The organism is Exiguobacterium sp. QJM3NY_9 (genome assembly GCF_056173545.1).
In genome coordinates this window covers 1,303,555-1,411,323 of the sequence record NZ_CM149679.1, presented here as the reverse complement: position 1 = coordinate 1,411,323, position 107,769 = coordinate 1,303,555, and the positions used below count along the sequence as shown (strand labels likewise).

Annotated in this window: 141 protein-coding genes, 1 other RNA gene and 2 pseudogenes (2 of these 144 cut by a window edge); 32 read left to right on the top strand and 112 right to left on the bottom strand. The window is 46.9% G+C overall.

Translation table 11 applies throughout. From position 1 onward, the window contains the following. A protein-coding gene (locus tag AC0VYQ_RS07180; RefSeq protein ID WP_475404624.1) for a DUF2243 domain-containing protein crosses the window boundary here: on the bottom strand, nucleotides 1-322 show its 5' portion. 149 nt of this gene lie to the left of the window's left edge; the window shows 322 of its 471 coding nt (coding positions 1-322); its start codon is at nucleotides 320-322; its stop codon lies off the left edge, out of view. Nucleotides 323-542: 220 nt separating this feature from the next. Here AC0VYQ_RS07180 and AC0VYQ_RS07175 point away from each other — a divergent pair, with 220 nt between their 5' ends. The 5 genes from AC0VYQ_RS07175 to AC0VYQ_RS07155 all read left to right on the top strand — a co-directional run bounded on the left by AC0VYQ_RS07175 (nucleotide 543) and on the right by AC0VYQ_RS07155 (nucleotide 2,777). Then, nucleotides 543-1,085: a hypothetical protein gene (locus AC0VYQ_RS07175; protein WP_475404623.1), complete on the top strand. Its 543-nt coding sequence runs from the start codon at nucleotides 543-545 to the stop codon at nucleotides 1,083-1,085. Nucleotides 1,086-1,133: 48 nt separating this feature from the next. Next, nucleotides 1,134-1,352 carry a PLD nuclease N-terminal domain-containing protein gene (locus AC0VYQ_RS07170; protein ID WP_475404622.1) on the top strand — a complete coding sequence of 73 codons (219 nt, stop codon included), beginning with the start codon at nucleotides 1,134-1,136 and terminating at the stop codon, nucleotides 1,350-1,352. Between the two features lie 153 nt (nucleotides 1,353-1,505). Then, nucleotides 1,506-1,949, top strand: a complete 444-nt coding sequence (locus tag AC0VYQ_RS07165) for a MarR family winged helix-turn-helix transcriptional regulator (RefSeq protein ID WP_475404621.1) — start codon at nucleotides 1,506-1,508, stop codon at nucleotides 1,947-1,949. After that, nucleotides 1,946-2,371: a MarR family winged helix-turn-helix transcriptional regulator gene (locus AC0VYQ_RS07160; protein ID WP_088836956.1), complete on the top strand. Its 426-nt coding sequence runs from the start codon at nucleotides 1,946-1,948 to the stop codon at nucleotides 2,369-2,371. Before AC0VYQ_RS07165 ends, AC0VYQ_RS07160 begins: the two co-directional genes overlap by 4 nt. 22 nt (nucleotides 2,372-2,393) lie before the next feature. Beyond that, entirely contained in the window at nucleotides 2,394-2,777 is a 384-nt protein-coding gene (locus tag AC0VYQ_RS07155) for a hypothetical protein (protein WP_088836955.1), read from the top strand. Between the two features lie 45 nt (nucleotides 2,778-2,822). On the opposite strand, the gene AC0VYQ_RS07150 is transcribed toward AC0VYQ_RS07155, so the two are convergent. The 6 genes from AC0VYQ_RS07150 to AC0VYQ_RS07125 all read right to left on the bottom strand — a co-directional run bounded on the left by AC0VYQ_RS07150 (nucleotide 2,823) and on the right by AC0VYQ_RS07125 (nucleotide 5,689). After that, nucleotides 2,823-3,182: a DUF2178 domain-containing protein gene (locus AC0VYQ_RS07150; RefSeq protein ID WP_475404620.1), complete on the bottom strand. Its 360-nt coding sequence runs from the start codon at nucleotides 3,180-3,182 to the stop codon at nucleotides 2,823-2,825. Then, nucleotides 3,179-3,397 carry a helix-turn-helix transcriptional regulator gene (locus tag AC0VYQ_RS07145; protein ID WP_475404619.1) on the bottom strand — a complete coding sequence of 73 codons (219 nt, stop codon included), beginning with the start codon at nucleotides 3,395-3,397 and terminating at the stop codon, nucleotides 3,179-3,181. Before AC0VYQ_RS07145 ends, AC0VYQ_RS07150 begins: the two co-directional genes overlap by 4 nt. Nucleotides 3,398-3,619: 222 nt before the next feature. Further along, complete coding sequence (locus tag AC0VYQ_RS07140) at nucleotides 3,620-3,751, bottom strand: hypothetical protein (protein ID WP_285801295.1); 132 nt, start codon at nucleotides 3,749-3,751, stop codon at nucleotides 3,620-3,622. A 295-nt stretch (nucleotides 3,752-4,046) separates the two neighbouring features. Next, the gene (locus AC0VYQ_RS07135; protein ID WP_475404618.1) at nucleotides 4,047-4,433 is read right to left on the bottom strand and encodes a hypothetical protein; all 387 of its coding nucleotides are present in this window, start codon (nucleotides 4,431-4,433) and stop codon (nucleotides 4,047-4,049) included. 154 nt (nucleotides 4,434-4,587) lie between these two features. Further along, complete coding sequence (locus AC0VYQ_RS07130) at nucleotides 4,588-4,947, bottom strand: hypothetical protein (RefSeq protein ID WP_475404617.1); 360 nt, start codon at nucleotides 4,945-4,947, stop codon at nucleotides 4,588-4,590. A gap of 64 nt (nucleotides 4,948-5,011) precedes the next feature. Beyond that, nucleotides 5,012-5,689, bottom strand: coding sequence for a VOC family protein (locus AC0VYQ_RS07125; RefSeq protein ID WP_475404616.1), 678 nt, complete (start codon nucleotides 5,687-5,689; stop codon nucleotides 5,012-5,014). Between the two features lie 113 nt (nucleotides 5,690-5,802). Between AC0VYQ_RS07125 and AC0VYQ_RS07120 the strand changes: the two genes are divergently transcribed. Beyond that, complete coding sequence (locus tag AC0VYQ_RS07120) at nucleotides 5,803-6,669, top strand: alpha/beta fold hydrolase (RefSeq protein ID WP_475404615.1); 867 nt, start codon at nucleotides 5,803-5,805, stop codon at nucleotides 6,667-6,669. Nucleotides 6,670-6,784: 115 nt separating this feature from the next. On the opposite strand, the gene AC0VYQ_RS07115 is transcribed toward AC0VYQ_RS07120, so the two are convergent. Then, on the bottom strand, nucleotides 6,785-7,834 hold the full coding sequence (locus AC0VYQ_RS07115; protein WP_475404614.1) for a DUF871 domain-containing protein: 1,050 nt from the start codon (nucleotides 7,832-7,834) through the stop codon (nucleotides 6,785-6,787). A gap of 136 nt (nucleotides 7,835-7,970) precedes the next feature. Here AC0VYQ_RS07115 and AC0VYQ_RS07110 point away from each other — a divergent pair, with 136 nt between their 5' ends. Continuing rightward, nucleotides 7,971-8,459, top strand: coding sequence for a DUF4825 domain-containing protein (locus AC0VYQ_RS07110; protein WP_475404613.1), 489 nt, complete (start codon nucleotides 7,971-7,973; stop codon nucleotides 8,457-8,459). 92 nt (nucleotides 8,460-8,551) lie between these two features. Here AC0VYQ_RS07110 and AC0VYQ_RS07105 read toward each other — a convergent pair whose 3' ends face one another. From AC0VYQ_RS07105 to AC0VYQ_RS07090, 4 genes are all read right to left on the bottom strand, one after another. Next, on the bottom strand, nucleotides 8,552-9,925 hold the full coding sequence (locus AC0VYQ_RS07105) for a PTS transporter subunit EIIC (protein ID WP_475404612.1): 1,374 nt from the start codon (nucleotides 9,923-9,925) through the stop codon (nucleotides 8,552-8,554). Between the two features lie 13 nt (nucleotides 9,926-9,938). Then, complete coding sequence (gene murQ, locus AC0VYQ_RS07100) at nucleotides 9,939-10,823, bottom strand: N-acetylmuramic acid 6-phosphate etherase (protein ID WP_475404611.1); 885 nt, start codon at nucleotides 10,821-10,823, stop codon at nucleotides 9,939-9,941. A 142-nt stretch (nucleotides 10,824-10,965) separates the two neighbouring features. Then, entirely contained in the window at nucleotides 10,966-12,906 is a 1,941-nt protein-coding gene (locus AC0VYQ_RS07095) for a glycoside hydrolase family 3 protein (protein WP_475404610.1), read from the bottom strand. A gap of 505 nt (nucleotides 12,907-13,411) precedes the next feature. Then, nucleotides 13,412-14,515, bottom strand: coding sequence for a type I restriction endonuclease (locus AC0VYQ_RS07090; protein ID WP_475404609.1), 1,104 nt, complete (start codon nucleotides 14,513-14,515; stop codon nucleotides 13,412-13,414). Nucleotides 14,516-14,728: 213 nt separating this feature from the next. Here AC0VYQ_RS07090 and AC0VYQ_RS07085 point away from each other — a divergent pair, with 213 nt between their 5' ends. After that, the gene (locus tag AC0VYQ_RS07085) at nucleotides 14,729-15,238 is read left to right on the top strand and encodes a hypothetical protein (protein WP_475404608.1); all 510 of its coding nucleotides are present in this window, start codon (nucleotides 14,729-14,731) and stop codon (nucleotides 15,236-15,238) included. Between the two features lie 499 nt (nucleotides 15,239-15,737). Here the strand turns inward: AC0VYQ_RS07085 and AC0VYQ_RS07080 are convergent, their stop codons facing one another. Then, nucleotides 15,738-16,067: a winged helix-turn-helix transcriptional regulator gene (locus AC0VYQ_RS07080; protein WP_012370213.1), complete on the bottom strand. Its 330-nt coding sequence runs from the start codon at nucleotides 16,065-16,067 to the stop codon at nucleotides 15,738-15,740. Between the two features lie 329 nt (nucleotides 16,068-16,396). On the opposite strand from AC0VYQ_RS07080, the gene AC0VYQ_RS07075 reads away from it, so the two are divergent. Next, a complete protein-coding gene (locus tag AC0VYQ_RS07075) occupies nucleotides 16,397-17,599 on the top strand; it encodes an MFS transporter (RefSeq protein WP_475404607.1) in 1,203 nt (400 codons plus the stop codon). A gap of 79 nt (nucleotides 17,600-17,678) precedes the next feature. Here the strand turns inward: AC0VYQ_RS07075 and AC0VYQ_RS07070 are convergent, their stop codons facing one another. Beyond that, complete coding sequence (locus AC0VYQ_RS07070) at nucleotides 17,679-18,425, bottom strand: class I SAM-dependent methyltransferase (RefSeq protein ID WP_475404606.1); 747 nt, start codon at nucleotides 18,423-18,425, stop codon at nucleotides 17,679-17,681. Between the two features lie 156 nt (nucleotides 18,426-18,581). Here AC0VYQ_RS07070 and AC0VYQ_RS07065 point away from each other — a divergent pair, with 156 nt between their 5' ends. Beyond that, nucleotides 18,582-19,487, top strand: a complete 906-nt coding sequence (locus tag AC0VYQ_RS07065) for a TerC family protein (RefSeq protein WP_214769467.1) — start codon at nucleotides 18,582-18,584, stop codon at nucleotides 19,485-19,487. A 268-nt stretch (nucleotides 19,488-19,755) separates the two neighbouring features. On the opposite strand, the gene sstT is transcribed toward AC0VYQ_RS07065, so the two are convergent. Beyond that, nucleotides 19,756-21,027 carry a serine/threonine transporter SstT gene (sstT, locus tag AC0VYQ_RS07060; RefSeq protein ID WP_214765724.1) on the bottom strand — a complete coding sequence of 424 codons (1,272 nt, stop codon included), beginning with the start codon at nucleotides 21,025-21,027 and terminating at the stop codon, nucleotides 19,756-19,758. A 363-nt stretch (nucleotides 21,028-21,390) separates the two neighbouring features. Between sstT and AC0VYQ_RS07055 the strand changes: the two genes are divergently transcribed. Continuing rightward, the gene (locus tag AC0VYQ_RS07055; RefSeq protein WP_475404605.1) at nucleotides 21,391-21,612 is read left to right on the top strand and encodes a hypothetical protein; all 222 of its coding nucleotides are present in this window, start codon (nucleotides 21,391-21,393) and stop codon (nucleotides 21,610-21,612) included. Nucleotides 21,613-21,825: 213 nt separating this feature from the next. On the opposite strand, the gene AC0VYQ_RS07050 is transcribed toward AC0VYQ_RS07055, so the two are convergent. From AC0VYQ_RS07050 to AC0VYQ_RS07030, 5 genes are all read right to left on the bottom strand, one after another. Next, on the bottom strand, nucleotides 21,826-22,185 hold the full coding sequence (locus AC0VYQ_RS07050) for a cupin (protein WP_214807963.1): 360 nt from the start codon (nucleotides 22,183-22,185) through the stop codon (nucleotides 21,826-21,828). A gap of 86 nt (nucleotides 22,186-22,271) precedes the next feature. Then, the gene (locus tag AC0VYQ_RS07045) at nucleotides 22,272-23,243 is read right to left on the bottom strand and encodes a LacI family DNA-binding transcriptional regulator (protein WP_475404604.1); all 972 of its coding nucleotides are present in this window, start codon (nucleotides 23,241-23,243) and stop codon (nucleotides 22,272-22,274) included. Then, nucleotides 23,227-24,120: a Cof-type HAD-IIB family hydrolase gene (locus AC0VYQ_RS07040; RefSeq protein WP_475404603.1), complete on the bottom strand. Its 894-nt coding sequence runs from the start codon at nucleotides 24,118-24,120 to the stop codon at nucleotides 23,227-23,229. Before AC0VYQ_RS07040 ends, AC0VYQ_RS07045 begins: the two co-directional genes overlap by 17 nt. A 92-nt stretch (nucleotides 24,121-24,212) precedes the next feature. Continuing rightward, a complete protein-coding gene (locus AC0VYQ_RS07035) occupies nucleotides 24,213-24,509 on the bottom strand; it encodes a barstar family protein (RefSeq protein ID WP_475404602.1) in 297 nt (98 codons plus the stop codon). A gap of 28 nt (nucleotides 24,510-24,537) precedes the next feature. Further along, complete coding sequence (locus tag AC0VYQ_RS07030; RefSeq protein ID WP_475404601.1) at nucleotides 24,538-24,918, bottom strand: hypothetical protein; 381 nt, start codon at nucleotides 24,916-24,918, stop codon at nucleotides 24,538-24,540. Between the two features lie 152 nt (nucleotides 24,919-25,070). Here AC0VYQ_RS07030 and AC0VYQ_RS07025 point away from each other — a divergent pair, with 152 nt between their 5' ends. Beyond that, the gene (locus AC0VYQ_RS07025; protein ID WP_475404600.1) at nucleotides 25,071-25,649 is read left to right on the top strand and encodes a histidine phosphatase family protein; all 579 of its coding nucleotides are present in this window, start codon (nucleotides 25,071-25,073) and stop codon (nucleotides 25,647-25,649) included. A 110-nt stretch (nucleotides 25,650-25,759) separates the two neighbouring features. On the opposite strand, the gene AC0VYQ_RS07020 is transcribed toward AC0VYQ_RS07025, so the two are convergent. Genes AC0VYQ_RS07020 through AC0VYQ_RS07010 form a run of 3 tightly spaced genes read right to left on the bottom strand, consistent with a single transcriptional unit; the run spans nucleotide 25,760 to nucleotide 29,227 of the window. Further along, complete coding sequence (locus tag AC0VYQ_RS07020) at nucleotides 25,760-26,386, bottom strand: hypothetical protein (protein ID WP_475404599.1); 627 nt, start codon at nucleotides 26,384-26,386, stop codon at nucleotides 25,760-25,762. After that, on the bottom strand, nucleotides 26,383-27,243 hold the full coding sequence (locus tag AC0VYQ_RS07015; RefSeq protein ID WP_475404598.1) for an ABC transporter ATP-binding protein: 861 nt from the start codon (nucleotides 27,241-27,243) through the stop codon (nucleotides 26,383-26,385). Before AC0VYQ_RS07015 ends, AC0VYQ_RS07020 begins: the two co-directional genes overlap by 4 nt. Next, nucleotides 27,236-29,227 (bottom strand): hypothetical protein, encoded by a 1,992-nt coding sequence (locus tag AC0VYQ_RS07010; protein WP_475404597.1) that lies wholly within the window; start codon nucleotides 29,225-29,227, stop codon nucleotides 27,236-27,238. The genes AC0VYQ_RS07015 and AC0VYQ_RS07010 overlap by 8 nt, the downstream gene beginning before the upstream one ends. A 170-nt stretch (nucleotides 29,228-29,397) precedes the next feature. Here AC0VYQ_RS07010 and AC0VYQ_RS07005 point away from each other — a divergent pair, with 170 nt between their 5' ends. Next, complete coding sequence (locus AC0VYQ_RS07005; RefSeq protein WP_214765689.1) at nucleotides 29,398-29,751, top strand: hypothetical protein; 354 nt, start codon at nucleotides 29,398-29,400, stop codon at nucleotides 29,749-29,751. A 23-nt stretch (nucleotides 29,752-29,774) separates the two neighbouring features. Continuing rightward, nucleotides 29,775-30,359: a GNAT family N-acetyltransferase gene (locus AC0VYQ_RS07000; RefSeq protein WP_214765686.1), complete on the top strand. Its 585-nt coding sequence runs from the start codon at nucleotides 29,775-29,777 to the stop codon at nucleotides 30,357-30,359. A gap of 16 nt (nucleotides 30,360-30,375) precedes the next feature. On the opposite strand, the gene AC0VYQ_RS06995 is transcribed toward AC0VYQ_RS07000, so the two are convergent. Beyond that, nucleotides 30,376-30,597: a DUF2188 domain-containing protein gene (locus AC0VYQ_RS06995; protein WP_475404596.1), complete on the bottom strand. Its 222-nt coding sequence runs from the start codon at nucleotides 30,595-30,597 to the stop codon at nucleotides 30,376-30,378. 137 nt (nucleotides 30,598-30,734) lie between these two features. Between AC0VYQ_RS06995 and AC0VYQ_RS06990 the strand changes: the two genes are divergently transcribed. Beyond that, entirely contained in the window at nucleotides 30,735-31,382 is a 648-nt protein-coding gene (locus AC0VYQ_RS06990; RefSeq protein ID WP_475404595.1) for a DUF3885 domain-containing protein, read from the top strand. 49 nt (nucleotides 31,383-31,431) lie between these two features. Here the strand turns inward: AC0VYQ_RS06990 and AC0VYQ_RS06985 are convergent, their stop codons facing one another. From AC0VYQ_RS06985 to AC0VYQ_RS06925, 13 genes and pseudogenes are all read right to left on the bottom strand, one after another. Beyond that, nucleotides 31,432-31,671 carry a zinc ribbon domain-containing protein gene (locus AC0VYQ_RS06985; RefSeq protein WP_034801303.1) on the bottom strand — a complete coding sequence of 80 codons (240 nt, stop codon included), beginning with the start codon at nucleotides 31,669-31,671 and terminating at the stop codon, nucleotides 31,432-31,434. A gap of 6 nt (nucleotides 31,672-31,677) precedes the next feature. Next, nucleotides 31,678-31,875: pseudogene (locus AC0VYQ_RS06980) on the bottom strand (helix-turn-helix domain-containing protein); the annotation flags it as partial. 72 nt (nucleotides 31,876-31,947) lie between these two features. Then, the gene (locus AC0VYQ_RS06975) at nucleotides 31,948-32,472 is read right to left on the bottom strand and encodes a DUF421 domain-containing protein (RefSeq protein WP_475404594.1); all 525 of its coding nucleotides are present in this window, start codon (nucleotides 32,470-32,472) and stop codon (nucleotides 31,948-31,950) included. A gap of 127 nt (nucleotides 32,473-32,599) precedes the next feature. Further along, nucleotides 32,600-33,185, bottom strand: a pseudogene (locus tag AC0VYQ_RS06970) (helix-turn-helix domain-containing protein); the annotation flags it as partial. 399 nt (nucleotides 33,186-33,584) lie between these two features. After that, complete coding sequence (locus tag AC0VYQ_RS06965) at nucleotides 33,585-33,812, bottom strand: DUF2188 domain-containing protein (protein ID WP_029333507.1); 228 nt, start codon at nucleotides 33,810-33,812, stop codon at nucleotides 33,585-33,587. 313 nt (nucleotides 33,813-34,125) lie between these two features. Next, nucleotides 34,126-34,395, bottom strand: a complete 270-nt coding sequence (locus AC0VYQ_RS06960) for a hypothetical protein (RefSeq protein WP_475404593.1) — start codon at nucleotides 34,393-34,395, stop codon at nucleotides 34,126-34,128. Between the two features lie 22 nt (nucleotides 34,396-34,417). Continuing rightward, complete coding sequence (locus AC0VYQ_RS06955; RefSeq protein ID WP_475404592.1) at nucleotides 34,418-34,570, bottom strand: hypothetical protein; 153 nt, start codon at nucleotides 34,568-34,570, stop codon at nucleotides 34,418-34,420. A 135-nt stretch (nucleotides 34,571-34,705) separates the two neighbouring features. After that, nucleotides 34,706-34,834 carry a hypothetical protein gene (locus tag AC0VYQ_RS06950; protein ID WP_475404591.1) on the bottom strand — a complete coding sequence of 43 codons (129 nt, stop codon included), beginning with the start codon at nucleotides 34,832-34,834 and terminating at the stop codon, nucleotides 34,706-34,708. A gap of 33 nt (nucleotides 34,835-34,867) precedes the next feature. Beyond that, nucleotides 34,868-35,812: an SMI1/KNR4 family protein gene (locus tag AC0VYQ_RS06945; protein ID WP_475404590.1), complete on the bottom strand. Its 945-nt coding sequence runs from the start codon at nucleotides 35,810-35,812 to the stop codon at nucleotides 34,868-34,870. 15 nt (nucleotides 35,813-35,827) lie between these two features. After that, complete coding sequence (locus tag AC0VYQ_RS06940; RefSeq protein WP_475404589.1) at nucleotides 35,828-36,034, bottom strand: hypothetical protein; 207 nt, start codon at nucleotides 36,032-36,034, stop codon at nucleotides 35,828-35,830. Between the two features lie 122 nt (nucleotides 36,035-36,156). Then, on the bottom strand, nucleotides 36,157-37,329 hold the full coding sequence (gene tnpB, locus AC0VYQ_RS06935) for an IS200/IS605 family element RNA-guided endonuclease TnpB (RefSeq protein ID WP_475404588.1): 1,173 nt from the start codon (nucleotides 37,327-37,329) through the stop codon (nucleotides 36,157-36,159). A gap of 72 nt (nucleotides 37,330-37,401) precedes the next feature. Further along, complete coding sequence (locus AC0VYQ_RS06930; protein ID WP_475404587.1) at nucleotides 37,402-37,797, bottom strand: hypothetical protein; 396 nt, start codon at nucleotides 37,795-37,797, stop codon at nucleotides 37,402-37,404. An 81-nt stretch (nucleotides 37,798-37,878) separates the two neighbouring features. Continuing rightward, nucleotides 37,879-38,136, bottom strand: coding sequence for an SMI1/KNR4 family protein (locus AC0VYQ_RS06925; RefSeq protein ID WP_475404586.1), 258 nt, complete (start codon nucleotides 38,134-38,136; stop codon nucleotides 37,879-37,881). 169 nt (nucleotides 38,137-38,305) lie between these two features. Between AC0VYQ_RS06925 and AC0VYQ_RS06920 the strand changes: the two genes are divergently transcribed. Both AC0VYQ_RS06920 and AC0VYQ_RS06915 read left to right on the top strand, forming a co-directional pair. Then, a complete protein-coding gene (locus AC0VYQ_RS06920) occupies nucleotides 38,306-39,211 on the top strand; it encodes a DMT family transporter (RefSeq protein WP_475404585.1) in 906 nt (301 codons plus the stop codon). Nucleotides 39,212-39,223: 12 nt separating this feature from the next. Continuing rightward, on the top strand, nucleotides 39,224-39,688 hold the full coding sequence (locus AC0VYQ_RS06915) for a hypothetical protein (protein WP_088836896.1): 465 nt from the start codon (nucleotides 39,224-39,226) through the stop codon (nucleotides 39,686-39,688). A gap of 83 nt (nucleotides 39,689-39,771) precedes the next feature. Here the strand turns inward: AC0VYQ_RS06915 and AC0VYQ_RS06910 are convergent, their stop codons facing one another. Continuing rightward, the gene (locus tag AC0VYQ_RS06910) at nucleotides 39,772-40,248 is read right to left on the bottom strand and encodes a glutathione peroxidase (protein ID WP_475404584.1); all 477 of its coding nucleotides are present in this window, start codon (nucleotides 40,246-40,248) and stop codon (nucleotides 39,772-39,774) included. Nucleotides 40,249-40,322: 74 nt separating this feature from the next. Further along, nucleotides 40,323-40,541: a hypothetical protein gene (locus AC0VYQ_RS06905; RefSeq protein WP_475404583.1), complete on the bottom strand. Its 219-nt coding sequence runs from the start codon at nucleotides 40,539-40,541 to the stop codon at nucleotides 40,323-40,325. A 253-nt stretch (nucleotides 40,542-40,794) separates the two neighbouring features. On the opposite strand from AC0VYQ_RS06905, the gene AC0VYQ_RS06900 reads away from it, so the two are divergent. From AC0VYQ_RS06900 to AC0VYQ_RS06875, 6 genes are all read left to right on the top strand, one after another. Continuing rightward, nucleotides 40,795-41,766 carry a DUF2268 domain-containing putative Zn-dependent protease gene (locus AC0VYQ_RS06900; RefSeq protein ID WP_475404582.1) on the top strand — a complete coding sequence of 324 codons (972 nt, stop codon included), beginning with the start codon at nucleotides 40,795-40,797 and terminating at the stop codon, nucleotides 41,764-41,766. A 99-nt stretch (nucleotides 41,767-41,865) separates the two neighbouring features. Further along, on the top strand, nucleotides 41,866-42,054 hold the full coding sequence (locus AC0VYQ_RS06895) for a hypothetical protein (RefSeq protein WP_475404581.1): 189 nt from the start codon (nucleotides 41,866-41,868) through the stop codon (nucleotides 42,052-42,054). A gap of 233 nt (nucleotides 42,055-42,287) precedes the next feature. Then, nucleotides 42,288-42,992 carry an Ltp family lipoprotein gene (locus tag AC0VYQ_RS06890; RefSeq protein WP_475404580.1) on the top strand — a complete coding sequence of 235 codons (705 nt, stop codon included), beginning with the start codon at nucleotides 42,288-42,290 and terminating at the stop codon, nucleotides 42,990-42,992. 297 nt (nucleotides 42,993-43,289) lie between these two features. Continuing rightward, nucleotides 43,290-43,535 (top strand): hypothetical protein, encoded by a 246-nt coding sequence (locus AC0VYQ_RS06885; protein ID WP_475404579.1) that lies wholly within the window; start codon nucleotides 43,290-43,292, stop codon nucleotides 43,533-43,535. 769 nt (nucleotides 43,536-44,304) lie between these two features. Next, on the top strand, nucleotides 44,305-44,508 hold the full coding sequence (locus AC0VYQ_RS06880) for a hypothetical protein (protein ID WP_475404578.1): 204 nt from the start codon (nucleotides 44,305-44,307) through the stop codon (nucleotides 44,506-44,508). A 217-nt stretch (nucleotides 44,509-44,725) separates the two neighbouring features. After that, nucleotides 44,726-45,628, top strand: a complete 903-nt coding sequence (locus AC0VYQ_RS06875; RefSeq protein WP_475404577.1) for a hypothetical protein — start codon at nucleotides 44,726-44,728, stop codon at nucleotides 45,626-45,628. A 75-nt stretch (nucleotides 45,629-45,703) separates the two neighbouring features. Here AC0VYQ_RS06875 and AC0VYQ_RS06870 read toward each other — a convergent pair whose 3' ends face one another. The 54 genes from AC0VYQ_RS06870 to AC0VYQ_RS06605 all read right to left on the bottom strand — a co-directional run bounded on the left by AC0VYQ_RS06870 (nucleotide 45,704) and on the right by AC0VYQ_RS06605 (nucleotide 81,713). Then, nucleotides 45,704-46,624, bottom strand: coding sequence for a M15 family metallopeptidase (locus AC0VYQ_RS06870; protein WP_475404576.1), 921 nt, complete (start codon nucleotides 46,622-46,624; stop codon nucleotides 45,704-45,706). A gap of 13 nt (nucleotides 46,625-46,637) precedes the next feature. Further along, entirely contained in the window at nucleotides 46,638-47,156 is a 519-nt protein-coding gene (locus AC0VYQ_RS06865; protein WP_475404575.1) for a phage holin family protein, read from the bottom strand. Nucleotides 47,157-47,283: 127 nt separating this feature from the next. Further along, the gene (locus tag AC0VYQ_RS06860; protein WP_475404574.1) at nucleotides 47,284-47,430 is read right to left on the bottom strand and encodes a hypothetical protein; all 147 of its coding nucleotides are present in this window, start codon (nucleotides 47,428-47,430) and stop codon (nucleotides 47,284-47,286) included. Further along, nucleotides 47,430-47,756, bottom strand: coding sequence for a hypothetical protein (locus tag AC0VYQ_RS06855; protein WP_475404573.1), 327 nt, complete (start codon nucleotides 47,754-47,756; stop codon nucleotides 47,430-47,432). The genes AC0VYQ_RS06860 and AC0VYQ_RS06855 overlap by 1 nt, the downstream gene beginning before the upstream one ends. Before the next feature lie 16 nt (nucleotides 47,757-47,772). Further along, nucleotides 47,773-48,903 carry a phage tail protein gene (locus AC0VYQ_RS06850; RefSeq protein WP_475404572.1) on the bottom strand — a complete coding sequence of 377 codons (1,131 nt, stop codon included), beginning with the start codon at nucleotides 48,901-48,903 and terminating at the stop codon, nucleotides 47,773-47,775. Next, entirely contained in the window at nucleotides 48,900-49,181 is a 282-nt protein-coding gene (locus AC0VYQ_RS06845; protein ID WP_475404571.1) for a hypothetical protein, read from the bottom strand. Before AC0VYQ_RS06845 ends, AC0VYQ_RS06850 begins: the two co-directional genes overlap by 4 nt. Continuing rightward, on the bottom strand, nucleotides 49,178-49,759 hold the full coding sequence (locus AC0VYQ_RS06840; RefSeq protein WP_475404570.1) for a putative phage tail protein: 582 nt from the start codon (nucleotides 49,757-49,759) through the stop codon (nucleotides 49,178-49,180). Before AC0VYQ_RS06840 ends, AC0VYQ_RS06845 begins: the two co-directional genes overlap by 4 nt. Further along, complete coding sequence (locus AC0VYQ_RS06835) at nucleotides 49,752-50,909, bottom strand: baseplate J/gp47 family protein (protein WP_475404569.1); 1,158 nt, start codon at nucleotides 50,907-50,909, stop codon at nucleotides 49,752-49,754. The genes AC0VYQ_RS06840 and AC0VYQ_RS06835 overlap by 8 nt, the downstream gene beginning before the upstream one ends. Further along, on the bottom strand, nucleotides 50,884-51,378 hold the full coding sequence (locus AC0VYQ_RS06830; protein ID WP_393965176.1) for a DUF2634 domain-containing protein: 495 nt from the start codon (nucleotides 51,376-51,378) through the stop codon (nucleotides 50,884-50,886). Before AC0VYQ_RS06830 ends, AC0VYQ_RS06835 begins: the two co-directional genes overlap by 26 nt. Beyond that, nucleotides 51,366-51,785, bottom strand: coding sequence for a hypothetical protein (locus tag AC0VYQ_RS06825; protein WP_475404568.1), 420 nt, complete (start codon nucleotides 51,783-51,785; stop codon nucleotides 51,366-51,368). The genes AC0VYQ_RS06830 and AC0VYQ_RS06825 overlap by 13 nt, the downstream gene beginning before the upstream one ends. 10 nt (nucleotides 51,786-51,795) lie before the next feature. Then, nucleotides 51,796-53,658, bottom strand: coding sequence for an XkdQ/YqbQ family protein (locus AC0VYQ_RS06820; RefSeq protein ID WP_475404567.1), 1,863 nt, complete (start codon nucleotides 53,656-53,658; stop codon nucleotides 51,796-51,798). After that, a complete protein-coding gene (locus tag AC0VYQ_RS06815) occupies nucleotides 53,651-54,304 on the bottom strand; it encodes a LysM peptidoglycan-binding domain-containing protein (protein WP_475404566.1) in 654 nt (217 codons plus the stop codon). Before AC0VYQ_RS06815 ends, AC0VYQ_RS06820 begins: the two co-directional genes overlap by 8 nt. Then, nucleotides 54,301-57,360, bottom strand: coding sequence for a phage tail tape measure protein (locus tag AC0VYQ_RS06810; RefSeq protein WP_475404565.1), 3,060 nt, complete (start codon nucleotides 57,358-57,360; stop codon nucleotides 54,301-54,303). The genes AC0VYQ_RS06815 and AC0VYQ_RS06810 overlap by 4 nt, the downstream gene beginning before the upstream one ends. A 186-nt stretch (nucleotides 57,361-57,546) precedes the next feature. Further along, nucleotides 57,547-58,041, bottom strand: coding sequence for a phage tail assembly chaperone (locus tag AC0VYQ_RS06805; RefSeq protein ID WP_475404564.1), 495 nt, complete (start codon nucleotides 58,039-58,041; stop codon nucleotides 57,547-57,549). A 59-nt stretch (nucleotides 58,042-58,100) separates the two neighbouring features. Continuing rightward, entirely contained in the window at nucleotides 58,101-58,538 is a 438-nt protein-coding gene (locus tag AC0VYQ_RS06800) for a phage tail tube protein (protein WP_475404563.1), read from the bottom strand. Nucleotides 58,539-58,567: 29 nt separating this feature from the next. Beyond that, nucleotides 58,568-60,004, bottom strand: a complete 1,437-nt coding sequence (locus AC0VYQ_RS06795; RefSeq protein ID WP_475404562.1) for a phage tail sheath N-terminal beta-sandwich domain-containing protein — start codon at nucleotides 60,002-60,004, stop codon at nucleotides 58,568-58,570. Between the two features lie 3 nt (nucleotides 60,005-60,007). Continuing rightward, nucleotides 60,008-60,208: a YqzN/YkzM domain-containing protein gene (locus tag AC0VYQ_RS06790; RefSeq protein WP_393965185.1), complete on the bottom strand. Its 201-nt coding sequence runs from the start codon at nucleotides 60,206-60,208 to the stop codon at nucleotides 60,008-60,010. After that, nucleotides 60,198-60,689, bottom strand: a complete 492-nt coding sequence (locus AC0VYQ_RS06785) for a hypothetical protein (RefSeq protein WP_475404561.1) — start codon at nucleotides 60,687-60,689, stop codon at nucleotides 60,198-60,200. The genes AC0VYQ_RS06790 and AC0VYQ_RS06785 overlap by 11 nt, the downstream gene beginning before the upstream one ends. Further along, entirely contained in the window at nucleotides 60,676-61,170 is a 495-nt protein-coding gene (locus AC0VYQ_RS06780; RefSeq protein ID WP_475404560.1) for an HK97 gp10 family phage protein, read from the bottom strand. Before AC0VYQ_RS06780 ends, AC0VYQ_RS06785 begins: the two co-directional genes overlap by 14 nt. Then, the gene (locus tag AC0VYQ_RS06775; protein ID WP_475404559.1) at nucleotides 61,167-61,526 is read right to left on the bottom strand and encodes a hypothetical protein; all 360 of its coding nucleotides are present in this window, start codon (nucleotides 61,524-61,526) and stop codon (nucleotides 61,167-61,169) included. Before AC0VYQ_RS06775 ends, AC0VYQ_RS06780 begins: the two co-directional genes overlap by 4 nt. Then, nucleotides 61,523-61,870, bottom strand: coding sequence for a hypothetical protein (locus tag AC0VYQ_RS06770; protein ID WP_475404558.1), 348 nt, complete (start codon nucleotides 61,868-61,870; stop codon nucleotides 61,523-61,525). The genes AC0VYQ_RS06775 and AC0VYQ_RS06770 overlap by 4 nt, the downstream gene beginning before the upstream one ends. Then, nucleotides 61,818-62,009, bottom strand: coding sequence for a DUF7210 family protein (locus AC0VYQ_RS06765; protein WP_475404557.1), 192 nt, complete (start codon nucleotides 62,007-62,009; stop codon nucleotides 61,818-61,820). The genes AC0VYQ_RS06770 and AC0VYQ_RS06765 overlap by 53 nt, the downstream gene beginning before the upstream one ends. A gap of 37 nt (nucleotides 62,010-62,046) precedes the next feature. Then, nucleotides 62,047-63,054: a major capsid protein gene (locus AC0VYQ_RS06760; protein WP_393965191.1), complete on the bottom strand. Its 1,008-nt coding sequence runs from the start codon at nucleotides 63,052-63,054 to the stop codon at nucleotides 62,047-62,049. Between the two features lie 33 nt (nucleotides 63,055-63,087). Beyond that, entirely contained in the window at nucleotides 63,088-63,432 is a 345-nt protein-coding gene (locus AC0VYQ_RS06755; protein ID WP_475404556.1) for a hypothetical protein, read from the bottom strand. 24 nt (nucleotides 63,433-63,456) lie between these two features. Then, the gene (locus tag AC0VYQ_RS06750) at nucleotides 63,457-64,092 is read right to left on the bottom strand and encodes a phage scaffolding protein (RefSeq protein ID WP_475404555.1); all 636 of its coding nucleotides are present in this window, start codon (nucleotides 64,090-64,092) and stop codon (nucleotides 63,457-63,459) included. 13 nt (nucleotides 64,093-64,105) lie between these two features. Then, nucleotides 64,106-65,107 (bottom strand): minor capsid protein, encoded by a 1,002-nt coding sequence (locus AC0VYQ_RS06745; RefSeq protein WP_475404554.1) that lies wholly within the window; start codon nucleotides 65,105-65,107, stop codon nucleotides 64,106-64,108. 3 nt (nucleotides 65,108-65,110) lie between these two features. Then, nucleotides 65,111-66,631 (bottom strand): phage portal protein, encoded by a 1,521-nt coding sequence (locus AC0VYQ_RS06740; RefSeq protein ID WP_475404553.1) that lies wholly within the window; start codon nucleotides 66,629-66,631, stop codon nucleotides 65,111-65,113. A gap of 71 nt (nucleotides 66,632-66,702) precedes the next feature. Further along, on the bottom strand, nucleotides 66,703-68,127 hold the full coding sequence (locus AC0VYQ_RS06735; RefSeq protein ID WP_475404552.1) for a DEAD/DEAH box helicase family protein: 1,425 nt from the start codon (nucleotides 68,125-68,127) through the stop codon (nucleotides 66,703-66,705). Then, nucleotides 68,124-68,882, bottom strand: coding sequence for a phage terminase small subunit (terS, locus tag AC0VYQ_RS06730; protein WP_475404551.1), 759 nt, complete (start codon nucleotides 68,880-68,882; stop codon nucleotides 68,124-68,126). The genes AC0VYQ_RS06735 and terS overlap by 4 nt, the downstream gene beginning before the upstream one ends. A 39-nt stretch (nucleotides 68,883-68,921) precedes the next feature. Next, nucleotides 68,922-69,206: a hypothetical protein gene (locus AC0VYQ_RS06725; RefSeq protein WP_475404550.1), complete on the bottom strand. Its 285-nt coding sequence runs from the start codon at nucleotides 69,204-69,206 to the stop codon at nucleotides 68,922-68,924. A gap of 86 nt (nucleotides 69,207-69,292) precedes the next feature. Continuing rightward, nucleotides 69,293-69,556, bottom strand: a complete 264-nt coding sequence (locus AC0VYQ_RS06720) for a hypothetical protein (RefSeq protein WP_475404549.1) — start codon at nucleotides 69,554-69,556, stop codon at nucleotides 69,293-69,295. Nucleotides 69,557-70,165: 609 nt separating this feature from the next. Then, nucleotides 70,166-70,786, bottom strand: a complete 621-nt coding sequence (locus tag AC0VYQ_RS06715; RefSeq protein WP_475404548.1) for a hypothetical protein — start codon at nucleotides 70,784-70,786, stop codon at nucleotides 70,166-70,168. Further along, on the bottom strand, nucleotides 70,783-71,409 hold the full coding sequence (locus AC0VYQ_RS06710; protein ID WP_475404547.1) for a hypothetical protein: 627 nt from the start codon (nucleotides 71,407-71,409) through the stop codon (nucleotides 70,783-70,785). Before AC0VYQ_RS06710 ends, AC0VYQ_RS06715 begins: the two co-directional genes overlap by 4 nt. After that, a complete protein-coding gene (locus AC0VYQ_RS06705) occupies nucleotides 71,354-72,892 on the bottom strand; it encodes a hypothetical protein (RefSeq protein WP_475404546.1) in 1,539 nt (512 codons plus the stop codon). The genes AC0VYQ_RS06710 and AC0VYQ_RS06705 overlap by 56 nt, the downstream gene beginning before the upstream one ends. 438 nt (nucleotides 72,893-73,330) lie before the next feature. Next, the gene (locus AC0VYQ_RS06700; protein ID WP_475404545.1) at nucleotides 73,331-73,831 is read right to left on the bottom strand and encodes a dUTP diphosphatase; all 501 of its coding nucleotides are present in this window, start codon (nucleotides 73,829-73,831) and stop codon (nucleotides 73,331-73,333) included. Beyond that, on the bottom strand, nucleotides 73,828-74,268 hold the full coding sequence (locus AC0VYQ_RS06695; protein WP_475404544.1) for a hypothetical protein: 441 nt from the start codon (nucleotides 74,266-74,268) through the stop codon (nucleotides 73,828-73,830). The genes AC0VYQ_RS06700 and AC0VYQ_RS06695 overlap by 4 nt, the downstream gene beginning before the upstream one ends. Continuing rightward, complete coding sequence (locus tag AC0VYQ_RS06690; RefSeq protein WP_475404543.1) at nucleotides 74,243-74,584, bottom strand: hypothetical protein; 342 nt, start codon at nucleotides 74,582-74,584, stop codon at nucleotides 74,243-74,245. Before AC0VYQ_RS06690 ends, AC0VYQ_RS06695 begins: the two co-directional genes overlap by 26 nt. A 72-nt stretch (nucleotides 74,585-74,656) precedes the next feature. After that, nucleotides 74,657-75,370, bottom strand: coding sequence for a hypothetical protein (locus AC0VYQ_RS06685; RefSeq protein WP_475404542.1), 714 nt, complete (start codon nucleotides 75,368-75,370; stop codon nucleotides 74,657-74,659). A gap of 41 nt (nucleotides 75,371-75,411) precedes the next feature. Beyond that, nucleotides 75,412-75,834 carry a replication terminator protein gene (locus tag AC0VYQ_RS06680; protein ID WP_475404541.1) on the bottom strand — a complete coding sequence of 141 codons (423 nt, stop codon included), beginning with the start codon at nucleotides 75,832-75,834 and terminating at the stop codon, nucleotides 75,412-75,414. After that, nucleotides 75,821-76,147, bottom strand: coding sequence for a phage antirepressor KilAC domain-containing protein (locus AC0VYQ_RS06675; protein WP_475404540.1), 327 nt, complete (start codon nucleotides 76,145-76,147; stop codon nucleotides 75,821-75,823). The genes AC0VYQ_RS06680 and AC0VYQ_RS06675 overlap by 14 nt, the downstream gene beginning before the upstream one ends. Nucleotides 76,148-76,151: 4 nt before the next feature. Next, nucleotides 76,152-76,325: a DUF6011 domain-containing protein gene (locus tag AC0VYQ_RS06670; protein WP_455686670.1), complete on the bottom strand. Its 174-nt coding sequence runs from the start codon at nucleotides 76,323-76,325 to the stop codon at nucleotides 76,152-76,154. Nucleotide 76,326: 1 nt separating this feature from the next. Next, entirely contained in the window at nucleotides 76,327-76,623 is a 297-nt protein-coding gene (locus tag AC0VYQ_RS06665; RefSeq protein ID WP_475404539.1) for a hypothetical protein, read from the bottom strand. A gap of 21 nt (nucleotides 76,624-76,644) precedes the next feature. Then, a complete protein-coding gene (locus AC0VYQ_RS06660) occupies nucleotides 76,645-77,148 on the bottom strand; it encodes a Holliday junction resolvase RecU (RefSeq protein WP_475404538.1) in 504 nt (167 codons plus the stop codon). Next, the gene (locus AC0VYQ_RS06655; protein ID WP_475404537.1) at nucleotides 77,075-77,263 is read right to left on the bottom strand and encodes a hypothetical protein; all 189 of its coding nucleotides are present in this window, start codon (nucleotides 77,261-77,263) and stop codon (nucleotides 77,075-77,077) included. The genes AC0VYQ_RS06660 and AC0VYQ_RS06655 overlap by 74 nt, the downstream gene beginning before the upstream one ends. A 1-nt stretch (nucleotide 77,264) precedes the next feature. After that, nucleotides 77,265-77,702, bottom strand: a complete 438-nt coding sequence (locus AC0VYQ_RS06650) for a hypothetical protein (RefSeq protein WP_455686674.1) — start codon at nucleotides 77,700-77,702, stop codon at nucleotides 77,265-77,267. 157 nt (nucleotides 77,703-77,859) lie between these two features. Continuing rightward, on the bottom strand, nucleotides 77,860-78,102 hold the full coding sequence (locus tag AC0VYQ_RS06645; RefSeq protein ID WP_475404536.1) for a hypothetical protein: 243 nt from the start codon (nucleotides 78,100-78,102) through the stop codon (nucleotides 77,860-77,862). Then, complete coding sequence (locus tag AC0VYQ_RS06640; protein ID WP_475404535.1) at nucleotides 78,099-78,347, bottom strand: hypothetical protein; 249 nt, start codon at nucleotides 78,345-78,347, stop codon at nucleotides 78,099-78,101. Before AC0VYQ_RS06640 ends, AC0VYQ_RS06645 begins: the two co-directional genes overlap by 4 nt. A gap of 282 nt (nucleotides 78,348-78,629) precedes the next feature. After that, complete coding sequence (locus AC0VYQ_RS06635; RefSeq protein ID WP_475404534.1) at nucleotides 78,630-79,592, bottom strand: DnaD domain protein; 963 nt, start codon at nucleotides 79,590-79,592, stop codon at nucleotides 78,630-78,632. Nucleotides 79,593-79,597: 5 nt separating this feature from the next. After that, nucleotides 79,598-79,828 carry a hypothetical protein gene (locus AC0VYQ_RS06630; protein WP_475404533.1) on the bottom strand — a complete coding sequence of 77 codons (231 nt, stop codon included), beginning with the start codon at nucleotides 79,826-79,828 and terminating at the stop codon, nucleotides 79,598-79,600. 61 nt (nucleotides 79,829-79,889) lie between these two features. After that, nucleotides 79,890-80,033 (bottom strand): hypothetical protein, encoded by a 144-nt coding sequence (locus AC0VYQ_RS06625; RefSeq protein ID WP_475404532.1) that lies wholly within the window; start codon nucleotides 80,031-80,033, stop codon nucleotides 79,890-79,892. A gap of 90 nt (nucleotides 80,034-80,123) precedes the next feature. Further along, a complete protein-coding gene (locus tag AC0VYQ_RS06620) occupies nucleotides 80,124-80,432 on the bottom strand; it encodes a hypothetical protein (RefSeq protein ID WP_475404531.1) in 309 nt (102 codons plus the stop codon). A 5-nt stretch (nucleotides 80,433-80,437) separates the two neighbouring features. Then, complete coding sequence (locus AC0VYQ_RS06615; protein ID WP_475404530.1) at nucleotides 80,438-80,731, bottom strand: hypothetical protein; 294 nt, start codon at nucleotides 80,729-80,731, stop codon at nucleotides 80,438-80,440. 13 nt (nucleotides 80,732-80,744) lie between these two features. Next, on the bottom strand, nucleotides 80,745-81,416 hold the full coding sequence (locus AC0VYQ_RS06610; RefSeq protein WP_475404529.1) for a BRO family protein: 672 nt from the start codon (nucleotides 81,414-81,416) through the stop codon (nucleotides 80,745-80,747). A gap of 66 nt (nucleotides 81,417-81,482) precedes the next feature. After that, the gene (locus AC0VYQ_RS06605; RefSeq protein ID WP_475404528.1) at nucleotides 81,483-81,713 is read right to left on the bottom strand and encodes a helix-turn-helix domain-containing protein; all 231 of its coding nucleotides are present in this window, start codon (nucleotides 81,711-81,713) and stop codon (nucleotides 81,483-81,485) included. A gap of 144 nt (nucleotides 81,714-81,857) precedes the next feature. On the opposite strand from AC0VYQ_RS06605, the gene AC0VYQ_RS06600 reads away from it, so the two are divergent. Beyond that, nucleotides 81,858-82,253 carry a helix-turn-helix domain-containing protein gene (locus AC0VYQ_RS06600; protein ID WP_475404527.1) on the top strand — a complete coding sequence of 132 codons (396 nt, stop codon included), beginning with the start codon at nucleotides 81,858-81,860 and terminating at the stop codon, nucleotides 82,251-82,253. 8 nt (nucleotides 82,254-82,261) lie between these two features. Here the strand turns inward: AC0VYQ_RS06600 and AC0VYQ_RS06595 are convergent, their stop codons facing one another. Together AC0VYQ_RS06595 and AC0VYQ_RS06590 are read right to left on the bottom strand one after the other, a co-directional pair. Beyond that, the gene (locus AC0VYQ_RS06595; RefSeq protein ID WP_475404526.1) at nucleotides 82,262-82,432 is read right to left on the bottom strand and encodes a hypothetical protein; all 171 of its coding nucleotides are present in this window, start codon (nucleotides 82,430-82,432) and stop codon (nucleotides 82,262-82,264) included. A 223-nt stretch (nucleotides 82,433-82,655) separates the two neighbouring features. After that, a complete protein-coding gene (locus AC0VYQ_RS06590) occupies nucleotides 82,656-83,642 on the bottom strand; it encodes a hypothetical protein (protein ID WP_475404525.1) in 987 nt (328 codons plus the stop codon). A 159-nt stretch (nucleotides 83,643-83,801) separates the two neighbouring features. Here AC0VYQ_RS06590 and AC0VYQ_RS06585 point away from each other — a divergent pair, with 159 nt between their 5' ends. After that, nucleotides 83,802-84,734: an excalibur calcium-binding domain-containing protein gene (locus tag AC0VYQ_RS06585; protein ID WP_475404524.1), complete on the top strand. Its 933-nt coding sequence runs from the start codon at nucleotides 83,802-83,804 to the stop codon at nucleotides 84,732-84,734. Nucleotides 84,735-84,779: 45 nt separating this feature from the next. Here the strand turns inward: AC0VYQ_RS06585 and AC0VYQ_RS06580 are convergent, their stop codons facing one another. Further along, complete coding sequence (locus AC0VYQ_RS06580; RefSeq protein WP_475404523.1) at nucleotides 84,780-86,510, bottom strand: hypothetical protein; 1,731 nt, start codon at nucleotides 86,508-86,510, stop codon at nucleotides 84,780-84,782. A gap of 908 nt (nucleotides 86,511-87,418) precedes the next feature. On the opposite strand from AC0VYQ_RS06580, the gene AC0VYQ_RS06575 reads away from it, so the two are divergent. Beyond that, entirely contained in the window at nucleotides 87,419-88,564 is a 1,146-nt protein-coding gene (locus tag AC0VYQ_RS06575; protein WP_475404522.1) for a tyrosine-type recombinase/integrase, read from the top strand. A 71-nt stretch (nucleotides 88,565-88,635) separates the two neighbouring features. Here the strand turns inward: AC0VYQ_RS06575 and AC0VYQ_RS06570 are convergent, their stop codons facing one another. Beyond that, complete coding sequence (locus tag AC0VYQ_RS06570) at nucleotides 88,636-89,781, bottom strand: THUMP domain-containing class I SAM-dependent RNA methyltransferase (protein WP_475404521.1); 1,146 nt, start codon at nucleotides 89,779-89,781, stop codon at nucleotides 88,636-88,638. 109 nt (nucleotides 89,782-89,890) lie between these two features. After that, an RNA gene (gene rnpB, locus AC0VYQ_RS06565) (RNase P RNA component class B) lies at nucleotides 89,891-90,264 on the bottom strand. 135 nt (nucleotides 90,265-90,399) lie between these two features. Between rnpB and AC0VYQ_RS06560 the strand changes: the two genes are divergently transcribed. Beyond that, the gene (locus tag AC0VYQ_RS06560) at nucleotides 90,400-90,852 is read left to right on the top strand and encodes a hypothetical protein (RefSeq protein WP_235195231.1); all 453 of its coding nucleotides are present in this window, start codon (nucleotides 90,400-90,402) and stop codon (nucleotides 90,850-90,852) included. 52 nt (nucleotides 90,853-90,904) lie between these two features. Here the strand turns inward: AC0VYQ_RS06560 and AC0VYQ_RS06555 are convergent, their stop codons facing one another. The 4 genes from AC0VYQ_RS06555 to AC0VYQ_RS06540 all read right to left on the bottom strand — a co-directional run bounded on the left by AC0VYQ_RS06555 (nucleotide 90,905) and on the right by AC0VYQ_RS06540 (nucleotide 94,537). Then, entirely contained in the window at nucleotides 90,905-92,248 is a 1,344-nt protein-coding gene (locus AC0VYQ_RS06555; protein WP_475404520.1) for a S8 family peptidase, read from the bottom strand. Between the two features lie 59 nt (nucleotides 92,249-92,307). Beyond that, nucleotides 92,308-92,721, bottom strand: a complete 414-nt coding sequence (locus AC0VYQ_RS06550) for a hypothetical protein (protein ID WP_088836881.1) — start codon at nucleotides 92,719-92,721, stop codon at nucleotides 92,308-92,310. A 59-nt stretch (nucleotides 92,722-92,780) separates the two neighbouring features. Further along, on the bottom strand, nucleotides 92,781-93,473 hold the full coding sequence (locus AC0VYQ_RS06545; RefSeq protein WP_475404519.1) for a hypothetical protein: 693 nt from the start codon (nucleotides 93,471-93,473) through the stop codon (nucleotides 92,781-92,783). Between the two features lie 68 nt (nucleotides 93,474-93,541). Further along, nucleotides 93,542-94,537 (bottom strand): potassium channel family protein, encoded by a 996-nt coding sequence (locus tag AC0VYQ_RS06540; RefSeq protein ID WP_236549986.1) that lies wholly within the window; start codon nucleotides 94,535-94,537, stop codon nucleotides 93,542-93,544. Nucleotides 94,538-94,607: 70 nt separating this feature from the next. Between AC0VYQ_RS06540 and AC0VYQ_RS06535 the strand changes: the two genes are divergently transcribed. The 3 genes from AC0VYQ_RS06535 (at nucleotide 94,608) to AC0VYQ_RS06525 (ending at nucleotide 96,052) form a co-directional block, all read left to right on the top strand. Continuing rightward, entirely contained in the window at nucleotides 94,608-94,835 is a 228-nt protein-coding gene (locus AC0VYQ_RS06535) for a DUF1659 domain-containing protein (protein ID WP_029333476.1), read from the top strand. Nucleotides 94,836-94,853: 18 nt separating this feature from the next. Continuing rightward, complete coding sequence (locus tag AC0VYQ_RS06530) at nucleotides 94,854-95,060, top strand: DUF2922 domain-containing protein (RefSeq protein WP_029333475.1); 207 nt, start codon at nucleotides 94,854-94,856, stop codon at nucleotides 95,058-95,060. 92 nt (nucleotides 95,061-95,152) lie between these two features. Beyond that, nucleotides 95,153-96,052 (top strand): hypothetical protein, encoded by a 900-nt coding sequence (locus AC0VYQ_RS06525; protein WP_159172632.1) that lies wholly within the window; start codon nucleotides 95,153-95,155, stop codon nucleotides 96,050-96,052. Nucleotides 96,053-96,161: 109 nt separating this feature from the next. Here the strand turns inward: AC0VYQ_RS06525 and AC0VYQ_RS06520 are convergent, their stop codons facing one another. After that, entirely contained in the window at nucleotides 96,162-96,584 is a 423-nt protein-coding gene (locus AC0VYQ_RS06520) for a hypothetical protein (protein WP_088836877.1), read from the bottom strand. A 315-nt stretch (nucleotides 96,585-96,899) separates the two neighbouring features. On the opposite strand from AC0VYQ_RS06520, the gene AC0VYQ_RS06515 reads away from it, so the two are divergent. Together AC0VYQ_RS06515 and AC0VYQ_RS06510 are read left to right on the top strand one after the other, a co-directional pair. Next, nucleotides 96,900-97,583, top strand: coding sequence for a lytic transglycosylase domain-containing protein (locus tag AC0VYQ_RS06515; RefSeq protein WP_475404518.1), 684 nt, complete (start codon nucleotides 96,900-96,902; stop codon nucleotides 97,581-97,583). 13 nt (nucleotides 97,584-97,596) lie between these two features. After that, a complete protein-coding gene (locus AC0VYQ_RS06510) occupies nucleotides 97,597-98,178 on the top strand; it encodes a DUF1643 domain-containing protein (RefSeq protein ID WP_029333471.1) in 582 nt (193 codons plus the stop codon). 117 nt (nucleotides 98,179-98,295) lie between these two features. Here AC0VYQ_RS06510 and AC0VYQ_RS06505 read toward each other — a convergent pair whose 3' ends face one another. From AC0VYQ_RS06505 to AC0VYQ_RS06465, 9 genes are all read right to left on the bottom strand, one after another. Further along, nucleotides 98,296-98,550, bottom strand: coding sequence for a hypothetical protein (locus AC0VYQ_RS06505; RefSeq protein WP_251132427.1), 255 nt, complete (start codon nucleotides 98,548-98,550; stop codon nucleotides 98,296-98,298). A 19-nt stretch (nucleotides 98,551-98,569) separates the two neighbouring features. Next, nucleotides 98,570-99,472, bottom strand: a complete 903-nt coding sequence (locus tag AC0VYQ_RS06500) for an acyl-ACP desaturase (RefSeq protein WP_088836876.1) — start codon at nucleotides 99,470-99,472, stop codon at nucleotides 98,570-98,572. A 280-nt stretch (nucleotides 99,473-99,752) separates the two neighbouring features. After that, nucleotides 99,753-102,089, bottom strand: a complete 2,337-nt coding sequence (locus tag AC0VYQ_RS06495) for a glycoside hydrolase family 31 protein (protein ID WP_235195229.1) — start codon at nucleotides 102,087-102,089, stop codon at nucleotides 99,753-99,755. Nucleotides 102,090-102,302: 213 nt separating this feature from the next. Further along, nucleotides 102,303-103,826, bottom strand: a complete 1,524-nt coding sequence (locus AC0VYQ_RS06490; protein WP_475404517.1) for a cardiolipin synthase — start codon at nucleotides 103,824-103,826, stop codon at nucleotides 102,303-102,305. A gap of 113 nt (nucleotides 103,827-103,939) precedes the next feature. Continuing rightward, entirely contained in the window at nucleotides 103,940-105,058 is a 1,119-nt protein-coding gene (locus AC0VYQ_RS06485) for a GTP-binding protein (RefSeq protein ID WP_475404516.1), read from the bottom strand. A 110-nt stretch (nucleotides 105,059-105,168) separates the two neighbouring features. After that, the gene (locus AC0VYQ_RS06480) at nucleotides 105,169-106,038 is read right to left on the bottom strand and encodes an alpha/beta fold hydrolase (protein ID WP_475404515.1); all 870 of its coding nucleotides are present in this window, start codon (nucleotides 106,036-106,038) and stop codon (nucleotides 105,169-105,171) included. Nucleotides 106,039-106,052: 14 nt separating this feature from the next. Continuing rightward, nucleotides 106,053-106,499: a DinB family protein gene (locus AC0VYQ_RS06475; protein WP_475404514.1), complete on the bottom strand. Its 447-nt coding sequence runs from the start codon at nucleotides 106,497-106,499 to the stop codon at nucleotides 106,053-106,055. Next, nucleotides 106,492-107,007, bottom strand: a complete 516-nt coding sequence (locus AC0VYQ_RS06470) for a GrpB family protein (RefSeq protein ID WP_475404513.1) — start codon at nucleotides 107,005-107,007, stop codon at nucleotides 106,492-106,494. Before AC0VYQ_RS06470 ends, AC0VYQ_RS06475 begins: the two co-directional genes overlap by 8 nt. 85 nt (nucleotides 107,008-107,092) lie before the next feature. Then, nucleotides 107,093-107,769 carry the 3' end of a bifunctional 2',3'-cyclic-nucleotide 2'-phosphodiesterase/3'-nucleotidase gene (locus tag AC0VYQ_RS06465; protein WP_475404512.1) on the bottom strand. 2,041 nt of this gene lie beyond the right edge of the window, so the window shows 677 of its 2,718 coding nt (coding positions 2,042-2,718); the start codon falls outside the window, past its right edge — the gene reads right to left on this strand; the stop codon is at nucleotides 107,093-107,095.

The window sequence follows — 107,769 nt, the reverse complement described above, 5'->3', positions numbered from 1 at the left end:
CTTTGTGATTGATCAGACCATCATACAATTGAAAAAAACCTCCGCCGATCATCACACCACTGATCCACCGCTTCATCCAAAAGGCGGATCGTCTCCGCAAGTCTGCAACTAGAAAAAGAGCTGCCACTGTCGCGAACCAACTGAATGCGTGAAACAGACCATCAGAAAACAGTCCGACCGCGGTCGTTGATTTGTCATAAAAATGATGCCAGCCTAACAATTGGTGAAAAATGACTTCGTCTAAGAATGCGACGAGACCCAGACCGAATAAAAAACCGGATGCGAGGTTGCGCAACGCATAACGCTGTTGATTTTTCTGCATGAACGGACACTTCCTTTCTTAAGATAGACGCTTCAAAACAATTTTTCCCTGTTGTCGTCGCAGTAAACGTGCTTCATTCGATGTACATCTTGAACATTCTATTAAAAATGCCGATCGACAAATCGAACTTGAGTAAATAATATTAACATTATTCGTTTAATATTTTTTCCAAAAAGTGTATATTTAAAGCATTAGTCAAAAAGGAGGTTCCATGCATACCATGAAGTTCACCAGAACACCTCGGACATTTGAATTGAAATGGATTCCAGAAACCGACTGGCGTGACGTTTGTACACGTCGCACGCTCATTATCCGAAACCATCCGCAGGAATCGCTCATCGGATTAGCCTATAATAATGAAAACCAAGTCGTTCAAGTCACACGGAATAGTCATAAATCACATGCCCTTTATTACGTCACGTTACTAGAAAATCAGCAATCGAACCGGGCACTCTTATCAACCCGGTCACACATGACCGTCGAGTACGTCAACACACGCCTATATGACCAGATCGAAGTCGCCGAGTACAACTTACTCGACGTCCACGTCCGTCAAGAAGGGCTTGGCGAGCGCGGCCTTTTATTGGAGGCCTTCATTCAGGATGTGCAAAACAAACATCGGCATTACCGAGTCAGCGGCAATTTCGAAATCGTCACCCATCACGGGCTCGTATCAAAGGATTGCTTTACCCGGTACGGTTTTAAGCTACATCAACATGCTTTAGTCCTGCAGAATTTCGATAGTCCGCTTTTAGTGACATAACAGAAGAATCAATACCTCAACTTTTTAAAAAGATTGCGGGGAACGATGATGCATCCGATTCAGCAACTCTTAAAAAAAACGACTTATATGACGGGGTTTTGTTTACTCGCCGTCGCCTGTATCGATTTGTTTAAGCGTCAGCAGACACGCGGACCGAAGTGGGTTTGGGGTCTCACCATTTTCAGTGTCAATTATATCGGGCCCCTCCTTTATTTAGCGTGGGGCCGTCACCCGGCAGGCGAGGTAAACGAGCAACGCGCCGATTGAAAACACATCGCTGTACAACGCCTGTCCTGCTACTGGAACAAGCCTTGTACGGCGATGTGTTTTTTCCAAAAATAAGAGCTAGTCCCGCCCCCTTTTTTGTGTTATTTTGTATCTAATCAAATCGTACAATCACTTTAAAACAAGAGGTTACATATGCAACCCAATACAGAGACATTACCGATCGCATGCTGGAACACGATTACGACGTACCACAATCATCAAACGAAACAAGTCAATGCCTTCTTAAAGACGTGGGACCTCTCGCACACGATGTTCGAGGTCTTGCGCTGCTTAAAGTCGACGACATGTACAAGTCAAAAAGAAATCGCCTGCCTGATTCATGTCACGGACGGGACGATTTCTCAAGGGATTAAAAAGCTGTTCGCCAAGCGCCTGATCGAAAAACAACGTCACCGCAAGGTCAACTATTTCCATCTGACACCGGCTGGAGAACGGTTTTTAAACGAAGTCTTACCGAAATACGAACGTTTTCAAGCGAATCAATTTCATGCCTTGACCGCATCGCAACAACACGCGTTGCATCAACTTGTAACGCAGCTCCATAGTACACAACAACAGGAAGGGGAAGTTCGATGAATCCACATGCTGCCTTTTCATCGATTGGACACTGGCAATCGATCCAACGCATCCACAATCGTTACGTCAAAGAAGTCAATGATACGTTAAAACAATGGGAACTCTCGCGTTCTCAATTCGATATGCTCTATACGTTGTACCAACTAGAGAGCGCGACACAAAAGTCGCTTGAGACGACACTCGAGCTCTCGAGCGGATCGATTTCACAGACGCTAAAAAAACTGATGCAAAACCGACTCTTAACCCGTAAACGGATTGACCGTGAAAAACGGATCGTTCTGACGGCGGACGGAGAAACACTCGTCCAGGCATCCGCGCCGGTCATCGAAGTCATCGACGAACGTTACTTCCAGTCCTTTACGAAAAACGATCATCAAACGTTTGATCAATTGTTGAACAAAATGCAAAACAGTCAATTTTGATAGCAAAAGGAGGCCGGCCTGCATGATTCTCAGACACTACACCCATCGTCAGTTTTTACCGGCAATCGTTGCCCGGGGCGGCATCTCTACAAACCTTCACACGGAAAGTCCGCATAGCGGTTATTTACTGTTTGAGCTGAACCCTACAACAAATCAACTCGCACAGACCGTCCATCAGTTCTATTCGAACTCAGAACCCCCTTGGGACGAGACGGATACGGTCGTCCTCGATTTTGACTTCGTCAAACTGCAGGCTGCCGGCATCGAGGTGCACAAGACACCGCATCACTTCGCTGACGACCTGGCGCCGAATCAACCTGCGGATTCTTTTCGCTTCGTCCAAAGCTTCTTATCGCTCGGTTATTTAACGGAAGCGTCACGAGAGCAATTATCCGAATATTACTGATAAAACAAAAAGAACAGGCGCAAGTCGCCTGTTCTTTTTGTTTTATCAGTTGCGTCGACTGTACACAAACATCATTACCGGGAAGGTCATGACCTGAATGACGAGTACACACAACAACGCTGTCATGAGATCGTCAACGACTTGCCACTGAACGAGCATCAGCACCACAAACACATAGAGGATACTCAAGGCATATGACATGTGACCACTTTTCATCTTGATTTCTTCTTGTCGTTCATCATAGGGTTCAGCAGCCGGGAAGACGACATCGGTCGCGAGTTGACTAAGTCCCGCTAATGTCAAGATTATACCGAGTGGATACGGTCCATCGAACAGCGTCAGATAACCGCCGTACAATAACATAATAGCGGCGAGTAAACGATTGATCACCGGCAGATGTTTCATAATAAATTCTCTCCTTTTTTCTTCGATTCGGGTACAAAAATCGCTTCAATCGGACATTCGAACAGCGATGCAATTGAAAAAGCGAGCGCAAGCGACGGATTATACCGCTCCTTTTCAATCGAAATGATCGTCTGTCTCGACACGCCTAATGCGTTCGCGAGCTCACCTTGCGACCAGTGGCGTCCCTCCCGTAACAGCTTTACCTTATTTTTCATTTCAACCACCCTTCCATTTCCAATAATATGTAAAATTTAATTCGCTTGTCAAGTTTCCTTTACACATAACATAAAAAAAACAGACACCGGTATAGGTGCCTACTTTCGTATCGTCCGTTCTCGGGGATGCGTTGCGAGCATCGCATCCTTGATTGAGGAGACATAAGGATCCGTTGCCTGATCAAACGCTTGGGGTGTCGGATATTGCCCGACAATTTGACCCTAATCCAAAATCATAAATTGATCACTGAGTGCTTGGGCTGCCTGGACATCATGGGTAATAAAAAGGTATGCCAAATCATATGTTTCTTTTAAATCACGTAACAGCTTCAAAATCATCGCCTTATTGACCATATCGAGACTGCTGGCGGCTTCGGATTTGTCGCGATTGCGCGGGCGGTTGTAACTTCACTTCACTTCACTCCGACATAAGAACGATGCTGACGGAATCGGTTGAAGTAAGGCGTGACCAGTCATCCGGTTAAACGTATAATACGTATTGTGCCAAAATTCGGTACCGCCTTCTGTGTGTAGTAAATTTCAATGGGTGCTGCCTGTCGATTTTATTCGGCTGATTGAGCCAGTTAGAGTCGTGCCTCATTTGGATTTCTCCTGTTTTGAAACGTTTGCGTTGCAACCTCCTATACGTTTACGGTTCATCTTTAAACTGTTCGAACTCGAGGTGTTTCGGCTCCCGGAAATCAATAGACGCTTCGGATGGATCTAAAAAGTTGTGTCCTAAGTATACTGCATAGTAATCTCCGTTAGTTTCTCGAACGTTAAAGTCATACGATGTCCGAGGTTCGTCATGTAAGACGAGAATATAGTCGTAACCAAACTTCGAGAAATAACTTTTTATTTGATACTCGTCTTTTTCCAGTCCGTACTGCTGTTCGAGTTGGTCCTCCAAGTATAATTGACGCAGGATTTTCTGATGAAAAGTATAAAAAAAACACGAGATCAACACGAGCAATATCCCGATTAAAACCATTCGTCCGACCCGCCACTTGCCGTTTGCTTTCCAAAAGTTCGTCATCGGCTGTCCTTTCCTGCAGTTGAACCTACAATACTTCACAAATAATAAAGCGATAGTGATTTTTCATGAAATGGTCGAGAACACTTTTAAGCGACCCAAGCTTCTTGTTCCTCACGCTTTTTGAAGGAAAATACATAAAGCGCATGTTGTTCTCCTACATAACACGTTTATATAAGAACAGCATTGCCGGGTACGTAAGCATTTGCAAACTAAACATGATCAATAACGCCGTCATGACATGTTGAATGAGATTAAAGTGAACGAGCGCTAAGAGAGCGAACGCATACAGAACACTTAAAGCATAAGATGTACTGCCACTTTTCGACTGGACGGACCGTTGCCGCTCATCAACCGAATCGTTCTTCGGAAAAACTAAATCAACCGTTAACTGGGTAATCCCCGCTAAAATTAAAGCGATGCTGAGCGTGTCCGGTACTTCAAATACAGCTAAGTATCCTCCATACAATAGAAAAGCAGTAGCTAGAAAACGCCTGAACACATTGACTCTTTTCATGATTCACTCTCCTCTTTTAGACGTCATTAACATATTTTTAATCGCGTAGACACCGTTCTACCTCTTATTTACGATGCAGCACACCCTCCCGATCAAGTCGGACATGCATCTGATTATCGATCTCTAACTCGAGCGGACTCGTCAGCGCTATTTTCGGTGAAAATAACCACGGCCGTCCGGCGCGCCCGAGCAACAGATGGGTCCCGTCTTCCGGTTCTCCGAGGAAGTTCAGGAAATCCGGTTTGATTGGCTGACGATCCCGCCGAACGATACCGAGTTCAGCAAATCTTGCCCCGACACCGGCGACGTCCGGCGTCGTCACGTTCATTTCACCGATATCGAGTATATCCTGTACGCTAAACGTTGAAAGCGACTTATCCGGATTGACGGCATGGCGGGCAATCAATTCGACGACGTTCTCGTCCGGATCGTAAAAGTAGACGGAATGGGCATCGATGTTTTCAAAATAAATTTCGTCCGCACCGTCCTCGATCAATAACGGGAGGCGTTGCCGCAACCAATTCTTCGCCAGCTGAAACGCATCCCCCGGAATATTGAACGCAAAGTGATATTGTTTCGCTTGCTGCGTCGTGTCCAGTTCAAATCGAAGCTGACTCGTCCCGATTTGAACCGTAAAGGATGTTTCCATCTTCTCGACGAGCGGAAAACTGAGTGTCCCAGTGTAAAAGTCCTGCATCGGTTTTAATTGATTCGTCCAAAGTGTCGCCACTGTAATTTTCATTCCACGTTCCCTCCATTTTGATTCCGTTACATTTAATAGCTTCAGTATACAGCATTTGATGTATAATACTGGTTAAAAAGTAAGAACTCACCTATCGAAACGGAGGAAGTCAAATGAAACGGTATAACATTGAATGCGCAGGTACCTCTACACAGGTCACCGAATGGGGCGAACCGGACCGTCCGGTGATTTTTTGCCTGCACGGCCTCGGCGGAACAAGCCTCAGCTTCATTGAACTGGCTGATGCCTTGAAACATGACTACCGGATTGTTTCGATTGACGCCCCGGGTCACGGAAAAACGGAACCGTTCGCAGACGAAAACGACTACCGGTTTGCCCGCTTCTCCGATTGGCTGAACCAACTGTTTGAACTTCTACATATCCAAGATTTCTATTTTCTCTCGCACTCCTGGGGTAGTTTCATCGCGCTCTTTTATCAGAAGGAACAGCCGGAGCGGGTCCGCGGCTCGATTTTGATTGACGGCGGGTATCAGAGTAAACGATTGCGCGGCACACCGCTCGAGCAAGAAGCTGCCTTTTACGAGACCGACTTCGAAGAATCGGTTGCGACACTCGAAGAGTTTTTAGACGTCGCTGTCTATGGACCGAAGATGCGCCGGTCGCCGTTACTTGACTTGGCCGGACAAGATTTTGTCCGGATGCAGGACGGACGATATTACTGGCATGCCCGTGCGAAAACGGCGCGTGCGATCCTGGCGGCAATGTATCAGGACGAAATTCTCGACTTCCTTGACGACGTCCCGGGGGAAAACGTGCTGTTGCTGCGGGCGACGTTACCCGTCTCGGATGAACCGTTCCGCCAAGAAGCGATTGCCATCTGGCAGGAGAAAACCGGTGGGACGGTAATATCTGCTCAGTCAACTTCCCACATCTTGCACTGGGATGATCCGGAGGTTGTCCTTGAAGCGATTCGGAAAAACTGGTCAACGGATGATGTTTCCGCCCCCTTCACGAGATAGATGACATGGAGCTAATCATGATAGCTTGCACAAAAACAACAAGAGACGTCCCACGCCGAGCATATGCAAGGCATGGACGTCTCTTCTTACGTGACCTGCTGTTAGGCCACTACAATCAGCACCATTCGATTTGAAAGCGTCCACCGGGTCCAATCTGTTGCAGCAACGGCCAATCCGCTTCAATCACGCGACCGACGACATTGATCCGTTCGTCGGCAGCAAGATTCCGTTTCGTGACTTGCAATTCGCCGGCGTACCGTCCGTACTTAAGATTGTCGATCGTGACCGATCCGACAGGCCGGTCTGATAAGGTCGCGGGTTCTAATAATCCATTGCCCGGCCGACCGGAGCTACGCGACTCGACGGACCGGATGACGTCGCGTGCCGGATCCAGTCGATTCGTCTGTACGCGCGTCAACAACGGATCATCGCTTTGACCCGTCGCCCGGAGGACAATGATTCCCTCCTGATAGGCAGCAAACTGTTTCATCGTGCTCGCCGACAAACCCGGGTCTCCAATCAGAATCCGGTCGACGGATGCTTGAAGCTCGAGATAACAGGCAAACGGTGATCTTCTGCGGTGGTCTTCGAGCGTCGGTAACGTGGCATGAAGCGGACCACGCAGTTGTCCGTCTCCCGGAATGAACGCTTGGACACGGATTCCCTGCCCACGGAGCCATTCATTTTTATCATTGAACCAGCCCAGATCGAGTCCTGTTTCCGGTCGCGGATAATAGTTGTGCCAGGCCTCGATCTGCTCAAGGACAAGCCCCTCCGCTTTCATCGCAGCGAGCTCCTCTGCCGTCAGCGTGCTGGCGTTTAAGGCGACCATCATCTGTTTTGACAAGTCCGCGACCTGCTTCGGCGTGATGCCATAATCGACCCGCAGACCGGTCACGCCCCATTCGATTAAGCTAGCAGCATCGTCCCACGTCTTGCCGAGTGCGGCAAGCGAACTCGGTGCGATATCCGCGACGAGTTCCATCTCGAGCTCCCGAGCGAGCGCCCCGAGGTCCCGCAAGCGCTCCGTATACAGCGTCGGGTCGTCTTCCGGAATATGTAATGAGGTAAAGATTGAGGTAAAACCAATTGTCCGCATCTGCCGGATGTTGTCTTTCGCTTCATCAATCAACGGTTCACTTAAATAAACGGCGAGTCCTTTCATCTGCTTCACTCCTCTTGATTGACTGGATATTTGCTCTTAACGAATTGTTACTAAAGTACCAATATAAGAATTTTTTAGGAGGTATTCTACAAATTATGATACCATGAGGAGGAGATACTTAAAGGAGCGATTATCAATGAAACGAATTTTAATCCCATTGCTGTCGATTGTCTGCCTCGTACTGATTTGGAACGGCTACAGCCAACGTGCTGATTCAAAGGTGGACCTGTTCCACTACAAACATACTTATGTCGGCGATAATAGTGCTGTCGGAACGATCGTCAAGCAATTGGCACACCATCAAGAGTTGCGACAAATCGCTCTTGAAACCAAACAAACACCGTACGGAATCACTTTAGACTATAAAGAAATTGAGACAGAAGAAGTCGAACAAGAAATCAAAGAAACGGTCTTGTATAATGCAACCTATCTCTTTGCACTTGTCGACAATGTCGACCACATCACCTTTTCGTTCCCGGACTATACCTTCAAGGTGACGCGGGAACAGCTTGACGGGTGGTACAACACGCAACTCAGCACAATCGAACAGGAAAAAGACTTGAAAAAGCTGATCCGGAATCAGCTGAAGTCCGATAAATCAGTGAATCAGTTTTTTGCTCATTGATTTTAAATGGGCCGGGAGTCAAAAAAAAGATGGAACATCACCTCAAACGTGATCTTCCATCTTTTTATTTCTTCTGAAATCCTCTATCCCCGTTAAATCCCGTCTGCCATTTCCTCCTTAAAGCCAAACCAATACGTAAACAGGAATCCTGCCGCGTACGAGATGATAAGACCGGCGATATACGTCAAGTACATCCCGTTATCAATCAACGGTGTCAACGACAGACCGGATACACCGATTCCAAGTGCCGTCGTCTTCATCGTCGCCTGGAAAGCTCCGCCGACAGCTGCTCCCATACACGCCGTCAAGAATGGACGACCGAGTGGTAACGTGACCCCGTACAGTAACGGCTCACCGATCCCGAGGAAACCGACCGGAATCGCCCCTTTAATAATGTTACGTAAACGCTGATTGCGTGTCTTGACGAAAATCGCCAGTGCCGCCCCGACTTGACCCGCACCTGCCATTGCGAGAATCGGTAGGAGTGGCGTATCGCCAATCGTGTTCAGGAGCTCCAAATGAATCGGTGTCAAGCCATGGTGGAGACCGACCATGACGAGCGGCAGGAAGAATCCAGCGAGCACGGCACCGGCGAGTGGTCCACCGACTTCAAGCGTCGCATTGATGCCTAACATGATGCCGTCGGACAAGATACCGGCGACCGGCATGATGGCATACAGTGCTGTAAAGCCGACGATCAAGACGGTCAAGAGCGGTGTAAAGATGATATCGATCGAGACCGGCATGAAGCGGCGGATGTGTTTTTCAAGATAGGTCATCAGCCAGGCGGCAAAGATGACACCAAACAGTCCGCCCCGACCGACGACGAGCGGTTCCCCGTATATAACGATGTCGACGAGTAACGGATTAAATAAAATCCCGCCGGCAATCGCTCCGAGGACAGGTGTGCCGCCAAACTCCTTCGCCGTATTCCAGCCGACGAGGATCGCTAAGTAGGCAAAGACGGTACTTCCGAGTAACAATAGAATCTGCATCCAGGTCACTGTTGCATCGACTCCGGCATTCTTCGCGAAGTTCGCTCCGCCGTTGATGATTCCGGACGCGACCAGTCCCGGGATGAGCGGGATGAAGATGTTCCCGATCCGGCGTAAGAAGCGCTTGAACGGGGACTTTTGTTTCTCTTTAACTTTTTGCCGTTCGATCGCGGCCCGTTCCTCGAACGTCAAGTTTTCGTCGACCGATTCCTCACCGATTGCAAGTCCTGTCGTGCGGCTGAGATGATCCGTGACCCGGTTGACCGTCCCCGGTCCGACGACGAGTTGTAACGTCTCGTCATCGATGACACCCATGACACCGTCGATTTGTTTAAGTGCCTCGATGTCTGCTTTCGTCGGGTCTTTCAGCGACAACCGGACCCGGGTCATGCAGTGGGCGAGTTGCCGAATGTTATCCGTTCCCCCGACCTGTGCGAGGATGGCTTCCGCCAAGATTTCTTCTTTTTTCATCTTTTATCCCCCCTTAAAGTGCATCACGGACGAATCCGTTTGCGCGGTGCAAGCGTTCGACTGCTTCATCATACGATATGTCGGCTAAAATCATCACGATCGCCGTCTTGACGTGACCGTTCGCCGAAGTGAAAGTACGCGCTGCCGTCTCTCCGTCAACCCCGGTCGCTTCGACAATCATCCGTTTCGCACGGACTTCTAACTTTTCGTTCGTCGACTGGACGTCGACCATCAAGTTTTGATACACCTTTCCGACGCCGATCATCGCCGCCGTCGAAATCATGTTCAGGACAAGTTTTTGTGCCGTGCCCGCCTTGAGTCGAGTCGAACCGGTCAAGACTTCCGGTCCGGTTTCGACTTCAATCTTGTACTGCGCGTGCTTACTGATGACCGCTTGTTTGTTACAGGACAGGGCAACCGTCGTCGCACCGACTTCGTGTGCATAATCCAGTCCGCCGATGACATACGGTGTCCGTCCGCTCGCCGCGATGCCGATGACGGTGTCGTTTACGTTTACTTCGAGTGCCTGTAAATCTTCAACGGCAAGCGTCTGACTGTCTTCCGCCCCTTCGACGGCTTGAATCAGTGCCCGTTCCCCACCCGCAATCAGTCCGACGACCATGTCCGGCGAGACACCGAACGTCGGCACACATTCCGCCGCGTCGAGGACACCGAGTCGTCCGCTCGTCCCGGCTCCAATGTAAATCAGGCGCCCACCGGCCTGAAACGACGTAATGATCTGTTTGACGACTTCTGCAATCATCGGAATCTCTTGTCGGATGATGCTCGCAACCGACGTATCTTCTTCATTCATGACACGCAGAACCTCTTCGACCGCCATGTCGTCCAGGTGCATCGTTCGTTCGTTTCGTCGTTCTGTCGCTAATTTATCTAACATCGTCAACACCCTCTCTACTCACTATGTAACCCTTAAAAAACTTTAGTTTACTCCACTTAACAAATCATTAAAATTTTATTGCAAAAAAAGTCAATAGCGAAAGCCCAATCTGATTGATTGAGCTCACCTATTCCCTTCACACTTACCGGTTCCAGTTCCGGAACCCGTCTCCAAACTCGAGATGAAGCGCCTCTTTAAACAGACCGTCCTCAAATTTCGGGACATCGACCGGCAGTTTTCCCTGTGGTTTCACTTCACCAAAGATGGCACGGATTCCTGCCGGTAAATTCGGTCCGGCCGATTTCGTGTTCCCGGCTTCCGAGTCGGGTCCGTTCGGATCGCCCTTGAAACCGTAGACAAGCAGTTGCGCTTTCGCGTCCGGTTGCACGGCGACATCATACGGATTCCGGAGACTGAGCAGGACGGACGGTGTGTTGGTCCGTTTCGCCTGACGGAAGACTTCCGCCGGTACATAATGATCCGCCGCCGTCGCTTTCAGCTTGTCACTGTTGTTGACGTTTGAGCCGACGATGATGTAGTCCGCCGCATCCAGCTTTTCCTGCAGATTCGGATTTTGATCCAGGTGCGGCGTCGACGCCGTATAATTTTCCGTCACGATGTTGACGTGTTTCAGGTTACCGGCGTTTTTCTCAAGCGACCGGATCGTCTTGACCATACTGTCCGTCTGATCTTTTGCCGGTGACAGGACGAGGATCGTCTCGCCTTTCTTTGGTTTAAGAGGCAGTGTTTTCTTATCATTCTTGACGAGCGTGACCGCGGCTTCCGTCATTTCTCGTTCAAGTGCTTTATGCTCCGGACTGCCGACGACCGTTTTTGCTTGTACGAGTTTTTCGTCGAGCGTCGCCGCGTCGACTGTTTCGTTCCAAATGCCGCGCGTTGCTTTTAACGTCAAAATTCGTTCGACGGATGCGTCAATCGTTGCTTCAGATAATTGACCGGCTTCAACGGCTGCAATCACATCGTCAAAAATCGTCTCCAGTTTCGTCACATCGTTCGAAGATCTTAAAATCGTCGGCATCAAGGCGATATCGACCCCGGCCTGAAACGTCTTGATGACGGCTTCCGACTCCGTGAAGTTGTCGGCAATCGCCTGCATGTTCAAGGCATCGGTGACGACAAGTCCGTCATAGCCGAGTTCTTCGCGCAGGACACCGGTGATGACGTCATCCGACAACGTCGCCGGTAACGGGAACGTCCCTTGTTTGGACTCGACGACTTCATCCTCGATTTGCGGCATCCCAATATGTGCCGTCATGATCATGTCGATGCCTTCCGCAATCGCCCGTTTAAACGGAATCAGTTCAAGCTGTTGTAATGCTTCAAGTGATTTGTCGACGACCGGCAGACCGTAATGCGAATCGACCGCCGTATCGCCGTGTCCCGGGAAGTGTTTCGCCGTCGCAACGACACCTTGTTCCTGGATGCCGCGTGTCATCGCCGAACCGAGTTCCCCAACCAGGTTCGGATCACTCGAAAACGAGCGGACGCCGATGACCGGATTGCCCGGGTTGTTGTTGACGTCTAGGACCGGACCAAAGTTGACGTTGATGCCGAGGGCCTTCAACTCGGACCCGATGATACCGCCTGCCGCTTCCGCATAAGCCGGACTGCGGGTCGCCCCGATTGCCATGTTGCCCGGTAAGTTCGTCCCCGTACCGAGGCGTGTCACGATGCCGCCCTCCTGGTCAATCGTCACGAACAATGGGATATCGTTGCTTGTATCCTGCTCGACGACCTCCTGCAAGTCATGGACCAATTTCGTCGTCTGCTCCGTCTCACTGACGTTTTCCGCAAATAGGATAACGCCCCCTAAGTCAAACCGGTCGATGACCCGACCGACTTCCGGTGCCAGTTGCGTATGATTGACCCCGTCCCATAACCGGAAATCCGGCATGATCATTTGTCCGATCTTCTGCTCAAGTGTCATCTGATCCAGTTGTGCGTCGACCCGTTCCGTGACGGAGGGTGACGTTTCCGCCGCGACCGGTTGCATCGGCAGTGACGCGGCGAGTAGCACCGTCGTCAATCCGAGTGTTGCCGTCCAGTTGAGTTTCTGTCCCATATGCTCAGCTCCCCTTTAATGAAATCATTGACCGTTATAAGACAATGTAATATAAAAACATCGTTTTGACTGTACATCGCTCGTTGATCCGTGATTCGTGCGCAAGTTCCCCGTGTTCACCAACAGTATAGCAAGTCCTCATTTAAGAAACAATGTTTTAATTGAAAGCGTAATCAAATTAAAACAAAATTACTGAAATGAAATAAAAAAACCTACCTCGCTAAAGGTAGGCAGGTTGTAGAACAATTAAAAATCTGGTGTTCATGAATGTTTAGCCGCTCATTTCATTCTTTTCTCAAATCGCCTCTTAGCGCCAATCTTGTACGCCGCTACGCTACGATGCAGGGCTGGTTTTGGTTACCCTTTCCCTTAAAAGCGATTCATGTCGGAAATCACGTCAATGCCCTCGCTATCAAAAGTAAGAATTGTAACTGACATTCCAACCACTGAAGCAGCGGGCTTCCTAGCCATAAATTCTGTGAAGACAGACATCTAAATAAGGAAATTAAGTTGAAGCAATGATTTCGTTGACGATATCTGATAAGCGCTCTTTATATTGTTCGATTTCATATACTTCATTAATTTTATGTCGCACATTCGGTTCATCACGGAAAGTTATATATTTATTTGTTAATGAATTAAGGTGCAAACGACAGACCCATTTCCGATTACTATCATCAATCAGAATGTTAAAGTAGCTCGCGTTATCCCGATAAAAAATTCGATTTTTATCGACTGTCGATCCAAGTAACACCTTTACGGTTGCATACCCCTCAATTTCTTCTTGTGTGGTTTCAATCGAAGGCTGTGATGGAATATCTATACCCGGTTCATCGATGCTATTTTCTGCTTCTAACTCTGATGAGGAAGGAACAGAAACCGTCGATGATTCCGAGTCTCCTGAAATCACATGTTTGATTCGTTCATTCATATTCTCATTCATGAACTGTGTAAACGCTTTTGAAACGATAGGTCTAAACTTATCAACCACAGTTTGCGTTTTAATCCCTTGATAGCAGTCTTGAATCAGTAATCTAATAAACTCGTCGCTCGGTAACTGTGATTGTGTTTTTAACTGTTCTTTAATCGCACTTAAATATTTTAGTTCCTCTGCTGTAGAGAGAATCGTGTTGACGTTAAATTCTTGTTTTTTAAATTTGTACAGCTCTTTGATTTCATTATCCTTAATGGTAGACAGTGTAATTTCAAAGAATGGAACAGTATCCATTACGTTGGGTGTTTCTAAATCCGTGTAGAATCGATAAGTATCGCCATTCGTTAAAATAGCAAACTTAGCTTGCGTCGTTCCATAGTACCTAAACAGTTGCGAATCATGTTTCGTGAGAGGTTCTCGGATTGATTTAGCTTCAATAAGAATAGTCGGCTGTCCCTGATCCATGATTGCATAATCAACCTTTTCACCCTTTTTTATTCCGACGTCAGCAATATACTCCGGAGTGAACTCTGCCGGATTAAATACGTCATAACCCAACGTTTGAAAAAACGGCATAATTAAAGCGGTTTTAGTAGCTTCTTCGGTAGAAATCGAATGTTGAATTTGCTGAATCCTTTGAGAGACCAAACGAATATCTGAAGAAAATTTTTCCAATATAAAAACCTCCTCATTTCATAGTTCATTAAAAATGTATTTAAAGTGAACTAATGTTAATTCACATTATACAGGAATTTCCATTTACCACCAAGTAAAAACAGAAATTAACGATATTTAATCAGAAATTATCCGATTAGCTTTATTTAACTTAGTTTGACGTGTAAAAATGATAATTACATAACTCGATTCACGTAAAGGAGTACTAAAGACATGAAAAAATTCAGAGGCAAACGGCGCTACTTCCGAAATCTTCAAAAAGAACAACAACTCAGCGCCCATCCGCTCGATTTCAGTCCTGACAGCTGGTTCGATTTTTGGCACGTCCACCTCGATTTTGACGGACACGGAAACGGTCACCTTAAGATGCGAACAGCACATGTCCGGGCCTTGTTTCATCTGATGGATGAGTTAAACACCGCTCTTCAAACGTGGGGACAACCGTACCAGCTCTGGATCGAACTGTCCCAGCTGGATGCAGGATTGGACGCCGTTTTTATCCATACAAATAATCCGAACGACGATAATTTTCCGTTTACCGATCCAACGTTAACGGAACCGACCGAAAGATTGCCGGACTATTTGCAAACCATCGAGGGTTTGGAGCAATACCAAATCCGGTTGTCCGAACGAATCACGTATGATCCGTTCGACGACGAACCGGAAGAAATCACGGATCACATTCTCGTCATCGAACGACGAGGGAGTCGTCACCCTCTTTAACCACGTACATACGGACGGTCCTATGAAAGGAACAGTCCGTCGATTGCAACTGACCTTTATATTCTTTTGAACATCATTTTCGAACCGGCAAGGAACATGATCAGAAGTACGCCGCCGAATATGAGATTGATCAGCCAAGGTAATGTTCCCGTGAATACTTCTTTAGCCGCACCGTTGAACCAGTAAGCTAGAGCCGCAAACAACACCACGCTCATCAGCAGGATAAACGAAAAGCCACTGTCCTGCTTCTATGTTTTCTTGGCAATCCCGCAACCGATGAGAAAAACAACCACTGCTCCAATTGCAAAATAAATGTAAAACCATGCCTCGACAGACAGCATAAACGGACCAGCTCCTATTAAGAAATGAATTTCCTTAATAAGGAATTTTCCGTTTTAATCTCTAATCCTTTCGCACGGTCAAACACTTCAATCGTACTAACAAAAACGACCGCCTGAAATCAGGACGGTCGTTTTGCTGTGCAGTATGATAGTCCGCTTTAAGAAGAAACGACTTCCTCACCCGTCAAATCGATATGTCCTTCGCCCCACGCACACATGGCGTCGAGAATCGGACGCAATGACCAACCGTAGTCGGATAAGGAATAGATGACTTTCGGTGGGACTTGTTCGTAGACGGTCCGGATGATGACACCGTCCTGTTCAAGCTCGCGCAGTTGCTGCGTCAACATTTTTTGCGTGATGTTTGGCATCAGCTTCTTCAATTCACTTGTCCGTCGTTCTCCTTTGATGAGATGGCACATGATGACGACTTTCCATTTGCCTCCGATGACTTGCAGCGTCGCTTCGACCGGAATGTTATAGGCCATGCTGATTCTTCCTTTCGATTCTTGGAGTACAGCGGGACAGGTACTTTTTAGTGCCTATCGTACTTAAAAGTGCGTACTTCTCAAGTGCATTTGATGGGTTCATGATAACAACTGTCAACAGAAAGTACAAGTTGCTTTCGTCCATTGATTTGATAATAGTAGGTAAGGTACTTTTTAGTGCCTATGGTACTTGAAAGTGCGTACTTCCTTAATTCAACTTGCCACTCTATGATGGAATGCAGAAGCTTCTCCTTTTCATCAAGCAGACTGGGCCCGGTCTGCCGGCAACAAACTGTTTTCTATTCATTTCAACCTTAGGAGGAATTATCATGAATCAATTAAACCCCCGTTCCGAACAGGAACAGGTTCCTAAAAACGGTCGCCTCGCCCTGCTTGCCCTTGCAATCAGCGCTTTCGGCATCGGAACAACAGAATTCGTCCCGGTCGGATTGCTTGCTGCCATCGCCGGTGACTTAAATATCGGCATCACTCTTGCCGGGTTAATCATTTCCGGATATGCGATCGGCGTCGCCGTCGGTGCCCCGATTCTGACTGCTTTAACGAACCGGATGAACCGGAAAACGTTACTGATGGCATTGATGGTCGTCTTTATCGCCGGTAATCTCGTCTCTGCCGTCGCTCCCAGTTTTGAACTGTTGATCGTCGCCCGTTTTATCACCGCTTTCTCGCACGGTGTCTTCTTCTCGATCGGTGCGACGATTGCCGTTCAGCTCGTACCGGCAGATAAAAAAGCCAGTGCCATCGCCTTGATGTTCACCGGACTGACGGTCGCAACGGTTACCGGCGTCCCGCTTGGTACGTTCATCGGTCAAGCGTTCGGTTGGCGCGCGACGTTCTTCGCAGTAGCCGCATTAGGTCTTGTCTCAATCATCGCCAGTTTCTTCTTAATTCCAAAAGACTTGAAACAATCTCCACCAGCGAAGTTTTCCGACATGTTTAAATTGTTGACGAACGGGCGTCTGCTGCTCGGTTTCTTAATCACTGCGCTTGGTTACGGTGGAACGTTTGTCGCCTTCACCTACTTGACGCCGATCATGCAGGACGTGACGAAAATCAGTCCGAGCCTGATCAGCATCATCCTGCTCGTCTACGGCATTGCCGTCGCGATCGGCAACGCAGTAGGTGGAAAACTCGCCAACGGCAACCCGATTAAAGCGTTGTTCTATATGTTCATTTTGCACGCCATCGTCATGATCGCCTTGTCATTCATGATTCCGTTTAAAGTCGCCGGCATCATCGGCATCATCTTGATGGGACTTCTTGCCTTCATGAATGTCCCGGGACTCCAGCTCTATATCGTCCAATTGGCTGAGAAATATGTCCCGGCTGCCGTTGATGTCGCGTCTGCGTTAAACATCTCCGCCTTTAACATCGGAATCGCCCTTGGTGCAACGATCGGCGGACTTGTCGCCGACACGATTGGACTCGTTCACACACCGTGGGTCGGTGGCATCATGGTCATTCTCGCCGTCATTTTGACTGCTGTCTCCCGTCGTCTTGAACGCCTGTAAAAATGAACTTTCATATTTACAGATGACAAAACCCGATAATCGTCAAACAAACCCGGCATCCGTAAATGGATGCCGGGTTTTATGTCGTCGCGACGAGCGTGAATTCCCACGGGATGTTTTCGCCGTTCCAACCCCGATGTTCGTCCAATTGTGCGAGGGTGAAGCCGTTCCGGATGACCGTGTTTACAATCTCACTCATCGTATAGTGCCGCAGCATCACCTTCGGAAATTCCGTTTGTTCAGCTGGATCAAAATGTGATTGATAGGCGATTTTGTCTTCGTACATATCCTGATCGAAATAGCGCGGGATGTACTGTGACTCCTCATCAATACAACGTTTGATCGGGTGATAGTCGCTTAAAATCAGTTTCCCGCCCGGCTTGAGCAAGGCAAACAAAATCGACGTGAATGCCTCCAGGTCATGAAAATAATGTAATGTCCCGCCTTCAAGATACAAGACATCGAATTGATGCCGGTACGTCTTCAAATTAATTTCATAGATATCTCCAACGATATACTCGAGGTGCGTCCCGGCACAGGCGGCAAGTTCCAGTGCATAACGCCGGTTTTCTTCCGAGATGTCGAAGACCGTGACGTCAGCACCGAGTAACGCCAGCGGAACCGCTTTGCGTCCGTTCGAGCCGCACAAGTTGGCAATCCGCTTGCCATTCACTTCCCCAAAATAATGCTGATGTTTCTTAAGACTCGCTTTTGGATCGGCCAGGATTGCTTTCGCCTTGTCCGCCGGCGCCCCGTCGCGTTGATTCCAAAATTCATAAGCGCGGTATTCCCAGGCGGTTTTGTTGATGGCACTTGTTTTTTCCATACCAGTCTCCCCTTTTGACGTCCCTTTTGATTTTAAGGCAAAAAAGTGTCTGATTGATTTTTTAAACAAAAACAGCACACTCCCTTCTTTACTTTAAGTTCATTTGAACCTATAATTGAAATATGAACAGAACACATTTTAAAGGAGGAAGCGCTGTTGACACTATTGATTGTATTTTTAGCGATCGTCTTCATCATGCTCGCATTGGACCTTGGCGTATTTCACAGGAAAGCTCATGAGGTTTCGCTCCGCGAAGCCTGGACGTGGACGTTCGTCTGGATCGGACTCGCCGTTGCCTTTGGTGGTTGGTTATTTTATGCGCAAGGCAGCGACGCTGCAATTGAGTACACGAGCGTATATTTCATCGAAAAGGCACTTGCGATTGATAACGTCTTCGTCTTCTCACTCGTCTTTGCGTACTTTGCGATTCCGTTGAAGTATCAGCACAAAGTCCTGTTTTGGGGCATTCTCGGTGCCATCCTCTTCCGCGTCATCTTCATCGTCGCCGGGGTGTCGCTCCTTGAGAACTTCGCCTGGGTCTACTACATCTTCGGTGCGTTCCTCGTCTACACTGGTTACATGATGTTCAAGAACATCGGGCAGGAAACGTCGCTTGAAGAGAACAAGACGGTCCGTTGGCTTGAAAAACGTTTGCCAATCACGCAGGACATCTCGTCCGGTAAGTTCACGCAGCGGATCAACGGCAAATTGTTCTTCACACCATTACTGATTGCGTTGATCTTCATCGAAATCTCGGATATCGTCTTCGCCGTCGACTCGGTCGCAGCAAGCTTTGCCTATTCGCGTGACCCGTTCATCATCTTCTATGCGAACATCATGGCAATCCTTGGTCTCCGCAGTCTCTACTTCGTCCTCGCGAACCTGATTGACCGCTTCTACTACCTGAAGCACGGACTCAGCTTCATGCTCGTCTTCATCGGGGCGAAGATGATTCTCGGTGATGTCTACAAAATGCCACTCTGGATGTCGCTCGGTACGATCGTCCTCGTCATCCTGATCAGCGTCTTCTACAGCTTCTATAAAACAAAGCCAGGAAAATAAGGTTGTATTGGCCAAGCAGGGAGTGGGTTGAATGATCCACTCCCTATTTTTGGACAGTCGCACTTTTTAGACGGATCGCTCCAGTGTTTAAAAGAATCGATACATGTTAAATAATAATAATAAAATAGAATAGCGATAATAAGGAGCGCTTAAGACTGAAGTATGTTTCATTGGACTTAGCCAATTGCTACGAAAAAAGGTTAAAACACATCCCATACGGGTGGTTTTAACCTTTTTTGTAGCATCACCGATATTAGTTACAATCGAGTCAGCTATTGACGACTTTTTCAGTTGTTTCTGCAGCCATGACCGATCGGTTGATTGACAGTTGTTCCCCTTCTTTTAAACGTTTTTTGAATTCAGCTGTCGCCGTAAACAGAACGTCTGTCGAAGAGTTAAGACCTGTCTCAAACGAATCTTGCAAGACTCCGATAATGAAACCGACGGCTACAACCTGCATCGCTATATCATTTGAAATACCGAATAGACTACATGCGAGCGGAATCAGGAGGAGTGATCCGCCTGCGACACCGGAAGCCCCGCACGCACAGACCGCAGCCAGGACGCTTAAAATGATCGCTGTCGGAAGATCGACTTGGATGCCTAACGTATTTACCGCTGCGAGCGTTAAGACGGATATCGTAATTGCCGCGCCGCCCATGTTAATTGTCGCACCGAGCGGAATGGAAATCCCGTATGTTTCTTTATCAAGGCCAAGCTTCTTACAGAGTTCCATGTTGACCGGAATGTTTGCTGCCGAGCTCCGTGTGAAGAAAGCCGTAATGCCGCTCTCACGAAGACATTTGAAGACAAGCGGATAAGGATTTTGACGAACATTGATGAATACAATCAGCGGATTGATGATCAGTGCAACAGCGAGCATCGAACCAATCAAGACGAGTAATAAATTGAGATAACTAAGCAAAGAGCTGAGACCATTTTCCGTGATCGCTCCGATGACAAGCCCCATGATACCGAGCGGAGCGAGCTTGATGATCCATCCGACCACTTTAGCAATTGCGTCCGAGAAATTCGAGATGAACGTCTTCGTCGTATCCGAAGCATTTTTAAGCGCTAACCCTAAGACGATGGCCCATGCTAGAATACCGATGTAGTTCGCATTGATTAACGCGTTGACTGGATTGTCGACGATGTTCAAGACGAGCGTCCGGAGAACTTCGACGGCATTCCCTGGAGCAGTCAGTTCTTCTGTATTTTGAGTCAGAGTAATATCTACCGGGAACAGGAAGCTAAACACGACTGCCACGATTGCTGCTAAGAACGTACCGAGAAGATACAAAAAGACGATTGACTTCATGTTCGTCTGCTGTCCTTTTTTATGCTGGGCAATCGACGCCATGACGAGGAAGAAGACCAGGACCGGTGCAACTCCCTTCAACGCGGAAACAAACAGTGTCCCAAAAATCGTTAAGGATTTTGCGGCTTCAGGAATCGATACAGCTAAAATAATACCAAGAATCAAGCCGATTGCAATTTGTTTCACTAAACTGATTTGGTTCCACATCTTCAACACTTTCATACTTTCCCCTCCAGGCTTAAAGCAAATAAATTATTTAGAATTTGAAAAACGACGATTTTCTCTTTTATCCAAAAAATTAGATAATCTATTCGTTCATTTTTCTAAAAATTCTCTCAGTTTGTTGTCCTCTATTTTTACACAAAACCTAAGAAATAAAAACTAGTTTTTTGCAAGAGAAACGATTCATTTAATCTGCTGCTTTAATCGAATACGGATGCAATCGGTTGCATAAATACAAAAGGAAGACCCTCTCGTTACGAGACATCCTCCTTTGGCTTTTCTTTTTTTTCGTTAAATTTTGCACTTAATATTAAAATTCGTCATATACTAAAAGAAGAAATGAAAGACGAAAGGAAGATTTGTATGTGGAAACCACTTTTATTTTTTTCTGTTTGGCTCAGTATTACCGTCCCACTTCTGTTAATCGCCGTCTTTACAGTCTTCCAATCGCTTCTTACTTTTGATCAGAGCGGCATCATCATGCTCGGTATCCTCTTTGTCGTCACGGTCGGAAATGTGTACCTCGGCACCCGGGTTTGGCTGTGGATTGAAGATAAACTGTACAAACGAAAGCATTTTATGTAAAAACGCAGACCCTCCTGTTCACTGAAGAACGGAGTATCTGCGTTTTCTTATTTCCTTTACGTCACGTGATGGAGCCCAAAACTGGCTATCTTGGCATCATCTATATCAAACTTTACAATACGACACCTCTTCACAATGATTACATCGAACAGACAAGGTGCAACCGTAACTGAACTAGGATGGTTTTAAAAGTTTTTCATATTTAGTTAACACTTATATTTTCTTCAAAGATGTTAATGATGAAGTGATTAGCTCTTCGCTTTCTATAACGATTGCAGTCAACCCCGTATCTGTTTTAGTTTCATGCCATTCATCTTTATCCCAGAATACGGCTTCCCCACTATGAACTTTGATATATTCATCCGTCTCACCTCTGACCCAGCCTTCTCCGTTTACAACTACAAGAAGCTGAGAAACAACAGCCTGATGATAACCGATTAATCCATCCTCATCTAAATGCACACATCCGATATGTGCTACTTTGTCTGTCTGTGTAATACGTGACATCACAAAATCAGAGTCGAACTTTGTAATTTTCTTACCCACTTCTTTATTAAATTGATAGATTTCCATATAATCCTCCCTGACCAACCACTTTTGAGTACGACGGCTTTGCGAAGATCAACCGCTACGTTTACGAGCTTTACAACTTTCAAGTATCATGTCGTTTCACGCACAATCAGTTCGAGTGGCATCGGCTGACTGACGGGAAGTTCTTTTCCCCGAGCCAACTGATCGAGCAATTGGACCGCTTCTTTTCCGAGTCGTTCAATCGGTTGGGCAACGGTGGTCATCCCCATTGCCTCCGCAATCGCCTGATTGTCAAAACCGGTCACAGCAAGCATATCCGGAATTTTAATACCTTCTTGTTTCGCCTGATGAATGATGCCGGCAGCGACATGATCGTTGCCGACAATCATCGCCGTTGGTCGGTCTGTGAGCGTCAACAACTGATTCATGACCTTTTGTCCATCGGCAAAGGAATAGTTCTCCTCAAAATACCAATCCGGCGAAACGAGTAGTCCGTGTTCCTGAACGAACGCTTCGAAACTATGACGGCGAATCAAACCAACTCCGCTCGCCGGATTTCCGAGACACAGTCCGAGAGAAGAATGCCCCCGTTCCACTAAATGAAATAACACTGCTAAGACTCCGCTTTGATGATCAACAGCGACCTGCGCGAGACTTTCTTCCCGCTGTTCGCAGATTACGACCGGACCATCGCGTCGAACACGCTCAAGTACTTCCGGCGGACTGACTGACGATCCGATGATCAGCCCGTCGATTTGTTTATGCCGCAGTTGTGTAAACGACAGCTGTTCCTGTTGCCTGTCATTAAACGTTTGATGAATCAGCATCGAAATGTTCTGTTCGGCACAGGCAATACCGATGCCCTCGATCAGTTGACTGAAAAACGGATGGTTGATTTGCGGAACCATCACACCGATGACATTTGTTTTGCCACGCGACAAATGAACCGCATTTTGATTCGGCCGATAATCCAGTTGCTTCATTGCCCGTAAGACGGCCTCACGTTTCTCAGCAATGACATACGGCTGATTGTTCAACACACGGGAGACCGTCGAGCGGGAAACGCCGGCTGCCTTTGCGATTTCAGTAATATTTGCCATCCTGTCCTCCTTTATGTCCGACTTGAATCGAACAGAACGTTTCTAATGCCATGGCAACTCCATCGTCATCATGATGTCCTGTCTCGTCCGTCGCCAGTCGTTTAACGGCGTCTTCCGCATTCCCCATCGCAATACTTGTCCCGGCAACCCGAAACATCGGCAGATCATTGTGATGATCGCCAATCGCTACGGTTGCTGTCAGTAGAATTCCCAACCGTTCAGCAAATTGTTGCAACGCCATTCCTTTATCGCTTCCGTTCGCCGTTACCTCGAGGTTAAATGTGCCAGAGCTTGTAACAGTGCAGTTTCGTGACGACAAGTCATTTTGAATCTGTTTAAGTACGACTGCTTTCGGACTGACAATCATGAATTTCATGACTTGCGTGAAATTGACATCAGAGAAATCCGTTACTTCCCGGACGCCATACTGCGTCAATTGAGGGTGCACGGATTTAAGGAATTTGTCAGCTTGAAACGACGGATTGGTTCCTTGTTCTTCTTTGATTTTTTTCATCAACTGATCCGTCGCGTCATACGTCATCAGAATTTCATCTTCCAAGTAAATTTGAAGATATACGTTCTGCTTCAGCAAGCAGTTCAAGATGGCTTCACTCTCATCAGAGGGGACATAAACACTTTTTCGTATCGTTATTTCTTTGTGTTCTGTCCGGAGTTCAGCTCCGTTTGAACCGATAATTGGACAGTCAAGCTGATGAATCCGTAACAGATGCGCCGCGTCAAACGCTGCTCTCCCTGTCGTGATGACAACGATGTCTCCGTTCTCCTGACATCGCTTGACGGCTGTGACATTTCGGTCTGAAATCATATGAGTCGAGTCTAACAACGTGCCGTCTAAATCAATGGCAAATAAGCGCATGGTGTTCCTCCTTGCGGGATAATGTACTGTTCGTTTCCAGTCTATCTTCTGAAACGCATCCCAGAGCAACCCCCTATTACGGGCAAGCGACCTCAATCCGTATTTTCCAAGAAAGTCGACACACATGGGTGAAGTTCCATTTCCTGATGATAATCATTCAGACACGTTAATAATTGTTCCGCTTCTTTCGGCAGCTTTCGTTGGAGCGCTGCAAAGCCGATCCATATGATTTTGTCCGGTAAACTGGCGTCTTCCGGATCGGTGATGACATCCCAAAACGCATCCCAGTTTTCGCCATAATGTGAAGGAAAGTTTAGTTTTTGTTTTAAGAGCCGGTGTAACTCGCTTCCTGACCGGATTGCGGTAACATCCATTTCAACGGTCTTCATGATTTCTCTCCTTCCGGTAACTTTTGTTTTACTTGGTATAGGTCAAAAATAAGGTCTCTTTTTTGTGACCATTCCACATGACGCTGATACGAAAGATATCAGTAGTCGTGGCGACACGATAACTTTCTGTCGTCTCGATTGTCGAACCGCCCGGGAAGGTGCCGACCATTTCATTGAAATGGCTTACTCGATTCGGTGAGCCATTTATACTTGAAAGAAGACTGTCCACTTCCCATAGAATAGGTTGTTCCTTCTTATATAACTCTTTCACATCTTTACCGATGTACTGAAGCGCGTAGCATTCACTTGTATAATAGGAAAACAGACCGTTCTTTGCCTGCTTTACTTCGATTACACCTTCCCATGAGGCACTTTTCGCTTGATAGACAAAACGGGTTGGTTTCTCCATCGTCCATCGTTCATAATAATCAACAAGGTATGCACTACTTATCAAAACAACAAAGCCACGACCTATAAATTTTGTCCGTTGTGACAGCTGCTTCACCTCTCTTGGAACTCCAAAACCGAATCTTACCTAATTAAAGAAAAGAGGTTCTTCCAATGACTACTATTTATCTCGTCCGCCACGCCGAATCTCCGAAAACCGATTTGAGTGAGCGAACACGCGGGTTAACCGACGCCGGACAACTTGCCGCAAAACGCGTCACACGTTTCTTAACAACTGAAAAAATCAATTTATTTTACTCCAGTCCCTATCAGCGCTCGTTATTGACGATTGAAGGCGCAGCTCGCTATTTCGGGAAAGACATCTTGATTGACGAAGACTTACGGGAATGTGACTTTTCCGGACAAAACCAGACGATGCCGCAAGCTGACGTCTATCCGCTCGTCCAACAGATGTTTACTGATCACGATTTTTCTCGCGACGGCTCGGAAACATTTCAATCCTGTCAGCGCCGCGGCGTTCAAGCATTGACCGTCATCTTGCAAAATCATCCTGGGAAACGAATCGTCATCGGCACGCATGGTTTCATCATGACTTCGATTTTTCACCACTTTGATGCTATGTACGATTTTGATTTTCTACGGCAGACGACAAAACCGGATATCTATCGACTTTCCTTTACCGGAACAGAACTCGTAACTGTGTCACGGATTACATTGCCGCTTTATGATTGATGCGACTTAATGAACTCGAGCAAAATCGGATGTTCCGGCGGATTGATTCTGTCCGGTAAATTGTCGAGACGGAAGAACGTTAAGAGCAAGGCTTCTTAGTCGGTTTTTGTTTAAGATCGTTGCCATAATCGAATACCCGACAATCCGGCAAAAAGGATTGTCAGAACACCAACCCGTTGAACTTTGGATTGGTAAAGAGGATCGGTCAGATTATCATCGAACTGAAAAATGTGTGGCCATGGCATGAACTGTCCTTTTGTGACGATTTCTAATAAGGTGTACATCAAGATTAAAGCGAGCACGTATTCAAACTTCTGAGTCCACAACATCAGACTCATCCCGACAAATAAAAATAACAACAGCAACAAGATATGATGAACATATACAAGAAATGGCAAGGCGCTAAAATCTGATTCGAGAATTGTCGCCATCAACACGATGTATCCACCAAAATAAACGAGGACAAATCTGCCTGCATCTACCCAAATCCACTTTCGATACTGCAAAACTAACGTATGATACGCTCCTTCTTCAAATAGAGGGTGGAGGTGTAACATAATGGTCCACGCCACACACGGAATAAACACGGTATGAACGATTTGAATTCCGGACGTCAGGGCATCCGATAACGCAGACACCTCTAGCACAAGGAAGACCAGCATCGGAAGCAATGCAGCGATACCGTGCAGTTTCCAATCGAACATAAATAAGTGATGGAGAATCCGCCCTTTCTTCATGTCGCACGTCGCATGACCATCGAGTAGCCATCCATTAACTTCGGTTCGATTGTAGAAATGCCAGTCGCCTCATCTTCTAAAAAACGAACTTCCACGACATCACCTTTTTCATTTAAATGTACGACACGCTCATCCTGCATCCACCTTCCAAGATCATCTGCCATGATGTCAACTTGTCCGAGGTAGCCAACCGCTTGTGCTTTTAACTCGGACGGAGTACCTTCAAACCGGACGGAGCCACCTTTGATAATCCCAATCTTTGTACAGAGGAACTCGATGTCCTCGACGAGATGCGAGGAAACGACAATCGTGTGCTCTCCCCCCAACTCACGCAACAGATTACGAAAACGAATCCGTTCTTCGATATCTAAACCAGCTGTCGGCTCATCAAAAATTAAAATCTCCGGTTTCCGTAACAACAGTTGCGCAATACCGACCCGACGGCGCATTCCTCCGGACAACTCACTCATCCGTGTTTGTGCTTTGTCTTGCAGATTGACGCGTCTCAATGCTTCCTCCACCCGTTCCTGCCGCTGGTTCATCTCCATGATTCCTTGCAATAAAGCAAAATGAAGAAGTACTTCTTCCACTTTTAAAGTCGGATAGACATTAAAATCTTGTGGTAGGAAGCCGACTCGATCGGAAACATCTGCATATTTTCTCCGGACAACGGATTGACCGTCAATCACAATCTGTCCGCCGGTAATCGACGTCAATCCACAGAGCATTTTCATCAAGGTCGTTTTCCCGGCACCGTTTGGACCAAGCAATCCATAGATGCCTTCGATTTCAAGCGAGACTTGATGCAGGATGTGTTTTTTGCGGTAAGACTTGGACAGATGTTGCACTTCAATCATCCCTGTTCCCTCCCTTCTGCTTGGCATTCAACTCACGGTACCATTGCTGTAACAGCACCAACTGCTGGTCATGACTGCGATCAGAAAACGTTTTGATCCAACGGTTAAGTTGCTTCATATCACGTCCGGTTTGTTGAAGATAAAATGAATCAATCTCAATCGGTTCGAGTTTCAGTTCGATTTGCAACCAGTAGGCAAGTGCGGCATTAAACAACTTCCATTTTGGATCTGTTTTGACGTGGCTTGGTGCTTCCGACCACATCAAGCCCGGTACATAGGCCGCAATCACTTCATTTAAGCTTTGATCCAGTCTAAGGTTAGTGCCTACTTGCAATAGTAAATGATGACTATCATAGAAACTGTTTCGCTCAAGATTCGGCGAAATAAGCACCACCTTATCCGGAAAAGTCACTTTTTTCCCAAACGTGCGCCGAATAACTGTATTTGTATGTTTCAGTACCCGTTCGACCGGCGACCAATAAGTCGAAGGATTGGACCAGGAAGAATCCGTTACGATCTGGATCCCTCTAGCTTCATAGGTCGACAGGTTACCGCGAAGCAACGTCACACCTGATACTCGTCCTATGTACGTATTTTCATCCTGTCTTGTTAAATTCGATACGAGATCATTCGGCAACTCACCTGTGATTCGCACGTTCATCAGATTAGATCGGTCAACAATCAGATCAAGCGTCTCCACGCCTAAACGATTGATGGGCTCAACTTGGCGGGCCGGGTACCAATTTGTCGTCGCCGGCAGATACCATTCTTCCTCCGTCACCGGAAAATGAGGACTGTTATGGAGTTGATAACGAATCGTCACGGTGTGCGTTCGTGCCTGCGGAGGAAGCGACATGCTAATAAAGTCGCCGTACCGTTTATACTGCAACTTTTTTTGTCCGGCTGATACGGATGTGATGCGGTACTCGTGCCATAAAGACAAGACAATATGCGCCTGATCTGACTGGATGTTCAGTTCCGCCTCCGTCTCTATCTGATTTTCGACAGGATTTAAAGTTAAATTCATCTTTTGAATCGTATAGTCCAGATTTTTATAATTCGGCTGAAACCGATACGGTGTTTTATAATGTTGGGCTAGCTCAGTATCGTGACTCCGGTCAAAGCTCTGTTGGTTGTTCGCTAGTGCATAAGGTGAGATTATGATCAGCAGGTAAAGCACGAGTAAGGACATGACTGCTGTCATCCATTGTCGAGACAATCTGAGGTGCCACTGACCAATTAACAGAAACAGAATGATACTTTGAAGCACGATATGAATGAAGATTTTCAACAGTAATGCTTGGTTTCCAAGATATCCAACGAGCGGCACATATACACTACCAGGTTGCAAAGGACCAATAAACAGAAAACTGCGGTCTCCTTCCAATCCACCTTCATAAAAATAAGCAGAAAAGAACTCGGTATTCAGAGGTCCGAGGAACACCCAGATGAGAACCAATACAAGCATTCCGACTTTTTGTTTCCCGAAAATCATCGCACAATTTATTCCCCATAAGGCTGCGAGGACAAGTGGAAGAAAATAAAAAATCAAGATGTGCCGTAATATGTCCAGTTGGAAGCTGGACCATGGAACTTGTTCCTGATGAAAATAGACAAACATTCCTGTGGCACCAAACAAAAGAGTCATACCGGTAAACAGAGCATGATTCATGAGTATTGCTATCACGCGTTGATACTGAATCCGGACGATGTCTGGAAAAAGAATGCTTTGTCGGTACTGGATCTCATCCGCTACAAGTCGGTACATATAGACGGCAACCAATAACATGATTCCCTGCATCGGGATGACGAGCCCATCCAGTAAACTAGCAAAGTCCATATAGGTATAGGTTTCACGAATATCGGCAACAACTTTCATGAGAATACTAAAAGGAAACACCAGTAATGCCCCTATGTAAAACAGGCTCGTCCCCATCTGTTTTCCATAAAATTTCAGCAGTTCGCCTAAGATGATTTTTTTCATGATTGCCCCCCTCTTATTACATAAACACCATGGTAAAGAGCAGGATTTTTCTTTTTATCTCGTATCTATTTTACCACTATATGGTTTTAATCTTAATCAAATGTTAAAATGATGGAAATGTTTTTTGGTCGCAAAATCAATACATATTTTCAGAACAGGAGTCGAGACAAGTGATTGATCATAAAAAACAAATTGAAGTCCTGCTGTACGGAAATCCATTACAGTTCGCCTGTGAAACACTTGGTGTCCCGAATATGCGAAATCATTCCTACGCAGACGTTTTTACTGTCAGTCGAGCGGAAGTCTTGGCTTATACGGCGGTACACGGTATACCTGAACCATCTTCGACCGAATCCAATCGTTTGCTGGACGGATTTCATTATTATGAAGAATACGGTACGTGGTACACGTTTTTTCGGGAACGTGGCATGACGTTTGACCAAAAGAAGTTCAGCGACGAAACAATCGCCAAAGAATACATTGTATCGATGCTTCTGAAGCTGACCATGACCGGATTATATTAAATCCATGGAAGGAAGGGATTACTTTGACTACTTCTCCATTCCCCATCCTGCAAACCACAAGACTGACGCTCCGCGAGGTGACACCGCTCGACGCTCCGAGTCTACTGACGTATCTCGCTGATGAACGTGTCGTTAAACCGATAGGGCTCGCTCCCTTCCAAACGGAAGCCGATGCGTTGGACGAAATCAACTGGTATCACGCCATCCGAACAGAACAGACCGGTCTCCGCTGGGGCATCACTGAACATGCGACTCCTGACATCATCGGCAGTTGCGGTTTCTTGAACCGTTCTTCCCGGCATCAGCGGGCGGAACTCGGCTTTGAACTGAGTCCTGCTCACTGGGGTAAAGGACTGGCACAAGAAGCCGTTCGAGCCGTACTCGCACACGGTTTTAATGAATGGAACTTAAACCGGATCGAAGCGCTTGTTCTGCCGGACAATACGGCCACTCAACGGTTGCTCGAACGGCTTGGTTTCAAGCGGGAAGGACTGTTGCGTCAATACGAGAAGACACGCGGACAGTTCGATGATTTGTATATGTATTCCTTGTTGAAGACAGAATGGCAGGACGGCTCAATCCACAATAAAAACACGTCCTTATACTAGCGACGTGTTTTTGCGTTTACCCACGCGGCGGGAACGGATCATTGCCGTATGAATCTTTATCGCGGATCTGACCTTCCTTGTTATGAATGATCAGCTCGAGCTGTTGTTTTTTCGCAATTTCCCGTCCGGCTGCGATCGCTTCTATTTGTGTCGGAAATCGCTTCGTTGCTCTCGATGCCCCTTCCGCAATGACCTGATAACCGCCATCCGGATGTGGTGTAACATGCTGATTCGCCATGCGTTCACTTCCTTTTGAGTGGATTGTTTTATTTTGATTCTATCTTTGATACCCTTAACTGGAAATCTTCATTCATCCGGAGACGTTCTTAAATATAATAGGAAAGTACACAACAACTGCCAAGGAAGGAACACTTTATGAAACTAAACGATTATTTCCACATTCACTTCGACAATCCAGATGTTTTGGAAGAATCTTTTGCGGAGCGTCCACTGACACTCAGTCTCGACTTGCAAAAAGGACTTTACCAAATACAAGAGGATTCCGACGAATTGAATATGGCCTACTTTGAGAAGGTCTATCAAAAATCCCTCGCCTTGTTTGAAGATCTGTTTCAGGAAGACGACCGTCTGTACCTCATTGTACGTGTCAGAAAAGAAGTCCAGTCTCCTCCGGCGAAAAGTACGGAGATCTTTGAGCGTTATCTTAAAAATAACAAGAATCGATACGCGCTTGAGTTCGAAAAAAAGGCTGTCCGCGATGAGGAAGAAGTCATTTACCAATACGCCCGCTTATTACCGAGCAGACAGTCCATTCGCTATAAAAATTTGCTTCAAGCAATCTGCAATCAGGACTTTCCTGAATTGTATCCCCGCTTTAAGGCGAGACAGACGTACTATCCTGAAATTTTTTTCGTCAACCCTGCCAAAGACATCATCCTGTATATTTTTGACGACCGGGGTTGTTTCATTCTGCTCAATGAGAAAGAGACCTTTTATCGTCTGCACGAAAAATATAAATCTGACCAATCAGAAGGCTTTCTTAATTGCTTTGACACGCAGTAAGTTCATGTATTGCACAACTCAGTAATCCGACCTAATGGTCGAAAATTGATTAGGCTACCCCCGTCGTCCCGACGGTTGAAGAAGCTAAGATGCGTTCAGCTTCTTGTTTGAGGTTCAGTCCTGCGTTCACATCACGGTCGTAGTGGATGCCACAACTCGGGCACGTCCATTCACGCAAGCCAAGATGTTTCACATCTTTGTGTTGATGTCCGCAACTGGAGCACAGTTGACTAGAGGCGAAGGTCTTGAGTCCGACATCGACGCCGACGGACAAGCCCGTCTTCGGCATTTCGTTGATCTCCTGCTTCAACAACGGGAGTTCTTTTGAGCAAGAACCGTAAGACAGTCCCTTACCTGTCGCGTTATACCTCTCATCCCACTTCGCTAAAAAGTGATTGAAGACGAAGCGCGAACAACCAATGGTTTTCGCAATCAGGATTTCCTGCTCTTTTGTCGGATAGATTCTGAATTTGTAGGCCTTCTGTGTCAACATGATGTTCACCACATTACAAAGGATATACCTAAAAGATAGGGTCGCGATTCATCTCCCACTTTCATTCGGGCTTCATCCGGATCGTTTAGAAGTAGGCGTTTTTCCGCCTAATTCTGATAAAGTATCCTCTAGTTCTCCTTTAATAATTGATAAGCTACCGTCTGTTTCAAGAACAACAGCTTTCACCTCATCTAATCCCCCGATTCCTTTATTACGCATAGCTTGTAAGATTTCGTTCTTGCTGATTCTTTCTTTTTTCATAGCCCTTTCAAGAAATTCGCCTCTTAAATATAGCAATCGTGGTTCTGACTTAATGAGTTTATTGAATTTTTCAAAACGAACAGCTATGAATGTCATTATGAATTGCATTAAAATTAATAGAGTAAGTGCAGTCAATCCTTCTAATAAACTGACATCCTTACTAAGTAAAATAGTAGATAAAGTAGAACCAAGTGCGACTGTAATCACTAAATCGAAAGCGTTCAACTTAGTTAATGTCCGCTTCCCAGAAATTCGTAAAAAAATTATTAGACTGATATAAGCTAAAAATCCTACAGTGGTAATGCGTATAAAACTCTCTATTGTTATTGAAAACATTTAGTCATCCCCTGTCTTTTCAAAATTTCATGCTACTGAACCGTTAGTTCAGTCTGTCGTGGAAAGGCTCAAATTGAACTACCTCTACCTACGCTTCGCTTAGTGGTTAAGGTCTTGCCGTACCATTCCTCTTTGTATTCGAGCATGCGGAAAGTTTTCCTTTCTTGTCCAAGGCCAACCGTTGACGACGAGAAAGCTTGCGTTGCTCACGCGCCAGCTTTTTCTCAAGCGAACGAAAAAAAACGGTCATTCTTGTACACCGTGCCGTTCGACAGGATGGCGAAGGTCTTGAGTCCGACATCGACGCCGACGGATGAGCCCGTCTTCGGGAAGTTGAGACTTGCCCTGAATGTTCGTCCTATACGATTGAACAGGGTTGCACTTTGACTTGAAGCGTGGCCGTTCGTTCAGCTTCTTGAAGAAGCGGTCAAAAGCACCGTCAAGATGTTTGACGTTCGTTTGAATAGACGTGCTATCAACTTCTTTCAACCAGTCGAACGCCTGCTTCAACATCGGAATTTCTTCCGAACAAGAACCGTAAGACAGTCCTTTTCCTGTCATTTTGTATGTCTCATCCTACTTCAATATGTCTCATCCCACTTCAATAAGAAGTGATTGAAGATGAAGCGCGAACAACCAATGGTCTTCGCTATCAGGATTTCCTGTTCTTTTGTCGGGTATATTCTGAAGTTGTAGGCCTTGTGTGTCAACATGATGTTCCTCTCCTTGCAACGTATATACCCGAAAGAGAGGGTGGCGATTCATCTCCCACTTTCACTCGAGCTTCACGTGTTGTGCTCTCTGATAATAATGGTAAAGAACTTGGTCGATATACGAATATATTTGGTGCAGACCCTGTCGATTTTGAAATCAACGTCACGAACGTCAAAGGACTTCGGGTGACGGCTGAAGGACTAGATACGGTGTCTACAGTCATTTCACCCGTGTTAACAAAGTAATTCTCCTTTCATGCACCATGAGCTCTCATCTTTGAAGTATTTCTTAACTTTAAGTGGCGCACTCAAAGGAGTTCACACACGAAAAATACTGCACAATAAAGCACGTCCAGTTTGTATGGACGTGCTTTATTGTGCAGTTCTACCAAACGTTCGTCATCCACGTGGCGGAAAAGGATCGTTTCCGTACGAATCCCGATCGCGTATTTGACCTTCTTTGTTATGAATGATTAACTCTACTTGTTGCTTCTTCGCAATTTCACGACCTGCGGCAATAGCTTCTTTTTGCGTCGAAAAACGTTTTGTGGCTTTGGAGGCCCCTGCTGCTTTGACTTGATAACCACCATCCGGATGTGGCGTGACATGCTGATTTTTTTTCGTCATGAGTTCACTTCCTATCGTTAAAAATTCTCTTGAAAAAAATGCTTTTATAGAAAGTACCCTTTAAGTTGAATTTTTATTCAGGGAAAACTCGCAGTAATGTTGCGTGTCTCTCCTCTCGCTTACTTTTTTAGAGGACTGCAGCACACGATTGGGATTCACCAAATTGACCAACCATCGCCCGACAAGTGTTAAGATGTTTTATGGAAAAGGAATCATTTCAGTAATTGAAAAACTCTTACATACAATTTCAACCACTGTTATCCTCCTTAAACATCGGTCATTCCTTATCTATTGATTTCACCCGTCTAAGAAATTAAATTTTCTCCATCGTCTTTTTTGCTTCCAGTTGTTCCTTCTTTTTTGCCTGCCGCTTTACATCTTCTTGCCACCAGCCGTTGATCAACAGGACACTGCCAATAGCAAGGGCAATGATTGGGAAGTACATCAAATGATATGCCCCGAGTTCCTCACTTGCATAATCCGGTGACAGCTTTATGTAGGCACTGAATAGTTGAACGATGAAAAACAAGAAAAAGCTGACAATCAATGCCCACGTACCGTAACGATAATTTGGATTCTTCAATAGGTGTTCCTCCTGGATTGAATTATTTTAATCGAATTTCGCCGTCACCGGCTGTAGCTTCCCCTATGTTGTCACGGACGATGTAGTCAATGTCGTACACACCCGCTGGAATGGCACCGGCTTCAACGGTTTTCTTCAGTGTCACCGTTGTATGCGGTTGAACTTCTTTCGACAACCGCTTCGGCTCCACCTCTTCATACGAGTCGTAGACGACTTTTTGCGAATCGTGCTTTCGGACCTTGACGTTGAGCAGATGACCGGCACGGGAGGCGACTTTTACCGGATAATCGCCGGTATTGGTCAGTTTGTATTAAAACGTAAATCCCTCTTTGACACTGCCTTGAACACGGTTTTCGACTGTTGTACTGCTCGGTTTCGTATCGAGGGACATGCATCCGGCTAAACTGAACAATAACGGGACGATGAGTAATTTTTTCATTTCATGATGCTCCTTTTCAAACGTGATTCTTGCTTATTCCCAGCCCGGTAAAGAGCGTGGCAATTGATTTGCAAAGGCACGAAATCCATCGTACCTGTATCCTTCACGCTGTGGTTTCTCGTTTCGAACGAGCGGGTCTCCTGACAAATCTTCATTCGCCCAAAACGAATGTTCTGTCTGGAATACTTGAATGGAAGAATAATGATATTGTTCATAAGATAAATGATCACGGACGGATTGGATGACCTTCTCAAAACCGCGTCCTTCGTTGTAACGCATCGCTAATTTCTCCTGCTCAAACTTGCCTACATACATCGAAATCGTGAAAGAGGAACCGTTTTTTGAAACCGGATATTCAATTTCGACCCGGACCGCGTCGACAAACCAGATTGGTACCGGATGGCTCACCTTTTCTTCTGTCGTTTCCTCGACGAAATAATCATCGGTCTGAATAATGAAGTTTTTAAACTCCCAAAACGTCTCTCCTTGGGCAATGATCGAGTACTCCAGAAATGTTCCAAAATTTTGCCCAATCGGATCAGCTTCTTCGGTCGACAATTCATGGAATACCCAGTACATGTAAGGCGTGTCGTCTGTTTTTGCAAACTCCCGGTTAATTAACAGATACCCCTCATTGATTTCCCCGATCACCCAGTAGTGGTCGAAGTCCTCATGAATCACCTCATATTCAATCGCCTCATTCGTTGCTTCGATCACTTTATCGAGAGCGTGCAACACAAGCCCGAAATCGTCCAAAATGAACAAATCTGCTCCGTCGTGCAGTTCGAGAAACGTTTGGTATTCACTCGGTAATTTTTGATTGAATTCGGCCTCAAATGCTGCAAGCGATTCTGCTGTCACCGGTTCCGGCAAATTAAATTTTGCTTGACCGATTTCATTGTAACGCCGTTGAATGAACGTCGATCCATGACTGATTTTTTGTTTCAATCCATCCAGTACTGCTGCGATTTGATTCATGTCATCCTCCCCCTATCATGCTTTTTCCCAGCCCGGTAACGGACGTGGCAAATCATTAACAAAGGCCTGATAGCCGTCATACCGCATGATTTGGGTTTGCGGATGTTCGACTCGTTTCGCGATCTGTTCACCGGATGCATCTTCGTTTTGCCAAATCGGTGCTTCTTTTTGGAACACAGTGATTTCTGTAAAATGGAACCGCGGTTCCTCCAAAGTGCTCACAAGAGAACGATGCACTTGTTTCATCGTATCGTAGTCAAATTTCCACCTTGAACTACCTCCACCTACGCTTCGCTTAGAGGTGGAGGATTCCTGAGTGATCCGACCTAACGGTCGAAAATTGATCAGGCTAACCCCGTCGTCCCGACGGTTGAAGAAGCTAGGATGCGTTCAGCTTCTTGTTTGATGTTCAGTCCTGCGTTCACATCACGGTCGTGATGGGTCCCGCAACTCGGGCATGTCCATTCACGCAAGCCAAGATGCTTCACGTCTTTGTGTTGATGTCCGCAACGGGAGCACAGTTGACTAGAGGCGAAGGTCTTTCCGACTTTCACGACGGTCTTCCCGTACCACTCCGCCTTGTATCCGAGCATGCGGAAGAACTCCGACCAACTGACCTCGGAGATCGACTTGCTCAACTTGCGATTCTTCTGCATGTTCTTCACCTGCAAGGTCTCGATCCCGATGACGTCGTGGTTTTTGACGATTTCGGTCGATACCTTGTGCAGGAAATCGGTTCGCTTGTTCGCGATCTTCTCGTGGATGCGGGCGACCTTCCGCTTTTGCTTCTGATAGTTCTTCGCCTCGGAAAGTGTTACTTTCTTGTCCAAGGCCAATCGTTGACGACGAGAGAGTTTACGTTGTTCACGTGCAAGCTTTTTCTCAAGCGAACGGAAGTAACGGTCATTCTTGTACACCGTGCCGTCCGACAGGATGGCGAAGTGCTTCAACCCGACATCAACGCCGACGGATGAGCCCGTTTTCTGCATTTCGTTGCTCTCCTGCTCGACGAGCAGGGAGACGAAGTATTTTCCTGAAGCGTCACGCCGGATGGTCGCGTTCAAGATGCGTCCGACGACCTGCCTCGAGTTGGCGAAGCGCACCCACTTCAGCTTTGGAATTTTGATTTTGGTGCCGACGATCGAGACTTCTGGAAGTTGAGACTTGCCTTGAATGTTCGTCTTATACGATTGAACGGGGTTCCGTTTCGACTTGAAGCGAGGCCGTTCGTTCTGCTTCTTGAAGAAGCGGTCAAAGGCATCAGCAAGATGTTTGACGCTCGCTTGCACAGACGTGCTATCGACTTCTTTCAACCAGTCGAACGCCTGCTTCAACGACGGAATTTCTTTTGAGCAAGACCCGTAAGACAGTCCTTTCCCTGTCGCTTTATACGTCTCATCCCACTTCGCCAAGAAATGGTTGAAGACGAAGCGTGAACAACCGATCGTCTTCACAATCAGGATTTCCTGTTCTTTTGTCGGATAGATTCTGAATTTGTAGGTCTTGTGAGTCAACATGATGTTCACCTCCTTACAAAGGATATACCCGAAAGAGAGGGTAGCGATTCATCTCCCACTTTCACTCGGGCTTCACCCTGACCGTTTAGAAGTGGGCGTATTCTCGCCTGATTTTGATAAATCAGGTCTTCCATTTTCATATGTATAAAAAGAAACAATAAACCCTCCCTGGTGGTAAATCGGATACTCGATTTCGATCCGGACCCGTTCCTCAGATGCAATCGGAATGCTCGCCTGCACGTGCTCGGTTTCTTCTTCGACATAGTAATCAGTTTCCCGGACATCAAAAATGTTGAACTCCCAGTACATGTCGCCCTGGGCGATAATCGACCGTTCGAGGAATGTACCGAAGTTTTGACCGATGGCGTCGGTATCCTCGGTTGACCCTTCATGATACTTCCAGTACATGTATGGTGTATCTTTCGTTTTTGCATGGTCCGTATGAATCAGAAGGTACCCTTCGTTCACTTCACCGATGATCCAGTAATGATCATAGTCTTCATCAATTAGCCCGTCATCCTTGGCTTCGATCGTCTTTTCAATTACTTCTTAGAGTGGATACAAGACCAGCCCCTCGTCACCTAACATAAACAGTTTTGCTCCGTCATGCAGTTCAAGAAAAGTCTGGTATTCGCTCGGTAACGGTTGCTTGAACTCGGTTTGGAATGCTTCCAGTGTTTTCGGTCTGACCGGTTTTGGCAGATGGAACGTGGCTTGACCGATTGAATTGTAACTGCGCTGGATGAATGTCGATCCGTGGTTGATTTTCTGTTTGAGTCCATCTAGGACAACTGCGATTTGATTCATGATCTCCATCCTTTATGTATCTCTATCTGAAGCTTGCTGATACGTCTTCCTCGATTCTACCATTTACCAATAATTTGGGTGATTCGTCTTTCCTGTTTCTGTGGTATTCTTTTTCTAATCATAACGGTGCCTGTATCACATCAGTCACCGATTCATTTGGAGGTGGACCATGCAGAAACAATCGTCGATGTTGCTGATTGTACTCGCAGCAATGCTGTGGGGCACGACCGGCACGTCGCAAGCCTTTGCGCCGGAAACGACCCATCCGATTGCGATCGGTGCTATCCGCTTGGCGGTCGGCGGATTCTTTTTACTCAGCCTCGTCATATTGACCGGAAAGCTGACATTAAAAGATTGGCCGCTACAGACAATCTTTCTAGCCGCCCTCAGCATGGCCGCCTATCAGCCGTTGTTCTTTTCCGCTGTTCTCATGACCGGTGTCGCCGTCGGAACGGTCGTCGCGATCGGCAGTGCGCCGATTTTTTCCGGAGTCATTGAATGGTTGGTCTTAAAAAACCGTCCCGGTACGATTTGGTGGCTGTCGACGTTAATCTCGATTACCGGCTGTTTGCTGCTCGTCATGAATCAAGCGGCAGTCTCGGTCAATCCGCTCGGCATTTTGCTCGCTCTCGGTGCCGGACTGTCGTTCGCCGCATACACGTTCGTCAGCCGCGATCTGGTGAAAACCCATCCGCCGCTGTCGGTCGTCGCCGTCGTCTTTACGCTCAGCGCTCTCTTGTTGTCGCCGCTCCTGTTCCTGTTCGACCTGTCATGGGTCTTCAGTTTGCGCGGTGCCGGTATCAGTCTGCATCTCGGAGTTTTTGCGACTGGTCTTGCCTACCTCTTGTTCGCAAAAGGGCTCGCGTATGTCTCGTCTTCGACTGCCGTCACGCTGTCGCTTGGTGAACCGTTGACCGCTGCCTTACTTGGAGTCTTTGTCCTCGGGGAAACGCTCAGTCTGTTGTCTTGGATCGGCATTTTACTTTTATTCTGCGGCATCGGATTACTCATTTGGTCGTCACGGCGGGTGCGACAGCCGGATATCCTCGAACTCGCCAAGGAGAAGCACTCTTAAGGAGGAATAGTCATGCACATCACATTTGAGAAACTGTTGTACCGGGAAGACTATCAGATTGCACTTGATCACTTAGTCATAGATGAGAAAAACAGCGATCGGTTAGCACTTTATTTTCGCGGCCATACGGACGAAATCATGGTGCTCATCGGTGACTATTCCTGCAATTATTTTGAACTGTTGTTTGAAGCAGATTGTGTCTTACTCCGGTCGTCGGATTTGCATGAACTGGATGACGGACTGGAGTTCAGTACGGTTCCGCTCACCCTGTATCAGGACTCGGCACTTCTGACCTTTGCGACGGCCTGGATGGGCTTGAAGCGGGATCCGTCGCGAGACTGGACCCACTACGCCATCCGGGCATTCGAACAAGACTTTCATGTCCTGTCCCCGCGTCCGCCGGTCTTTACGGACCTTGGTCATAAGATGAGTGATTTTACCGTCAGACATTCTTTTAATCTGCCAAAGCAGAGTTGACATAAAAAAAGCCCTACCTCGCCAAAGGTAGGGTGATGCGATACGCCTGTCCGACGGCTTGCGCCGGACAGGACGTGGTTTCATTATACATAGCGCGCCAGTGTTTTTTCAATCGTCTGGATTGAATCGACCGGGGCAAACCGCTTAACGACCCGCCCTTGACGGTCGACGAGAAACTTCGTGAAGTTCCATTTGATGGTTGACGAAAGCAGTCCTCCCTGTTGCTGTTTCAAGTACGTATACAACCGGTGTTCGGTCGGTCCGTTGACGTCAATCTTCTGAAACATCGGGAACGTCACACCGTAATTCCGCTGGCAAAACTGCATCGTTTCCGCTTGATCGGCAAATTCCTGACGGTTGAACTGATCACACGGGAAACCAAGCACCTGAACGCCTTGCTCGGCATACGTGTCGTACAACCGTTGCAAGTCTCCGAGCTGACCGGCGAGCCCGCATTTGCTCGCTGTATTGACAATGAGAAGTACCTCTCCCGCGTAATCTTGTAATGAAACGGTCTGTCCGTCTGCAGCCTGTACCTCAATCTCATAGAGTGACGGCATCCCGTCGCGCCCCCTTTTCCGTCAGTATACGCCGCTAAAAACCCCTCGTCTTTTCTGAACATGCAACCAGTTGATTACCAGATGTGTTCTTCCCGGTCACTCAGCTTGATGACGAACGGCATAATCAAAACAAACAACAGGCTGACATATCCGAGCGACAGATAATGCTGCGTATCTTTTGAAAGATACTGCTTCTCGCCACAGTTCGGGCATGGCTTGCCATGCTTCGCAAAACCGACAGCCAGTACATCTTTCGTCTTCCACTTGTAGTCACAATTCGTACAGCGTACCATCTCATCATCCCCTTTGCTCTCTTCTACTTCTTCTTCTCAAAGCAGGTTTCACGATTTCGGTAATTTCTTATTCGATTAGTATTCAAAACAATTTGATACGTGATACTTTTTTGTAAATAAAAGGAATTATCGAAACCATATGCAACGCTCTATCGTATAAAGTCATGTCGCTTCACTGCAATGGACTTACGCACACTGAAGCGTTCATTCCTACATATTGACAACATACTAAACACTGATGGAGGTCACCCCGTTGAAAAAAGTAATCGTTCCTTTGCTTTGTGTCCCGTTCCTTCTATTATCCGCATGTTCAGATGAAAAAGAAAAAGCAGTGACTCATGAAGAATCCACAGCCTTCCGACCGGAAACCATAAAGATTGGCAAAGACAGTGAACTGACAATCGTACCGCTGTACGCGCCTTATCAAACATATTTGAAGGCATCGCTTAAGAAAGATGACTCAGCGATGGACGTAAAAAATTATGCAGAATATGTCCTCGGCTACATTGACACGATCGGGGAACAGGAGAACTTCAATACAAACAGCCTAAAGAGCTTTTTCTTGTTGCAATCAACAATCAATGAGCAGGATCTGCTCGATCGTACGAATGAATTGGCGAAACGGAATGACGAAATCAAAGAAATCATTACGAACAGCTACCTCGCTTCCCATAAGGTTCTCCCTAAAAAAAACAGCACGATTTTCATCGCACCGTCCAATCCGGAATTTTGGTCGATGATTGATCCGTTAGGAGGAGTCGGTGGAGCAGCTTTTAAAGATTCCATCCTCTTTAATCTAAATCCCGACTTCGATCAGGACGTGCTTGCCTATACGGTCGCACACGAATACCATCACCTGGTTTTGAATGATACACCCGAGTTAAGTTCAATCGATACGTCCCTCGACTCTGTCATCTTCGAAGGGAAAGCAGATGCCTTTGCCGATCGCATCATTAAAGATGTCAAGCCGCCCTGGGATAAACCAATCGATGAGGCAGCGAAGAAACATGTAGCGCGTCTGATTGGGAACGGTGAAGCCGATTATCAGGAGATTACAATGGGGAACACTGAAAAAGACATTCCTTTATGGAGCCGTTACTCTTTAGGTCGCGATATCTTAACACATCATCTGAAAGCAAACCCTGATCTCGCCATCAAAACATGGACTTATGAAGAGAACGATGACATCTTAAAGGACTACAAGTATCAGGATCTTCTTAAGTGATGCGTAATATGTGATTTTGACATTACCCTTTGAAAAATCCTAATTCTAACGGTATACTCGTACTTTCGAAAGCAATCCATCCTTTTAAGGAGGTACACTATGGGTGAATTAAAGGAAACGTACGTTAAGCTGGACGGATACGTCGTTGTCAAAAAAAATGGCGGGCACGTCCCCCACAAAGAATTTCTCCACGAATTTACACGGTGGTTGGAATCAAGCGGTCATGGCTGGACCGGATCTTCTGTTCAAGTTGATCAAGATGGAAACAGCATTGAAGACATCGGCTAATTACATAACGATGGAACAAAAAAAGACCGGGCAGAGAATTGATTCCTCTGTCCGGTTCTTGTTTTGGATAAAAAATTGCTTTAATTAAAGAAAGATGATTTAACATTATGAGAATTTCTCTTATGTATCATTTAATGAATCAAAGTGTTTTTAATATTCCAAAATAATTAAATTCCATTTTTAATCCATATATGATACTTTATATATATATTTGATGAAAGGGGCATAAAATAATGGAATCACTTGCTAAACCAAAGAAAAAATTTTATAAAAAGTGGTGGTTTTGGTTAATCGTATTATTTATTTTCGTTGGAGTAGGAAATAATTCTGATGATCAAGCAACTCCAGCTAAAAATGAAAGCCAATCCGAATCATCTTCTAAAAAAGAGGAAGATGATAATAAAACAGCCGCACCTGAATTAGTTGAGGAAGTCGAGGCTGACGAAGAAACAACAGAAGAAGAGAATACAACTCCAGACGTACCGACGGAGTATTTATCGGCACTTAACAAGGCGGAATCTTATGCTACTACCATGCACATGTCAAAGGCTGCACTAGCAAATCAACTTACTTCCGATTTCGGGGAACAATTTTCAAAAAAAGCCGCGGCTTACGCACTAGAAAATATGACATTTAATGATTGGAAATCGAATGCATTAAAGTCAGCTGAATCATATTCTGAAACCATGAACATGTCGAAAAAAGGTATTTATAATCAACTTACATCAGATAGTGGCGAACGCTTTACAAGTGACGAAGCTCAATATGCCGTCGACAAGCTGAAGGCGGACTACAATCAGAACGCACTTCAAAAAGCTAAAGAATATCAGGAAACGATGAGCATGTCGCCCGAATCAATCCGGGATCAACTTACGTCGGATTATGGCGAACAATTTACCGCTGAAGAAGCTAATTTCGCAATCAGTCAATTAAAATAAGCTTTACCTTCACCCTGTGCCAATACCGACAAGGGTGTTTTTTAACGAAAGCCCACATTTTTATATGAGGTTTCTCTGACTTATGCTTGCGGATGTTTCCGGCACAGATTGTAGTTATTGTTACTATTGTCCAAAATAGCGCGCCGACGAGAACTTAAAAAGAAATGACAGGCCTCCCTGTGTTCCTTTTCTTTAATTGTAAGAATCATAATTTGACTAACTTTAACCAAACCAAGCATAATGATAAACAGCAAAGCGTTACACAACTCGCTCTGCAATGAAAGGATGTTGGTTATTATGTCATCAAAAAAAGTCTGGACGGTCGAAGGTTATGAGGAAAATGGTGTAGAGAAGCATCAAAAGGCAACTATGACGGAAACGTTTACGAATGAAGCCGATGCTCGTAAAGCTGCTAAAAAAATAGCGGATCACCACGATGACCTTGATGTATATGTCATCTATACGAATACGTCAAGCGGTAAAGCAGAAGAACGCTTCTTCAATTCGGATGGATCTTACAGTGAAGAAGGATATGAATGGTAACAGTTTAGCCGTCGATTTGACGGCTTTTTTTGTATGACGAATTGTATGATTAAACACAATACCTAACTGAATACACAAAAAACGCTCTGTTGAGCAGTTCGCGGGGAAATTCTTGAGGCTGACTCATATGTGGGGTATCTATCGATTAAAACGAATCAGTGTTTTTTTCGTGCGTGATTCAGTCACAGACTAAACCGTTATGAACACTACGGATTTGTACCAAAATGGCCGATATTCCCGTGAAAAGTGGGATTATCGGCCATTTGATTGATGGAGGACGGAAACGTTCATCCTCGACTCCTATGGGAAAAGGAAACGTGATTCGCGTTTCCGTCAGGAAGAGGGAAGACCCGGCATGACCGCATCGAAATGCGGGCTGTCGCGGCTTACCTTCCGCCCATGGAAAGCGAGGATGGCGGAAACGTCCGTCACAAACATAGTTTTTAGACTGACTTATATCAGTCAAATTTCAATAAAACAACAGGAGCGACTTACGCTTGCGGACGTTTCCGGCGCAATCCGTAGTACTGATAAAACTGTATATTATTTTTTTAACGTATAGTCACGTATGTTTCAGTAACCGGAGAGGGTTACTTATTTACATGATAATAAGCTTTATATAGTGACGAACGTGCAATGGACTGTGCAATGGAGGTCGAATTGAGCGACTGTGCAATCCTCATGTTTTCAAGCATTAAACAGGTGGTAAATACCTTTACATCAACCTATTGTGCAGCTGCTCGTCTTGAGAACGGGAGGTTAGCAAACGATGAAAATTTTACTGCTTGGAGATAATCAATTAGCGATTACTGGGGACATGTTCGAGATCCGACGCGTCATGGAACAACTGACGACCGGAAACCAAGTCGATTTATTGTTACGCACGGAATGCATGACCAAAATAAATGTCGTATTGTCCCATACCGAACAAGCATCCGCAGTAAACGAGCAGGTCGTGCTTAGTTTAGAGTAAATTTCCATACAACGGGAAAGGGGAGGTCCCCTTTCGCGAATTCCAGTCGCCCTTCCACTATGACTTCGCCCGACCTCTCCCTGGATTCCCTTATGGGGAGTCATAATTATAACGTTTAAATCCCTTATTTACCCATTTTAATAATTATTGTATTTTTATGGTTTTTTCATTATGTTTATTGAAGAACTACAATAATAAATGAATAGGGATTGATAGAATGCTTGAATATTACATGAATGCTATAAAATTATTTAAAGGTTATATGGATATGGATGCTATAACATTAATAGTTGCAATCATTGCAGCAACAGCTACTGTATACGCAGCTATAAAAACTGCTCACGCGGCTGAAGCAGCACGAAAATCAGCAGATATTAGTGCCGACGAATTTAAAACTCAAATTAAAGAAAAAGAAAAAATTGAACGCCCAAGGTTAGTACCTTTAAGCCACTATGTAGCTCCTCATCCTACCGATATAATAAGTGACTGGAAAACGAGTACTGAAATTGACAATACTTTTACTGAATTCAAAACGCAATTTAGTAATACTAAAATACCAATGATTAACACAGGAACATCCTATGCTCTTGATATAAAATATACATTTCAAATAGTAGGAAATCTAAAAAATGAAATAAAAGAATACAACTCTGAAAAAGTTCATTTAGTTATTGACGACTTAAATCCACGCGACAATGAGATGAAATTTAAGGTTTTTGATTTTCAAACGCAGTATAGGGACTCTGTGTATGACGAAGTTCACCATAAAGAGTTTGAGGTCACAAGTTACGGAAGATATATTTCGTTGATACAGAGTAACCAAACAGCAGAATTATACATCCCTAGTTTTTTTGTCGTTCTATGTAATCTATATTCAAAAGAATTTCCTAGAATTAATTCAAATGAAAATGAAGTAATGACTAGACCACGTTTGAGATTAATAATTACTTACAGAGATCAGTATGATAACGAAGTTTTGGATGATTATATTATGGAACTTAGTGAAAGACAATTCATAGGTAATGACTATAATTTCAGATTAGATACTTGGATTGAGTTTAAGCATCAAGGAACTACTGTTAATCAGCAAGCATTAATTAGAGATATTTTAAAATACTAGCTCACGTAAAATATACCCCACCAGTGACGGTGGGGTTTTCCTTATAGCTTCTTCGAATTCGTCTAGTTTAATGAATCAGAACAACGTGTTCCATGATGCAAGCCCAACGACACCGTCAACCTTTAATCCCTTACGTTTTTGATAAGCGCGGACGGCTTTCGTCGTTGCAGCGTCGAATTTTCCGGTCACTGGTACCTTGACCGCATTTTGAATTTGCTTGATATTCTTGATATTCATTCCTTTGGCGCCTTCATAGAGCGCCGACCCTGGGTAGTCGATAATCGCTTCCTTCGACGCGGGTTTAGCTGCTGGTTTTACCGCCGGCTTTTTCACGATCAGTTCCTTGCCCTTAATGATGACCGTCCCGTTGAGTCCATTCCATTTTTGGAGTTCGTCCACAGATGCTCCGTATTTCTTCGCGATGCCGATCAATGTATCTCCATCGACGATCTTATGCGTGGACATCTTTCCGGTAACAGGTGCCGATGTTACTGGTTTTATGGTACCATTTTTGGTATTTAGTGGCTTATTACCTGCTCGGAGCTGGGCAATCGATAGTCCGAACGTGTATTCCAAATGCGGTGCATCACGGAATCCACGCCAGTCACCACCCCACTCGAATCCGAGTTTCTTAGCAATCTTAACGATTTCCTTCCAGTCCGCTTCTCCGTCCCGATCGTAATCCGCTGACTCAGACCACGTGACTTCCTTTCCGCTTGGCGTATACAGTGCAAAATCAATTGCCAGTCCATAGTTATGATTCGAGTAGCCGCCCGGTGCATTGGTGACAATGGCGCCGGCTTTCGTTCGGCCTTGTGCATACAGCGCATCCTGCTCCGCTTTCGATCGATAGGCTTGCGTGATACATACGGGTACCCCTTGGGCATGAGCAAGTTTGACGAGTTGTTTCCCCATCTCTCGGACGACCGGATTAAGTCCCGGATTGTCGAGTTTTCGATTGGCTTTTTCTTGCACGAATTGAAGTGATACTGTCATGGGTGTGTCCTCCTTATAATGCCTTGTCTTGTTCTTTATCTTCTTTGATCTCCGCGATACTGAGTTCACTCGAAATTGGTTTGACTTGCTCTTCTTGCGTGGCTGCCGTCTCGATGATTGTGTCGACAGCTCGCGGCTCTTTTTCCCCTTGCAGCTGTGTCAATGCATCGATCATTTGTTGTGGCATCGGTACGTTCAAAAGCGCCAGGTTCTCCGTGACAGACAATCCTTCACGAGCGATGTAGTAATAGAGTGCAAGCGTCCGGACGATTGGTAAGCCTCCATTGATTAATTCATCGAGCAAAACAGCGATGATAATAACGACAAAAACGATACCTTTTCGGATACCGCCCCAGAACATCACGTCACTATTGACACGCTTGTGTTTATACGCCGCTAAAAATCCGGTCAAATAATCGACGATCATTAAACATACTAGAATTTTCAACGCGGCGTCCCATCCTCCAAATAGTGCTGTCACTACGGTACCCATTACTGCAAACGCACCTTCGATTAAATGATGTGTTCTCATAAATAACCTCTTTCTTATTTAAAATAAAAAGCGCCCCGAAGGACGCTGTGGAAATAGAGTGACTTGAGCTGAGATGACGCGCCGGGCAGGTACGACGGATTTCAACCCACCCGGTAAACACGTCATTTTATTCGGGTTGTAACGTGATCAAGTCTTCCCGACTTTTTGAAATCAGATAAGCATCGATACCATCTTTTAAGTCTGGACGGCGTGAAAGAACGTAATCGTAAGTGTATGCATTATCGATGATACGTTGCCCCATGTATGCTGCCATTAGAAGCTACCTCCAAAGATTAAGTCGTCAATTGCCGTTTGCATTAATGTTTGTTTGTTTTGAAGTTCTTCATTTTTCGCAATCAATTCGTCGATAGGTGACTTAGGTGCTTTACTGAGCGATTCACCTTTTAAATTCTCGTATTCTTCTTCTGTTAGGATAGACAAATCCTTATGGTCGACCTGTTTACCTGCATATTTCAAATAAGCTACATTTTCGTCATGCGGATAAACTTGAGATCCTGCCACGATTTGATCCAATTCCAAACCTTTGTACTGAGCCGTACCTTGCAAGTCAAATAAATTCGACACTTTATAGTTAATCATTATTTTTACCTCCTAATTAAATTATTGGACTACCACCGTACAACGTCATTAAGCGTCTGATCAGTTCTGAAGATGAATCAATGCCTGTATTGACCACATCATTACGCCATTGATATGTTCCAGCTGAAGGCGCACGTAACGATGTGACGTAATGTGTACTTGCGCTACCCGTACAAGAAAACACATAAAATCCTCTGTTCATTCTTAACAAAGCGGCGGACGTATTATATTGGCTTGTAGTATTTGTCGTATTCGTCGATAACTGTGTGAAAGAAGTGTTCATAACTGAACCAGATCCATTTCCCAGCAATATAATCAACCCGGTTGATGGTTCAAAATATGCCGAAAGTAAACTAGAAAAAGAACTTCCAGAATAAAGGACGGTTCCATTAAGGTCTGTAATTTTTAAATTCGCACCAAGGGTTTTATAAATGAGGTTATTTCCGCATCTACGAACAAAGGATGTTCCGTTGCCAAAGGTATCAATGTTTCGAGATGAAAGTACCGTTCCGTCGGCGTTTATTTTCTGTTCCAAAATGTATGCGTTTGATGGACTCGAAAAATACGAATAGGTATCCGTACCATCATTGAAAAAATCGACGGCAGATGTTGTATTGCCAAAAGATAACCCCGTCGGATTGATAGAAGGTAGTTTTTTGCCTGTTTCTACATTCGCCACTTTATTGACGAGTGCTGTCAGTGTTTCCGTACCTAAACTTGACTGCCCTTTTGCGGTCAGATTGGTCGCAAGCGTATTTTTGATGGTTTGCGTCTTGGTCTGCATCTGAGTAAATGTATCGCTTGATGCAAGAGGTGAGCCAACGACGTTTGACCATTTCGTTTTACCGTCATTGGCAAATGTAAAAAGCTCGTTGACCGCTGCGACGAGACTGTTTTTCGCTGTCGTATTCAATCCCGATAAAATGCCAATTTGCGTGGACAGCGCGTCCTTCGCATCCTTGACGGACTTCGGGGTGGCGGCGAGCGTTTCGCTCGTGCTGTCTGTTGCATTTGAGAGTTGCACACGTCCTTTTTTTGTTACCGAGGCATCTTCATGTGCTTCCTCTATTCCAACTTCCCATCGGTTAATGTCTCCTTCTGTAACAGGATCATTACCTTTCCAATCTGTCTTTGCCGTGTAACTCATGCCTTCACCTCCCATGTGAATTCGAAATCAATCAGCTGTTCCGCGGCAATCGCGACATCGATGATTTTCACGCTGATCAAGTTCTGATTTTCATCGTACGATTTGATTGATGTGATACGAGAGATTCCGCTTAAGCTATGCGCCTTGACCGTGACCCACGCTCCCACTGCCGTGATGCTGTCCTTTTTAACGACGACCGTATCATTAATCTTGATGACTTGTATTCTTGCGGCTAAGTCCGCGGCGACTCGAGACAGATAACTCGTTTGGACGGTCATACGACCACCTCACTTTCTGATTTCAGGATCGCTTGGCCCACGCGCCATTCGTTGACCTTGCGATACGTCCTGGCATTAATTCGGACGCGGTCGACGATTTGCAGGCTATCTGCCGATGTCAGCTTCAACACCATTTCAAGATGCGCCGGTCTTGCCTTTTGGAGCGCACGCAGCATCGCATCGTAGTTTTTCATTTTTCCGACCGGTACCATGACCCAATAAGCATATTGATCCGGGATGTTTTCGACTCGCGAGACTACTTCCTCGAGATAGCTATCAACAATCGTTTCGATCAACCGCTCATTCGGTGTCGCACCTTGACCCATTTTCGATTTCAGGCGTCGACGCCGCTCGTCAAAGGTCTCAGCATTGTTGACGATGCGATAATCTTGCTCCCAAAGCGTTAACGCCCAGGTAGCCCGCTCCAAATCCAACTGTGCTTCCAGATCTTCTTGAATCATCTCGATGAGAGCGAGTTCTTTCGATTGCGATCCATATATGGATTGCCAGACGAGCGACTCTTTGTAGATCGGATAGACATGCTCAAACAGCCGTCCTTTGAGTTCTTCTTCATTCATCGAACGTCACCACGCCTTGTCGCGCCACTTGATCACCCGGAACCCTGACATTCGCTGTCGTTCCATTCAGGGTTAACCCGCTGTAATCCATCACACCCTCGACATCGATCAGTAAGGCGCCTATTTTTGAGTAGTTGACACGGAAATCGATGACATCGATGCTCTCCCACGCCCGTTGGTTCAATTCTTCGAGATACACGGCCAACTTTTCGTTAAAGGTTGCAGTCGCAGTCGTAAGTGAGATGCCTTGTAACTGCAGCGTCGCCTCGATATTCAGCTGGAACTCTTCCGAACCGAACACGGTCACGGTCGCACCAATCGGCGCATCTCCTTTTCCGCGTCCTTCTCCACTCACAGGATCAATTTTTTCTTTGACTGCAGTAATCACTTCCGGTGTCGGTTTTTCATAGGTGATGGTCGTGATCAATACTTTGACCGTCCCTCGTCCAGCCCAAAGCGGAATCACTTTGACTTTCCCGACGCCTTCGACGCCAAGTGCCCATGCGACATAATCTCCATCATTACCGCCTCCTCGTTCTTCTGAGACGAATGCGAAGTAGCGGGACCGATAGCTATCATCATCCTCTTCCTCCGCTCCTAACGTCGCAGGAGTAGGATTCGTCACCGTATTAATACCGACGTCGGATGCCAACTGGATGGCGCCTGACGGTACTCGTCCAACTTCCCCCGCTTCGATGGCCACGACTTCAAGCGTCATCTCACCGGATGGCGGAATCGCATGGTCCAGTTGATCCAAAATCTCGAACTCGATGGCTTCTTCATCTTCACGTAGGACAACGGTCGAGAAAATCGTGTCGAACGGGATGAGGTTGCCCGGTGTTCCGGTAATCACGACTTCTGCTCGAGCGGGCTGCGCTTCGATGCGGGATAAGGTGGGCACTCGGTTCAGGATGACACGATCCAAATCGTCCCCTTCCGCCATACTGGCGAACGAAGCACGCATGATGTTTTGCATGTAAAGCCGCTGCATAGCGAGTTGGTTGGCGACAGGAGCTTGCGCATCATAGATATATGAGCCTTCCCGCCGGTCCCACTTCGGATCCGTCATGCTGAGCATACGTTCCAAGATGACTTCTTCGTCCTCTTGGAGCGGTGCCGGTAAATCAGGTAGATCCAATAAGTTCGCCATCCTGTCCCTCCTCTTCTAAATTATTCAGTGTCGTCGTCTCTCCGATGATCGTATTCATGTTGATGGTCGCTTCAAAACGTCGGTCAACCTTGATGACATCCACTTCATCGATGGAGACGATGCGGTCATCGTATTGGATGGCGTCAACGAGGCTATCTGCGATAAACAATCGTTTGACATCATCTGAGACATCCAGTCGCATATCGTCCTTTGCCTCACACCCATAATCCTCCGAATATATCGGTAAGGCGCCGCGGACGGTGAGAATAGTTTTCGAGATGACATTCTTCAATCCTTCGATGCCATCATCCACCAACAGTTCGTCGTTCGACCCTTTGACGAATTCACCGGTCTCAAAATCAAAGAGCGGCGTCATCATGCCCATGTCCGGCTCGTTCTCTTCTTCGCTGTAGACATCATCTAAATCGACTTCAGGCAATAAACCATCCGCTTCTTCTATGTTCTCCATTTCGTCACCACCATCCATTTTTCTGTTCGGTTCCGGATAGGCAGCAACAACACGTTGTCTCCCGCTGCTGTCGCCATCTCATCGACGACATCCGCCTGTTTTACACGTTGTCCGTCGACTGTAAAGTCCGCCGTATCACGCATGCCGATGTATCCGCCTTGCCGTAATGGCTGCAACACCCACTGGGCGCCACTCGCCCCAGTATCACTGATGCTGTACAAGACGACGAGCTCATCTTTTGAAAAGATATGAGCATCCATCACGAAAGCATCCGTATCCCGCTCCCCGACGCCGGAAACGGAGATGACGAGCGGTTCTGTTTGAGTGACCGTCCCGAGCAAGACGTGTTCTTGCGGTGATTGCGGCGTCATGAATAAGTTAGCAAGGCGTTTCGTCGGATCTTTCATGTCGGACCTCCTAGAAATTAATATACGTATGCGGGTTGACGGCGTTGGTCTTGCTGTAATTCCAGCGTCCGCGATGCAATTCGAAATGCAGATGTGGCCAGTCCGACCAACCCGTGTTGCCGACGTAACCAATCGTCGTCCCTGCCGTCACTTTCTGCCCGACTTTCACTTTTGGCTTGGCATGGATGTGGGCATAGACACTTTCCCACGTCTGACCATTGACTTGATGCATGATATAGACTACCCAACCATACGAACTGGACCACCCGGAACGTGTCACGACACCGTCAGCAATCGGATGCAATCGGACCTTGCCTGTTTTCGAGCGGTCGATCAATACATCAATCCCAAAATGTCCGGCAGGGGTCTTGAATTGCTTCCGCCCCATCCAACCCCCGGCCATCGGGCGTACGAACGCCTTGGATGACGGCTTGCTTTTGGTAACTCCTGCCTTGATGCGATTCCGATAATGCGATTGGATTTTACTCCACTCACCCGCTTTTTGACGGGCATCCGCTCGTCCTAAGCCTTTTTCGAGGATGCTGATCTCAATGTCGCGGCGACCGAACGGAATACATTCTTTTGCCGGCAATCCCATATCAACCCGTTTGCCTTTGATGGCACCTCCGACGTCTTCCGCGAGGTATATACCGCTGTATTGAGGTTTGGCGCGACACTTGATATAGACGACCGACCCCATCGGTATGAGTTTCGGATCGACGGCGATGCTCCGCTTGGTCTTAAACTTGTTGCCGGACGCTGTCGTCCCCGTCCCATTGATGCCACCGAGCGCGGGATTGTATGCCGTCGCCACCCAGCCTCTGCTGAATTTCAACGCGATACCTTTGACGGATTCCGTCGTGTTCCCCAGCGCGTCTGTGTTTTTTTGGACATCTGGCTTTTCATAGGAAATCGACGGCAATGAGGTACTGACGACCGCATCGGCATCCATGACGACATGATTCGGATAGATGTCGTACTTCACGTTGTCCATGTAATAGCCATGTGCAATGACGCTATCTTTTGATTTGATGTAGGCGTAATCCCCGGAAATGAAACGCTGTGCCGAGGTCGAGACGACGTGACGGAATGTTCGCGTCACCTTCGCCTTGTTGTTTTTATCAAGTGTCGCCTTTGCCTCTTTTCGGGCATCGGTATCATTCGTCGCATCACTTTTGATGTAGGTCGAGAGACGCCCATATTTCTTGATGCTGGACGAGCTCTTGGCCACTCCATCAGCTCTCCGCTCTCGGTTGCGTGCCCGGACATAGTTCTTTCGGTCTTCATTCGAAATTTCGACCTGTGCATCCGTCACGCCTTCACTGAGGACGGGCACGTTCTTCGGACGACTCCGCTCGTAAATCCGTAATCCATTGTCGTAGCGGATCCAATAGGACTTCTTCGTTTTCTTGCGGTCTTCCGTCAACAAGGAAGCAAGAACCGAGTAATAGCTGTCGTATTTATCCGCTCGATAGTCCAACGCACGTTTATGTGTGTACTTTCCATTCGGCAGCACTTTCGGTTTGATTCCGGCTTTTCGACAGACCGTATCAACTGCCTTCCGAGTCGTCGTCCCTTTTTTAAAGTAAAAGTCATCCTTGTTCTTCACGAGATAGAGCAGCGGATCGTAAGCGGTCAGGCTGATGACCCGGTCCTTTTTCTTGATGACGAAGATATGACCGAAGAACCAAAGCCGCTTACCTTGCCGCACCGAGATATGTGCCCCGTCGAAGCTTGGAAGGTCCGCGACCCGCATCAAGTCGAGTGACAGTTTGACCGAAGCTTGCGCCACGCTGTCCTCGAGCTTGATCGGGATGATGACGGCATGGCTGATGTCATACTTCGAATCGATATAGACGCGGAGATCAGCCATAATACAACACCATCCCCGGATAAAGTCGGTTCGGGTTCTTCCCGATGGTCTTCTTGTTACGGGTATACAGCGTCCGCCAGTTGACCTTCAATCGTTGCGCGATGACCGTCAACGAGTCGTTCCGCTTCACGACGTACTTCTTCGGTTTCTTGCTCGTCGACTTCGAACTGGACTTCTTCGAGGACTTCGGACGCGTCGAGGAGCCTTTCCCCTTTTTCTTTAGTTTGCTGATTTTAGGATAAGCGTACTCCTCGAACGTGACTTCGAATTCAAGATCCGCTTGCTTGGCACTTCTGCCTTGCTTCGGTTTGTCTTGCCAGGAACGATAGGACAACACCCGGCAACGCATCGTCTGCTTGGTATCCGTAATGGCTAAGGTGACGACCTCTTGCTTGGCTTGCACCCGTCGCAACGTACTATCAAGCGTGTTCGGCAGTACGAATTTACCGGTCTGATAGGTCCGCTTGGTACCGGGGAAATGACTTGCTAACGAAAAGGTCTTTAACCCCGTCGCTGTGATGAACGAGTAGGTCCGTCCGCGGATACCATCATGTGTTTCAGTCTTCTTATCGCCTCCGGACAATCCGAGCCCGGGAGGCGTGACCGGGAACGTCATCGTTCCTTTACTATGCTTGATCGTAATCAATCCAACATCGCCTCCAAGTTATGCTGCGGTAAGTTCCGGTTCAAATCTTCCATCTTGTCTGCGATAAATGCCATCAAACGCAATCCAGTCTGCTCGAGCTTCGCTGGATCGTCGCCTAAAGCGCCTAAATCTTCCGGGCGGATATGCACGTTGAAGACATTCTGCGCTTGAGAGTTTTGTGATTGATCGAGTTTGTTGGTCGTACTTTTCGTATTGAGTGTCGGTGGCAGCGGCTGACGGGACTGTGTCCGGAACGGTGCGATGACGCCTTGGCTGATGACCGTCTGCGTTAAGGGTTGCAAGGCGGGAATCCGCTGTTTCATTCCTTCTTCATGACCGCGGACGGTATCTGCACCAATCGGAATGATTTTCTTAGCCGGTGAATTAACACCTAATCCTTTTTTCATCCAGTTCGGGATCATGTCCGTCAATTCTGTTACTTTTCCGGATACCCAAGTGAACCCGCTCGCCATACCATCTACCAGTCCGCGGATGATACTTTTCCCGACAGAACTTAGGTCGACATCTTTCAAGAACCACACGGCAGCATTCCAACCATCAGAAACCGCTGTTTTTACGGCTCTCATTGCGGACGATACAGTCTTTCCAAACTCACCAAACACTTTTGTCACAATGCCAGAAATCGTTTGCGTCACCGTCCGGAAGATACTCGTGATAGTGTTCCAAGTCGAACGGATTAAAGAACTAGCGGCATTCATGATTGTTCGGATGATGTTTCCAACCATCGTAAATCCAGATCGTACGGCACTCGAAATTAAACTGATAGCACCTTTGATGATGGCGATGTAGCTTTTCCACATGTAAGAAATAAGACCACGTACTGCTGAAAGTGCGCCCGAAATATTCGTCCGGATGAAATTAAATCCGTTTGCGACCGACGCTTTGATACTTACGATTCCGCCGCTGAAGAACGCTTTTATCGCTCCCCAGAACCCTGAAATGATTCCTTTGCCGCCGGTGGCCAGAACTCTGAACCCACTGAGCACACGACCGACCAACATCAAATTGACGTAGTTCCAAATAAACTGGATAGCGCCGAAGAAAGCTTGTTTGACGCCTTCCCACATCTTTTTAAAATCGCCCGTGAACAATCCAGAAAAGATTTTAACGACACCAAGGATGACGTTCAAAGCTCCCTGAATGACACCCTTGATGTTTCCCCATACGCCTTTGATGATGAGTAAGACTGCCGGCTTGATGAACCGGATGACGCTCCAGATGCCTTGGAAGACATTTCGGACCGCTTGCATCAGTTGCGCTCCGTCACTTTGCCAAAAAGCGCGGATCTTCGAAAAGACGGATTTAGCAAGATTGACGATGGCGCCAAAAGCACTCGCAAGCGTTGAACGGATTTTGCCAGTAATCGAGAGAATCTGCGCCATGGATCCATTCGAGAGTCCTAATCGACTTAAGATGCTTTTCGAAGCTCCGTCATTTCCGACCAACGAAGCAAAGACACCTTTGATCAAGGTGCCGGCTTGCTTAAATTTCTCCTCTACGGTCTTCGCAGAAGTTTGTAAGAATAAAATCTTGTTACGGAAAGCATCAATTTGCGCATGATCAAAATTTGCGCTGATCATGATTTTTCGTGCCTTGACGAAATCGCCGGATAACATGGCTTTCAACCCTTGAATCCCACCGCGGAATTTGTCGGAATAGGTCCATGCCGCTTTAAACCCGGCGACCAGTAAGGCGAGTGACGCCACGACGACACCAATCGTTACGGCAACCGGCGCAATAAAGGGAGCGACCAATGCGAATCCCTCGACAAGCATCGGTAGCAATCCGACGAGGATGGCAATTCCGCCACCTAAAATCAAGACAACGGCTAACGTCGCCGCGCTGACTGCAATCATCGTCTTCATCGATTGCGGCAACATGTTGAAGGCATTGACCAAGCCTGTCACTAATGTCGCCGCTGATCGAATAGGACCTTTCAATCCATCTCCGAGAGCAATTTGAGCGGATTCCGCTGCACCGGTTAATTCCTGCACAGCACCTTTTAAGTTGTCTTTCATCTTAGTAGCTGCTTCTTCCGAGGCGCCGGCGCTTTCTTTTAAGGACTTTGTCATCTTATTGATTTCAGAAGGACCTGCCTTCATCAATGTCAAGAACCCAGACGCCGATTCTGTTCCGACCAATTGAGCGAGCGTGGCTAATTGTTGAGCATTTGTCATGCCCTCGAATGAATTCTTCAAGTTCTTGATCAATCCCGCCATCCCAACGAATTCGCCTGAGGCATCAGTCAGGTTTATACCTAACGTCTGCATCATTTTCCCGGTCTCTTCAGACGGCTTCAGCAAGGCAAGTAGTCCACCCCGTAAGGTCGTACCTGCTTGCTCGCCTTTCATGCCGGCATTCGTCAATAGACCAATTGAAGCGGCCGTTTCTTCTAAACTGACACCTAAAGCGGCTGCAGGTGGTCCTGCATATTTCAGAGCATACTGCATGTCTGTGATGTCCGCTGCAGTTCGGTTAGCGGTCTCGGCGAGAATATCCGATACACGACTCGCTTCTGTCGCCTTCATCCCCCATACGTTCAAGGCTGATGCAACGACATCTGCCGTTTGTGCCATATCCGCTCCGGATGCTTCCGCTGCACTGATGACGGCAGGCATAGCGGACAAAATATCTTTCGTCGTCATACCGAGTGCAGCCAACGACTCCTGTCCAGCCGCAACTTCCGTCGAGCTTTTCGAAGTCGCTGCACCCAACTCAAGTGCGGATTGACGGAGGCGATCTAATTCGCTACTGGATGCACCTGCGATGGCTCCGACGCGACTCATCTGTGCGTCGAAATCCATTCCTGTTTTGACGGCTGCGCCTAATCCCGCTGCCACTCCAACGCCCATAAGGCTCGCCGCTCCACCTACTGCCATCAGTGACCCGGAGGCACCTTGCATGCGCTCGAACGTCGTTTGGGTCTGTCTTGCCTCGTCCTGCATCCCTCTCATCGAGCGGCTGACGCGGTCTGAGACCTCGGTGAACATGTCTCGTAAGATAATCGATGCGGTCAACGTTTGGTTACTCGCCACCTCGTCATCCCTCCTCTTTGTTTTGTTGCTCTTGCTCCGCTTCCATGACGATTTGTTCAGAAGCCATCAAGAAGAGCTTGACGTTATAGGACGCATTCCAAAACGCTTCCGGATGCACTTGTTTCCGCTGCCATAAGACATGCGCCCATTTTAGATCGGAGTCCTCCCCGTCCAGGATGCTGGCCTTTACTTTCCCAGCGCACCATCCGGCTCATCGAGTCCTGATAAGGAGATGACCTCACGGGAGGCATCCGCGACGCTGATCGTCGCAAAGAGTTTCGGAATGATCATCTCCGGAGCGGCGACAGGGAGACCTAGTTTTGATGCCAATTCCATGCTACGGAACGACATGGCTGTCCGGCGGGAATCCAACGCCTTGTCAATGATCAGGCAGTTGTATTTCAATTCATCGAGTTCTTCCGTGATTTGTCCGCGTGGTCCGTTGAGTTTGCGAATCGCTTGTTTCCGGATTTTACTTTCCTCGTCTGCATCGAGTGCGTTGATCGGAATGTCGAACCATTTCCCGTCGATTGCCATCATCTTAACGCTACCGGCTCGTCGGTTCGTGACGTCGATATCAAGTAGATCCGCTAACGTGACGAACTCGTTTGATGCCCCTGCTGTTTCTTGTGTCGTACCTGCTTCATCCACTTCGTGGTCATATCGGTTTTGTTCATTCATCTATGTGTCCCCCTTTGAGTTAAAACGAAAAAAGGAGACCGAAGTCTCCCGCTCGTTTTTTATAAAAATTTGTAATCGTCTGCCGTGAAGGCTAAATCCGTTTCGCCAGTGTCTTTGACCTTAAAGCCGATCAAGTCGACCTCATCGAACGTAACGCCCATGACTGCAACCTTTTCTCCTGGAAGGTCTGGATCACGATGTTCGAAGATGAGCGTACGCGGAGCATCCGGATCATTCAAGATACTACGACGGAACTTCGCAATCTCTGCTGTCCAGTGCATCTTGATTTTGCCGCTGATTTCAGAACCCATCGTCCGGTTCCCGTCTGCCTTCGCATTTCCACGTTCGACTTTCTTCTTGTTGAATTTGACTTTTACTTCCGCTTCTGTGATTTCCACCATTGCTCGTCCAGTTTCGTCGTATACCTGCCCATACTTGCCGCGGAGTACTTTCCGCGGATCCAGTACCGGTAACTTGTCATCATAGGCTTGAGACATGTGATTCCCTCCTGTTTCGTATCAGCGACTTAGGACGCCGTGTTATTTGCATAGATTTGAGTAGCTGTCCCGTAGACCGTGAACGCGGTCTTAAAGTAGGCTTCCGTCTTGTATGCCTGTTCTGTCGCCGTCTCGCCGTGATAGCGGCTGTCTGGAACGCAATCGTAGACCGGTTCGATGACTTCGATGTTTGAACTTGCGAGTGGTTCGAGGACCAGTTGTTTGATCTTTTCGGCCACAGCATCCCGCTTGGATGGACTGTTCGATTGCGAGCGGAAGTACTTCTTAAAGACGATTTCCTGTTCTTCCGTGATGAGATCAAAGACGTTGATGGTCTGAATCTGTTGCAAATCACGTAAAGCGGCATCTGGGTCCGCTTCCGCATCGATCCCAATCAAGGCGTCAAGACGAGAGAAATCCGTCATCGAGTTGATGGGTGCATTGTAGACGACGTCCTTGCCTTCCGCTTTCAGCAATAAGTAGCCTTCTTCGATTTTCTGATTTGCGTCGACATCCGATAACTTTTCAAGATCGTCGAAAATCGTCCGGTGTCCCGCTAATGAACGGTTGACCGGAATCGAGATGGCCGCAGCTAACGCCAAGACGGCTTGTTGTGCCGGTGAGTACTCGACACCATCCTTGTATGCCTTTTGCATCGTCGAGATGGCACCATAGTAGTTGACGTCCGCTGATGCCAATCCACCGAGCGCTGTCTTGACGAACTGGCCGTTCGGACGTTGTGTCCGGACAAAATCCAAGAACATCGCTTGAATGGCGCTATCCGATACCCCGTCATGAATAATCGCATTCGAGTACTCCGTTTTTGCGACTTCAAGGAATTCGCCGTAATCGAGTGCCGTCAATGTTTCTCCGGAATGTCCAGTCGTCAAGAGTTGCGCGACGACGTTCGCCGGGAGTGCATCTGATACCTTTTCGACGCGGATATACTTCGAGTTCGCCGCAAGCGCAACAAGATCGTCGTTCGATGCGAAGGTCAGCTTCTCCAGCTGCAGGGCATTTTCCGTCAACAGTAATTCTTTCTTGCTACTGTCTCCGATAACGGGACGGACCGTCACGGCGAACTGATTGCCGCGTGCGCCTTTATAGCGGGCTTTGACCTTGATGGATGTCAAGTCCAGTACCGCTTCTTTCGCCGCTGTCGCCGCTAGACGATAGACCTTGATTTCTTTAAGAGAGACGACATTCGTACCATCTTCCCGTGCAAAGGCACTGTTCAAAAATGCATCTTGCAAGAGATAAGAGGATTGTCCGCTGCCGAATGTTAATTTCGCTTCATCCGCCGAGCGGACGGTCACGATTTGATTGATAGGACCCCAGTCAGCGCGGATGGGCATGAGGAGTGTCCCTCGTGCCGTTGATTCGACACCGGATGTCGTGGCGATATTAAACCGGACATACACGTCCGCTTGACGTTCATGACGTCCAGGAATCATTGCTTTTGCCATGGATCATTGCACCTCTTTCTGTTTAAATGCTTCGATGCGTTCAATAGCATCGGATTGCGACATCTCTGGCTGACCGAATAAGGCACCAACGACGAGATGACGCGGATAACCGAGTGCAGCATGCGCCCCAATCAGTTCTTCTATCGGATAAATCGGTTCTTCTGAAGCAATTGTTCCCGCTTCGATGGCTTGTTTACGTGCCATTCGTGTTCAACTCCTTGTTAAATAGTGCGGTATCGAGGGATGGCAGTTCAACCTCTCGCTCTGACACGTACCGCTGACCGATGATTTGAAAGTTCAAGGCATCGTCAGCGATCAACGTATTCAAAAACTCGCAATCATCCAGCTTCCCGTCCGCTTCAATCCAGTTCCCCTCAGCATCGACGCTGATCAACGGGATCTCTTGGCAGCCGACCATGAGTAAGGTCGCAATCCGTGAGACGAACTCTTGCATCTTGTAAGGCTCGTCAACGAATAGCGTACCGAGAATCATCGGTTTGTAACGATACCAACCTGCGCTGAAAATCTCAGGTGTTCCCCGCGGCGGAGCCAACACGAAGAAGGGGCGTTCTGCCCCTTGCTCGACTGGCCGGTCATATCCGCGGATGCCTGTGGTGTCCTGCACGAACTTAAGCACGGATCGTACGTCTTGGACACCTAACTGATCACTATCAAAGTAGCTCATCGAAAAATGCCTCCAATTCACGATTAATAAAATTCTTACCGTCGCTCTCAAATGAATGCCAGGCGTTTTTAAAGAAATGCTTTCCCATGACGGTCATCGGCGTCAACCACATGCCACCATCATGGTCCGGACGATATTCGAACTTGTCATTCTTCCATTCACCGGGGACGAATCGCCGGGATTGCCGGTGACCGTTCTCGACCCAGTCGGCATATTCGACGTTCGTGCCGAACACCAGTTGTATTCCTTTGATTTTTTGCACTTTAAAGATTGCATCTCCACCGTTCGAACCGCTTGCAGCGGCGACCAGTGAATTGCGTAACCGCCCGTCCATGACCGGAGCGACAGCGGACACACGATCGAGAAAAGCGAACGCAGTCAGTTTCCCGATGCGCTCCAACTCACCATCGAACTGGTCACGCTGTGCATTGAACCGCTCAAACAGACGATGGTCATCCAACTTAAACTCAAAATCGCTCATGCGCTATCCACTGCCTCGACCGGAATCTCGTAATGATGGATGCCCACGTGATCATGAACCGCGTACGGACGCCCACAAGTGAACGTCCCGTATGCATGCAATCGATCATTCGAGTAGATCTGCAGTTCATCGCCGGCTAACAGCGGCAATTTCGTATGAACCAAAAAGCGGCGATTCAATTCATTCTGCTGATAGGACACGCTGAGCCGGTTCTCTTGCTCCGCTAAACCAACTGGGATATCGTGCAAGACTTCCGTCCGCTTCGACGTCGCATTGTACTTTGCGGTCGATTGCGTCATCCGGAAGACGTCTGCTCGTTGAAACAGGAGTGATTCGTACGGATCAAACGGGTTCATAGGAACACCACACCCGATGACTCTGGTTCCGGTTCAAACGGATTAAGGTACGGTTCAAGAAAGAGTAACGCCTTGTTCAAGTATTGATTCGATGTCTCCCGTGTTTCCTTGTAATCCGATCGTTCGACACTCTTAAGTTTTGGGACCGCCTCGTCCATGACGAGATAGCAGACCGCTAACTTAATGGGTTCCGGTACAGGGAGCGGTAACAGAATCCGTTTGACTAAAAACCGCTGCTCAACCTCGATGATGGCTCGGGTCAAGGCAGCGGCTAACTCTGTTTCGGGCAGATTACTTAAGGTCGGTAGTTTCGCTATCGCTTCCGTCGTTGTCATCACGATCATCGTCGGCACCTCCGTCTAGCGGTTCGATGGCTCCAAGCAATAGCAAATCTTCCACGATTGCTTTAGCGACATCCAGTTTCGAACCAACTTTATGAATCTTACCTTTATGCTTGACGTTCGTAAGAGCTGTTACTTTCATGTGTTCTCACTTCCTTTCGAGTCGAGTGGCGCAAAAATCAAACGTTGATGTGGTAGATGGCATTCGGACGCTGGAGCGCTGGGAAAGCCGCTTCACCAACTTCGATGATTTCGTCTTTCGTCTCTTGTTTTTCCCATGGGTTGACGAAGATACCCGGTTCACCGTTCCGTTCAATGGTCGGTCCTTGTGCCGTATAACCGAGTTGGTTGTCCGTCGCCGTCCCGATCAGAACGATTCGACGTTCTGGAAGGTAACGTTTCGTTGTTGCTCCGTCCGGCATCGTCACGACCTGGTCGTTCGTCTTGATGCCTGGTAACATGTTCGCTTGCAAATAATCGTCGATGTCTCGCGGAAGCACATTTCCACCCGCTACACCTTTGATGGCGTCGACCGTACTTTTTGCTTTCATGATTTCACGAAGCTGCGCAAACGGCATGTGGATTTCAAGCGGCATCTGTCCAGCATTTTTTTCCTTGAAAGCAAGGGAGGCTTCAATCAAGTCTTCGAGCGGGTTCGCCGTATCGAATTGATCCCACTTATCCGCTCCAGTCAGTGCCAATTTGTTTTCCGCTGGGATACCAAAGTCGATATCCAGTTTGACGCCCTCGTAATCGTAGACCAGTTTTCCTTCGTAGATGGCAGCGGCACGGAGTAGTTCTTCCGTGTACTCCACACCGAGGCGGAGATCCGCGACGTTCGTCAAAGCACGTACGAGGACCGCTTGTTTCTCACGATCGTTTCGTGCGTTAGTATATTCGAGCTGATCGCGCTCGCTGAAGCGGATACGGTGTTGGATCTTTGCAACTTCACCCATCGCTTGAGCGAGTTTCTTTTTGTCGCGGAACGGTGCAGGTGCTCCGAACTCACTGAGAGCGGCAGCAGTCACACGTGTCGCGTCCATGATGTCGTACATGAAGTTCGTCGAATACATCGGCTCGAGCGGTAAGAAGGAACGTAGGACCGGTGTGAACGGCACCTCACGATTTTCGACGAGACCTAGCAACGTTTGAGGCTTGAATTCTTGCAATGTTAAGAATGTTGGCATGTTGGGTTCAACCCTTTCTATTTTTCAGATGAATTACTGGAATGAAATCATTTTAGCGGCCGTTTTGAAGCCTGCTGTGATACCGGTGCATTTTGCTTCGTTGAGGTATCCGCCGATATAGCCGATTCCGACGACGTCCGCGCCTTCGAGGACCAGTTCACGACCAAGTACAGCGGCTTTCCCAGTAGCGGCTTTCGCGTCATCCCACGGTTCTGCTTTCTTCGTTGCTGTCACGACAAGCAGTGCTACCCCTGCTTCCAGGCGTCCTGTCGGGAATTTCGTCACATCTAACGTGACGTTGATTGTTTTGGATCCGACTGTATCCGCAAGAATTTCTTTCCCTGCTGAATAGTTCTTTGTAACGGGCGTCAGTTTCATGTTTGTGTCATCCTCTCAATTTCGTTATCGTTTGTTCTTTCCGTTCAAGTTGTCCGCCAGAGACTTCCCAAGGTCGTAGCCTTCCTTCGGTGCTGGTGGGTTCCCTCCACCCGGAGGCGTCGGTGGATGTGTCGTCGATTGTTTGATGAGGTGCGGCTTCGCTGCCTTCAAGGCTTCGAGTGCCTCCTTGATGCCAGTCACATTCCCCTCGTCGTCCACTTCGATTGCTGTGCGGTCGAGAAAAACTTTCGCATCCGATGGATCGATGAATTGCATCTCGTTCGCCAAGACCTTGACTTCCGCATTGATGATGCGTTGATTCGCCTTCTCGTTCGCGGCCTTGATCTGCGCTTCGACATCACTATTCTCATCGATACCGATTTCTTTCTTTAAGATAGCAATCAAGTTATCCTTCTCTTCACCCTTGGTCTTCGCATTCGTGCGGTGTTGAGCCGCTTCTTTGCGTAGTTTTGCAATCAGCTTGTCCTTTTCGTCCACTGGTGGGTCGGCTTTCGGCGGATCGTTTGGTGGATCACCAGCCGGTGGGTCAGCTAGCGGCGGGTCCCCTGCATGTGGATCATCAAGTGGCGGATCTTCCGCGAAGAACTGAATCGGGAGTTTCAAACGATAGGTCGGTTTCCATGGTTTTGCTGTTTGCATGAGCGTTATCCTCCTAATTTGCGGCACGTGCCTGACGTTCCGCTTCATACGTCCGTCGGTACTCCTGGTACGTCGGGATGTTGAATTTTTGTTGATACTGCGCATAGTTGTCGATGTCCTGTGCGATACCGGTCGACGTCCGTCCATTGTCCAAGTAGATACGGACATTTCGACGGCTGACTTGCTCGAAGCCTTTGACGACCGGTGTATAGGTGACACGACAATTCGGATGCTCGATGTCCGGTGCTTCACTGATGGACTCCATCGGATAGATGCGACCATCAGCGACACGACAGATGGCACATGTCTTTCGGTCGAGTGTCTCGAGACGTTTCATACCTTCGATGCCGTCCGCTCCGTGATCCGTAATAAAATCTTGGACGGATTTCTTCTTCGCGGCATTACCGGCAGCGATAATCTCAGAACGTACCAGACGTTCCGCCTTATAGGCATCCGTCTCAAGTAACTCTTTCAAACGACGTGTCGTCTTCGCAACCGATTCGCCGCGCATCATCGACGCAAGTAATTCCTGCTGCAGTTGTTTGCCTAACCGTGCTGTGTTGTCCCAAATGCGGTTCGAAAATCGTTTTCCTGACCAATCCCGATTGACGAGCGAATGAATCGCTTCCTTGTCGAGCAATGGAAGAACAGGGAACCTGCCCTCTCCTTGCATCGTCAACAGATATCCGCTGAAGGCATACTCCTGCATGGTGACGGCATGTAAGATACTGTCTGTCATCGCGACAGTCATACGGGCTAATTCCTCGATGTGGACATTGGTCTGAGCAAGCAAGGCTTGGATGCGGGTTTGTTGGCTGTTGAGCTTTGCCCAGTCCCACACGAGTTGGTCTTCTCCTGATACATCGATGGCCAGTGAAGCAATCTCTCCTTTGAGTTGACGCAAGAGTGCCGCATAGCCACGGAGTAGGACTTTGATTTCCTTGTCCTTGATTTTGATCAATCGTTTTTGCTGATCGATGACCATTTGATCGAGTTGTTCCGCTGTCAGTAACATGGTTTATTCCTCGTCATCGTTCGTCGAGCGGATTTGAATCTTCTTATCCGCTCCATTGAGATAGCCATCGATGTCTTCCAAGTCCGCTTGTTTCCGGTCCGCTTGCTGACGATCCAACCGCTCTTTTTCTTCCGTCGCATTTTCGACCAGCGGATTCAGCTGCAAGAGCGTTTCGTCCGAGATGAAATCTTTCAAGCCAGTCAACATCTTGACGTACTCGTTGACGTTGATCGGGAGATTGCGATGGACCGTCCAATAAATCCAGCGCCAGTTGTAGATCGTGCTGACGTCTTGTGATTTGGCGATACGTTGCCACTCACTGACAGTGTCCTTCTGCTCGATCATCCATTCCTTGGCTTGGATGCCGTAGGTCAGGAGCATGTTCTTTCGGCGGTAGAACTCATCGAAATGAATCTCCCGGGCATTCGTCGCAATCTCAAGCGGTGCATACATCTGTTGGATGGCGACACCCGATAGATTGCCGTTTGCTGTGTCCTTGTAAATCTTCGGGAGTTGGGCGACGTCGAATAACCGATCCGTCAGCTCCTTCAAGTGAGCGACGACCGGCTTTTCATCAATCGGTGGTGCCAAGTAATCGATGGCTGCACTCGGGTTTTTAGAACCGACCGCACGGGACGAACGCATCTTCGACATGTCTTCCGGTTTGGGTATCTCGCCGATGAACTTGAGGAACGGATCGTTGAAGACGTCCATCTTATTCGAGTTATCGCTTAAGGCCCGGTTGATTTCGTCGATGATCGTGATGCTCGGTTCATCAATGGCAGAGACACCCACCGGAATATTCGATGTGGATGGTGTCTGGGCTTCGTCACCGCGGAACCAAGCGATCGGGACCAGTGGAAACTGATGATACGCGACCGGGACTTCTTTACGTGTGTCCGTGACCAGTTCGGTACCGTCTCGTTTGAGGTAGTACACATGCGTGTCGTCATACCATTCGACGTATTCGACCGTCATCGTTTTCCCTTTTTCCACTTCTTCTTTGGTATAGCGGTGAACCGCTCCAATGATGTCCCCGTACTCATTGACGACCGGGAACAAACGATTGAGCGGGTAAGACCGATACCGCAGATTAAGTTGCTGATCAAAGTAAAACAGGACACCCGAACCGCCTGCAGTCAGACCGTTCCGCACCGTCGTGAAATCCACGTGATGGTCGCTGTTCTCTTCTTGGACATCCTCAAGGATCGTCCGGAAGGCTTGTAGCCGGTTGATGTCCGCTCCATATTTACCCGCTGCACTGTCTGGGACTTCCGTACTGACTGCTTTTCCGACCATGTAATCGGTTGGGAGATTGACGATCAGTTTGGCATAGTTGATGACCAGTCGATGATTCGGGTCGTCCGCTCGTTTCGGTTCTCGTAGCAAGACGGCATGTTTCCCATCGTAGTAGGCTTGTTGCTTCACAATCGTTTGCAAGATACCGTCATGTTGGGCGATGAACAGGTTTAACCCTTCCCATTTGTTCTTCATCAGGACCTCTGTAGTACTCGTCATGTCCATGTCACTCCCTCCTTTCTTGAATAATGAGCGTAACCATTCGATGAACGAATGCCACATTAGGTTCACCTCGCTTAAAATGTACGTTCGAAGGCACTGAAGCCTTTCCCGCCGTCCGGCTCGTAAAAGCACAAGGCCAGTGCGTCTGCGCGGTCAGGCGAAGCCAAGCCCCGCTTCTTCATCTTCTCTTTTGGTTCGACCTTGATGACGCCTTTGCTGAGTACCCGATACTTTCGTGTCGTCAGCTGGGAGACAAGCTTATCGTCTTCTAGCAATTCAATGGTCGGTTCCTCACCAAGCATGCGACGTCTGAAGTTCGTCTCGAGTAAATCACGCAGATTGCCCCATAGCTGATCACCCAGTTTGTCATAGACATCCGGGTCATCTGCTGTCGATCCATTGTTAATGCCATGAACCTCGAACTTCTGCATGTTATGGGTATCCACCCACTCCTCAAGACCATCCGTGACGCCGCCACCGACGCCGGTATCATCGACCTTGAATAATACTTTAGGTGAGTGTGGGTAGCGGTTGAGCGTGTTGCGAGCAAAGCGGATGGCTTCACCCGTCGTTTCGGTCGTTCCCTTTTTACTGTGAGTATGACGGCCGACGACCTTGTTCCCGACACGGGCATACATGACGGTCTCGTCATCCCCGTAACGGGCGACGTCAATCCCGATGTGGAGATCCGCGTATTTGACCGGTGTCACTGTGACGCCCATCGCTTGATCCGTGAATTCGAGCGGGATATAGGCATCTGCCTCCGCTTTCGGGAAGTCACCCAAGACACGGACCCGGTACACATCGGAATCCTCGTTGTACTTTTGTTTGAGCATCTCGATCGTGTCTCGGGATGTCCGCGGACTATCAAGAGAACTGACCTTATGTGTGCTCCATAAATGCTTGTCACGGTTATGGGAATCAAAAAAGACCCCACTCGTTCGAGTCGGGTTTCCACACATCAAGATTTTGTTCTCGTCCCCGGTCAATGTCCCAAGGATGGCTTCCATGATTGGATCTGCGACACCAGATGCCTCATCGACGATGAAGAGCATGTAATCTTCGTGAAAGCCCTGCATGTTCTCCGGCTTCGTTGCCGTACGAGCGGTCGCGAACCATCGTTCCTCGCTCCCGATCATGTAGATTTTCGTCTTCGTCCACTTCAGCAGCCGCTTCAATAGTTCGGATTTTTCCATCCACTTGGCGATTTCCGCCCAAAGGACGGTGAACAACTGGTCCTTCGTCGGAGCAGTAGCAATGACTTTCGGATTTGGACGGCATGTCAGGTACCAAAGCGTTACGACAGCCTCAAGCCCAGTCTTTCCGACACCCTGACCCGAGCGGACGCTGACTTTGTTTCGATTCGCTAAATCATTCAGTACACTTCGTTGCCATTCGTCCGGATAAAAACCCAAGATATCTTCCGCGAAGGCAGCGGGATCATCCCAGTAGACGTCAATGATACTGGCGAGTACGTTAAACGGTTTCTCGTTCTTCATGGCGCCGGTACCTGCTTCCGTCGACGTTCGGCCGCTGCATACACCGCATCCTTCCAATCGGACGTCGTGTCATCATCGGCATCGGATTGTTTCAGGTTCTCAATCTCAAGTTTCAGTTTCTCTAGCTTCAGGACACGTTCCTCGTCACCCTTCGTCAACTTCTCATAGGAGCGGATCATCGTATCGAGTCGTCCCATCGCCGTAGCGAGGGACGCCATGAAGGTTGCTTGCTTTTCGTAAGCGAAGCGGATTTCCCATTCGTCCTTCGAATCACCGCTCGCACTCAATTCTTTTGACATGTCATCGGCGTCCTGGACATACATGACTTGCAGCGAGTTGATGATGTTCGCATGCATCAACTGGATCTGATCCCACAGTAAATCAGCGGGATGCCGTTCTTGCGTCCCCTCCATGATGCTGAGGATAGATTCCGGGATGTACTGACGGAACAAACCGTGGAGCAATGCGTTCTTATTGCCTTCTGGAGCACCGCCCCAGTTACCAGCGGCGTTCTTGTTTCCTTTTGGTGCGCCACTCTTACGTGGTTTAGGAGCGCTCCCATTCGATTTAGGAGCGCTCCCTTTGCTTTCAATTTCATGATCCCAGCGGTCTGTCGACTTCCACTTGCGGATCGCGCTCGGTGAGACATCCATTTCTTTCGCGAGATCGACCAACTTGTACGTCTGATCTTTTTGAATTGCGCGGAGCCATCGTGCACGAGCCTCATCCCGCCGGGGGTCTCTTGGTCTCGCCACTCTCCCACCGCCTTTTCCTCTTACTGGATTGTGTTGTTTTTACTGATGACGCCGCCCAATCCATCGGGTGACGTTCTGCTTTCTCACAGACTGACGCTTCGATTCTGACGCTACAATCCGATTCACATGCCAAGACATGCGCCGCTCGTCTCGTGCGTCATATCGGCTCTTAACGGCATATTTCCGCTGTTTGCTGATAGCAAATGCCTTGCGAATGTTTTCTCTGATGCGCCCGATAAATTCCTTCACTGCATTCCAGGCTCGTTTGAGGGCATCGACCGCTCGTTTGAACAATTCCTGATCGACTTGTGACTGTTTCGTCATGATTAATCTCCTCTCGTTTGTACTTTGCGACGAACCGACTAGGTCGATTCCTATCAGCTCGTTGCAAGGCACAAAAAAAGCACTCGTTAGAGTGCCACATCATTTTCCTTTAAAAACCTTGTGCCTGCTGCCATCACTCGAATATCGTCTGTAACCACAATCACTTTTCCTCTGCCGTATTCACTATGTCCTCCACCGTCAATATAACCGTAGTTTCGAGCTTCGAGCATGGCGTCAGCCATTTCCCGATTGTCCACTAGACCTATTTCGGTTGCAGTTACATTTTTCCCTACGTTTTCCCGAACTCCCTTTAAAAATTTAGCCATTGTTTCTGCAGATACTTTATCCATCCCTAATTCCCCCTGATATGTAAGTTAATTCATATCATATAGAGTTTTGGCTGTTTTGTATAACATTTGTCTTTTTTTATTCCCAACAACGTACGACCACTCCGCCCTCGTGTTTGATCCACGTTCTCTCTTGGCTGCGTCATACGCTGTTGGCAAGAAGCGAATCACTTCGCTCGACCTACCTCTTGGTTCCACAGATACTTCAGCCAGTCACTTTGCGGGATTCTCGTGACTGCGCCTGTTCGTTTGTCTTTACGATGCTTGTTGACCTTCCAACAAATCGTATACGGTTTGCTTTTCATGAGTATCACTCCTTTATATGTACAAACATCCGGATGAGATCGATAGCTGCATGGCATCTGGGGCATGATGTGGAGCTAACGATAGGCGACTAAGGGAGGTCAAATCCTCACCCGGATATTTCTGCATATAAAAAAAGACGCCTTGTCCATTTCAAGGCGTCTTGCGTGAGTATGTGTCGTACATATGTTGTGCAGAACAGCGCGACTTTCGCCGCACCCGCTTCGTCTACATTCCAAGAATATCACGGTTTTGGCAAGGATTTGTATCAAGATTGTATCAAAAGAGTATCAACACTTTTATCTTTGATTAGTCTATTAATAATACGCGATCAATTAATTTTTTATAGGTTTTTTTTCTTATCGATTCCCAGTTTTTAATCTCATTTAAAGAGCTAGTCACGTTGTCAAAAATTTTAAAGTAAGCTTGATACATCTCTAATTCATTCTTCTCTTTATCAAAAGTAGAAATAAATACTTTATACTTTTCTATTTCTGTAATTAAAACATAAATTCTATGAATGGATCTATCCTCTTTTGAATGGAAGTTTAAAGCACTTTTCAAAAAAACATCTTTATAAATCAGAGTAGAAAGTAAATTAATTTGCCTGTCTGCTGAATTGATTAAAGTTTTAATTTCTTTAAAATGGTCTTTATTATCAACATACTGAACCTTGAACATTTCTTCAGTTAAATTCATAATACCGATATTTAAAGTTCCTTCTTTTGGATCATCTAAGAAATCTAAAATACTTTCGATATGATTTAAAAACTTATTATTTTTTTTAATTTCAACTTCAAGCAATTTTTTTATATTTCTTGCGATAAATAAATTCTTTACAAGTTCGTAAAGACTTCTAATAAATATAGCTAATAACGCTGACAACAAGGCAGGAACAATAACCTCTAAAGAGAATGTAAATCCAATCAAAAAAGTTTGCTCCTTTTTGCTTTTTCTTTTAGAAAATCATGCTGAGAAATCATTTCACTAATCATTTCATTTTTATCAGTATCATTACTCAACAAACTAATTTCTTCTTCAGAAAATTCCATAGTTTTTATACTGTCAATAAAGTACATTCCCCCTTCGATTCTCTCAAAAAAAGAAGTCTCATCTTTATGTGAAGAAAGAATATTCGAGACTAAGTGAGAATCAAGTTCGAAAAATATAGGTACATCAACTGCTTCCGATTCAATTGCTTCTCTTAAATTAAATTCTTCCCCGCATCCACAATCCTCATCGCATATATAACCATCCAACTCATCTTCTGTAAGAAAAACATCAGTATTGTTTTTACATGTATAGCGATATTTTAATTCAAGTATTCTATTATCACTTATCGAACTTATATAGATAAATAAAACAAAAACTTTTGATAACTCCATTTCAAAGATATTTGAAAATCTGTATGGGTTTAAAAAGACTTTCCCATTTAAAACTTCCGAAACAATAAAATTATTTAATTTTTCAAAAGTTTTTTCAAATGGATATAGATTTTCAAGATTCGGATTTTTCCGATATAATACTTCTAAATTTGTTTTTAACATAGTCATTTACGTTTCTCCTCGCTTCAGAAACTGTTAAAGTATTTTTCACACCATTGTTAGTGTTAGCTCTTTTTTTGTTTTGATAGTAAACAAAGATTAAGTGATCGTTACTCAACGTAATCTTAATTTCTTGAAAAGACTTTTCACCTGTCGAAATTAAAGTTGAGATATGTAATCCTAGTTCGTTTATTAATTTTATACCATCCACCACTTCTTGGAGGTGCCAGTAAAAATCAGATGTATAAACGGGTAGTCTCTCTTGATTTCGAGTAGTAGATTTTGTCACAGCCCAATCACGCACAGTGAAAGAAAAAATGAATTTGTCAAGATCTCTGACAATCATCGCTTTCTTTTTTAATATAGAAAATGCCTTCATATGCTTTAAAAATTTAACACTCATACTAATACTATCATTGTCAAAATCTTTAAATTTATCCTTTATAAATATTTCGATATCACTAGTGTCCTTTTCTTCATCTTCTCCTAGTATCTTTGAAATTAAATTATCTCTGTCTTCCTTAAAAATTCTATACATAGCTAGTTCAAACGGTGATTTTGTATAAGCTTCAGTTTCCGTATTAAGAACCTGAAGTTTTTTTCCTTCAGAACTTTCGCTCTTATCTCCATCTGAATCACTCAATGTAATTGAAGCCAATTGCTCACCCAAAGAATGTAATTTGAGTTTAGATTCTACGAGCTGCTTTATTCGATCGTATAAAGTTATACTCGCTATTCCTTCGTTGAAAAATTTATCTGTAATTTTTATTCTTTTATCTTTAGATTCTAAAATTATCTTTTTTCGTTCATTAGAAGGATTACATATATCTTTTAAAGTTTTATCATTATAAGCCAATTCAAAAAAGTTATTTTCAAAATCAAAGGAATATCTAATCAATACAGATTTTGTAATATAATTTTCAGAAGGGTAAATAGTTCCTATTTTTTCATAAATTTCAATTTTATTATCTATTTTGCAAATTTTGTGAAAATGACCATCTTTCTCTTTTATATCAGTAATTTTTTGTGGAACGTACTCTCCTAAGATATCTGGGTTATATTTTTTTATTAATAATGAGTAAACATCATGAATATAACTTTCTAAATCTTTGTACCCTTCAAGGGAATAATCCATACCATACACTCTTCGAACATTAAAATGGTATTCTAAATTTTTTAAATATTGATCCTCAAAATAATCAATATATCCTTCACCTTGATTAAAAAATTCGTTTTTTAGTATCTTAATATAATCATCCGCTTTTGTACCTGGAGTAGGATATTTATTACTAATTACAAAAAATATACATTCAGTAATATTGTTTTTTTCTTTGAATCGAGTCTTTTTTAACTGCTCTACTTCATCATTATGACGTTTTAGAAAACCATCTTTATCAAGGTTAATCATATTTTTTAAAATTTCGTTCGTAGTTATATTAGAACAAACATTCAATATGTTATCTTGGATACTAATCTCCATTATTTTTTCCATCATTACGCCCCCAAAAATCAATCTACATTGATTAATGGTAAAGGTTTTTAGCTAAATTTACCTGATACTACACAAAAAATCGTATGACATTTTTCGACATTTTAGATTTTACTTTTATTATAAATATTTAAATGACAATCCTAATATATACCACAGTTACAATCAAAAATCGTTGCGCTTATTTAAACTTCAACGAAATGCTTTGATAACATTTAACACCACAATCGATGCACATTTTTTTAGTCTGTTCTGAAATATCCTCTCGCCATAATCTTTTACCTTCTCATAAAAATTACTATTTATCCGCTGAATAACTATCCACCCGCAGCAAGACACCACCCAAGTCCTCAGCAAGCTTTTCACACTCAACTTTATTGGCCGCCAAGGTGACGCACGTCTCTTTGGCGCCACCTTTTTCGTAGTAAATCCGAACCCACATCAGTAATTCGTCAGGATGCGTTCGAGATTCGTTTCTGTCTTGGCATCAAACGCTTCGATGATTTCCTGTTCCGTCACGTTGAGATGTTCTGCAATGAGTAACAGTGCACCGAATGACCGACGAATCGTCGCGGCATCGACGGCCGAGAAACAGAGCCGCTTCATTTCATCGTTTTTGCGAACGTGATGCGTATAGGCGCGATGGATCATGGCGTGATAGCCAATCGGTCCACCACTCACAAGATCAATGGCAGCGATGCCGGCGAGGAACTTCAAAGCATCGACCAGTTCTTCAATGAACTGTTTCCGCTGCGGTTCCTTGACGGTCCACCATTTCCATGCCCCTTTCAGTTCATTGATGCATTCCGCTGCTTCGACGCGGTAAGCAGTCGTCCGTTCCCAAATAGGGACACCGGTCAGTTTGTATTGTTCGAGTACGTGTTGATCAAACTGGGCTTGCTTCTCGCAAAGCAGGAGCCATGTTCCGACTTGTAAAATCATAATTTTTCCTCCTTTTGTAGTTTTTTTCGTTCGGCAAGTGTCATGAGTCTGTGTTCCTTGAACCAGTTATGGACAGTCGTCGTGCTGCATCCTTTTAGGCGTCCGATTGCCGCGAGGGACATGCCGCGTTTTTCGACCAATTGATCCAGTTCCTCACGTGGCGGGCTCAGCACGCGCGGCGGAATGACCGGTGGTTCCGGTTTCTTCGGTCGCCACTCTTCGGCGGATGGACGTTCCCGGTCTTCCGGTGGTTGCGGAGCGACTGTCTCGTCTCCGTAGTCTGGACACGGTACCCATTCGTTGTTGATGCGGTAGGCCATGCCGTATGGATGATGAAAATAGCGTTTCATTTCTTCTGGTGGACAAGGTGTCTTGCGATTGACAAGTTCAATGCATGAGTTATGTGACATTTTATTGATCAGCTGCGTGTGACCCATCGTTCGTTTCCTCCTGTGACTGGTTAATGATGTAATCTTCTGTTTGAAGTGACGGATAATGAATCGTTTCGTGTGTCGAGCGGTTGTTTTTCATGTTCGGTGGTTGCTGTTGAAACGTCCGCTTGATGTCGTTCCGTTTCACTTCCGTCTCTTGCCGCAGCCGGGTAAAAGTTTCTTCGAATGCCCGGTCATTCTTTTGATCCTGCTTTGATTTCCGCTGCATTTTTTGACCTTTCAATCCTTTTAGGAAAAGGAGTAGCAGTAAGGAAAATAAAAGTACTAAGCTGATGATTGTAAGCCATTGTGATAAATACATATTGAAATCCTACTTTCTGAGCGTTGAGTTAAAACGGCCAGGACGGTGCCTGGCCCGTTCGATTGTGTTGTCTTACGCGATGATCGTGAGTTTTTCTGTTTCGTTGAATTCGGAGAGTGCTTCCATCAGGTAATCTTCGATGTTCCGGATGGCTTCATTCTTCCAAGCGCCGCCATCTGCCTCGAACAAGGCGACACGTGGACCGTTTTGCATCCGGAGTACGAACTTGCTTTCTGGCTGATCGACTTCGACGAACGTCCGGTACGGTGCGAGCGTGACCGGGTTGACGACCTTGACGTCAGCGACAGTAGCGACGCCTGTCTTCATCGTGATCGCTTGCGAGATTCCGTCATCCCCAGCCGTCCGGACATTATCTTCTTTGATGTTGCCGACGATTTTCAGAATCAACGCTTGATCCGGATTCGGGACGAACACGGACTGGAGCTTGATGTTGACATCTTCTGCGTCGTAGTACGAGTCGAAGCGGAACGACGGGATGTAAGCTTGCGCCTCGATGTAATGGTTGCGGTTTTGGTCCCCGTTTAGCTTGCTCATGACCGTGACCGTCTCCGGATCCTTGATGTGGACGAGCAGCGACTCGTTCGTGTCAAACTCACTCTTGATGTACTCGACGAGTGCTGTGAGTGTGTGGACTTTCAAGGCGCTTGCGATTGGCGCTTTGATGGCATGGAGGTCACGGTCTGAAACCGTGCGACCGTGTACCTCTGTAGTTTGGAATTGACCGTGATCCTTGATCCAGTTGAATGCGTCTTTGAGTAATGACATATGAACATCTCCTTTGGTTTTTTAGGTTTAGTGGTTGAGTCTTAAGCTTTCGCGGAACGGTTGCTGCGGAAATCGATGAGTTTATCGTCGTTCAGTACCGGTTCGTCGACGATTGGGACACCGACGTCGTTCGCGATGTCGCCGCTCTCCGTGATCATCATCTGACCCGGCGAATTCGACTTGAGTTCCTGACCGACAGCGTTCCCGTCGAAATCGACGTCGATGATGATCTTCGAACCGATGGCCCGTGCCGGTGTCAGCGTTGTCTTGACACTGATGTCGACCAGTGCGAGGTCTCGCTGTTCATCGGCTGACAAAGTCATCGAGATGGTCACCTTCCGCTTTTTCGTTGGGTCCGTGTTGAGATCTGCGATGTTGGCGTAGACTTCTTTCAAAGCGTTGTTGACACGTTCGGCAAATGCGCCGTCCGCGAATTCGTTAAGGTTGATTTTAGGTTGTGGCATGTGAGTCCCTCCGATTGGTTGGTTGTGATAGGACGATGTCATGGATGAGAAGCCGACCGATCGGCGTCCACTTCATCGTGGTCGTGCAATCCATGCTGCCATTGCGGCGTATGAACGGGTATTCGTTGATCGTGACGAGTCCACGCTTGTGATGTGCCGTGCATAACTCCCAGTTTCCGTTCACCTTGCGCTGGATGCCCGCCGCTTCGAGCAGTTGATTCAGACGTCTTGCTGACATCCGGTAGCCTTTGGCGACTTGTGTCGTCGTCATCGAGCGTTTGTCGGATAAGATGCGTTCGAGTTCCGGATCCATACAGTCACCCTCTCCCTTTGAGTTCTAACTGCAGCTGAGCTCCGACATCCGTCCGGCGACGGAGCCAATTTGCTTTGCATGTAGGACCGATACCATCACGCTGACTGGCTTTCGTCTTCAAGCGTCTTCCGCAAACTGGGCAGTAACCGGTCCGGCCTTTCGGAATGTCCGGATGCATCTCAGACCACCGGACTTTTCAGTGTGTCGACGAACTTCATCAGGTCTTTGATCGTGTACCGCTCCGTCATGAAACGTGGTCCCGGCATTTCCTCGAGTCGTTGCTGCCACTCAATCATCACGCTGTCGATGACGTCCTGCCCGTCCGTTTCCTCGTTGATGTCATCACGACGTGCGTCAAGCTTGCTGAGCATGTCGATGAGGATTACCCGCTGGCCAGAACTGCCGCGTGCGCCGAGCAAATGATACTCGTCCTCTACTTGCCGATAAATTTTCTTGAACATGTTTTGTCCGTCCATATGTTTCGCCCCATTTCATGATTAGTAGTGTTGTGCCACGATACTCAGATAGTCGAGTAAGACACCGTCCTTCGAGACGACCTCGCTCGTCTGTTCCTCGAACCAACTCAGCGGGATCGATGATCGGTCTCTTTGGTTCGCCCAGTCCAGTGCGTCTCCACTCGAGAGATAGAACGTCTTGCCGAGTTTTTCGAAGTGGATCAACAGGAAAGACATGCCGCCGAAATCATCGATGCGTCGGAGTTCGTCGAATTGATGCGTCTCGATGTTCTTAAGCGGGAAGGACGTCGCGTTCTTTGTCGATTTCGCGTCGAACGACAGGTACCGTCCCTCGTACATGCCGGCGAAGTCCAGACCGCCCGATCGCTCGAACCAGTACTTCCGGACCTTGCCTTCCTTGTCGAGCATGAACTTGGCTTCCGGATAGGTCTTGCGGACGTGCGCGATTTTCTTAAGTCTGTAATGGCGGTTCGACATTTCGAGCATCGTCTCGAAGCGTTTGCCGCGGTTGGCGTGATGTCGCATCCTGTCCCTCCTTCCGGAATGGATTTGGTGTACGTTCTGCGAGAAATAGCGCGACACTTCGTGGTCGGGCTTGTGTGACCCGCTCGTAGCGGTATCGTTTGTAGTCGATGATCATGTCAGTCCTCCCAAACGCCAAAGCGATCAGCGACGATGCCAAGTAATTTGTCCTTCGCCTCGTAGTAAGTGTTGCGATTGCCGTAGCGCATCATCTCGATGACGACGTTGTCGGTGTATTTAAATTTTGGTCGGTACCGGAGATTCCAGATCTCATTCAAATCCGGGTCAGTCTCGTCCAGTTCTTCACGGATCCGGAGCAAGAGGCGTTGTTCCGCTTCTGCTTGCCGAAGTTGCTCGAGCAACATGACCGCTTTCTCGACACTGCTTGACGGTCGACTGTTCCGCTGCACTTCACTCGGTTGGTACCCCGCCGTAATCGATGGAGCAGACCGCGCCTTGAGCGATTCAATCCGGGCTGGTAACGTGTAAAGGCTTCTAAGTTTGTTCTCGACCAACGTCCGTTGTGCTTTGGTCAGCTTATGTGCGATAAATTCCATCCTGTGCCGTCTTCCCTTTCGTGTTAGAGTCGGAGCGGTCGCCATCCGTCCTTGATCAGTCGTTGCGTCTCGTGTTGTGTTGCATCTGGGATGTACAGCACTATGTACTGTTTCTCTTCGTAACGACTGAACAGGCGGGGCTGCGTTCCGCGGTATTTTATTCGTCGAGTCGGTCGGGCCATCGCCGTGTCACCTCATGTCTATCGATTGCGCGACCTTCGAGCGTCCACTCTTTTCGCTCCCTCGACAGCATGACGGCGATACCGATCGGTCGGAGTCCGTTTTCGACTTTGACCAATCGCCCGTCCACCAAGGTGTGTCGGCGAATCTGATTCGAGATGAGCAAGATTTCTTCTCGGTCCTGCCACTCGTGTTTCTTCCTGAAGACGAGAGTGTTCATCCATCCTCACCTCCTTCGCGTTCATCTTGCTCAGTCAAACGCACTGCCCAGTCCGCTTGGTACTCTTCCGGCGAGAGTCGCTGGATGGCTGCACGATGAAAGACATCATCTGTATGGCTGCGGACCACCTTGGTCAGATATCCATTCGCATCAAGTTCCATCCGAATGCATCCATCCTTGATCTCGTACTGAGCCCAGCGTATGTCTCTTGCAGCGATTCCTTTCATGGCATCGAAGATGTTCATGTCCTTTCAGTCCCCTTTCGTCCAAACAGTTGTTGAAGTGCTGGATCGACATGCGTTTTCCGTACAGTTGTTTCGCCGCTTCGTAGGTCACGGTGTAGATGACGTGCCCTTCACGATTCGTGCAGGTCGCGATACCGAGTTGGCACATCTGCTCCCAGTCCACATTTTCTTGCATCGACCGGTAGTAATTGCGCCATGGCTTCCGGCGCTTGTTCAACCCAAGAGCGTACCGTAACTTCCGGACCTGCTCCGTATTCAGACTGGCGATGATATCCGGAAGACTCAGCCCCTTTCCGTCGCTTTGAGCGATTGCAGGAGTGCTGCGACTTCTGCGTCGTCGGGGACGTTCGATGTGAGGGCTGCTTTCTGTTCTGCTTCGTAGGCTTGTTGTTTTTCTTTCTCTTTCGCAAGCCAGTCCGGCGCTTTCATACCGGATGATCCCTGCCGCCGATTACCACCACGTGTGCGCTGTCGTTCCCGGAACTCGTTCGTTTGGTGATGCGCTTGCTCGACGGTCTTGATGCCGGCTTGTGCCCACGTCTTTAGGATCCCTGTGACATAGCTGTACTTCCGGACGTTTGAGAGTGTCGCCGTCTCGATAGCGAACTGCACCAGTTCGACGCCGTAACTCTCGACGTCATCCAAAATCTTTTCGATCGTGAACGGTGGTGCGAGCGGTTCGATGTTCGCTTTGTAAAAGGCGATGAGTTTCGTCAGTGGATCCTGTTCCGCGCCCGCGTCTACTACTACTTCTTTTAGTAACTTTGGTTCTTTAGTACCTTCAATACTTATTAGTGGCGGGTTTTCCAGATCTGGTTTTTCCACTTTTGGTTTTTCCGTATCTGGTTTTTCCATATCTGGTGGAACCACTTTCGGATTTTCCGCATCTGGTTCTCCTTGCCCCTCATCAGCAGGTGGTTCGTCCCGTTCCGGTTCCTCAGGTGGCGGATCGAACGTCGGGAGTTCATAGACGACAAACTCCCACGACTTGAACTTGCCTTTCTCCCGGACAGCCACTCGCTTGATGTATCCGGCGTCCGTCAGTTCCTTGATGGCCGATCGCGTACTTTCCTTTCCGTCCTTTGATCGTTTGACGAGATCCGCCTCCTGGACCTTCCAGTTGTCCGGCAACCCCATCAGATAGCTATGCAGCCCCTTCGCCTTCCAACTTAGTTCTCTGTTGTTTAATGTCGTCTTATCGATGACGACATAGTTGTCTTCTTTCTTGATGCGTATGATGGACATGCAATTCACCCCAATGCTTTCTGTGACACATTACGTGTTCGTTCATTTGCTTCCGTGATACGAGTGGATGCTGCATGAATCGCATGCATCACACTCCATGCTGGCGTTCCCTCAGGTATCGCATCCGGGAAGAGTTCGTCCAGTTTTTCGACGAAGTAGCGGATCGTTTCCGCTTCCTCCTTGATGACTTCGTGCGGATCTTCTGCACGTTTTCGATTCACTTGTATGATGTTCATGGTTTTCCTCCTGTCCGGAGCGTGATACACTTGAGTTCCTAGGCAAAAGTGGTCATCGCTCTCATGAGTGGTGGCTTTTTTCTTTGTCCGCCTGTTCTCGCTCCAATTCGCGTTCTTCCCGACCTTCAAGGATGAAGACGGATACGACGACGAACAGTGAGACGATCCAAACTATTCCCAGCATGACGAATGCTTCCGGTGACATATGCTCACCTCCTTCCCTTGCGGATCTTCCGCTCATCCCACCACCAACCACCGAAAGCGATGGTACAAGCGGTCAAAGCGACACCGTAAATCAGGTATGGCGACATGGTAGCAATTGCGGATCCATGCGGACGAGATGCATGGCAAACGTATCTTCCGTGAGATGCAGGATGTGCTTTCGGTTGACCGCATCGATGACAAAGATTGAATCTTCCTCGACCATACGTTTGAAGTGGACCATGGCGTCTTGTTCCGCCTCTTCGACCATTTCGCGCGTCACATCGACGAGGATACTTGAGATGACGTCCTCGACATTGATCAACGGTTGGAGCGTCGGATTTTCGTGGAAGCGATCCACGAGTGTATTGGCTAAGGTATCGAGATTGATATAGAGCGGCATGTGATTCATCCTTCCTTACGAGTAGTGGATTTCCAAATTTCCCCGCGCCCCCACGCATCGAGGTCGACCGTGTTGTACAGCTTGAGCTTCGAGTTGAGCGGCGTATGGTATGGGATTCCGTCACGAATCGTATATTTATCGAGCGTCACGGCATCGATGCCGAGGTACATGGCAGCCGCCTGACGTTGAAGCCACCGCGGTTTTTGTTCCATCAGTTTTTGGATGGCGCGATCAGCACTCGCTTCCATTAAGTCTTCCAGTTGCATCTTCGACAACGTGACGATTTCAATCGGGTTCATGGCTAATCTCCTTTCAAACGAGCGCTGGACGCCAGTGTGTGACGTATGAGAGTGCTTCATCGAATTGGTTCTGTCGGATGTCCCGGTAGGAGGCGACAGCGAAGGCACGCTTGATGTCGCTACCAAAGCGTCCGTACAACTTTCCTTTCGTGTCGTATAAATCAGATGGTTGCATATCGAACTCTTGCCACAACTGCTCTGCCCGCTTCTTCTTGGCGCGTTCGATGGCCAACTGTTGTCCATAATCGAGTGTCATCCGTAAATCAATCTTTTCCGTGAGTGTCGTGATGGCCGCTTCTGTTTTTCCTTGGCTTTCAAGCAGCTGAGCGGTCGCGGTAAACAATTCGGCAAACGGGATACCTTTTGGCACTTCATACGATCCAGTACTGCGAATCGATGGAAGCACATCTTCCATCACCCAGTTCTCAAAAGCTTGAGCAGCGGGTAATTTTGAATTGGTGACAAGACGGTAGACATCCGGTTCGCGGATAACAATCATGTCCTGTGTTCCGCCATTTGTAAGGACGGGATGTTTCGTCCCACCCTTGCAGTGACGACTAACTGCCTTATGCGGCTCTTTGTATCCAAGTGCTTTGGCAATATCAGATGCAACAAATAGCGGAATCTTTTCACTTTGAATCATTCGAATTTCGTTCCCTTTAAAAACTTTTGTAAGTTGGTTCATTTGAGGCGCTCCTTTATGATTTTCAGTTTTAGAAATCGGGTATTACTAAATAACGCTTATTTATTGCTATTTTAGCAAGTTATCTATAAAAAAATTTCCGATTGGCTGATCATACAATTTAGCCAAGAAAAACAATTCTTCGATGGAGAACTTATATATCCCGTTCTCACGTTTCGAAAGCATCGATTCGCTCTTAAATCCAAGCTTTTCAGAAACTTCTCGAAGCATCATCTTTTTCTCTTCTCTTGCTTTTTTCAATAGAGAAGGATCAATCCTGGGTTGCTCTGAAATTGTCATCATCGTCGCTCCTTTCTGTTTTAGCATGTTTACAGGTTAATCATAATTGCTATTTTAGCAATTGTAAAGTGTTATTTTATTTCTTTTTTAGAAATTTTATTTTTTCTGTTTTAGAAAAAGTATAAACTTTAAGGTGGGGATGATATGGAGTTGACGATGATGATGGAAAAAAGATTCCGGAGTGAGCGACTTAGAGAATGTAGAATCAAGCGTGGAATGCAACAAGATGAAATGGCGCGACTATTGAAAACGAATACGAGTACGATGTCACGTATCGAGAATGGCAAAAAGCAACCCGATACGGAAATGCTGATTATGATGGCAGAACTATTCAATGTTTCCGCTGACTATTTATTAGGACTCGTTGAAGATCCACACTCGACCCATGATGAGTATTTGAAAGAAGCGCTAAAAAAATATCAGTTTATTGGTTCATTTTTTAACGAAGAGAAACTAAAAGAACTTCCCCAAGAACGTTTAGAAAATGTAGTCAAATATATGAATGAGCAGTATAAACTGGCCGAAATAGAAAAGAAGTAAACCCAGCATCAAAATGATGACTGGGTTTCATTTTTGTGTAGTGTTAAATTAAGTAGTTCTTCGATATCTTCATTTGGGAAAACTAGATATCTGTTTTGCTCCTCGTTCCACATTGCCGTGACTTCTGTCCGGATACCATGCATCACCAATGTCATCTCTTTGATCTGTCCTTCTGCCAAGCTGACCATCCTCTCATTGCGAACTTATGTTCTTATTAGTGATTACAGTATGCCCTATGCGAATTTTATTTTCAAGTATTCCCCTTATTTTTACAATATGATTTTTTCGACAAATAGTGACAAATCATAATTTTTTTCATCTGCTGTTTTTCACAAATTATATTTAGAATGGTACAGAAAAATGTCGAAAGAAAAAAAGGATGATTTCTCATCCTTTCCTTTTTCACCTCATATCTGGATGCAATGTAACAGAGCTCGCCAGTCGTTCTACATCCTTCTTCAAAATAAAACCATCAGTAGTTTGCGCGTTTTTTATATCTTTCAACGCTTCTTGATCATAAACATACTTTACTAACATCATCCCTGAGTTATCATCGAAGAAGAGCGCAAGTTGATCAATTTTTTTATCCTTGTCTAGTGACCCTTTGAGTATTGAAGCGGCTAAATGCTGAGCTTGGCTGTGAATTTGTTTCGGCGTTCCCATATCTGTTGTGACTCGTAAGTTAATAGTATGATGCGATGGATCGATCGCGGATTCATTTTTCTCAATCTTTGACGTTTTAAAAATGTAGTTGTTTCCTAACTTTTTATACAGGCTTTTTATACCATCTTGCTTAGACTTCTTTGTTTCAGATAGTTGCCCAGAATCCGGTACCCGCCTTTCTTTTTCCACTTCGATTTTCGACTTCGTTTCGGAAGCAGGCTTCGCCACCGCTTCATCGTCATTTCCTACGAACAAACCGATCACGAAGAATAGCATGAATGCATACACGCTGACCGCAATCGCGGACTTCCAGATGGACCCGCTGCGGAAGCCGACGATCCGTTGAATCGCCTTTCTCTTCTTGACTGTTACCTGTTTACGCTTCTGAACTTCCGCGCATATGGCATCCCCATCATCCGTCCGCGAAATCGTAAACACGCTGTGTTCCTCTTTCTCATCACTGTAATAGAAAGCCTTCATGAACAATTTATCCATGTAAAGCCGCTGCGGAAACTCCGACCACGATACTTTTTGGATGAGAACGAACGAATTGTCCTTTTCCTCGACGAACCGGAGCCCGTCCGCTTCCTGTACGACGAATCGATTGATGCCAATCTTTTTGTGGCCAAAGCGTCCACTTGCAACATTCAAACCAGGGTACTGTTTCTTCAGCCGCTGAATCGAAGTTTCCTGTTTCTGATCCTCGCCTTTCGCATTGTTGTCCATTCCAATCATCCTCTCCCTTTCAATCTTCTCTCTTTTATATTCGGTAAAAAAGTTAAATAGTTTCATATTTTTACTTTATTGTCTATTATTACTTATTTTATATGGGAATTACTTCTATTAATTGTATAATTAAATAAAATAAAAGGAGGACTGAAGTCAATGCTCATCAAAGATGTCAAAAAAACGCTTAAAGCTTCTCACCCTAAGGGTTATGTCACAAGTGGTCAATATCAGAGCAATTCTTATAGTGCCCCCTATTATGTCGTCGCAACTGAACAAGAAGGTCTTTACTTCTACGTCAATCAGCGCGATCAATTGGAAATGACACTTCATTTACCTTGGGCAGACGTCCCTGAAATGTTGTATCTCCGGAAGGACAAGAAAGACAAAACCTATCGAACGAAAGAAGAACTTCTCCTGACGATTTTTGTTGGTGATGCCGAAGGTAAGATGGTGGCCGAGCTGATCGAGCGTCGTCGAAAGCTTCTACCTTGGGCAAAATTCCCCTGGTATCGCAAAATTCCGGGCTATCGTAGCCAAGTCGCTTGGAAGATGGTCCTCGCTTCGATGTTCTACTTCTTCTTCCTCGGTATGTTTTTTGCGACCGCTCTAGAAGGAGAAGATGAGACCGAAAAAGTAGTGAAGCAACCCATTGTTCAAACGGAAGCTGAGGAAGAGCCAGCTAAGAAGAAAACGGAGTCTGATGCCGAGAAGAAGAAAAAGGCTGAAGAACTGGCAGCTGCTAAAAAGGCGAAGGCTGCTGAAGACAAAAAGAAAGCTGAGCAAGAGAAGAAAAAGAAAGCTGAGCAAGAGAAGAAAAAAAAGCTCGCACTGGAAAAGAAAAAAGCTGAGGAAAAACGTGAAGCGCAGAGAAAGGCAAAGATTGCAGCACAAGAAAAAGCGAAGAAAGAAGCCGCTGCAAAGTTAGCCGCTCAACAAGCTGAAGAAGAGGCAGCTGTCGCGCTTCCTGTCAGCTTCGACAACTGTGACGATCTTCGAACAGAATATCCAAACGGTGTTCCAAGTAGCCATCCTGCTTATGAAGCAAAAATGGATCGTGATAAAGATAATTTTGCTTGTGAACGCAACTAAAAAAATACTCTTTAGAAATTTTCTAAAGAGTATTTTTTTAGTTTGTTATTCACTTTCAAAACGTTCATGACAAGCTTCACATAATTCCATTTCACTTAACTCATTTGTAAATTCTTCACATCGAATACAATTTTCAATATCTGCTTCTTGCACGTGGCCACATGTTATACATCTTCCGAAATCATAAAATTCATCATGGATAGATACGGTTTGTCCATTACAATTTTCGCAATGAAATTCCCCCACAACTTTTGGTCCACCATCTAATAATTCTGCCCTCAACCATTTTTCAAGTTCTTCTAACTTATTCGGAAAATAACTTTCTACTAGTTCTTCTATCTTATTGATAACAGAGTCAATATCTATCCCACTATATTCTTCATAAGTTTCTGGCATATAACAACTTTGTTCATCATTATAAACATACTCTCCATTTACAAATGAAAAAAGGTAGCTGTCTATTTCATCGGCAGAATCCTCCTCGTCGTCAATTAAATAAATACATATACTTGATTCACTTAGACCACCTGGTGAATCATCAATTGAATATTGATCAACAAAAATTTCAATAGTGTAAACATCAGATAATTTACTATTTATAGCTAAGACACCATTTTTACTAGAAACTATAAGAGAAGTCCAATTGATAGTTTCAATATCAGACCTAAAGTATAGTGAGTCATTGATTTGGTAAACCATTGTCGATACATCTTTATCAAAAATCTCTTGAATAGTATCATCACTATATATTTCAACGCCAGCTTCTGCTTTAGCATGTTCAATCTCGTTATCTGTATATAATCGAGATAATTTTTCTTGCTCCTCAGAAGACTTATCTGTCTGTGTAAATTTATGATCCGCTTCTGCAATCGCCCTCCCAACTTCCTCTATGTTTTTTACCATTGTTCGATATGCAGCCAAGTCTATTAGCTTATTGTGAGCTATATGGTTTCTATTTTTACTGAATTCACTCCAAATAATTTTAAAATCTTCAGTAAAATAATTACTGAAAACATCATCCCATAAATCAACTTTTACTTTAAACTGTTCTTTAAGTAGTTTCTCACGGACTCTTCTCATGTCTGATTCTTCACTAGATTTTATCCATCCTTCAATTTGCGAGTCATAAAATGGTTGCCAGATTTGCTGTTTATAAACCATAATATCTTTTAAATGATTAGTGTCTATAGATAGTAATTTTGTATCCACGTTTTTATACAGCGGAGCTATTCTTCTATAAGCATCCGCTCTTTCTTTCGAAGTTTGGGAAACTTTACTCGCTACATAACTCTCCCACCATTTGATGCCTTTTCTTCTCATCATTAATAAATTTATAAAAGTTCTTAATTTATTCTCAACTCTGTATGTATTTGCATATAACTTTTCTGCAAAAGTCTGTGATTGACTATCTTCTAACCAAATACATTCATTCCAGTCTCCCCTAAATAACGATTTCAAGTTTTCTTTTAAAGAATATACAGTTTTAAAAGCCACAGAATCGATATTTGAATCTATTTCGTCGTAATGTATTTCAATATGCATCTCTTTTTTATCATTAAACGTCGATATACTAACTCTTCCAATACAAATTGGTTCAGTTTTTTTTTTAGTAATGACATCAAAATTTTCAAAAATATAAAACTGATACACTTCTTCTTCTTCTTCTTCTTCCAATTCGAAATTATAATCAAGTTCCTTAAATAAATTCAATACTGATTTGTATATAATTACATTATTTATCTCTTTTTTAGAGTCGATAAATGCGAAGTTAATCATAGACAATACTCCTTTTATGATTTAATTATTAATTAATCTGTTTTAAACTTTTAAAAATAAATTTACATCAGAGTATTTTTGATTTTAAATAATGTTGAATAACTTTTGTCTTAGTCCTGATAGAATTGTAGATTTTCATCATATAGAGAAATCTTTTGCTCTTTTGAACTTAATTCCTTATTCTTTAGTTTCTTTGGTGTGTGATGATCAAAGATGTTCCCTCAACCCAAGATTACCTATCATTAATATTAAGATCACGAAAATTATAAATATGTTTCTTCTATATAATTTGAATACACTTGTAAGATAACATATACAAAACTTTGAGCAAGTTGTTTATTAATTTTGAAGAGATTCATCAAAACACCATAATCTTGTAAATTAATGTAAAACCCTTGATAATCATATTGTTTTATTTTATATAAGTAAACAAAAATAAGTACTATTGATTGATTTTTTAAAGTTTCAAATTTGGTAGGATGGTATATAAGAATTGTTAATCGTCCAACAAGAAAGGGTGACGTCATAACGAATGTGAAAAGGAACACTTACTACTAGTAAATGAGAAGACTAAATCAGTTTTGGATTCACAGACGAGGAATCCTAATTATGGAATACATCGCCAATTCCACATCTGCACTCGCTTTGGCATTCTGTGCATTCTCTACCTTTAGTCTTCTTACTTTCTTTATTTAGACATAAAATCTCTAAACGAAATGTGCTCAGAGATATCATTTCTCCGCTATAATCTTTGTTAACGATTATTTTCTTTGTTGAATTATGGTAAATCACACTAATTTAAAAAGCATTGAATATCTATAGAAACGGGTATCATTAAAGCACCCTCTCCGGTGCTTTTTCGACAGCAAAAAATAGAACATACGTTCTTCAAAAGGGGAATTAGCATCATGAAAATTTATAAACAACCGAATGGCCGATGGAAGGTCCGTATTAATTTAGGCTTCGACGAGACGGGGAAGCGGATCCAGCTCTCTTATTCGTCTGAACGCAAGAAAGAGGTCGAGTTTTGGGTGGCAGATCAACTCCGGAAACGACGTGATGGGTCGATTCGAAAGGTGATCAACACACGGCGTATGGACGATATGTTCGTCGTCTGGCTGGAGGAGCATGTCCGATTGAGTAAAGCGAAGACCACCTACTATTCGTACCAGAACATCATCAAAGGAATCCCACTTTGGTTCAAGAGATTGCAATCAAAAGAAGTCACGCCGGCACACGCCCAGCGGTTACTGGTCGAATGGGACAAGAAAGGATTGAAGGCTTCGACAATCAATTCCCGTCGTGCCATCATGGTCGGTCTGTTTTCTTGGGCAAAACGAATGGGTTTCACGGATCATGTGCTGAATCCCTTCTCTCAGGTCGCAAAACTCAAGGAAGGCGTCAAGGATATGGCTACTTTGTCCGCTTCCCAGTTATCGGAATACCTTAGGGTCGCTAAAAGTGTTATGACGACCGGGAACTACGCTGCCGTCATGTTGATTTCGTATACCGGCATGCGGGCCCGGGAGACGACAGCCCTCCGCTGGTCGGACATTGACTTCGAGCGCAAGCGCATCATGGTCATTCGGACGGCGATCGAAACGACCGGTGGTTATTCTTTCGCCCAGACCAAAGGTAAGAAAGTCCGCGTCATCACCATCCCGGACATCGTCATCGAAGAATTGGTCCGCATCCAACGCGAACAGAAGTATGATCAAGTCCGCCTCGGATGGCGCAATACGGAAAATCTCGTCTGTACTGGTGTGACGGGTGCGTACTTGTGGCATTCCGGACTTCGCAGACGTCATCATTTGACGCTGGCGTCGGCTGAACTTCCGGCGGTCACCTTGCATGGTCTGCGGCATACGCACGCCACGTTACTGCTAGAGGTCGGGACGCACGCAAAGGTCATTCAGGAACGGCTTGGTCATGCGGATGCCAAGACGACGATGGACACGTATGCCCATGTAATTCACACTTTGCAGGAAAACACGGCTTCCCAGTTCGCGGCTTTACTGGACGACAAAAAAGCCGCTCAACAGAGCGGCTCGTGAACATTTGGCGGAAAAAATTAAAAAGTGGGAACTGAGTGGGAACTGGCGCCCACCCTACCCTCGAAAATCGCTTAAGACTGCGGTTTTTTCCGACGTAGACCATAATACTGATAAAACTGAACTTCAATATTCCCGTTATACAGCTTACGGCGTTTCGTCGCCGGGCGGCCGAACGCTTTTTCGAACTCGACGTATGACGTGATCATATAGACACTGTAATACGGGAATTCCTTAAAGGCGTTACCGACTTTCCGGTACAACTGATGGACTTCACGTGCGTCCTCGAGACGTTCGCCGTACGGCGGGTTGCCGATGATGACACCAAAGTCTTCCTTCGGCTTGAAGTCGGCCGCGTCCCGTTGCATGACGTTGATCGCGTCCCGGACGTCCGCGAGCTCAGCGTTTTGTTTCGCGAGCTTGACCATCTCGGGATCGGTATCGTTGGCATAGATTTTGAGCGGCTTGTCCCACTCGGCTTTTTCGTTTGCTTCCTTGATTGCGTCGAACCAGGCTTTTTTCGGAATCGCTGCCCATTCCTGCGAGACGAACTCACGGTTGATCCCGGGTGCTATATTGCGTCCGATCATCGCCGCTTCGATTGCCAGTGTTCCGGAACCCGTAAAGACGTCGTAGAGCGGCATGTCCGGCTTCCAGTTCGTCAGCATCAGCATCGCCGCTGCCATCGTCTCTTTCAGCGGTGCCGCGGAGTGAAACTCACGGTAGCCGCGTTTATGGAGGGCGTCGCCTGACGTATCGATCGTCAGCGTCGCGATGTCTTTTAAGAGCGCGACTTCAATCGGGAAGCTCGCTCCTGTTTTCGGCAGCCATTCGTCGCCTTTGTTGTACGCTTCCTGCATGTGCGAGACGATCGCTTTTTCCGTGATTTTCTGACAGTCACGGATTGAGAACAACTTCGATTTGACCGAGCGGCCGTTGACGACGTAGTTCGCTTCCCACGGGAGCAGTTCGCTCCACGGGAGGTCTTTGACTTGATCAAATAATTTTTCGAACGACGTCGCCTTAAATTCCGCGACGACCAGTTTGACTCGGTCTGCCGTCCGGAGCCACAAGTTCAAACGTGGAATGTCTTCCATCTCACAGTCGATGTAAACTTTTCCGTCTTCGACCGTACACTCATATCCTAAATCGCGGACTTCTTTTGCGACCAATGCCTCGATGCCCATCGCTGCCGTCGCGATGACTAAACGTTTTGCCATGATTGTTCACGCTCCTACCTGTTTTTAAGATTTCCAAAATCATTTCAATAAAAAAAGAGCCCAGTTGGACCTGGACTCTCGTTCAAAGTAAAAATAACAGCCTATGTGGTCCTGTAAGCCATGTTCTGTTCCCTAGTGTTGCAAACGGTTTGACCCTCACACGTGGGCGACAATCATCTATCTCCGTATTTACATACGCTCTCCTTCGCGTTCAGTTCCGCTCCGGAAATTCCCCTACCAAATTTGGGTTTCTCGCTCGTGGGGTTTACCTCGTTCCACCCTTACTGTTTCCAGTAAGGCTCCGTCACTGTGGCACTTTCAAGAAGTTTCGGCCGTATCCGAAGACTTAGGCGTTCCTTCTGCCGTCAGCACGACGCTGCCTACACTTATCTTTTCGTGTAGCACGATCACTACAACCATCGCAGGTTGTGCGAGCATGGACTTTCCTCAAAGCACCGAAGTGCCCCGCAATTGTCCGAACCAACATAGTCACTGCTTAACAGTGTAGCGTACTCCCCTGTTTCCCGCAAGGTTTATTTTCAAAAAGGACAATCGAAAAAGTTGCGTTTTCACGTGATTTCGCGGTATAGTACAATGGTTCAGAAGGGGGCATGTACTATGAAAAAACGACGCTCTGGTACGAACCAGCGTACCGTCCGGAAGCTGACGTTCTTGATCGAAATCGATGAAATCAAGGCGCTGCATCTCCGCAACGGCATCTTTGCCTTTTATCGTAAAGGAGAACTCATCCATGCGTTCGAGCCATTTAACGTCAAACAACCGGATGCGTTATCAAAACGAAGCTATCATTTCGACCAACACGATATTCTTTTGATGAACGAACGATTCCCGCAACAAATTCCACTCTATGATGAAGCGATGACATTACGCTCATGGGCGGAACAGGTTGAATTCGGTTTGTATCAACTAATTGATTCGGGACGCCTCTCGTTTGTCCATGAGGATGATACCGGGTATAAAATGGAAGCTAAAATCGAGTGGACAGGTGAGACGCTCACCGTGCCGACTCCCGTTTATAAAAAAGGAAAAGACCCAAAGCAAGATCTTTGAGTCCTTTCTTCGAGCCAGTTCCTCACATGAGGAATTGGCTTTTTTTATTTGATTATTTGACCGTCAGGACACGTTCGACCGTTCGTGTGTGGCGGCCGGCAGATGTCGTGAAGACGAGTTTATACGTCCCTTTGTCCTTTAGCTTGTAGGAAAACTTATACAAACCATTCAGTAATTTTTTATCGGTAAACGTTTTAACTACAGTGCCATTTTTATATAAACGCGTTCTGGTTTTTGCATTTGAATATTCATTAAAATAAAAAGAAAATGTTTGATTGGGCTTCACGACAGACGGTATTGAAATTTTTGAAATAGGAGCAGGGATTTTTGCCAAAATACCTGCATTCAACCGGCCATTCCCGTAATGAAGTGACGTATCCCCTGATTTTTTGGTTGCCGCTGCATAAAGTTTGTTCCGAAGTGCATTATTTGAAACAAATGGATTTTTTGATTTTGCGAGCGCTATGACGCCACTGACGATCGGCGTTGCCATCGATGTCCCGTCAAGGTAGCCATATTTATTCCCGACGATTGTCGAGTAGACGCCTTCCCCCGGTGCCATGATGTTCAGTCCACGTCCGTAGTTCGAGAACGATGACGCTCGACCAAGCGCCCCAACCGATCCAACTGATATTACAGAGGTCATTGATGCCGGGAAAAGTAATTTATTGCGTCCATCGTTTCCAGCTGCACCAACAACAATAATATTTTTCGCTTCTGCTTTTTTCAGCGCTGCTTCCATATATGGATCGAATTCGTATTGACCGAGCGACAGATTGATGACGTCTGCGCCTTGCGCGATTGCGTACAAAATCCCGTCACCGATATCAATCGAACTTGCGAAATCGCCGTCAAACACATCCGCGCCAATCAACTTGACGCCGGAAGCGACACCGACGATGCCTTTTCCGTCTTCTGCAGCTGCGACGATTCCGGCGACATGCGTTCCGTGGTCATCCGGTTTACGGATTCCGGAAATCGTCGTCGTCTTATAGATGACGTTCTTGAATTCCGAGTGTTTCGTATCGATCGCGTCATCGATGATCGCGACGCGGATATCTGATTTCCCATGACTGTACTTCCAGTAAGTAGGGACTCTAGATTGATCAAGATATGTTTGTTGCAGTTGTGCGGAATCAACGGCCTTTTCGACCTCTGTTACTGGAATTAAATCTGTCTCAATTTCATCCTCATCGAGGTGTGCGAGTGGCTCGACGAGCGAAAATCCGTCCTGTTTCAGCGGACGTACTTCTTTTAAGCCTTGGTCTTTTAACCAGGTTTGTTTTTGTTGGTCAGTGAACGTCGGATCGTACTGGACATATTGGGAACTAGCGAGTGCCGTCGTCGGCAGACCGACCGCAAGCGCGACAGTGAGTGATACAAGTTGCTTTTTCATATGGACCCTGCCCTTCTATTAGTACACGACGATTCGATTGATTTGCTGATTCAACGGACTTAAAAAGGAACAGTGCCACCTGATTCTTCGCTGACTTCAAATGAAGTGATTTTCCCAATCGTGACATACGCATAGTACCGTGCCAGGACGGCGCGCCAACGCGCGGCGTCAATCCCCGTCAAGTCTTCTCCGAGCGGAGAACCGTCAAATGTCTCAAACTGCTGACAAAAAAACGCTTCTTCGTCCTCGTTCCAAATCACAGACTCGCCAATGAAACCCGTTGAAAATCTGACGAAATCCGCAATCGAGGGACCGATTACTTCTGCCGGGAGGCGTTCACTCATTCTCCCGACCAGTTCATAGCGGTCGCGCTGAGCTTGATCCGCGTCTTCTAACGTCTGACAAAGTAATACTTCGCGATTGATTTCAACTAGAACGATGTAGTCACCGCTCGGTACATTGACGTGTATCATCACTACACCCCTTGGATTAAATTCGTGTAGTTTCTTGATGTGACTTGCTGTTCACTGCCTTATAATGTCCATTTTCGATCAAACATCAATTCAATCGGTTCGTTGTTCTTAGACTTTAACACATGGACGCGCGTCGTATCAATTTGATCAAGTAAATCAGACTTTTGGAGCGAGCGGATTTCAGTCGCTTCCGACTCGGCGATGCGCGCCCGGTGTGGCTCAAGCAACGCTTGTTGCTGACTTGCGAGGGCATACCAGGCAAGCCGCGCAAACGGCTCGTCTTTCGCCGTCTCAAGAGCGTAACTTTCAAAAATGTCCGGCAAGTAGCTGCTGAATTGATCGAGCGCATCAATACGTTCCGCTAAATCGAGGACCGTCAACCAGCTCGGTAACGATAACAACGATTCACTTGACCACCAGTCGATTAAATCGACGTGCTCTTTAAAGAGTTGTTGTGCTTCCGTCCGGTCGATGAAGTGGTGCATCGTTTGAATCAATTCATTCCAGGCGACCGTCCAATATTCTTCCGACGGGTTCGCCGAGATGAAGAATTGACGATATACCGTCAACAGCTCCGATACGTCACGGAGCGTTTCGACTTCCAGCCGCTGGTTGAGTCGACTGACTGCTTTCGTGAAATAACTTGGTTCTAATGTTAGCGCCATATAAAGTAATTTCGGAACATCTTTCAAATCTCCTTGATCGACAGTCTCAAATAATTCTTGAATCCACTCTGGTTGTTCGTTCCTCATAATAAATTCTCCTCTACATAGTAAATTTATTTACTATACCCGAAAAGAAATAAATGTAATCCTCTTCTTTAAAAAGCACCAATCCGTTTAGCTGTCTCTTCTCCACATAACACAATCAACAATGAGCCGGGCGGAATCGTTTCGTCGAGCCGCCGGTTCAGGTCAAGTCGCTTTCCGTCGGACAAAATCGTCACGCCTTCTTCGAGCATCGCATGGAACGCTTCACGGTACGTCGTCCACTCCGGCCGTACCGGAATCGAGAACATTCCGTCCCCGTGTTTCGTCAATAAGTTCGTCACGACTTTCGTCACGCCCGGGTGATGGGAGGCGAGAATCGCCATCCGGGAAATCGTTTCGTCCCCGAGAATGACTTCGTCGACCTTGATTTGTTCAAAGCTGTCGAGATGTTCTTCAAGCATCATCTCGACGATTGTATAAATATCTGGATTCGCGCGTTCGATACTCGAAGCAATCAGCAGCGTCCGGCCGTCCGCCAGCGCCGGTGGCATTGAATGATCGGCGAGGACGATTGCACGCGCCGCCTGTTTAACGTTCGCCCGTTGTAACGTCGAGGCGAGTGCCGGGTCCCCGTTGACATAGTGGAACCGTTCGTGACTGAATGGTTCCCGCTCCAAATCATCGACGAGGATGACATCCGTCGTCTCGAGCAGTTCCTCGATGACATGTTTCGACCGGCGGCTGTAGCCGAAGACGATCGTATGGCCTGACTCTTTCACTTGCAACAACCCTCTCTCTTTTTGATCGCGGATCACTTGGACTCCGTCGACGAGCTTCGAAATTAAACTCCCGACGATCCCAATCCCGAAAATGAATACAAAAATCGTCATCATCCGCCCGAAATCCGTATTCGGGAAGAAATCACCGTATCCGACCGTGACGACGGTCGTCATCGTCCAGTAGACGGCACGGAAATACGAGCCGAACGTCTCCGGTTCGACGAGATACATCAGCAAGGCGACGCCGAACACAAAGAAAAACGACGCATAGCCTAACGTCCGCATCTTTAAAAAGGACATCTTTCGTAAAAATCGAAACCAAATCATCCTTTTTTTCACTTCCTTTCGAACAATATCTCTTCGCACCCTGTTAATAGGGGCGAAGGAGGTGATACACATGACACAAGCGGAAGAAATCAAAACGAGTCTCGTCGTCGTCTTCGAACGAGCGGATAAAGTTTCACCGAACGGAGATGCCCTCATCGCCCGTCGTCGCTTCAACGGACTCCGTCCAGACTTAGCTCCTGAAGCTGTCGCTGCAATCGGTCAAGCCATCGGCGCAATGATTACAGGAACATACACACACAGTGAAATCAGTCGTGACTACGCCCTACTCAACGCCTAATCTTAAAGGAGGATTCTCATGGAACATACCATTTTATTGACGTTCGACACATCGACGAACAAACCGTTTCGCCTTCGGTTATCCGGTGCGAAAGCAGACACGACGGTCGCTGAGGTCAAAGCACTCGGCAACTTGATGGTCGCACACGATCCGTTTTATAACGGCATCATCAAACTGCGTGAAGCCGAACTGCAAAACAGCTCGGAATCCGCCTACGTCCTCTAACACGCACCAGTTGTCATCATCACCGATTGAGGTGATGATGACTTTTTTTTGGTATACTAGTGTTATCAACCAGCTGGAAAGGAAGTCAATTTATGGCCAAACGCCCTCTTACCCCTCGCGAATGCGAACTCGTCGTCTGTAGTCTCTATGTAATGGAACTGATTCCATTCGAAGGAATTATGGAACGACTCGAGTCGATCACGCTCCGAGACATCATCGGACCGGTCGCGACCGGTGACGCGACCCGTCAACAAGCAGCGGAGTCGCTTGATCAATACATCAAGGTGCGGCGCCGCCGTTTCCGTAACGTCCCTCCGGAACACTTATGGTCGCTCGACGACCGGATGGAGCAGGAAGCATTACGGATGATCCGTAAACGCTCCCCCCTCTCTGCCGGAGAGAAGCTCCAACCGAAAGCAATCCCGTTCGAGATGGGTGACACCGTCGAGATGAAGGTCACGGAGATTCAGGAACGCAACAGTAAAGTGACCGTCATCGGGAAAGTCGGACAAGTCACGGCAAAACTTCCCGTCGCGAACCGCCAAGCGCTCAAAGGCAGTAAAACGATAGCAGCTTGGGTGACGGGCATCGAGAAAAAACCGGCCTTGATCCACTTGTCGACTTCCGACTACGGAAAACACCAACCGTCGGCTGAAGTCCTCGCGGCATATGTGACGGCCATCCGGGGCTTACGTCAGTTTTTCGAAACGAACGAGCTGCCTTCGACAGAAGAAGTCGATTTAGCGAAGTCCCTGTTCCAACGGATGATCCGCCGCGATCAAAATGACTGGTTCACGGTCTATGTCGCAATGGGCCGTCCCCAACTCGACCATGTCCGCCGCTGGGTCAAGGTCATCCAAATGCTCGGCAAGTCATTGCGTGGCGACGAAGATGCGACACGCCAACTGGCTTCACAGGAAGATCGCTTCTTCAAGGACGCGTTACTCCGTGCCTGCCGCTCCGTCGAGAAGAATCTCGATTCGCGTACGTAACCTCTTTCGACTCTCACGCATGAAATACCTATTAAATGAAACCGATTTTCCGAAACAAAAAAATGCCGCTACCGTCGAACACTTACTTCGAGGTAGCGGCATTTTGAAATTAAGTGATGTCGAGCGTCGACTCGAGGGCCCGACACGTTCTGCGGATCGTCGGTAAAAAGTCCGTACGTTTCGCGACGCCGCCTTTAATATGAACATGATGAATCCCTTTTGTCCGTTGAATCGCCGTCAGGACCGTGACGAGTTCGACGAACCAATTCGAAATCAGTTCTACGACCTGCTCATCAAAAGCAGCCGCTCCATACACATCATACCCGTTCTCGCAGAGATGGTTCGGGAATTGTTGCTTAAACCGAAAAATTAACGTCTCCGTCGTCGGAATCGACCATTGCTGAAAGAGGATGCGTCGCTCATGATCCATCGACGTTTCAATCACCCCGTCCGTCTTTAACTTTGGCTGACTACCGATGTTCAAAATCCAACTCGTTTTCTTTCGTTCGCCAGTGGAAGTGATCGTTCGCATGGTTTCGTCCATCTCCTTTGATGTGTAAGCGTTTACTCTCTTATTCTACAAGCCGATTGACCTTTCGTGCAAGTGACAAACTAATGAAACTGAACGATGCCTTCGTCTGACGTTTAGTCTAACAAACTTTTCCGCTGTTGACGATGTCAGTAATTAACAACATTCCCCGCGTCTTGCTTTTTTTAACCGCCTGGACGCAAATCGGCAAAAAATGATCGAATCCTTCGACACTATCCGTCCCGTAAAGAAATAGCTACTAGCTCCATTAAAAATGTGATACCATTCAGTGGAATCATCGAAAGAGGAGAGAACATTATGCGAAAGTTTTTACGAGTTAGCATCTTGTTCGTACTGTTCGTCCTCATCGCCGGCAGCTTCGTCTACTGGCAGAATCGGGAACGTGTCCAAAATGAATTGTATCGTACCTATTACGGGCAATACGGCGTCCCTGCCGAGAACATCGACATCTACGAACAAGCCGGTGACCGTTATGAAATCGATTGGAAGCTGTTAGCAGCAATCCATCGGGTCGAGACGATTTTTTCGAACTCCTCCGCGATGCAGTCGTCTGTCGGCGCCATCGGTCCATTCCAATTCATGCCGAAAACATGGGTCGGTTGGGGATATGAAGGTGGTACGTCGCTTGGTGACATCGAGCACGACGGGATTGATTTGACGGATCCGGAAGCAATTGAAAAGTATGGCGGTCTTGGGGTCGATGCTGACCAGGACGGCAAAGCCGATCCGACGAACCTGACGGATAGCGCCCATACGGCAGCGAAGTACCTCAACCAGCATGACGTCACGAAAACATCTGAACGCCAGACGCTTGAGTCCGCACTGTTTGAATACAATCGCAGTGAACAATATGTCGTCGACGTCCTCGCACAATACGATAATTACCAACAGCAAGTCGAGACGATTGATGCGAACGACCTCGACTTCAAACAAAAGACACTCGACCTACTTCTTCGCGTCAGCTCACGTTTACTCAATTAAAGGAGGCACCACCATGACACAACCCGATCTTTCATCACTTCAGATCGAGGAATCGTCGATCCGCGTCAAGACGACATTTGATGCAGACAAGACGAAACGTTATTTGCGAAGCTACATCTTTGACGACATCGAGGAAGGAACGCACGTCGCCGCGATGATTTATACACCGCGGACGACGGACGCCTTCTTGTCCGGGACGACGACACAACGGGCGTATAACTTGATGAAGAAACACGTCAGTGCTCCCGTCAAACAATACGATATCATCAGCTTGATGCCTGATTTACTCGTCAGTGAAGATTTACCGTTCGCTCAGGCGAGCTATGACGAAATCAACTACCAGTTCGTCGAACAGACGTTACAGCAAGTCCGCGCCAAAAATGGTGTTGTCTTATGCGGATGGGGCTCCCCCGGTCGCTTGATGCACCACTTGCCTGCATTCGAAGATTTATTCAACGAATATGCCGACATATTATACTGCTCCGGCATCACGTCTAAAGGCGAACCGAACCACTTGCGTCTGACCGTCGACGACAGTCCGATGATTACGTATCGTGAGATGCAACAAAAAGCGAAAAAACTGCGGCGTAAATAATGCGTCAACAAAAAGGTGTTCTTCCCGGTTCTTACACACGGGAGAACACCTTTTTTTAGGACGATTAAAGCATTTACGTCTAGATGCTGTCTTGTCTCATCGGTAAAGCGGTTCGAATCACTTTTCGACTTCTACTTCCAGAATAGCTTCGATTTCTGCTTCGACTTCTTTATTCACCATCTGCGAACGTTTTTTTCTCAATTCAAGATCCATTTCTTGATCGATGAACTGGTTCGTATGCTTATCAAAACAGCTGTAACAAACCGCATGAAAGTCTTTTTCATCTGTCTTCAACGCTTTAAATTCCCACGTTTCCAGTTCCAGATAACTGACTTGGTTATTCGTTTCTTTTCCACATATTTCGCACGTCATGTTCATTCCGCTCCCCTTTTCAGACATCTTGCTTACTTTTTCCTAATTGGCGTTCTTTGATTCGTTTTAGACGTCCATGATATTTCATGATGTTCGCCTGAGATTGTTTGGCTTCTTCACTCGTCGGTTCCAAGTTCTCGATATCCCAGTATTTCACGACGACATCTAATACTTGGTCGAAGTATTGGAGTGGTCCGTAATTCGTATCGACGGCGATGGTTTTCATACGCTCGGTAAAGTCCGGCATGACGGCACCCGGCATCGAGAAGTTAATGATGACATCTTCAAAGAACACGATGAAGTTCGGATCGAGCTCAAGGTGCGCTTTCACCGTGTCGCGATAGAACGCATAGTGAAGGGCTTCGTCTTTCGCCAAACGGCGAAGCAGCGTCGCCAAGTCTTTGTCATGCGCCCCTGCCACTCTCGCGACGTTGTTATAGAAAACGAGTGTCGCAAGCTCTTGCAGTGAAGTGTAGGCCATTGTCGCTAAAGGATTCGTAAAGTCCGGGAACCAACCACTTTCAACGACGCGTCTTCTTAATTGATGCAACCGGGTCGGATTGACGTTTCGTGTCACGAGTAAATACGTTTCGAGTAAGCTCGAATGCTGATCTTCCTCCGCCGTCCACGTACGGACGAAATCATTGATGACCTCCATCGAATTTTTAAAGGTGTAATCCAAATGCGACGTGTACCAAGGTAAATTCACTTCTGTCAGCAAGGCCGTTTCGACAGCGACGATGACACCTTCCGGAAGCGTGACTTGACTTTCCTCCCAAGGAACCCGTTTAAATGACATCGCCTTGTCCCAAGGAATGAATTCGTGATAGCTCCAGTCGATATGTGCAGAGCGTTCCTTATGTAATCGATATAATTCTTGAATGCGCGGTTCTAAACGAATATCTAAATCTGAATTTAACATGATCATGTCTCCTTTAAGATGTTTTTTTAACCTTAACCCATTTAAATGTATTTAACCATTATAATGATTTAAGTCAAACTTATTTATGGCTATAACATTTTAAAGAGCAGGTCGTATTAGCTACTATAGCCATTATAAAGTGAGACACCACCCCAACCAAGACAAAAAAAAAGCCTGTATGCACGGATTTCGAAAAATCCATACATACAGGCTTATGACTCACTTGAGAAAAATCGCTAAAATGATTTGAATACTTTTCACCCCGCCGTTGATTTTCACGTCAGTACAGCATCAATTCAAGTAAACAGTCGACGAGATCCTTCTCAAGATCCAGTGCCTGGAGCTGATGCATCAAGTTGATCGGCTCAAGACGCTGCGTCAACAGACGATAAAGACGATCCTTCAAGTCATAGCCGATTTCCGCCTGATCGAGGAACTCATACAAACGTTCCATCCGGTTATCGTTCGTTGACATTTCGACTTGGAGCGATAACGTGACCGTTTCCGTCACTTCACCGAGCGACACCGTCAACGATTGTTTTTTCGGGTCATATTCGCCCGGTAATGTTTCCCCGTCACGGACGACATACCCTTCGTTGACACCACGTAAAATCACGGTGATGACCCGTTTTTCAGGCAACAGTTCTTGTTTCCCGATTGGTGCCGCGATCGTCATCGTCCGGGCGACCCAGTCGAGTTCAAATGATGTCTCGACGTTTTCCCCGTCCCGGTGGGCGACACCGACACTGTCATCCTCAAACAGCGTGAATTGGTTCGAGGCGCCAGGGAATACGTGGACATCAAGGTGTTCCGGATTATGCAAGGCGTTCGAGTGCTCGACGTGTCGACCGAGTGGAATGATCGCGCCTGCTTTCGCGAGAACCGCCTGTTCGTCAAGCTTTCGGAACAGACGCATTTGTTTCCCGCCTGTATAACGGTGACCGGAGAAGAAATCGAACCATTCCCCGTCCGGCAACCACGCCGTCGTCGCCGCGACGTGTAATTTCTGATTCATCGGTTCGACGATCGGTGCGACCATCATTTCCGTTCCGAAATAATACTGGTTCGGGACGGCATAAGCAAGTTCGTCTTCCGGATGCTCATAATACATCGGTGAGACGAGCGGCAATCCGTCGAAATGATTGCGGGCATTCATCGTGTAGATATACGGCACGAGTTGATGACGCAACCGTAAATACCGTTTCATGACTTGTTCCGCCTCGACCGAATACCGCCACGGTTCCTTCCCGTTGAAGATGCTCATCGTACTGTGCAAACGCATGATCGGGCTGAAGACGCCATATTGGAGCCAGCGCGTCGACAACTCATCATCTTTTTCACCGCGCTGGTGTCCGCCGATATCGTGACTCCACCAGCCGTAGCCGATGTTCGACGCCGTCGCCGTGAAGTACGGCTGGAACTTGAGTGATGCCCAGGAGATGATCGTGTCACCGGAGAACCCGACCGGATAGCGGTGACTGCCGGGTCCTGCGTAGCGTGAGAAGATTAACGGACGATTGCCGTCACGGGCGATATCGAGCGCATGGTAATGATTAAGCATCCAGAGCGGGTCGAGCCCTTTAATCTTCGAGTTCGCTCCCTGTTGCCAGTCGATCCACCAAAAGTCGACGCCGTCCGCCTCATGCGGGTGATGCAGTTTCGTGAAGTAGTTTTCGATGAACGTCTTGTCGGAGAAGTCGAACGGAATCCGGTCTTCCGTATCCGGATCAAGTCCCATCGCGACAGCCATCGCTTCATAAGCCTCTTCAAACCCGCGAACACCGTCCGCCGGGTGCAGGTTGAGCGTCACCATCCGGTCATCATCCTTCAACCATTTCAGGAAGCCTCGCGGATCGGGGAACAAGTCGCGGTTCCACGTATAGCCGGTCCAACCGCTCCCGTATTTTTCCGGAATGTCGGTCACGTGCCAATCCATGTCGATGACGCTGACGGAAAACGGGACGTCTTCTTTTTTGAAACGTGTCATCAAGTCTTTGTATTCTTTTTCGTTATAGCGCCAGTAACGGCTCCACCAGTTCCCGAGAACTTGACGCGGCAACATCGGCGTCGGTCCTGTTAAATGATAGAAGTCCTTCAACGCTTGTTTATAGTCATGACCATAACCGAAGTAATAAATATCTTTTGCCCCGGCTTGACGCGGTTCGACGAAATGATCTTCTGTCAGGACGAACGAAGCCGAGTCGTCAATCGCCGCGTACCCTTGGCGGGAGATGATTCCTTCTTCAAGCGGAATCTCCCCGTCCGCATGGTCGAGTGTCCGCGCCGTCCCTTTGAGCGTCCGGAGCGGTCCGCCGAATGTATAGCGGCTGTAGTACGTACTGAAGTTCCCGAGCACGTCGACATATAACGTGTTCTCAGCGAACGGACCTTTCGTATAGTGGAGGTGCACATGTTCCGTGATGATTTGCAATTCCGTATCGTCTTCGACAATTCGGAATGACGGAACGGGAAAATCGCGGTTCCAGACCGTTTGCGTCGGCCGGTCCTCAAAGCGACCATCCTCCGCGTACTCCATCCGAATCATCCGACTCGTCAAAATCGTGAAGCGGTAATGATCACCTTGAATGATTGCTTCCGGTCGTGCCAGTGGTTTCATGTCTCGCGTATAGAAATGGGATTCGTCAATTGTTCGCATACGGGATCAGGACGAAATCGTCCTTTTCACTTCCTTCCAAAAAGTAAGTAGTGCAACCGATGTACACCCTAAGTGTATAAAACTGTTTGTTCCCGTTTCAAGTTCCAACTAATCCATTATTCAAAAAAAGTAGTCCCGCCAATGCATTATCGACGGGACTACGAACTCTGCTTTTTATAATAAGGGCGAAATCAGCCGCGAGAATGATTCGAACAGACGGAAACGAAGTGACCGCTTGACATAATCATTGGACGACAACTGAATCGAAACTTCGAAGTCATCGATGAAGTCCCGCTCAAGCTTCGATGCACTTTCCGTATCATAGAGAAACGCCATGATTTCGTAGTTGAGGACGAAACTGCGAATATCCATGTTCGCCGTCCCGACGACGCCGATTTTGCCATCAATCAACACGATTTTCGCATGGATGAAGTGACGGTTATACGTATAAATTTTCACTCCGTCTTTGAGCAATGGTCCGAAATAAGACCGTGTCCCGTAATACGACGTGAAGCTGTCCCCTCGTCCCGGCGTCAAAATCCGGACATCGAGTCCGGCCCGTGCCGCAAGCCGTAGCAATGTCATCGTTTCATTGTCCGGAATCAAATAGGGCGTCGCAATCCAAATCGAGCGCTGGGCAGAGATGATTGCTGCAATCAGGGCATTACGGATCGCCGGATCTTTTGACGTCGGTCCACTCGTGACGACTTGCACCGCCCCGTCCGTCTCAGCGTCATGTTTCGGGAAGTAGCGTGCTAATCCGTCCTCGCCACCGAACGTCTCCCATGTATCCGTCCCTTCAAGATGCGCATAAATCCAGTCATCCAAAAACGTCGCCTGCAGCTCCTTGACGGCACGCCCTTCGAGTCGAAGGTGCGTATCGCGCCAAAATCCAAATTTCTTGTTTTTACCATCGTATTCATCGCCGACGTTCAATCCACCGGTAAAGCCGACTTTGCCGTCGATGACGACGATTTTCCGGTGATTCCGGAAGTTTGCCGTGAAGATGAACAAGGGACTCGAAATCGGATCATACGCGGCGATTTTTGCTCCGGCGTCACGGAGCGGACGTAAAAACCCTTCCCCGAGCATATAACTGCCGAGCCCGTCGTACATGAAGCGGACTTCGACCCCGGCTTCTAGCCGTTCAATCAATGCTTCACGGATCGCCTTCCCCGTCTCATCGTTGCGGTAGATGTAATACTGGATATGGATGTGATGCTTCGCACTCCGGATCGCCTCAAGAATCGCCGGGAACGTCTCCGTTCCGTTCGTCAAAATTTTACTTGCCGTATGGACATCGACCCCACCGCCACCGAAGTTTCGAATCGTGTTGGCGAGCTTCAGGTGATTTGCCGGCAATTCACTGACGGCAAGCGAACGGACCGGCCGGGTCGCTTGTTTGAGTAACATCCGCTCATCATGCGATCGGCGGTTCCGACGACGGCGACGCGGGTTCCGACCGAACATCATCCAGATGATGACCCCGAGAATCGGTAAAAAGATTAAGACTAGAAACCAGGCAATCGTCGATTCTGCCGTCCGATTTTCGATGAAGATGATCATGATGACGGCGAGCGGCACGACGACCGCGGAAATCGTTAATACAAAATAGAGGTAATCCAATTGATACAATGTCCAAATGATACCTCCAGCGACTAAAAACACGAGCGCGAACTGTAAAACCCGATTGCGCACTTTGCTTCCCCCTCTATAGAAACATACTCTCTTATCGTCATTTCCCTGTTCCCTTTAAAAATATAGCAAAAAAAGAAACCACAGATGTGATTTCTTCAAAAGTTGACCTGAATTTAAAAAACTTCATCGTACATCGCGCGACCCGGAAGCGGATCGGCGAGCGAGGCCCAATCAGTTTCATCCCGCTGAACGAGGCAGGCATCGAATTGTGCTTCAAGCCGTTTTTGATCCAAACCAATCCCGATCAGGACGAGTTCCGTCCGGCGATCCGCTTGCGTCTCGAACCGTCCGGCGTATTCCATATTCGACGCATATCCTGCCTGATGAAACAAGAGTGCCACTTCCGGTCGTGTCGCGAGGAACAAAAATCCTTTCGCGCGGACGATTGTTTCCGACCACGTCTCAATCAACGCAAGCAGGCGCTCCGGATGAAACGGGACCTCCCGCCGATAAACAAAGGATTGAATCCCGTATTCTTCCGTCTCCGGGACATGTTCCTCGGCATTGAGCTCACGGATCCAACCGGCACTTCCTGCCGCCTGCTCAAAATCAAATAAATCGACATCAAGAATTGCTGCCGGGTCGACTTGTCCGTAGGTCGTCTCGATCAGTTTCGCCACCGGGTTCAGTGCTTTCAAATAACGAATGACTTCGATACATTCTTCCGCCGTCAGTCGGTCCACCTTGTTCAAGAGAAGGATATCCGCAAACTCGACCTGGTCGACGAGCAAGTCAACGACTTCCCGGACGTCCTGTTCATCAACTGCCTGTTGCCGTTCAATTAGTGATTCGCCGGACTCAAAATCTTTCAGGAAACTGTACCCGTCGATGACCGTCACCATCGCATTGATTTTCGTCGCGTCGGTCAAATCGATTTGGCTGTCTTCATCGACGTACGTAAACGTTTGGGCAACCGGAATCGGTTCCGAGATCCCGCTTGATTCGATGACGATGCCATCCAGATCGCCTTGGTCGACGAGGCGACGGACTTCAACTAATAGATCATCACGAAGCGTACAACAGATGCAACCGTTCGATAACGTCACGAACGACTCCTCCGTCCTTGAAAAGCCGGCCTTTTCAATCAATGCCGCATCGATATTGACTTCACTCATATCGTTGACGATGATGGCGAGCTTCCGCCCTGCCCGATTATGTAATAAGTGATTCAAGACTGTTGTTTTTCCTGCACCAAGATAACCGGACAGGACCGTGATCGGAATGCGTGACATGTAAATCGTCTCCTTTATAAATCGTAATGATTACGTTTTAAATAGTAACGATTCCGATTTAGACTGTCAAGTCCCGAAAAATTAAAAAAGTCACGACAACGACAGTCCGTTCAATCAAAAAACGTCGTCCGGATCAACTGGACGATTCTTTCGGCAGCCTCTTTTGAAAAACCGGCAATCGTGTAATGGTTCGTATTCGCAATCAGATGGAATCTCGCATCCGGCAAACTATCGGCAAACCGTTCATGAGCTGCATTGATCCGTTTCGTCAAATCTTTGTTCAGCCATTTTTCAGGCATCCCGCCCGCCCAATCGGAAGCTGACAATACAAGAACCGGCGGCGTCACGTGCGGGACGAGCTGCAGAATCTGCTGATTGTTGTGTGCGACGGTGTCCCACTCGTCAAGCGTGCCCCGCCAGTGATGCGTCCGGCTCAACTGCCGCCACAGGGGGACACGGTCCGCTTCCGGAAGGCTTTTGAACATCCGCGCCCCGAGATTGTCCGGAATCAACCAGGCGAGGGGACGGATATGACTGAGGACATACAAAAAACGGTTCCACTTTTCCTGCATCCGCTCATACCAGTCCGGTAGTTCAACATCGACTTCCGGATGTGACGGATCGAGCAAGACGATGCCAACCGTCTCGTCCGGACGACGGCGCCCGAGTTCGAGCGAGATATAGGCACCGAGCGAATGACCGATGAACAGAAACGGTCCGTCAATTGTGAGTACATCCAGGACGCGTCCGAGTTCAGCCGCCTGCTGACTAAAAAATCGTTTCGTTTTGCCGCGCGAGGACTTGCCGTACCCGAGCCGTGAATATTCAAAGACACGTCCGAGCTGCAATAACTCGCCGCGCAACCAGCCCCACTGGTGGTGGTTCGACATCATCCCGTGATCAAGGATGAATGTGACTTCGCCCGTTCCCGTCAAGCGGGTGTCAAACCGTCCGTCAACCGTCTCAACAATCCGTTCCACTTTAATCCCCCCCCTTATTCAAATAACGCCAGCTCGATATCGTACCCGAGCAGATTTAAGTAATCAAATAATTGTGACCGGTGATGATACAAGTGGACGGCTGCTTCCATCAACCAACCGGACGAACTGTCTCTGACGCCCCAGTAGGTCGGTTCCGTCGCAAAACCACCCGCCAGCCGGTCTTGATAGTACTGCCACGACTGGTCCAAGCGGTCGACAAGCTGACCGGTCGGCACCGGGATCGCATAAAACTGCGCCATCTCCTCTGCCGTCGCGCCGGTCGCAATCCGCAAATCCGCTTCGAGCAACACGGCAAGATGGGCGGCGACTTCATACACGGACCGCTTCCCCGCAATCGGTTGCTTCTGCCAATCGTCCGGTTGAATCACTTCCATCAATCGGCTTGTCGTCCGGACACCAACGGCGACGTGCCGTTGTAACGCCTGTTGCCACTCATCCACGGGACCACCATGTGAGCGCCCGGTGTTCCATTTCTTTGACGAACGCATCCTTACCGGCGATGTAGGCACTGATGTCGACCGGATGCTGCTTCGCCAGTTGTTCCTTGATGTCGCTGTAAGCTGTCGCTTCTTGCGGATGCTGCCGTAAGTAATCGCGAAAGACGACATGACGCCTGATTTCCGGACTGCCGTCCGCATAGAGATGGATGTGATGCGTCCGCGCATCGCCGCCTTTGCGGTAGTAACGCCGTCCCGGCATGCCGAACTCGCCCATGACTTCGTAACCGAGTGCTTCCATCGCCGTGTCGAACGACTCACTCTCACCCAGCGTATCGACGACCGGTAAGATGTCGATAATCGGTTTTGCCGACAGTCCCGCGACCGATGTACTGCCGATATGATGGACGGCGCGCAACCGTTGCCCGAAAATCGTCCGCAGTTGTGCCGCTTCCGTTTCAAACATTTCTGCCCATACCTCTTGATACGGTGTAACGATGACTTGTCTCATACCAATCCTCTCCTTTGTTATTTAGTATGCCAGTTCTTTAAGCAAAACAAAACGACCTCAAGCGTGCGAGGTCGTTTTCGTTCGGTTATTTTTTCGTGATGAAGTAACGGGATTGATCGAGACGATCCGATGCCGTATAGACATTCATCTTGTACGAACCTGTCGCAAGACCCGTCCGCATTTTCAAGACGTAGTTGCCGTGGTTGTCGGCGACATCTTGAGCAATCAATCGATAGCCGCTGCTTGTTTTTTCGAACAGACGGACGATTTGACGTTTTTCGACTTTGCCCGTCAACGTCTTTTTACCTGTCCATTTTTTGACCGGGTAGGTGTTTTTAATCGTGAATGATGCTTTTTTCGTGACTTTGTGCGAGATATCCGTCGATTTGACCGTGTATGTCCCTGTCGTCAAACCGTTTTTGACTGGAATCTTAAAGCCGCTCGCTGTCGTTTTTGCTTTGGCAATTTTTGTCGACCCTTTGTACAGCGTGACATCAAGTCCTGCTGTCGCTTTACCCGTCAAGACCGTCGAACCGTAGACGGCTGATTTTTTATCGATCGCCGGTGTCGCGACGAAGCCTGTTCCGACCGTGACGGTTGCTGATTTCTTCATGAATCCGAGTTCCGAGACGACCGTCAGTTTGTCACGGAGCTTGACCGGACGAACCGTTACCGCATAGTTCCCTGCTTCGTCAGCAGTCGCCGTTCCGAGAACCGTCGTTCCGAGTTTGACCGTAATCTTCGCTCCGGCAACAGCTGTTC

Coding starts and splice junctions, on each gene's coding strand:
- AC0VYQ_RS07175 (WP_475404623.1), top strand. CDS start 543: ATGAAGTTCACCAGAACACCTCGGACATTTGAATTGAAATGGATTCCA.
- AC0VYQ_RS07170 (WP_475404622.1), top strand. CDS start 1,134: ATGCATCCGATTCAGCAACTCTTAAAAAAAACGACTTATATGACGGGG.
- AC0VYQ_RS07165 (WP_475404621.1), top strand. CDS start 1,506: ATGCAACCCAATACAGAGACATTACCGATCGCATGCTGGAACACGATT.
- AC0VYQ_RS07160 (WP_088836956.1), top strand. CDS start 1,946: ATGAATCCACATGCTGCCTTTTCATCGATTGGACACTGGCAATCGATC.
- AC0VYQ_RS07155 (WP_088836955.1), top strand. CDS start 2,394: ATGATTCTCAGACACTACACCCATCGTCAGTTTTTACCGGCAATCGTT.
- AC0VYQ_RS07150 (WP_475404620.1), bottom strand. CDS start 3,182: ATGAAACATCTGCCGGTGATCAATCGTTTACTCGCCGCTATTATGTTA.
- AC0VYQ_RS07145 (WP_475404619.1), bottom strand. CDS start 3,397: ATGAAAAATAAGGTAAAGCTGTTACGGGAGGGACGCCACTGGTCGCAA.
- AC0VYQ_RS07140 (WP_285801295.1), bottom strand. CDS start 3,751: ATGGTCAATAAGGCGATGATTTTGAAGCTGTTACGTGATTTAAAAGAA.
- AC0VYQ_RS07135 (WP_475404618.1), bottom strand. CDS start 4,433: ATGACGAACTTTTGGAAAGCAAACGGCAAGTGGCGGGTCGGACGAATG.
- AC0VYQ_RS07130 (WP_475404617.1), bottom strand. CDS start 4,947: ATGAAAAGAGTCAATGTGTTCAGGCGTTTTCTAGCTACTGCTTTTCTA.
- AC0VYQ_RS07125 (WP_475404616.1), bottom strand. CDS start 5,689: ATGAAAATTACAGTGGCGACACTTTGGACGAATCAATTAAAACCGATG.
- AC0VYQ_RS07120 (WP_475404615.1), top strand. CDS start 5,803: ATGAAACGGTATAACATTGAATGCGCAGGTACCTCTACACAGGTCACC.
- AC0VYQ_RS07115 (WP_475404614.1), bottom strand. CDS start 7,834: ATGAAAGGACTCGCCGTTTATTTAAGTGAACCGTTGATTGATGAAGCG.
- AC0VYQ_RS07110 (WP_475404613.1), top strand. CDS start 7,971: ATGAAACGAATTTTAATCCCATTGCTGTCGATTGTCTGCCTCGTACTG.
- AC0VYQ_RS07105 (WP_475404612.1), bottom strand. CDS start 9,925: ATGAAAAAAGAAGAAATCTTGGCGGAAGCCATCCTCGCACAGGTCGGG.
- murQ (WP_475404611.1), bottom strand. CDS start 10,823: ATGTTAGATAAATTAGCGACAGAACGACGAAACGAACGAACGATGCAC.
- AC0VYQ_RS07095 (WP_475404610.1), bottom strand. CDS start 12,906: ATGGGACAGAAACTCAACTGGACGGCAACACTCGGATTGACGACGGTG.
- AC0VYQ_RS07085 (WP_475404608.1), top strand. CDS start 14,729: ATGAAAAAATTCAGAGGCAAACGGCGCTACTTCCGAAATCTTCAAAAA.
- AC0VYQ_RS07080 (WP_012370213.1), bottom strand. CDS start 16,067: ATGGCCTATAACATTCCGGTCGAAGCGACGCTGCAAGTCATCGGAGGC.
- AC0VYQ_RS07075 (WP_475404607.1), top strand. CDS start 16,397: ATGAATCAATTAAACCCCCGTTCCGAACAGGAACAGGTTCCTAAAAAC.
- AC0VYQ_RS07070 (WP_475404606.1), bottom strand. CDS start 18,425: ATGGAAAAAACAAGTGCCATCAACAAAACCGCCTGGGAATACCGCGCT.
- sstT (WP_214765724.1), bottom strand. CDS start 21,027: ATGAAAGTGTTGAAGATGTGGAACCAAATCAGTTTAGTGAAACAAATT.
- AC0VYQ_RS07055 (WP_475404605.1), top strand. CDS start 21,391: ATGTGGAAACCACTTTTATTTTTTTCTGTTTGGCTCAGTATTACCGTC.
- AC0VYQ_RS07050 (WP_214807963.1), bottom strand. CDS start 22,185: ATGGAAATCTATCAATTTAATAAAGAAGTGGGTAAGAAAATTACAAAG.
- AC0VYQ_RS07045 (WP_475404604.1), bottom strand. CDS start 23,243: ATGGCAAATATTACTGAAATCGCAAAGGCAGCCGGCGTTTCCCGCTCG.
- AC0VYQ_RS07040 (WP_475404603.1), bottom strand. CDS start 24,120: ATGCGCTTATTTGCCATTGATTTAGACGGCACGTTGTTAGACTCGACT.
- AC0VYQ_RS07035 (WP_475404602.1), bottom strand. CDS start 24,509: ATGAAGACCGTTGAAATGGATGTTACCGCAATCCGGTCAGGAAGCGAG.
- AC0VYQ_RS07030 (WP_475404601.1), bottom strand. CDS start 24,918: ATGGAGAAACCAACCCGTTTTGTCTATCAAGCGAAAAGTGCCTCATGG.
- AC0VYQ_RS07025 (WP_475404600.1), top strand. CDS start 25,071: ATGACTACTATTTATCTCGTCCGCCACGCCGAATCTCCGAAAACCGAT.
- AC0VYQ_RS07020 (WP_475404599.1), bottom strand. CDS start 26,386: ATGAAGAAAGGGCGGATTCTCCATCACTTATTTATGTTCGATTGGAAA.
- AC0VYQ_RS07015 (WP_475404598.1), bottom strand. CDS start 27,243: ATGATTGAAGTGCAACATCTGTCCAAGTCTTACCGCAAAAAACACATC.
- AC0VYQ_RS07010 (WP_475404597.1), bottom strand. CDS start 29,227: ATGAAAAAAATCATCTTAGGCGAACTGCTGAAATTTTATGGAAAACAG.
- AC0VYQ_RS06995 (WP_475404596.1), bottom strand. CDS start 30,597: ATGGCGAATCAGCATGTTACACCACATCCGGATGGCGGTTATCAGGTC.
- AC0VYQ_RS06990 (WP_475404595.1), top strand. CDS start 30,735: ATGAAACTAAACGATTATTTCCACATTCACTTCGACAATCCAGATGTT.
- AC0VYQ_RS06985 (WP_034801303.1), bottom strand. CDS start 31,671: ATGCCGAAGACGGGCTTGTCCGTCGGCGTCGATGTCGGACTCAAGACC.
- AC0VYQ_RS06975 (WP_475404594.1), bottom strand. CDS start 32,472: ATGTTTTCAATAACAATAGAGAGTTTTATACGCATTACCACTGTAGGA.
- AC0VYQ_RS06965 (WP_029333507.1), bottom strand. CDS start 33,812: ATGACGAAAAAAAATCAGCATGTCACGCCACATCCGGATGGTGGTTAT.
- AC0VYQ_RS06950 (WP_475404591.1), bottom strand. CDS start 34,834: ATGAAAAAATTACTCATCGTCCCGTTATTGTTCAGTTTAGCCGGATGC.
- AC0VYQ_RS06945 (WP_475404590.1), bottom strand. CDS start 35,812: ATGAATCAAATCGCAGCAGTACTGGATGGATTGAAACAAAAAATCAGT.
- tnpB (WP_475404588.1), bottom strand. CDS start 37,329: ATGTTGACTCACAAGACCTACAAATTCAGAATCTATCCGACAAAAGAA.
- AC0VYQ_RS06925 (WP_475404586.1), bottom strand. CDS start 38,136: ATGAATCAAATCGCAGTTGTCCTAGATGGACTCAAACAGAAAATCAAC.
- AC0VYQ_RS06920 (WP_475404585.1), top strand. CDS start 38,306: ATGCAGAAACAATCGTCGATGTTGCTGATTGTACTCGCAGCAATGCTG.
- AC0VYQ_RS06915 (WP_088836896.1), top strand. CDS start 39,224: ATGCACATCACATTTGAGAAACTGTTGTACCGGGAAGACTATCAGATT.
- AC0VYQ_RS06910 (WP_475404584.1), bottom strand. CDS start 40,248: ATGCCGTCACTCTATGAGATTGAGGTACAGGCTGCAGACGGACAGACC.
- AC0VYQ_RS06905 (WP_475404583.1), bottom strand. CDS start 40,541: ATGGTACGCTGTACGAATTGTGACTACAAGTGGAAGACGAAAGATGTA.
- AC0VYQ_RS06895 (WP_475404581.1), top strand. CDS start 41,866: ATGGGTGAATTAAAGGAAACGTACGTTAAGCTGGACGGATACGTCGTT.
- AC0VYQ_RS06890 (WP_475404580.1), top strand. CDS start 42,288: ATGGAATCACTTGCTAAACCAAAGAAAAAATTTTATAAAAAGTGGTGG.
- AC0VYQ_RS06885 (WP_475404579.1), top strand. CDS start 43,290: ATGTCATCAAAAAAAGTCTGGACGGTCGAAGGTTATGAGGAAAATGGT.
- AC0VYQ_RS06880 (WP_475404578.1), top strand. CDS start 44,305: ATGAAAATTTTACTGCTTGGAGATAATCAATTAGCGATTACTGGGGAC.
- AC0VYQ_RS06875 (WP_475404577.1), top strand. CDS start 44,726: ATGCTTGAATATTACATGAATGCTATAAAATTATTTAAAGGTTATATG.
- AC0VYQ_RS06870 (WP_475404576.1), bottom strand. CDS start 46,624: ATGACAGTATCACTTCAATTCGTGCAAGAAAAAGCCAATCGAAAACTC.
- AC0VYQ_RS06865 (WP_475404575.1), bottom strand. CDS start 47,156: ATGAGAACACATCATTTAATCGAAGGTGCGTTTGCAGTAATGGGTACC.
- AC0VYQ_RS06860 (WP_475404574.1), bottom strand. CDS start 47,430: ATGGCAGCATACATGGGGCAACGTATCATCGATAATGCATACACTTAC.
- AC0VYQ_RS06855 (WP_475404573.1), bottom strand. CDS start 47,756: ATGATTAACTATAAAGTGTCGAATTTATTTGACTTGCAAGGTACGGCT.
- AC0VYQ_RS06850 (WP_475404572.1), bottom strand. CDS start 48,903: ATGAGTTACACGGCAAAGACAGATTGGAAAGGTAATGATCCTGTTACA.
- AC0VYQ_RS06845 (WP_475404571.1), bottom strand. CDS start 49,181: ATGACCGTCCAAACGAGTTATCTGTCTCGAGTCGCCGCGGACTTAGCC.
- AC0VYQ_RS06840 (WP_475404570.1), bottom strand. CDS start 49,759: ATGAATGAAGAAGAACTCAAAGGACGGCTGTTTGAGCATGTCTATCCG.
- AC0VYQ_RS06835 (WP_475404569.1), bottom strand. CDS start 50,909: ATGGCGAACTTATTGGATCTACCTGATTTACCGGCACCGCTCCAAGAG.
- AC0VYQ_RS06830 (WP_393965176.1), bottom strand. CDS start 51,378: ATGGAGAACATAGAAGAAGCGGATGGTTTATTGCCTGAAGTCGATTTA.
- AC0VYQ_RS06825 (WP_475404568.1), bottom strand. CDS start 51,785: ATGAAAGATCCGACGAAACGCCTTGCTAACTTATTCATGACGCCGCAA.
- AC0VYQ_RS06820 (WP_475404567.1), bottom strand. CDS start 53,658: ATGGCTGATCTCCGCGTCTATATCGATTCGAAGTATGACATCAGCCAT.
- AC0VYQ_RS06805 (WP_475404564.1), bottom strand. CDS start 58,041: ATGAATGAACAAAACCGATATGACCACGAAGTGGATGAAGCAGGTACG.
- AC0VYQ_RS06800 (WP_475404563.1), bottom strand. CDS start 58,538: ATGTCTCAAGCCTATGATGACAAGTTACCGGTACTGGATCCGCGGAAA.
- AC0VYQ_RS06795 (WP_475404562.1), bottom strand. CDS start 60,004: ATGGCAAAAGCAATGATTCCTGGACGTCATGAACGTCAAGCGGACGTG.
- AC0VYQ_RS06790 (WP_393965185.1), bottom strand. CDS start 60,208: ATGGCACGTAAACAAGCCATCGAAGCGGGAACAATTGCTTCAGAAGAA.
- AC0VYQ_RS06785 (WP_475404561.1), bottom strand. CDS start 60,689: ATGAGCTACTTTGATAGTGATCAGTTAGGTGTCCAAGACGTACGATCC.
- AC0VYQ_RS06780 (WP_475404560.1), bottom strand. CDS start 61,170: ATGAGCGATTTTGAGTTTAAGTTGGATGACCATCGTCTGTTTGAGCGG.
- AC0VYQ_RS06775 (WP_475404559.1), bottom strand. CDS start 61,526: ATGAACCCGTTTGATCCGTACGAATCACTCCTGTTTCAACGAGCAGAC.
- AC0VYQ_RS06770 (WP_475404558.1), bottom strand. CDS start 61,870: ATGATCGTGATGACAACGACGGAAGCGATAGCGAAACTACCGACCTTA.
- AC0VYQ_RS06765 (WP_475404557.1), bottom strand. CDS start 62,009: ATGAAAGTAACAGCTCTTACGAACGTCAAGCATAAAGGTAAGATTCAT.
- AC0VYQ_RS06760 (WP_393965191.1), bottom strand. CDS start 63,054: ATGCCAACATTCTTAACATTGCAAGAATTCAAGCCTCAAACGTTGCTA.
- AC0VYQ_RS06755 (WP_475404556.1), bottom strand. CDS start 63,432: ATGAAACTGACGCCCGTTACAAAGAACTATTCAGCAGGGAAAGAAATT.
- AC0VYQ_RS06750 (WP_475404555.1), bottom strand. CDS start 64,092: ATGCAAACAGCAAAACCATGGAAACCGACCTATCGTTTGAAACTCCCG.
- AC0VYQ_RS06745 (WP_475404554.1), bottom strand. CDS start 65,107: ATGTTACTGACAGCGGAACAACTCGATCAAATGGTCATCGATCAGCAA.
- AC0VYQ_RS06740 (WP_475404553.1), bottom strand. CDS start 66,631: ATGGACATGACGAGTACTACAGAGGTCCTGATGAAGAACAAATGGGAA.
- AC0VYQ_RS06735 (WP_475404552.1), bottom strand. CDS start 68,127: ATGAAGAACGAGAAACCGTTTAACGTACTCGCCAGTATCATTGACGTC.
- AC0VYQ_RS06725 (WP_475404550.1), bottom strand. CDS start 69,206: ATGACGAAACAGTCACAAGTCGATCAGGAATTGTTCAAACGAGCGGTC.
- AC0VYQ_RS06720 (WP_475404549.1), bottom strand. CDS start 69,556: ATGGATAAAGTATCTGCAGAAACAATGGCTAAATTTTTAAAGGGAGTT.
- AC0VYQ_RS06710 (WP_475404547.1), bottom strand. CDS start 71,409: ATGACTATGTTAAAAACAAATTTAGAAGTATTATATCGGAAAAATCCG.
- AC0VYQ_RS06705 (WP_475404546.1), bottom strand. CDS start 72,892: ATGGAAAAAATAATGGAGATTAGTATCCAAGATAACATATTGAATGTT.
- AC0VYQ_RS06700 (WP_475404545.1), bottom strand. CDS start 73,831: ATGATTTTACAAGTCGGAACATGGCTCCTGCTTTGCGAGAAGCAAGCC.
- AC0VYQ_RS06695 (WP_475404544.1), bottom strand. CDS start 74,268: ATGGGTCACACGCAGCTGATCAATAAAATGTCACATAACTCATGCATT.
- AC0VYQ_RS06690 (WP_475404543.1), bottom strand. CDS start 74,584: ATGTATTTATCACAATGGCTTACAATCATCAGCTTAGTACTTTTATTT.
- AC0VYQ_RS06685 (WP_475404542.1), bottom strand. CDS start 75,370: ATGTCATTACTCAAAGACGCATTCAACTGGATCAAGGATCACGGTCAA.
- AC0VYQ_RS06680 (WP_475404541.1), bottom strand. CDS start 75,834: ATGCCACAACCTAAAATCAACCTTAACGAATTCGCGGACGGCGCATTT.
- AC0VYQ_RS06675 (WP_475404540.1), bottom strand. CDS start 76,147: ATGGATCCGGAACTCGAACGCATCTTATCCGACAAACGCTCGATGACG.
- AC0VYQ_RS06670 (WP_455686670.1), bottom strand. CDS start 76,325: ATGCATCCGGACATTCCGAAAGGCCGGACCGGTTACTGCCCAGTTTGC.
- AC0VYQ_RS06665 (WP_475404539.1), bottom strand. CDS start 76,623: ATGGACGGACAAAACATGTTCAAGAAAATTTATCGGCAAGTAGAGGAC.
- AC0VYQ_RS06660 (WP_475404538.1), bottom strand. CDS start 77,148: ATGCGACATCACGCCAACCGCGGCAAACGCTTCGAGACGATGCTCGAA.
- AC0VYQ_RS06655 (WP_475404537.1), bottom strand. CDS start 77,263: ATGATCATCGACTACAAACGATACCGCTACGAGCGGGTCACACAAGCC.
- AC0VYQ_RS06650 (WP_455686674.1), bottom strand. CDS start 77,702: ATGGAATTTATCGCACATAAGCTGACCAAAGCACAACGGACGTTGGTC.
- AC0VYQ_RS06645 (WP_475404536.1), bottom strand. CDS start 78,102: ATGAACACTCTCGTCTTCAGGAAGAAACACGAGTGGCAGGACCGAGAA.
- AC0VYQ_RS06640 (WP_475404535.1), bottom strand. CDS start 78,347: ATGAACATCTTCGATGCCATGAAAGGAATCGCTGCAAGAGACATACGC.
- AC0VYQ_RS06635 (WP_475404534.1), bottom strand. CDS start 79,592: ATGTCCATCATACGCATCAAGAAAGAAGACAACTATGTCGTCATCGAT.
- AC0VYQ_RS06630 (WP_475404533.1), bottom strand. CDS start 79,828: ATGAACATCATACAAGTGAATCGAAAACGTGCAGAAGATCCGCACGAA.
- AC0VYQ_RS06625 (WP_475404532.1), bottom strand. CDS start 80,033: ATGTCACCGGAAGCATTCGTCATGCTGGGAATAGTTTGGATCGTCTCA.
- AC0VYQ_RS06620 (WP_475404531.1), bottom strand. CDS start 80,432: ATGCCGCTCTATATCAATCTCGATACCTTAGCCAATACACTCGTGGAT.
- AC0VYQ_RS06615 (WP_475404530.1), bottom strand. CDS start 80,731: ATGAACCCGATTGAAATCGTCACGTTGTCGAAGATGCAACTGGAAGAC.
- AC0VYQ_RS06610 (WP_475404529.1), bottom strand. CDS start 81,416: ATGAACCAACTTACAAAAGTTTTTAAAGGGAACGAAATTCGAATGATT.
- AC0VYQ_RS06605 (WP_475404528.1), bottom strand. CDS start 81,713: ATGACAATTTCAGAGCAACCCAGGATTGATCCTTCTCTATTGAAAAAA.
- AC0VYQ_RS06600 (WP_475404527.1), top strand. CDS start 81,858: ATGGAGTTGACGATGATGATGGAAAAAAGATTCCGGAGTGAGCGACTT.
- AC0VYQ_RS06590 (WP_475404525.1), bottom strand. CDS start 83,642: ATGGACAACAATGCGAAAGGCGAGGATCAGAAACAGGAAACTTCGATT.
- AC0VYQ_RS06585 (WP_475404524.1), top strand. CDS start 83,802: ATGCTCATCAAAGATGTCAAAAAAACGCTTAAAGCTTCTCACCCTAAG.
- AC0VYQ_RS06580 (WP_475404523.1), bottom strand. CDS start 86,510: ATGATTAACTTCGCATTTATCGACTCTAAAAAAGAGATAAATAATGTA.
- AC0VYQ_RS06575 (WP_475404522.1), top strand. CDS start 87,419: ATGAAAATTTATAAACAACCGAATGGCCGATGGAAGGTCCGTATTAAT.
- AC0VYQ_RS06570 (WP_475404521.1), bottom strand. CDS start 89,781: ATGGCAAAACGTTTAGTCATCGCGACGGCAGCGATGGGCATCGAGGCA.
- AC0VYQ_RS06560 (WP_235195231.1), top strand. CDS start 90,400: ATGAAAAAACGACGCTCTGGTACGAACCAGCGTACCGTCCGGAAGCTG.
- AC0VYQ_RS06555 (WP_475404520.1), bottom strand. CDS start 92,248: ATGAAAAAGCAACTTGTATCACTCACTGTCGCGCTTGCGGTCGGTCTG.
- AC0VYQ_RS06550 (WP_088836881.1), bottom strand. CDS start 92,721: ATGATACACGTCAATGTACCGAGCGGTGACTACATCGTTCTAGTTGAA.
- AC0VYQ_RS06545 (WP_475404519.1), bottom strand. CDS start 93,473: ATGAGGAACGAACAACCAGAGTGGATTCAAGAATTATTTGAGACTGTC.
- AC0VYQ_RS06540 (WP_236549986.1), bottom strand. CDS start 94,537: ATGATTTGGTTTCGATTTTTACGAAAGATGTCCTTTTTAAAGATGCGG.
- AC0VYQ_RS06535 (WP_029333476.1), top strand. CDS start 94,608: ATGACACAAGCGGAAGAAATCAAAACGAGTCTCGTCGTCGTCTTCGAA.
- AC0VYQ_RS06530 (WP_029333475.1), top strand. CDS start 94,854: ATGGAACATACCATTTTATTGACGTTCGACACATCGACGAACAAACCG.
- AC0VYQ_RS06525 (WP_159172632.1), top strand. CDS start 95,153: ATGGCCAAACGCCCTCTTACCCCTCGCGAATGCGAACTCGTCGTCTGT.
- AC0VYQ_RS06520 (WP_088836877.1), bottom strand. CDS start 96,584: ATGCGAACGATCACTTCCACTGGCGAACGAAAGAAAACGAGTTGGATT.
- AC0VYQ_RS06515 (WP_475404518.1), top strand. CDS start 96,900: ATGCGAAAGTTTTTACGAGTTAGCATCTTGTTCGTACTGTTCGTCCTC.
- AC0VYQ_RS06510 (WP_029333471.1), top strand. CDS start 97,597: ATGACACAACCCGATCTTTCATCACTTCAGATCGAGGAATCGTCGATC.
- AC0VYQ_RS06505 (WP_251132427.1), bottom strand. CDS start 98,550: ATGACGTGCGAAATATGTGGAAAAGAAACGAATAACCAAGTCAGTTAT.
- AC0VYQ_RS06500 (WP_088836876.1), bottom strand. CDS start 99,472: ATGTTAAATTCAGATTTAGATATTCGTTTAGAACCGCGCATTCAAGAA.
- AC0VYQ_RS06495 (WP_235195229.1), bottom strand. CDS start 102,089: ATGAAACCACTGGCACGACCGGAAGCAATCATTCAAGGTGATCATTAC.
- AC0VYQ_RS06485 (WP_475404516.1), bottom strand. CDS start 105,058: ATGTCACGCATTCCGATCACGGTCCTGTCCGGTTATCTTGGTGCAGGA.
- AC0VYQ_RS06470 (WP_475404513.1), bottom strand. CDS start 107,007: ATGAGACAAGTCATCGTTACACCGTATCAAGAGGTATGGGCAGAAATG.